We start from the raw sequence: 112545 nt of genomic DNA on the forward strand, positions 1-112545 counted from the left end.
ATTGCCGGCTTTCTGGAGATTGCCCGCGATCACCAGCCCGCCTAGCCCGCTACCTGGTCCATCAGGGCGCAGGTAGCGGGGATATCTCAGGGCTTCATGACATCGCCATCGTGAAGCATCTGGTAATGCTGCTGCCCACCCGCACGGAAGTGGCCGAAACCATTTTGCAGAAACGCCGAGACCAGGTTTGCCGCCACCAGCACGACGAACAGCGCCAATACCAGCTTGTGCACTGCTGGGCGCCGACGTGATGCCTGTGAGTCATTCGCAGTGGTGTCTCGGCGAGCGTACAACACGGCCATGACCAGGCAGAACATGATCGCTGCGGTGAAGACCATGAAGGTCCAGGTGTACATGTGCAGCCCGAAGATGGCCGACCCGGTCGGCGTCGACCCAGGCAGCGCCTTGGCGAACATGAACAAAAGGCTCAGCTGGCTGCCGATCAACGCGCCGAAGCCACTAAGCACGTAGTTCCACGGGCTGATACCGAATACCCGGTTGAGCAGCATGCCCGAGCCCAGGAGCATCAGGCACACCCGGATAAGGTTGCAGAATGCGCAAGGCAGCTCACCAAGGACCAGCTGGTAGAAGAATGCGTCAACCAGCAGAAAGCTGATGCCTTCAATGGCAGTGATCTCAAGCTGGCCGAGGCGCGTTTCAGTCAGTCGAACATCCATTCACCAGGCTCCCAGTTGTTTGAGGTCGGACATATGGTGAGCACCATGCCAGGTGGTCCAGATCACCACCAGCACAGCGCAGGTGATCCACAGCGCACGCGCCAGGTTCTGATGCTTGAACGATGCCAATGTCGCGGCGAACGCGAACAATACGGGTATGAAACCTATAAACATTGAGCTGCCTCTTTTTCAGGTCTTGGAATGGTCGGTCAGCTGCGCGCTTCAGAAGCTGTATGTTTGTCCATCGGCAGGCACCAAGACGTGCTGGGGGTCGAGTAGCCTGCGCTTGATGAAGTCGGTCAGCTCCCGACGCGACTGCGTCGCATGGCCCAGAGCTTCCAGGTGGCTGGCCACGATATAGGCACCGGGGGCCGCTCGAACTGCACGCAACAGATCATCCTTGCCCATGATCACGGCACCGTCGATATCCTTGAAGCGCACGTAGCCCGCGTTGAGCACGATCACCTGTGGCTGAAAACGGGAGATCGCCTGTTCGACATGGCTGTTCCACACGGTGTCACCCGCCACATAGACGGTCTTGAAGCCTGGCCGTTGCAGTACGACTCCCGAGACCTTGCCCAACTGTTTGCCGCGCACAGCCAAGGTGGCGTCACTGCCGTGCTGCCCGTCAGTTCGGTTCAAGTGCACACCTTTGAAGTCAGTACCCTCCCCCAATACACGAACATCACCAAAACCTGCCTCACGCACACGCTGGGCATCCTCATCGTTCTGAGTGAAGATCGGCATGTCCTTGCGCAGCTGTCGTTTCGCCGCCTCATCCCAGTGATCGATGTGCAGGTGGGTCACGATGACAGCATCAGCCTGCATCACTTCACTGGCCGGGATTGGGAGATCCACCAGGGGGTTTCGTACATGCTCATTGAACGCACCTGGCGCTGCCGCGTAGGCGCCTTTGGGGCCAAGCATCGGGTCGATCAGAAACGTGACATCACCGAAACCGATCTTGATCGTTGCATTGCGGATTTGTTGAACCTTTACCGCCTTGTCCGTCGGCGGTGCCGCAGCCAGAAAAGCAAAGGGTAAACCCAGAACCATCATGCACAGCAGACTTGCGAATCTCTTCAATGTCACTTCGAATCTCCTCCTTGACTATTACGGATCTGCGAGTCAATCAACATCCATGGTCAATACCATGCGGAACTGCACCGCACCTGAACGAACTCGCTGGTAGGCTTCCCAGGCCTGCTCCAGAGGCATTGTTTCGATCTGTGCTCGAACATCGGCCATTACACTGAAGTCCAGCGTCTTCTCGGACTCGAACGGGGTGCCGGTTATGGCGCCCTGCACGCGACGTTCGCCGCCCACCAATGCGCTTGGCATGATGCTCAGTGGCTGGCGACCAACGCCGACCACCAACAAGGTCCCTTGAGGCGCCAGTGCCGCCATCAAGGGTGAAACCGCAGCACTGTCGGTGAGAGTGGTCAGGACGACTTGCGCGCCGCCCATGCCTTTCAACCGAGCCACTGCATCCTCGGCCTGGCTGTCGATGTACGTGTGCGCACCCAGTTGCAGTACCTGCTCGGCAATGTCTTGGCCACGCCCGACGGCAACGACCTTGAACCCCATCCGGCGGGCATACTGCACCGCCAAATGTCCCAATCCACCGATGCCCTGAATGGCTACCAGGTCACCAGCCTGAGCACCTGACTTGCGCAAGGCATTGAAGGTAGCAATGCCGGCACACAGCAGCGGTGCCGCTTCCACTGCCCCTAGCGCGTCAGGTATCGCGACCAGGCCGGTGGCGCGGGCAACCATCATCTGTGCATAGCCGCCATCTTGAGAACTGCCGACGACGGGCTGGTCGAGGCACAGGTTGAAGTGTCCACGCCGGCATTGTTCACAAGCGTTGCAATGACCACCGAGGCGACCCACGCCAACCCGCTGCCCAATGCGCCAGCACCCGGACGTTGCCTCACCGAGGGTGGCGATCCTCCCGACTACTTCATGGCCAGGCACCCGCGGAAACTGAAGACCGGCCTCGGCACCTTCAATGGCACCCGCATCCGCACCGCAAATGCCACATGCCTCGACACGAATCAGTACTTCGCCAACACCGGGCGTGGGCGTTTGTCGCTCGACAAGCTGCAACTCGCCCGGACGGATCACCTGCATGGCCCTGTAGGTATTGCCTGTCATGTGCGGTTTCCTCCTGACAGCCGTATCAAAACCCGGGTTTATCCCGGTGAGTAACCGATTCTGGTAGCAGAAGTTGGCGCAAACCAAATGAGTAAAATTGCGCAATAGAAAAAGAAAATCTTTGCTCTATCGAACGGAAAACGAACTCCGCCGCTGGACCGGTAGTTCGCACAGACCGCAACCTTTCCACCCGGGGTAACCTGTATCGGCGCCAGCAAGATTTCCTTTTCCCGGCGCGTCCTTTCTTTGCTTGGCCCGATTCACGCTCAGCGCGCCAAATTGTGGCGGTCGGGAAGCCGCCTTCCCGCATCGGTCATTGAGCATGCTCCCCATCGGGTAATACGATGCAAAGAAAAGTAGAAGTACTGATTATCGGAACTGGTTTTGGAGGCGCTATCGCAGCGCGTCGGCTGGCTGAAGCGGGCCGCGACGTGTTGGTACTCGAGCGCGGCCCCTGGCGTGACACTGTTCCTACCCGCTCGCTCGGGCTCAAGAACCTGGTGCCGTTGCCTCAGGGCGCCAAGGCGTATACCCATGGGCTGCGCAGCATCGGTTCGCACCGACTGAAGCACGATATCGTGCTGAACAAGAAAGGCTTCATCGAGGCCTATCAGGGTGACGGTATCAACGTGATCTGCTCGTCGAGTGTCGGCGGCGGCAGCCACGTCTATGCAGGCTTCATGGACCGGCCACTGGTGCCTGGGTACTGGGACGACCGCCACCCTGAGCTGTGCAACGCCGACATGGAGCGCTATTACGAAGAACTGCTTGCCACCTACAAAGCGCGCCCGCTTACCCCGGCAGACCAGGTGCCCAACAGCATCGAGCAGACCAACTATGACGGAGCGTTAAGGTGTCTAGGCCAACCGAGCGTTGCTTTCCTGATGCCGGAAACCCCCGGTCAGCCCCGCAAACGTGTCGACGACAACGGCATGGAGCGCTGGGAGTGCGACATGATGAACAACAGCTTCCTCGGTTCGCCTTCAGGTGCCAAGACCACGCTCGACTTTTCGACACTGTGGCCCGCCATGCAGAACGGCCTGAAGGTCGAGGCACTCTGCGAAGTCACCGCCATCCGCAGCCTGAACCCGCCAACCGCTGACGGTATGCGCTACGAGGTCAGCTATCGCGACCATGGCAACAATTCGCAGGACAACATTCAGGCTGAGCATGTGATTCTGGCAGCGGGTGGCCTGGGCAGCGTGCGTCTGCTGCTCAAGAGCCGAGACGTTGCGCAAGGGCTGCAGGGTATGCCGCGACTGGGCATGCGCTTCGGCGGCAACGGCGATTACTTTGGCCTGTGGAAAGAGAACTGCCGCAAGGACTTGTCCAAAGGCATGCCCATCGGCTCGCCCTTCCGCTTGAAGGACTCGCCAAACAACGTACTGGTGCTGCGGGCGAGCATCCAGGGAATCGACGCAATCCCGATGCCACCGCTGCTCAAGGGGTGGTTGCGCAAACAGTCAGTCATCATCGCCTTCGGTGGGGACAACAACACCGGCACCATGACCATGCACAAAGGCCGTTTCAGAATCACCTACAAAACCAGCGAAAACCCGATCTACCAGCAGATCGGCGACGAAATGACGAACATCCAGCGAGCCACGAGCACCAGGGTCTACGCGCCTCGCAACCCGGTTACTGTCCACCCTGTTGGTGGTGCTTGCCTGGGGGCGTCGATCGACGATGGTGTGGTGGGCGCGAACGGAGAAGTGTTCGATAATCCAGGACTGTTCGTAGCCGATGCCGCCGCCCTTCCGGCTTCTCCAGGAGGAGCCCCCAGCCTCACGATCGCGGCGTGGTCCGCCAATGTGGCCGATCGTCTCATCGCTTCGCTGCAAGAGCGCGACGAAAAAGCCGCTGCCTCCTGCCATAGCGCATCGACTACCACCGTCTGATACAAGGGCTCCGTGCATGACGACCCCCATACAAATTCTGGTCATCGGCAGTGGTTTCGGTGGAGCTGTCGCTGCAAGGCGCCTTGCCGAAGCCGGCTGCGAGGTGGTCATGCTCGAGCGTGGCCCCTGGAGAGATACTGTGCCGAACAGGTCCATCGGTCTGACTGATCTGGCGCCACTTCCGCAAGGCTCCAGAGCATTCACGCACGGTTTGCGTTCAGTCCGCTCGCACCTGTTCAGGCAGCAACTTTTGTTGAACCGCAGAGGTTTTGTCGAGGCTTACCACGGAGATGGAATCAAGGTGGTCTGCTCTTCAAACGTAGGGGGTGGCAGCCATATCTATGCCGGCATGCTGGCCAGACCTTCCAGCCCAGGCTACTGGGACGGGCACCATCCTCACATCAGTGAAGCCAGCATGGATGGCTACTACGCTGAGATTGCCAACCAGCTAGGGGCAAGGACGGCGACAGAGAAGGATGAGATCCCAAACCGGATTGACCAGACCAACCATGACGGCAAATTGTCCAGCGCAGGCCTGGCCAATCCGATGCTGGGCTTCCTGCTGCCGCGGCAACCTGGCGCCCCTGTGAAAATAACTGATGCTCACGGCGTGGACCGCTGGGAATGCGACTACAAAAACAATAGCGTTCTGGGATCGCCGTCAGGCGCCAAAACCACCTTGGATTTCGCCATGGTCTGGCCGGCGATGAAGCAAGGGCTGAAGGTACACGACCTGTGCGAGGCGACCTCCATTCGCAAGCTGGACGCCAAGGACACCGACGGTGCTCGCTACGAAGTCCACTACCGTGACCATCGAGATAGAACCTCACATACGCTCAGGGCAAAACACGTCATCCTGGCAGCTGGCTGTCTCAACACGGTCTCTCTGCTATTCAAAAGCCGTGATCAAGACCATGGTCTGCAGGGCATGCCACGCCTGGGCCTGAACTTCGGTACAAACGGTGGCTACTTTGCCCTGTGGCGAGAGAACGCTTCCTGTGATCTGAGCCTCGGGCTGCCACTGAGCGGCCCGTTTCGCAGCGAGCAATCGACCAGTCAGAGTGCGCAGGTTTTGCGTGCAGCCATACAGGGTATCGACGAGATGCGATTGCCCGGGCGAGTCAAGCGCTGGCTGCGTCATAACGCCTTCATCGTCGCCTTGGGCAAGGATAACAACAACGGCAGCATGGTCGTGAAACGGGGAAGGCTGTCGATCCATTACGACAAGACAGCCAGCCCGGTGTATCGGGAAATCGACCAAGAGGTGCGTACGATCGAGCGTATCACCGGCACAAGGATCCATGCTCCCCGCGCCCCGATTACCGTTCAGCCATTGGGCGGCGCCTGCCTGGGTGCATCAAGCGATGACGGTGTCGTCGGCGCCAATGGCGAGGTATTCGACAACCCAGGCTTGTATGTGGCCGATGCCGCAGCGCTGCCAGCGTCGCCGGGCAGACCGCCAAGCCTGACTATCGCAGTGTGGGCCGCCAATGTCGCCGACCGGCTCCTTGCAGCCCTGCAACAGCAGTCGAGCAACAACCCTTTCAAAGACCAAAAAGCGCGGTGAAAAATCGGCTGTTCATGCTGGGGCAATATCTGCTTCACCGTGCGCTGAAACCAAGAGCGCGCCCCTTGCCGCCCTGCCGCGAGCAGGTAGGCAGCTCGGCAGACGGGACTGTCAGCCAGTCCAACCCGGTTGACACGCTGTCATATTAGTCGATAGCTTTGCACGCAGAGCTGCACACAACAAATCTTTTCCCAGGGTACCCCTGCTGTCGCCTCAGCGACCGCAGGGCTTTCTGGGCAGTTCTGACCAGATCCTCCCTGCCTGTTTTGTGATGCTCACGCTCTGCAGCAACGAACAGATGTATCAATTACAAACTACCGGGAGTCGAGATGAACAGATTCGAGAACAAAGTGGCGATCGTGACTGGTGGTGCCGGCGGTATCGGCTCCGCGATAGCAGCGCGCCTCGCAAGTGAGGGGGCGACGGTCGTGGTCAGCGACGTTAATCTGCAAGCCGCGCGGGACGTCGCCAAACAGATTGAGGGCTCCGGTGGCAAGGCAATCGCCATTACAGCAGACATTAGCTCGGGCGAGGCTTGCCGTGGACTGGTGGAGAGCGTTTTCAGTCAGTTAGGACGCATCGATGTGCTGGTCAACAATGCCGGCATCAATCGACGTGGGAACCTTCTGGCACTGAGCGAGGACGATTGGCACACCAGCTTCGCCATCAACCTGGACTCGATGTTCCACCTGTGCCGTGCCGTGCTGCCGATCATGATCGACAATGGCGCCGGTGCCATCGTCAACACCGCCTCACAATGGGGCCTTTACCCTGCCCCAGGCCATATTGCCTATAACGTCACGAAGGCTGCGGTAGCCTCGTTCACCCAAAACCTGGCGCGTGACTACGCCCCACAGAACATCCGTGTCAACGCCGTATGCCCAGGTGAAATTCACACTCCGATGCTTGAGGCCGGCGTACTTCGTTCTGGTCGCACCATCGCAGACCTTGATCGGATGGTACCGTTCGGACGTATCGGCAAGCCTGAAGAGGTTGCTGCGCTGGTAGCATTCCTTGCTTCGGATGAAGCTGCATTCATGTGCGGGTCGCTGGTGGAGATCACTGGCGCCCAAGCAGTCGCCTGATGTGCGCAAGCCTGTCGCAGCCAATTGCTGGCTTGCGGCAGGCTTGTTCCACTCAAGTCAGACGCGTGGCGAAAACCACGAAGATCACACTCGTCGTACGGTACATCCAGCGCATCACCTTTCCTTCACAAAATACCGTCTCCACTGACTGGGTCGCCCCGATCAACACCAGCGACCACACTAGACGCTGAACGTCTCTCTCGCATTGCTACCATAGCCGGGCGCAGTGGGGCTGCGCAGCATTTCATTAGCTGCCACATCCAGATTGATTGCAGCCGCCTGCTCCTGGCCGTTCAGCGTGCTGGCGGGAATACCATCGTTCAAGAACATGAAGCCATGAAGGTATCGATAGAAAATGGTCGACTGAAAGTGGCAGCAGAGGTGTATGAGCCGGTAACGACCGTGCACCCAACAGTGAGGCTTGCTGCCTGACTCACAACGAACATAGAAAAACGGCCCAAGCCGGTGGGATACCGAGCTTGAGCCGTTTATACACGCGCTGCCTGGCTTGCTTATGGCAAAGCGTATGCGATCACGCTGTCACCGCGCTTGTCGGAGTGCGGCGAACCACCGGCGAAAATGACAACATATTGTTTGCCGGTCTTCTCCGAACGGTAAGTGATCGGACCGCTCTGGCTGCCAACAGGCAGACGCGACTTCCACACTTCTTCACCGGTACGGCTGTTGTAGGCGCGCAGGTAGAAGTCCTGGGTGCCGGCAAAAAACAGCAGGCCCGACTTGGTGGCAAGCGATGGGCCGAGGGTCGGCATGCCCAGCGGCAATTGCAGGCCAGTGGCGATACCCAGTGGGCCAGTGTCCTGAACAGTACCTACCGGAACCTGCCAGACCAGCTTGTGGGTCTTCAGGTTGACTGCCGACAGTGTACCGAAAGGCGGTGCCTGGCACGGTACGCCCAACGGCGACATGAAACGCTCGCGCCAGGTACCGAACGGCGTGCCCTTCTGCACGATGATGCCCATGCCTTCACTGCTGCCGGTGCCAGGCGGGATATCCTTGGCCGGAACCATGTTGTAGTGCAGGCCCAGACGCAGGTCATTGACGAACATCAGGTTGGTGGTCGGGTCAACCGAAACACCGCCCCAGTTCATGCCACCCAGCGAACCTGGATACTGGATCGCCCAATCTTCGCCCGGCGGGGTGAAGACACCGTCATAGCGGCTCGACTTGAAGATGATGCGGCAAATCAGCTGGTCGAACGGGGTTGCACCCCACATGTCGGACTCTTTGAGGGTTTCGTTACCGATGTTCGGCATACCCACGGAGTGCGGCTGGGTCGGCGAGTAGCGCTCACCTGGCAGGTTGCCCTGAGGCACCGGCAATTCCTTGATATCGGCAAGTGGCTTGCCGTTGGTGCGGTCCAGCAGGTAGATCATGCCAGTCTTCGAAGTGACCGACAGTGCCTTGGACACCGAACCATCATCATTGGCAATGTCATACACCAGCGGCTGGCCGGTGACATCGAAGTCCCAAATGTCGTGGTGGACAGTCTGGAACGACCAGATTGGGCGGCCTGTGGCAACGTTGACGGCTACGATGGACGAGCCGTACTTGTCGTCAGCTTCAGTGCGGAAACCTGCCCAAAAATCAGGTGTGGCATTGCCGGTCGGCAGGTAAACCATGCCTAGTTCGGCATCATAGGACATGCCTACCCAGACGTTTGGCGTACCACGCGTGTAGCCCTCAGGCGACAGCGGCTCACGGGTGACTTCCGGGTTACCTGGATCCCAGGCCCAGACCAGCGTACCGGTTACCGCATCAAAAGCACGGACGACACCGGGTGGCTCATTAGTTTCAAAGTTGTCGATTACTCGACCACCTACGATCACCAGATTCCCTGCAACCAGCGGCGAGGACGACTGCTGGTAGTAGCCTGGCTTGACTTCGCCCATGCCAACTTTCAGGTCGACTGCACCGTTGTCACCAAAGTTGGCGACAGGCTTGCCCGTGTGAGCGTCAATGGCCACAAGACGACCATCGCCAGTAGGGAAAATCAGACGTTGCGGGCTGACGGATGCATCCAATGGGGCATCGGCAGCAGCACCAGGTACAGCAGCGGACTTCTTGGCAGTAGTGGCATCGAAGTAAGCCATGCCACGGCAGCGCTGATAGGTCGAGTTGCCCTTGCCAGCCGCGTAACGCCAGTTTTCCTTGCCGGTGTCGATGTCGTAGGAAATTACAGTGCTGTAGGTGGTGCAAACGTACAAGCTGTCACCCACCTGCAGAGGTGTATTCTGGTCTTCGGCATCTCCCAGTCCCGGCACAACGGCCTCGCCGGTATGGGCGGTCCAGGCAACTTTCAGGTCCTTGACGTTCGCCGGCGTGATATCACCTACGCGCGAGAAGCGCGAACCATGGTTATCACCCGCCCAGGCCTTCCAGTCGCCAGCTTCACCTTCAGTTTTCTCAACCGCAACATCCTGTGCCGCTGCTACCGACTCAGCATCACGAATGATGTTTTTCGGTTGGAAAGCGCTAATAGCAGTCAGCACGATACCTACAGAAGCCAACGCGCCCAGCGCCATGCCCGTCACACGAGCTTTACGAGCACGCGTGAAAAGCGGCACCGAAAACGCAACCGCAGCACCAATGATTGCAAAGGCAAATACGCGCGACAGCAGCGGCCAGAACTTCAGGCCGACATCAAGCAGAGCCCAAACAACGGTATAGGCAACGACTACCGCAATCAGCAGCACACCGACGAAACGGCGTCGAATGATCATGGCGCCTGCTGCAATCAACAGAACGCCGGCGATCAGGAAGTACCAACTGCCCCCCAACGATGCCAGCCAGGCCCCCCCTCCGATGAAATAGAGACCTGCCAAAAGAATTATCGCCCCCAGGGTCGCGAGCCACGCGCGCCCCATACGGCTCGGAGTCACATCATCCACCACGTTTACAGTCCTTCCAAGGTTACCAAAGGACAGATTGTCGCATGCATACACCCAGGCATACAATTGTGGAGCCCATGCTGCGTGCAGATATTTCGATTTACTTCAGCCCGGGCGAGCGCCGTATTACAGGCCCTGCCGACCTTTACCATGGTCGTCAAAAGCAAAACGACCCAACCCGCTAATGGCGCAATGCACATAAGTCGTTCCACGTTTGAGGAACGGAGATTGCTGAGCGAGGGGCAGTGCTTGCCACCTGTGAATTTCCATTGCGTAGTCAGTTCGGCCAGCACTCCTCGACCTGGTCGTGATAATGAGGAAATGCTCGCGCCTATCTCGGCTCGTACGCATCCGAAGCGGCGCCCCAGGCCAGATATAGGCTCATGCAGGCTCTGGCTTGGCGGATGCCAATCATTTATCAATCGCGCATAGGGTTGCCGGCACTCCAACATTTAACTCTTCCGCGATCCGTAGCAGCTTCTCGCGCACAAACCCCTGAACTTCAATGCCACGCTTTTTGATCTCGGCACACCTCAATGCGCCCATCTCCCCCGGCATACAGACAGGCGAAGCGCCATCCTCCAGTGGGACGTCTTTGATGTGAGAAATAAAAGCATCGACATCACTTACAAAGTCGTTGAGCGGCCGCATGCGCTCAACTTCTATTGCGATAATCAGGATCGCTTGATCATCCTTTTCAGGGCATTTACGCACCGTCCCGGCGCCCGTTAAAGCTCCAGCCAAAGCTTCAACAACGATGGAAAGGCCAAAACCTTTGAGCCCCCCGAAGGGCAGAAGTTTTCCGCAGCTGTTTAGCCAGTCTGAGGGCACAATCTCCCCACGATCGCGCAAATCGGATACTCGGCCAAATGCAGCGGCGCTAGTGGCCATGTCAAGCACGAAATGCGGCTTGCCGACACGAGGAATGCCGATTGCCAAGGGGTTAGTGGACAGGCGTGGTGCAAGGCCTCCTGGGGGCGCTACTTGCTGACAACCACCTGAATCGTTGGCAAAAATCAGCGTAATGACACCCTGATCCGCGGCCTCCATGCAGAAATCAGCAAAACGCCCTGCGTGCTCTGAACGACGGATACCTACAACCGACACCCCTGACGCCTTCGCTCGGGCTATCGCAAGTTTGATGGCGTCTCGCATGACCACGTGACCAAATGCCCCTTGGGCATTCAAGAGCACGGTAGCGCCACTATCTTTTTCAACCTGAAGATCGGTCACGGGGTTGGCTTTCCCCTCCCGCCAACGCCCTACATATTCAGGCACTCGGCGCATCCCATGGCACTCATGGCCGTTTAGCTCAGAAGAAATGATATTCGCTGCCATATAGGCCGCGTCATCTTCGGGCATACCAAGGCGTATAAAAATACGGGTGGTGAACTCCGCCAGCTCATCAGCCGCGCACAACACTGAATCAGTCATTTCAACCCCTTAACGAAGACAACTAGCGCACTTCAAGAAGCCATGAGTTCCGTTCTCAAAACTCTGGGAGCGAGATAGAATTCCTCCATCCGGGCAAGGGGTGATACGCCGGCAAACCCAACGCTTCGGATTACTGGCTCTGGCTTGAGCTTGTGGAATTCGCGCAGCATAGCGATCGCTGTCCCCGGAGTGTGAGGTACCCCACCCATCTTGCCGTCCAGGTCCATGACATGTCGCCAGTCATAATGGACACCGCTATTTCCAAACGGACTCTTCACATAACGGAACAACTTAACGGCTTCTTGTACGCTAGCAGCAGAAAGATTGATATCGGCGGCATCACAGTAAACTAAATCCTGCTCCTCACTGACGACCAACCGGTTGTCCTGGTAAAAGTCGTGCTTGACCGCCACATAGAGGCGGGCCGCTTGGTCACTATTCCTCTCGCGCAAAGAGGAAATGGACGAAACCCGACGGATAGGTTTAGAAACAACAAAACTTTCAAAGCTGACCACGCTGCCACCCGTCCACATACGGGTAAGGCCTGTGATAGGTGGCAGTAAGTCACTTTCCTGCGATGTCGAGAAAATTGCCGTCTCAAGCGCAAGCCAGTGCCACATCGGGGCCAAAGTATCTGAAGGATGGGGAAAACTGACCTTCAAGAGATTGGCAATGGTTGGCAAAATTTCCGGGTGCATTTCATGCACGTGGGTTTCTGCTTTTCTCTCCAACACATTCTTTACCACTTCGCTACTCCGTGCTTGATTACGAAAACTTATTCAATGGCCAAGCCAAAAAAGCTGTATACGCTTGACCTAAAATGCAAAATGACCACCGACCTCGGCAAAATGGGGCAATGGTCACTTAAGCACCCGTCACGCTTTAACAAAATCAGGGGAAACACTCAGTGAGGCAAAATTTTTGATAAGAATGCTCTTGCTCGATCATTAACAGGACTGGCGAAAAACTGATCTGGCGCCCCTTGTTCTAAAATTTGCCCTTGATCCATGAACACGACCCGGTCCGCTACCGCTTTCGCAAAGCCGATTTCGTGCGTGACACAAAGCATAGTAATACCCTCAGAGGCGAGCTCGGTCATGACATCCAGAACCTCACTTACCATTTCAGGGTCAAGCGCAGCAGTGGGCTCATCGAACAGCATAATCCGAGGTTGCATCGCTAAAGCGCGCGCGATCGCAACCCTCTGTTGTTGACCACCTGAGATTTGATCCGGATATTTATGGGCATGCGTGGGCAATCTCACCCGTGTCAGTAACTGCATTGCCACCGCTTCGGCATCAGCCTTGCTCATGCCGCGCACCTTCATCGGTGCAAGCATGCAGTTCTCTAACACCGTAAGATGGGGGAAAAGGTTAAAATGCTGAAAAACCATACCCACATCACGGCGTGCCTCCTGCAATTTGGAACGATCATCGCTTAGCTCCAAACCATCGACCAGAATCCGGCCCAACTGATGCTGTTCAATACCGTTAGCACACCGGATCAGCGTTGACTTACCTGAACCTGACGGCCCGCAAAGCACGATCTTCTCGCCTGCTTTCACAGACAGATTGATATTATTAAGGCAACGGAAGTTTCCGTACCACTTCGAGACGCCATCAAATACAACACTCGGCTGGGTGCCCAATACCTTTTCGCTAACCGCTGCAACTGCGTTCATCGACGTGTACCTCGCGAGTAATGACGTTCGAGCTTATGCTGTACAACTTCCAAAACCGCGGAGAGAATCCAGTAAATTATCGCAGCAGCGATCAGCATTTCCATGTATTTGAAATCAGCACGCCCAATTGCACGAGAGACGTACATAAGCTCCCAAACGCCCATGATGGAAATCAAGGAACTATCCTTCAGCATCATGATGAATTGGTTGCCGGTTGCAGGAACTATTAGCCTCATCGACTGCGGCAAGATGACATTAACCAGGCAGTGACGACGACTGAGTCCCAACGCATCTGAAGCTTCCCATTGCCCACGATTAATCGCCTGGATACCAGACCGAAAAATCTCCGCCATATAGGCACCATAATTGAGCGCAAGCGCCATGATACCGGCTGGAATAGCTGAAATCGTCCAACCAATCTGCGGTAGCCCCAAGTAAATGATCAGAACTTGTAAAAGGAGCGGTGTCCCACGGAAAAATGATATGTAAAACGTCGTCAATCCGTACAGTGCCCCCCCGCCAAACAGTTTAGCCAGAGCGGCAACCAGTGCTAGAGCTACCGCCAGACTGATCGACACGGCGCAAATGAACAACGTTAAAAGCGTACCTTGAACAAATCCACCTTTAAGGTCATATCCTATAAGAGCCCCAAACTTTTGATAGATATAATCAAACTGAAGATCGAACAGGGTACAAAAGAGGAAAAACCCACCCAACAGCTCTACCCACACAATGACTACTGCCATCGTAAACGGCAGTGTGCGCAATATCAGTGCATTCCCCAGGAGCGCGCCTACAATGGATGCGACTGTAATGTAGCCTTGATACTCCACTACAGCCTCAGGCATCGAGTTTCGTGAGAAAAATACTAGTAAACTTGCGAAGAGTAATGCCGCACCTGGAAGCAGTTTGAAAAGAGATACCGCAGGTAATTTCGGCACAGGTGGACGATCGACAGAACCCAGAATTGTTTCAGCCATCTCGGAAACCCTCTAACCAACTAGCAAATACTTTAGCTAAGCAATTAATTGTATTTTGCTGCTTCGGTTGCGAAGTCATCCTTGAACCACTTCTCGGACAGCCGCTTCATCGTGCCGTCTGCGAGCATGGACTCCATCGCCTGCTTAACTGCCGCATGGAACTCGGGGTCACCTTTATCGATCGCTACCGCCAGTGGCTCGGTGAAAAGCGACTCCCCGATTCGCTTGATTGGGTATCCGCTCCGGACGGCGGCATCAATCGCCTGCTGAGTGGCCACGACAGCATCCAGACGCTTTCCATCACCCAGACGGAGATCATCTAGGGACAACCCCTCTGTGTCGTACGAAACGACATCTGCGTCTTTGATGCGATAAACGATAGGGGCGGCGTTTGGCAGCCCAATGTCCAGGTTACCAGCCAGATAACGCTCGTAGGTTGAAGCGCCCTGGACGCCGATGCGCTTGCCGCTGGCATCTTCGACCTTGGTAATGGTCGTATTGTCCTTGTGGACAGCAAGTGCGGCAGGGGGTGCTACATAGATAGTCGGAAAATCGAGCACTTTCTGCCGCTCGGCCGTAACGGTCATAGACGCAATGGAGATATCCCAGCGACCATTCCAGCGTCCCGCAGTGATCACATCCCACGAGGGAGTGACAATCTTTAGCTTGGCGCCTAAGCGCTTGGCCACCTCATTTCCTACATCGATATCGAAGCCGATAAGCTCGTTGTTTTCATCAAGGTAGGAGGACGGAGGGGTAGAGGTATCTGCGGCTGCGACCAAAACGCCTGTCTGTTTAACGCGATCGTAAACCGCTCCGGCGTTCGCCCCAGAAGAAAGCGTAACTGCGATCAAAATTGCAGCAAGGGAGGTTTTTATTTTCATGAGAAGATCCACCTAATTTGCCAAGGTTTAAGTTTTACAGCGTCGAACCATGTCACCCACACAAAAACCTCGGTGGGTCGTCATGCGCATTAACTCGTGGCGTCCCATAAATTAGCGGAAACCATATTGGCAGCTTAGAAGGATTTACCCATCTGGAAGACTGAAGCAACGAAGCTTCGGAGCCGTGGTTCGGGCTCACCTGCATACTCGGCGCTATTACTTTTTTTGTAGTGCGCATGAGAAACTCCAACCACATTAACGCTTGTTTTTGAACCCGTCCGTGGACGATTACCTATCTCCTAATTTAGTGCTATGTAGAAAGCCCGCGCCATTCCGCGCGGGCCCACGATGCTATCGAATGTAACTGCCGCCGTTCACGTCCAACGTCGCACCGTTCAGCGAGGACTGCGACTTACGAAGTATGAATGCAACCAGCTCAGCCACTTCTGAGGGTTCAGCCATCTCTCCAATCGGAATATCAGCCACGGCAGCTTGTTTACCGTGCACAGCAATGAAGCTTTCAGCCATATCGGTACGAACCCAGCCTGGAGCGATTGCTACCGCGACAACTCCGTCCGGGCCGAACGACCGAGCAATGGATTTTGTGAGGTTGACCAGAGCTGCTTTGGTAGCACCATAGGGAAGAGCGTCCGCAGCGTAGCCACGCTGGCCGGCCCGGCTGGCCATGTTGACGATCCGCCCCCCCCCATTTTTTTTGAAATGTCGTATTGCTTCCTTACTCAGTGCTGCGGCCGCGAAGAAATTGACCTGAAATTCTTTCTGCCAAGCATCAGACCACTCCTCTGGTGAGGCCTCAATGGAGATCTCGGTTCTGATCCCAGCATTATTGATCAGAGCATGGATGGTTCCAGCCGCTCCCAACGCTTTCTCCCAAAGCTCAAAAGGTCCATTGGGGGTAGAGAGATCGCCTTGGACCGTAAAGCCATTACCACCAATTTGGTCGAGCAGACGGTCTGCTGCGGCTTTGTCTCGGCCGTAGTGAATACCTACCCGTGCGCCCTCAGCTGCCAACTGCGTGACGATGGCTGCTCCAATCCCGCCTGAGGCGCCGGTAACCAGAACAGTTTGCCCTTCAAGTGTTTTAGCCATTAGTTTCTCCAATCAAATGCGGTACGGCAGCCAGCCAGCCACCTTCGTCCACGTTCGACACACTTTTCCTAAGGTGCCGAACTTCAAAACCGGTTGACACGATAAGGCGTCATATCGATAGGTGGGTTCTGTCCGGTGATCTGGTCAGCGAGGAGGCGGCCCGTCGTAGCGGCATATGTCAGTCCGAGGTGGCCGTGGCCGCATGCATACCAAACATTGCGGCGGGTGGCCGACCGTCCCATTACAGGGACCGTGTCTGGCATCGCAGGGCGATGTCCCATCCATTCCGACGTAGCTTCTACTTGCAAGCTAGGCAAAGCTTCTCTTGCCCGCTTCACAAGGATTTGCGCCCGGCGATAGTTAGGTGGTGCATCCAATCCCGCCATTTCCACTGTTCCGCCGATACGGATGCCACCCGCTGTAGGAGTGACCATAAAGGCCTTGGCGGGCCAGATGATCGAGTGCTTCATTGAGATGCCTGGAGCCATGACCTGTGTGTGATACCCACGTTCGGTCTCTAGCGGGATGGGCTCCCCTATCATTGAAGACAATTTCGCGGTGAATGCACCAGCTGCCAGGACCACCTCATCGGCATCCAACACCCGACCGTCTTTCAAGCGAACAGCGGCAACATAACCGTTCGGCTGATCAAAACCGACAACCTCACCACGGATGAGCTCTCCACCCAAAGATTGAAATTTCTCCGTGAGTTTGACTACCAGGCTATAAGGATCGGCGATGGAGCGGTTTTCGGGGAACAGCACCGCTTTACCAATCTCAGTGCTCAATGCGGGCTCAAGCTCCTGGATCGCTTCCCGATCAAGGATCTCGTGACGAAAACCAAATCGTTCGAGCACTTCGATGTGTTCTCGATCCGCCCGAAACTCCGAGTCATCTTTATAAAGGCTGAGACACCCTTCGCTGCTGAGCATATGTTCAAGGCCGGTTTCCTTCAGCAAGGCGGCCAGATCCTCATGAACGCGCGAGCACAACACGGCACCAGCAGCCTCAAGCTCACGGACTTTGGCAGGCCTGCTTGCAGCCAGAAAACGGAGGAACCACGGCATCAGCTTGAGCATGTAGCTTGGCCGGATTGCGATAGGGCCTTCAGGATCCAAAAGCCACTTTGGCATCTGAGCCCATACACCTGGTCTAGAAGCAGGCATGAACTCGGTTACCGCAATACTCGCCATATTCCCGTAGGAGGCGCCTCTACCTGGTTCAGCCTTATCCACCAGAATCACTCGCTTTCCGCGACGCTGGAGTTGATAGGCAAGAGTGGTACCGATGATCCCGGCACCTACAACAACGATGGACGCCACGAGAGTTCCCCGCTAATTATTATTGGCCCTGCCGCACTAGCCGACTCGGATCACCCGCTGACGTCAGACGGCTTTCAGTATCGAATCACCATCGCCGCTCGCCTGGATGTTTCTAATGGACATCCTGGACCCAAGCCTCACCTGATGCTGCATTCCGGTCCTGATAAGCAGGCTCGTTGCCAGATCATCCTGTCGGCTGCGTGTCGACCTGAACTGATTATGTCGTCAGCGAGTCGACAGCGTCAACCAGACGTGAGGACAGGTTTCCTTCCAGGCCCTCACAATCCCGGATAAGACTCAAAACCCTTTAATTCAGGGGTTACGGCCTAGGTTTGAGTTTTGCCATACCCACGAGGCTAGACTGGTGAGCGGCCTACACATCGGGAATTTTTCTCGTTTTAGTTGCACAAAACAGCGATTTTTAATGCAACTTGCGAAAAGGTGGTGGCACTTAATTCTTGTCGACACGGCGACGACAAAAGGCCTTGACGCTGCTTCAAATAGCGCGATACAAAACGCCGTAAATCCCGAAGGTGAACACTCAGAGGGGCTCTGCGCGATAACTACAAGAGGTTTGATGTATGAAAAATACCGAGACTTTTGAGCAGCTCGAATCGAATGTTCGGATGTACTGCCGCGACGTTCCGCTGGTTTTCGATACCGCCGTTGGGAGCAAAATTCACGCTGAAGATGGCCGCGAGTACCTAGACTTCTTCGCCGGCGCTGGTGCGCTGAATTACGGTCATAACGACCCTCGCATGCGCGATGCTCTCGTCGAGTATCTCTCGGCCAACGGGGTTACTCACGGCCTAGACTTGCATACCAGCATGAAGCGCCATTTCCTGGAGTCGATCAAACGCGACCTCTTCGAACCTCGCGGTTGGGATTACAAAGTTCAATTCACCGGCCCTACTGGTGCCGATGCAGTTGAAGCCGCATTGAAGCTCGCCCGTAAAGCCACTGGCCGCTCAAAAATCGTTTCGTTCTACGGGGCCTATCACGGGATGACTGCTGGGGCGCTTGCTGTAAGTGGTAGCCGTACTCGGCGCGTAGCAGGCCTGTCGTCCGATGTCATTTTTATCCCATATGAAGACGGCCCATACGGTGAATTCGACGGCATCGCTTTCCTCGACCGCTTGGCGCGCGACCAAGGTAGCGGGTCTGAGCTGCCTGCAGCCGTTATTGTCGAGTCTGTACAGATTCAAGCAGGCGTGTACGCAGCTTCGAACGATTGGCTCCAGCAACTGCGCAAATGGACTCAGGACAATGGTGTCATTCTGATCTGTGATGAAATTCAAGCTGGCTGTGGCCGTGCTGGTGATTTCTTCGGTTTTGAGCGCTCCGGCATCCAACCAGACTTGGTAACTTGCGCGAAGTCGATCAGTGGTTTCGGTCTGCCCATGGCAATCGTACTGATTCGCTCACAACTGGATGTGTGGCAACCTGGTGATCACACCGGCACCTTCCGCGGTAATCAGCTGGCATTCCTGACCGCTCAGATCGCCTTGAGCTACTGGCGCAATGAGGAGTTCCTAAAACTGCTCAGCAACAATATCGCCGCCATGGAGCGAGCAGTTGCTGGCTTCGCAGAAATTCCTGGTATCGCTGCCGGTCGCTGCCGCGGGATGATTGCTGGCGTTGATTTCGGTCGCGGTAACGCCGCCTTGGCGAAGGATGCTCAACAACGAGCCCTCCAGGCCGGCGTACTGGTAGAACGCTGTGGGCCGAACGGCGAAGTCATCAAACTGATGCCGCCAATCAATACACCGACCGATCAGCTGGAGCAAGGCCTGAAAGTCATCGGTGAATCTGTAGCCGCTGCACTCGCTAAGTGAACCTCTAAAAAAGCCCCTGCTGCATAGTGCAGCAGGGGCTTTTTCATGCGCTAAATCAGCGAAAGGCTAGGATTGGATCTTGGCCAATACCTGATCGAGAGCCGAAAGCAGAATCCGATTCCCCCCCTGGTCGTTAAACTCCGAAAACACCTGCTGGTTCAAGCCTCCGGGAGTGGAAAACTCCTTCCTCAACTCAGAGAAATCTGACTCTTCTGACTTCAGTGCGTGATTGGCTAAGCTCGCAAGCAGCGGCTTGATGTAGCTCTGCGCCTTAAAAGCAGCCATACCCTTCCCCACCATCCAGCCATTAACGTGATCAAGGATGCCGAAATAAGTACCCATCAAAGAGCTTGCGGCGGCGAGAAGGTCAAATTCCTTCTTGCTTTCGCAACACACAGCAGTACCCAAGGCACCGAAGAGTTCGGATGTAGCAGCATCAGGCGGATAAATAGCCGTGGCGCCCTCTCTATCGGCTACGAATGGAAGCGGAATTGCGCGAGTGATCTGAGTAGCGCTGACTCCCGTCCAGCTCGACAGCGACTGATGATCTGTAGCCGCGATTACGCTGATGATTTTCATATCACTGGGTATTTCCAGGGCCGTCAGGACTTGCTCGGCAACTTGCCAACGAACCGCGAGCACCAATACATCACAGGCATCAACAACAGCCTGGTTGCTTTTTGCAACAGTGACATTCTCATAACGACCCGCTAAGCGGGATGACACCACCTCGTTCCGCGGTGACACGACAACCTGTGCCGAACAAAGCTCAGATGTCATCATCCCATCGATCATGGCTTCGGTGATGGTCCCAGTTCCAACAAAGCCGTATACCATCCTGATCACTCCGCCATCGACATCGGCATCAACGACACATCTGTCGTGTAATTTTCTTTAAGGAAATTGATGAAATTGGCTTGAAACTGGCGCGTATGCGCATGCGCCAAATCATCTGCTCGCTGAACGTCCCGGTCCCTGATAGCTTCGAGCATGTAGGAATGCTCATCGGTGAGCAGATACCCATCGTGCGTCCGCTCAATGTATTCGAAGTGAAGGTGCAGCATACGCTGGCCTTGGTTAAGCAAGCGCTCGTAGAAGGAACTTAAGTAAGGATTCTTACCCGCTGCTGCGATTGCCATGTGGAATTGCTTGTTCGCCTCCGACATCCGCAAGTGAGAGCCCGTCCGGACTGCTGCCTCAAAATCTTTTTGTCGCTTGGCAATCGTCTTGAGATCAGCCTCTGTTCTGAGTGCCGCTGCGAGGCGACTGTTCATTCTCTGAGCAATATCCAAAGCCTCGACATATTTAGGGAATGCCGATACCTCAATCGGAGCCACGATAGTGCTCCGATTTGAAAGGGCAACGACCAGATCCTCTCCCGCCAATCGAATGAGTGCCTCACGTACGGGCGACCGCGACATACCGAATCGCTCTGCCAGCGTGGACTCATCTAGAAGCTGCCCAGGTTGGAGGGCAGTACAAAGGATCTCTGCGCGCAGCGTGTCATACACGCTTTTCCATCCGGTGCCCCGGACGCGCTTTGCTTCGATCTCATCAGACACGGTTAGGCCTTCCTGCTTCTTGTTGTCTATCAATTTATGGTACCCAAGGCCCAAACCTGTGTCGACAGCTAGAGCACAGGGAGTCGACAAGAAGATAAAAGCGTCGTTTTCCACCCAGCTTAACGTCAAAAAACCTTGTCCTGTCGACATAGAGCCGACTAGAATCAGCTGACCAACCGACTGTGAACCCTAGTCCTGTCCGTGAAACGCGGGCAACCGTTTGACGAACCGCCGGTGAACGTACTCGTCCGTTGCAGCCCCGCTGGCTAGCACAGGAAATGAGCAATGAGTGACTTTGATTCATTGGCCCATCGAGATGTGGCAAATCAAATCCACCCCTACACCAACCTCGCACAGCACCAGGAAAGTGGACCGCTTATCATCGAGCGAGGAAACGGAATTCGAGTGGTCGATAGCGCCGGACGAGCGTATATCGAAGCAATGTCGGGACTCTGGAGTGTTGGCCTAGGCTTTAGCGAACAGCGGCTAGTGGACGCTGCCACCAGGCAGTTCCAGAAGCTGCCCTACTACCACAGCTTCAGCCACAAGGCCCACTCCCCATCCATCGAGCTTGCTTCAAGATTGGTCGGTCTGACACCAGACAACCTGAATCATGTGCACTTTACCAATTCCGGCTCTGAGGCAAACGACGCCGCTATCAAAATCGTCTGGTATGTAAATAACGCACTCGGCAGGTCCGCTAAAAAGAAGATCATCGCTCGCAAGCAGGGCTATCACGGTGCAACGATCGCGTCGGGCAGCCTCACTGGCATTCCCTCCATTCACCAAGACTTTGATCTGCCAGCGATACCAGTGCGCCATATCACATGCCCCTACTATTACCGACACGCGCACCCAGGCGAGACAGAAGCTGACTTTTCTCGTCGCCTTGCATTGGAGTTGGAAGAGTTGATCCTTTCGGAAGGCGCCGACACCATAGCGGCATTTATTGGTGAGCCGCTCATCGCGGCTGGCGGTGTCATTCCCGCACCCGAGGGGTACTGGCAGGAAATCCAAAGGGTTTGCAAGCGATACGACGTTCTGGTTATTGCCGATGAGATTATTACTGGCTTTGGACGCCTTGGCGTCATGTTCGGCGCAGATTACTACGGCATCCAACCGGATATAATGGTCCTGTCCAAGCAGTTGACCTCTTCCTATCAGCCGCTAGCAGCAATCCTGGTTTCGAGTGAAATTAACGAAGTTCTGGTGAATCAAAGCGCACGCTTGGGCAGCTTTGTGCACGGTTTCACAACTACGGGCCATCCTGTAGCAACAGCAGTCGCGCTGGAAAATATAAAAATTATCGAAGAAAGGGGGCTAGTCGAAAATGCACGCGTTGTCGGCAGCAAGCTCCAAGCAGAGCTTCGCCACCTCTCTGATCACCCCCTTGTTGGTGATGTACGAGGCGCAGGGCTCGTCGCTGGTGTTGAGCTTGTAGCTGACAAGGTATCGAAGAAGCAGTTCGACCGTGCTGGAGAACTGGGTGCATACATCTTCCGGCGTGCTCACGACTACGGTCTCATCATTCGGGCAATCGGTGACACGATTGCATTCTGCCCTCCCCTTATCAGCACGCAAGCAGATATTGATCAGATCCTTAGCGCTTTCGAGCACACGCTGAGAGACGCTACCTCGTGGGCGAACGCTCAAGGATTGCATTAAGCGGAGCGCGGAGGCCTCAGACTGTCGGCGCTGATTGAAAACTGACTCAGTTTTCGGTCAGCGGCGATATGCAGTACTCGCGCCAGATCCCTAATGGCGTGCCACTCTGCAAGTTGATGCCCATGCCTACACTGCACCCGGTGCTTGGCGGGATGTCCCAATATTGGTTGATGACCTCTTGGCCGACGGTTACCGAGATCTGATCGTTCTGGATATAGCCGCATCCGCATAGGACGTCGCTCGCGCAAGACGTAGGCCCGGTGGTTTTTTTTCTCGCCTGGCGCAAGCGTTTGAACCGGTTTTTCGTCGGCGTGAATCACGCCCTGGTTCAGCACCGCTTCATGCAGGGCATCGACTAGCGGTTGAAGTCTCGCGCCAGTTTGTCCGACCTAATGGGCCAAGGTCGAACGAGCAATTGCCAGTCCGGCGTGACCAAACATTTTCTGTATTCGCGTGTTTCTGCTACCCGCTCACTTGCGATGAAGCTTTGTCGGAATACACCTGTACCCAATTTTTTTGTTAGTTATGGTTTCTTTCTCGGTCTCATGACGAGGATGGAGATGCACTACGCCTCCTAGCCAATCAGCTCCACATCTGTAATCGCTGCTGCCGTGGTTTCTCTGAGTAAGGATAGAAACTCCACCACGTATGGTTTGGCGCTCTCTGCTGGCAGGGTCGCTGCCCAAATATCGGAAATCAGCCCTTTACTGGTGATGGGCCTGGCGGAGACATACTGGCGCTGGAGATACGTCTGTACTGCCCACCGAGGTAATACTGCGAGACCTCGATTCGCTGCAACCAGCATGAGGATGGCCACGGTCAGTTCGGTGGTTCTGCGTTTGACCTTGATGCCGGCTGGACGAAGAACGGCTTTGACGATGTCCAGCGACTCTTCCTCAATGGGATAGGTCACCAAGGTCTGCTCTTCAAAATCTTCGGCGACCAAAAACTCTTTCTGCGCCAAATCATGATCATTCGCCACCAGTGCGACGAGGGGATACCGAAACAAGCCATGAAAATCGACGCCAGGCTCATCCCTGTCGGAGCATGACACCAATGCCAGATCTGCACGCCCCTGGTGAAGAAGGCCGATGGGATCATCGTGATAACCAGAGACCAGATCGATCTCAACTTCAGGCCAACGCGCACGAAACGCATCGACAGCTGGCATCAGCCAGTCAAAGCAGGTGTGGCACTCAATGGCGATACGCATCGTTCCACTGGCACCTTTGGCCATTTGCAACAGATCGCGAGTGGTCTGATTAAGCACCGGTACGATCTTGTCAGCAGCTTCTAGAAGCCGCTTCCCCGCTGGTGTGAACACCACCGGCGAGGATTTGCGTACAAACAGTGGCAGGCCGCAGAAGTCCTCAAGCGACTTGATGTGATGAGACAGCGCGCCTTGCGTCAGTCGCATCCAGGTTGCAGCGCGCGAAACGCTGCCACTGTCCCGAAGCGCGATCAGGGTTTGCAAATGCCGTACATCAATTGGGATTCTGTCCATTAATTTTTTTGAGGCAAAGATACGAGATTATTCGTTTGAATAATAAACCCATGATTTTCATACTGCCACCCTGATTTTTTGAGCCATCCAAGGGCGTTGGGCAGACATGAAAAGGGCATCGATGCATCGTCAGGTCGCGGTACTGGCAAGCGCACAGGCGCTGTTCCAGACAGTGTCAGTGTTGGTTATGACAGTCGGAGGGTTAGCCGGGGCGCAGCTAACGTCTCGCGCGGATCTGGCCACCTTGCCCATCGCGACCATGTTTCTGGGAACTGCCGTCGCAATGTTTCCAGCGTCCGCGTTCATGGCTAGGTTCGGACGACGCCCAGGTTTCATGCTAGGTGCGTTTTTAGGAGTGCTGGCAGGTCTGGTCGCCGCATCCGGTATCTGGTTTGCCTCTCTGCCTTTGCTGGCTTTGGGCACCTTTTTCGCCGGTACTTATCAGGCCTTCGCGCAGTTCTATCGTTTCGCTGCAAGCGAGATCGCCGATGATGCGTTCCGTCCGAAGGCGATTTCGCTAGTCCTGGCAGGCGGGATCGTCGCGGCCCTCTTGGGCCCGACGTTGGCGCGCTATGGCGGGGATCTTCTCGGGCCTCTGTACATGGGATCGTTCGTGCTGCTTTCGGTGGTGTCAGCGTTGGGTTTGTGCGTGCTGTCACTGTTGAAAATGCCGCGGACACCAGCGACATCGGGCATAACCGGCAAAGGCAGAGCCTGGATCACGATAGTGACCCAACCCACTTACCTGGTCGCGCTTTTCGGAGCCTTGACCGGCTACGGCATCATGATTCTGGCAATGACAGCTACCCCATTAGCCATGATTCATCACAACCATTCGCTCACCACGGCAGCGACTGTGATCCAGTTGCATGTCCTGGGCATGTTCCTTCCCTCGTTCTTCACCGGAGCAATCATTTCTCGCATCGGGGCGCTGTGGGTCATGCTGCTGGGCGTAGCGCTGTTGACGCTGCATGTTGTGACCACCTTCAGCGGGATCGGGTTTTCATCCTTCGCCCTTGCGCTCGTGCTGCTGGGCGTGGGCTGGAACTTCCTGTTCATCGGAGGGACAACGTTGCTGACTACTACGTACACACCAGAGGAAAAAAGCCGGGCTCAGGCCACCAATGACATGGTGATATTTGCAGTCGGGCTGTCCTGCTCGTTCGGCGCTGGAGGCCTGCTTAATATCTTGGGCTGGCAAACGCTCAATGCCATGTTGCTGCCTTGGCTGGGCAGTGCCGCGCTGGCAATCATCTGGCTGCTCTTCGTGAACCAGCGCATAAGAAGCGCCGCCATTCGTACCTGAAGGGCGACATTGGGAGACGGCTGACGCTACACATCCTAGGAGGGCATTGAGAGCCGTCCCAGATCACCTAACGCCCGCCCCCCTTGTCGTGTTTTCGACTTGGCCGCTGTGGTGTAGAGCGATCACGGCCCAGAATGGCAGTCGAGCTTGCAGCCAGATGCGTGCACCTTCAGCCTTGTTCTTTGCTCCGAACTCTTCCTGCAGCTTGGCCACTACGGCGAAATCCTTGGTAAAACGGTACATCGCATACGGCCCGAGCGCGTTGACCGAGCCGCGATTACCGTTGCCATTGACTACATCACCATTGAGCTTGTCGTCAGTAGTCTGTCGGTACAGATAGCCGTTAATGCCCGCACTGAACGCCTGGCTGAAGCGATACCCTCCGCTGAACTCCAATGTCAGCTCATCCCCAGAGCGGTAGTCCGTTTGTTCATTCCGAGTATTGATGCCGTAGCGCAGTTTCGCGCTGGCTTCCCACTTCTCCGACGGTAGCCAAGTGAATGCATAGAAAGGTGCAAACTGATAGTAGTTGCGCCCCGTATTCACCGGCTCGTCCTTTCGTAGTCGCCGGTGGGCAAGAATGTTTCGATGCCTGCTGTTTGGTGCAAGGTTTGGGCATGCCAACCAAACAGGACTGGAGCGAAGCTGAGGTCGCCCAGGTTTGTAGACGTGCCGCCTTTGTCCAATGGGGCTAAGGGCGCTGGGCGCGCAACTTCCAAGGTCAAATCGATAGTTGGTACAGCGAGCGCCACTCTGGTTTCGACGTTTGCGCCCTAACCATTTCACCCCGGGCCATACATAGCTCAGGCGCAGGGACACGACATCTGGCTTAAGGCGATATCGAGCAATATCGGGATTGCCACGACCGTCGTTGGCTTTGACGTGTGTGGCTTCGTAGTGGGTGTAATACAACAGGGTATTGAGGCCTTCAGGAAGCATCATCCCAGACATGTTGGTCTCCACACCCAATGGGTAGGAGTCAGGCTTGCGTCAGATTCGCCGTCACCCACGACAACCCTTGCCTCCGGCTAACACTTCCTTTTGCCGGCTGTGTAGAGGACTTCACCTCCAATTCACCCGCTTTGGCCACCACAGACAAGTAGGTTGCGCTACGCGCAACGCGCCATGCCTGGCGCACCCACAAAAAAGCCCCGAAAAATCAGGGCTTTGATGAAAATTAGTGGCGCAAGCGTAGGGACTCGAACTTCCCAGCCGCCCCACCCTTCGGCTAGCAGATCAAGGGAGCTCACTTAAAGCCAGCGCCTACAATATCGGTTAAGTGTGGCCTAAGTCGCAGAGGTAGCTCATGACCACATCCGAGGCATGCTTCAGGCGAGAAGCTTTACGCTCAGGGGAGTTCAGATCGACGCCGAGCACGTAAGAAAGCGTGTAACGGTTGGTGATGAAATAGGCGCCCAAACCAGAGATTGAAACGTACAGATCCACCCACTCCGCGTCCTGGCGAAACACGCCCTGCTCCTTGCCCTGCTCCAATATTTGCGAGAGCGCAGCCCGCAGTGGGTTGAACATCTGGGAAATCACAGTCGACTTCCGGATGTGAGCGGCCTTGTGCAGATTCTCCGTCGACAGCAGCAGGTGAAAATCAGGCTGATCAATGAAATGTTGGACCGTTTTCTCCACCAATTCACGCATGTCGCGCACCGGATCGCCCGACAGAGACAGCTCATTTTGCCTACCCCGCATGGCACCGTAGGCCCGCTCCATCACCTCGATGAACAAGCCCTCCTTGCTGTCGAAATAGTGATAGATCAGGTTTTTGCTGATTTTGCAGGTCAGCACGATTGCCTCGATGCTCGCCCCATCGTACCCCCGCTCCGCAAACTCGCGGGTAGCCACCTTCAAGATATTTTCTTTCGTTAAAGCGGCATTGCGAGTTCGCGGCTTAGCAACCGTCTGAGCGTCATCTTTCATGCTGCGGCAATCCTCTATGTAGCCATTCCTGGCGAGTGTATCAGCGGCTCCGCCGCGAAACATTCTTCCTGCATACCCATTTGACACGGGCCAAATTTGATTCTAGCTTACCACTTACTAACTGAACGTCCAGTTAATTAGCACCGATGATCAACAAGCCAGTGGAGCGATCATGAGCACTGCATCAACAACAAAAATCAGCAGGGGCGTACGGGTAGGATGCGACATCGGAGGCACGTTCACAGACGTCGTGCTTGCGATGCCGGATGGCCGCCTGTTCGTCAACAAAACCTCGACAACTCCCGAAAACCTTGGGGAAGCCATCGTGCAAGGTTTGAGCACCCTGCTTCAGCAAGCAGGGGTCGAGCCAGGCGATATCACCGAAATCGTGCACGGCACGACCACTGCCTCCAACACCATCCTGCAAAAAGTCGGTGCCAAGACTGGCGTCCTGACCACCGCAGGGTTCCGAGATGTGCTCGAAATTGGTCGCATCCGCACTCCCACCATGTTTGACCTTTCCTGGAGCAAACCTGAACCCCTGGCTACTCGCCGCTGGAGGCGGGGTATCCAGGAGCGCATGAGCGCGACTGGCGACGTCGTAACTCCCCTGGACGAAGACCAACTGCTTCGTGAAGCAAAGTCGTTGATCGACGAAGGCGTGACTGCGATCGCGATCGCGTTCATCAATAGCTACATCAACCCAGCCCACGAACGCCGTGCCAAGCAGCTTCTCCAGCAACATTTCCCTCAGGTATTGGTCAGCGCGTCGTTTGAGGTACTGCCAGAAATCAAGGAGTACGAGCGCACCAGTACGACAGTGGTGAACGCCTATATCCTTCCTGCCATGCGAACCTACCTGGCTCGTCTGCGGCAGGACCTCGAAGCGATGGGTGTTCGCGCCTCGTTGCAGGTAATGGCCTCCAACGGCGGCATGATGGGCATTGCATCCGCAAGTGAAAAACCGGTCTTTGCGGTAGCCTCCGGTCCCGCGGGCGGCGTAACCGGCGCAGCACGAATCGGTGCGCTGGCAGGCGACAGCAACCAGATCATCTTCGACATGGGCGGTACTACCGCAAAAGCGGCCCTCGTTGTCGACGGTCAGCCTTCGCTGACCAACGAGTATGAGTTCCGCGACGGTATCAGTGCTCCAAGCCGCTTCGTTAAGGGTGGCGGTTATGTACTCAAGGTCCCTGCGATCGATATCGCCGAGGTCGGCGCGGGTGGCGGCTCGATCGCCTGGATTGATGCCGGTGGGTTGCTCTGCGTTGGTCCTGAATCCGCGGGCGCCTATCCAGGCCCAGCCTGCTATAACAAGGGCAACGATCAGCCGACGGTCACCGATGCAAACATGGTACTGGGCTATCTGAACCCAACCGCTCTGGCGGGCGGTAGTCTGCCGGTGTTCCCAGAACGCTCGGCCAAAGCGATCGAACAATACATCGGCCAACCACTGCAACTCGACCTGCTCAAGGCTGCCCATGGCATCCGCCATTTGGCAAACGTGAACATGGCCCGCGCGATCCGTGCCGTGACTGTCGAGCGAGGCCTGGATCCCCGTGAAATGTCGATGATGGCATTCGGCGGCGGCGGCCCCCTTCACGCAGTTGCTGTGGCTCGCCTGCTGGGTATCCGCCGCGTCGTAGCGCCAATCATGGCAGGAGTGTTCTGCTCTGCCGGCATGCTCACAGCTGACGCTGAGCACAACTTCGTGAAAGCCATCCTCCGTCCGTTCGCACAATGCGAGTTGTGTACGTTGTCGACTGAGGCGATTGCCCTCGGCGACCAAGGCTTCACCGTACTCGCGAGCGAAGGCTACGCAGCTGACGCCGCTCAAGTCGTCTACTCGGCAGACGTCCGTTACCTGGGACAAAGCTCGGAACTGACAGTCCCGCTGAGCAGTGCCCAGATCGATCAGCAAGTCCTCGACCAACTGGGCAAAGACTTCAACGCCCAGTATCTGCAAACGTTCGGATATGCGAGCGACGAACCGCTGGAGCTGGTAAACCTGCGCGTCAGCGCACGGGGCCGCAGTGCTCACCGACTGGAGTTTGCAGATTGCAAAGTCGACTCAACTGCCTTGCAAGGGTCCGAAGGTGAGCGCCTGGTCAGCTTCGATCCTGACGCTCCGCTGCAATCCACCCCAGTGGTGCCAAGAGCGAGCATCGGTTTGAAGCCGGTACAGGGTCCTCTGATCATCGAGTCCTACGACACTACCATCGTTGTGCCGCCAGGCTGTAGCGCCCATGCAGACAGCATCGGGAATATCACCATCAACATCCAGGAGATCCGCGCATGAGCCAGGCCATCGATCCAATCACCTTTGCTGTCGTAAAGAACGCCATGGACTCGATCGTCGATGAAGTGGCCTACACCGTGCTGCGCACCGCTCGCTCGGAAATCGTCAAGGACGTCATGGATTACTCGGCGGCCATCTGTGACCGCCATGGGCAGATGATCGCTCAGGCCAAAACCATTGCACTCCACCTGGGTGCCATTCCCGAGGCAATGGCGCAGGTTAAACTTCGCTATGGCGATAGCCTGCAACCTGGGGATGCAGTGATCGTCAACGACCCGTACCAGGGCGGCATGCACCTACCAGATATCTTCATGTTTGCGCCTTTCTTCTATGAAGGCGAGATCGAAGGCTACAGCGTGGTCATCTGCCACCACACCGACGTCGGCGGACGCGTCCCGGGGTCCAACGCCAGCGACTCTACCGAGATCTACCAGGAAGGTCTGCGCATTCCGGTGGTGAAGCTGTACGAAGCCGGAAAGATCAACGACATCATGGAGCGCATCATCGCGCAAAACGTCCGCGTGCCTGACCGAGTGCTGGGCGACCTCCGTGCGCAATACGCCGCTTGCCAAGTAGGCAGTCGCGAACTGACGCGCCTGCTCGATCGCTACGGCCGTGACGACAGTCGCCGCTACTTCGCTGAACTGCTCGACTACGCCGAGCGCCTGACGCGAGAAGAAATCCGTAATTGGCCTAAAGGCACCTTCGTCTTCGAGGACTTCATCGATGACGATGGTCTGTCCGAAGATCCGATTCCCGTGCGTGTGGCAGTCACCGTCCATGAGGACCGGGTCAGCGTGGATTACACCGGCAGTTCCCCGCAGGTACGCGCCGCGATCAACTCGACGCTGTCCTACACCAAGTCCTGTACTTACCTGAGTGTGCGCTGCGCGCTCAAAGGTGACGTACCGAACAACGAAGGACTGTTCCGCTGCGTCGATGTGCATGTCCCGGAAGGAACCGTTCTGAATCCACTGGAACCTGCCGCGGTGGCTGCTCGTGCACTCACTGGCTATCGGGTTTTCGACGCCATGCTGGGCGCGTTGGCGCAGGTTGTCCCCGATCGCATTCCCGCAGCTGGTGAAGGCGGCAATACCGTCGTGTGCCTGTCCGGCAAGAAAGACAATGGCGAGGGCTACATCATCGTCGACATGGTCTGCGGTGCTTGGGGCGCGCGACCACATGCCGATGGTGTGGAAGCAATCACCAACGCTTCGCAAAACCTCTCGAACACCCCGGTCGAAACTCTGGAAGCACAGCATCCAGTGCGTGTTGAAGCCTATGAGCTGGTGGCCGACAGTTTTGGCGCCGGTCGTTACCGCGGCGGCCTGGGCGTGTTGCGCAGCTACCGTGTGCTGGCTGACGACGTCCTGCTGCAACTGCGTGCCGACCGTATGAAATTCCGCCCCTACGGCCTGCAAGGTGGCCTACCTGCAAGCCCGGCGATCAATGCATTGCAACACGGCAGCGAGACTCGGTTCCTGCCGAGCAAGGTGGGTATCACCATTGCGCGGAATGACGTGGTTTCGCACACCCAACCTGGCGGCGGCGGTTTCGGTAACCCTCTCGACCGACCGCTGGAGGACATCGAGCAGGACGTCTGGAACCACAAGATGACCGCGGCCTTTGCGCGGGAAAACTATCGGGCAGTCGTGGACCCCGATTCAGGCCGAGTCGATAAGATCGCCACCGCCGATTTACGTGCCATGGCCAAATAGCAGTGGGGCGAAAGCCCCACTTCCCGTTTACAAGCCGTACGAGTACAACAAGATGAATAATAACGTGCTAGACGTGCATACCTTCCTGGACAACCGTCCAATTGGAAGGCAACAGAAAACCGTGATCATCCTCGGCCTTCTGATTCTGATGCTGGATGGTTTCGACACCATGATGATGGGCTTCATCGCCCCTGCTCTACTTCAAGACTGGGGCATAAGCCGAGGCGACCTGGGGCCCTTGATGATGAGCGGCATCGTTGGGCTATCTATCGGCTCTCTGCTCGCTGGCCCCCTGGCTGATCGATTCGGCAGGCGCTGGGTCATCATCGCAGCTGTGTCTGCGGTGGGCGTATTTTGCCTTACCTGTGCGTTTATGAGCGGCCTCCACACCCTCACCGCCGCGCGCTTTCTCACCGGTGTTGGGCTAGGCGCGACCATGCCGAATATCACCACTCTGCTGGCTGAGTGCGCCCCACTACGCCGGCGCTCGCTCCTGGTAACGTCGGCGTGGTGCGGGTTTGGCATGGGTGGTGCCCTTTGCGGGCTGGTCAGCGAACATCTGATACAGCTCTATAGCTGGCGTGCCGTGTTCGTGACTGGCGGTGTATTACCCCTTTTGTTAGTCCTTGCACTCATCATATGGCTCCCAGAGTCACTACGATTCCGCCTCCAGCGTGATCAACCTCATGAGCGTCTCGTGACAGCAGCCAACGAACTCATGCCGGGCAGTGCCAGTGGCTCAACAAAGTTCATCAACAGTGAGCAAGTGGCCAGCGAAGACACGATACGTGGGCCAGTAGCATTGTTGAATCGCAATTACAGAATGGGCACCCTGACCATCTGGCTTGCGATGTTCATGGGCTTTTTCCACCTCTACTTCCTGAGTAATTGGCTCCCGCTCACGGCAAGCGCGGCTGGTATGTCTTACTCACAAGCAGTGACATTAGGGATAATCCTGCAAGTCGGCGGCGCCATCGGTAACTTCACGGTTGGGCTGAAAATGGATCGGTTCCAGCCAGACAAGATCGTGAGCATCATGTTCGCTGGCTGCGCCGTGTTCACCTTGATGATCGCTTTCTTCAGTAGCTCATTTGCCATGGTCGGGACGCTTGTCTTCCTGCTGGGCTACGTACTGATGTCCGCAAACGCAGGCTGCTTTGCGCTGGGCGCGGCTCACTACCCAACACCTATACGGGCGACGGGTGTCAGCTGGGTCTTCGGCATCGGTCGAGTAGGGGCAATTCTCGGGGCAGGCTCCGGGGCGATCATCACGACGTGGGGTTTATCGATTGCCGACATCTTCACTCTGCTGACCATCCCAGTGATGATCGCTGCACTGGCTATCTGCCTCAAACGGCGCATGCACTCAAGGGCTGTTACCGCCGTCGCCCAACCCCACTTGTAGCACCCTTGGCAATTAGCATAGCGGCGGCAAGCCCACTGTTTTTGGTGGCCACCTTGTGGCCGCATGCCCAACCCAAACGAGCACCTTTCTAAGAACCGCAGAGCGCCAACATATAGACTTGAGTCGCCACCCACACCTCAGCAAAATCTGACTCGACAGCCAAGGATCGTGACGGCCTGTCAGATTTTTAATGCCCCCTTTCCTTCACAGCTGAAGATCGCACCAGCGTGCGAGCTCGCGTCAAAATCTGTCGCGCTCACAGCTAAAGTCACGAACGAACGGATCGAAGAATTGTCACCCTGAGTGGATCCGAAAAAAAGGATCTGACTCGCTACACAGAAACGGCACCAGCCCACGTAGCGAAAGGAAGATTTCAGCAGGAGGCTGTCCCATGGTCTCATTTAGAAGCTCTTACCACCCTATTGATGCGGCAATTCTCTGGAGCGATCTAGCCGATCACGAAGCCGAAATTTTGCAAGCCGAGTTGTCGGATCCAGGCGGGTTGCTCAAGCATTTTCCCCAATGGCCTACGCTACACCTCTACGCCGAGCGTATCTGCGACGCCATAATCTTCGGTGAATTGCCGGCAACCTATTTGGGGGGACCGATTGGTCTAACGGACCCCGTGCAACGCGCTTACTGGTCCATTCGCCACCCAGACCTGTGTGGTTGGTTCGCCCGCACCTATCCGCACGAGAAGCCTGCGTTTCTGTTTTCCCGAGAGAGTGATCATTCCCTTTGCGTAAGCCTGGGCGTGCATCTCGCACTTCAAGCGGATCGAGATGTTCTACTGCGAGAGCTCGAGAACCTACATCGCACCTATTCGGCGCTCTGCGACCCTGAATCACCCGAGCTCGACGATCCAACCGAGTCCCCAAAATCCAAGCCAAAGGCCGGAGTTCCATCTGAAAATTCCGCTCTTCTGCTGTACGTGATCGTCGGTGCCCTGCTCGCTCTGATACTGGGCAAGACGGAGAATGGGCAACCTCGATCTATCTTCAAGAATCAGGCAGCAATCGTTGATGCCATCACCACGCTGTTCCCGGATGTTCCAGGGTTGAGCAAACGCACCCTTGATCGGAAATTTGCAGAAGCCCGGCGCCGTTTGGCCCAAGCAGAATAGGCGCAAGCCGCGATTGCCAGGCAATCCGATTGATTGCCTGGCAATGACTTTCAGCGATTCCAGTTGTTGACTGAATGTCACATCCCACCACGCGCCATTCGGTGCTAAGGAGTGACATCATGCACCCGACCGCCCCTAGTTTCGCTTCAGCCGACCGTCACATCATGCGCCGAGATGAGGTTGAACAGAAAACCGGTTTCAAACGCTCACACATCTACAACTTGATGAAGGCTGGCCAGTTTCCCCAGTGCCGGCGTATCGGCACGCGCGCTGTCGGTTGGGATTCGCTCGAGGTCGAGCAGTGGGTGCAAGACCGTCTCTCCACCGAGGAGTGAGATCATGAAAGTCTTCTCATTGATCTCAACCAAGGGCGGCGCTGGCAAGACCACGGTGGCCGCCAACCTCAGCGGTCTACTCGCCGATGCGGGACTTCGGGTGCTGATGTTGGACCTGGACAGTCAGCCGACGCTGTCCAGCTATTACGCTCTCAGTGCGCAGCGTGAGGTCGGGTGCTACGAGCTGATAACCGAAGGGCTCACTGATGCAGAGCAGGTCATCACGGGTACGATCATACCGCGCCTTTCGCTGATCGTTTCCAACGATCGGGCGGGGCACTTGAGTACCTTGTTGCTGCATGCCGCCGATGGCCGTCTGCGCCTGCGGAATTTGTTGCCGGCGTTCGCTGATCAGTTCGATGTGATGATTGTGGATACCCAAGGTGCCCGCAGTGTGGTGGTGGAGATGGCCGTGCTGGCTTCCGATTGCGCCTTGTGTCCTCTCCCCCCGGAAATGCTCGCCGCGCGCGAACTTCGTCGTGGCACCCTAGGCCTGTTCGAAGAGCTGGAGCCCTATAGGTTTTTGGGTGTGGCTCTACCGTCAGTGAAGCTGCTGCTTAACCAGGTCAATGCCAACCGCCGCGACACTCGCTTGATAATGCAGAGCCTGCAAACCACCTTTGAAGGTGATACGCATGTCAGCGTCTGCGACACGGTCATCCCGGACCGCGTGGCCTACCTCAACGCTGCGTCACTGGGACTGCCGGTGCACCGTGTCGAAGCCACCCCTCCAACCGGTAGCCGAAGCCGCTGCGCGGCGGCCGTCATGACCAGCTTGGCGATCGAGTTGTTTCCGGAGTGGGCGGACAAGCTCAGCCTGGCGACCATGAGCGGCCGCCGGCTAGCACATGCCAACAGCAGTCGACTGGCTGGGCATCGTTGATTGGAGGATGCGAGATGAAACCGCCAACCTCCGAAGACGTAACCCGGCAATTGCAGCAGGCTCACTTCCCGCAGAAGAGCCGAGAACAGCCGGCCAACCCGGTCGGTGAAACGGCGATGGTCGTTACGCTGGAGCAATTGCGACCCTACGAACTGAATCCTCGCGTGGTGCGCAACCCGCTGTACGACGAGCTCAAAGCCTCCATTCGCGAACGCGGCCTTGACCATCCGCCCTCCATCACACGCCGGCCCAACGAGCAGCATTTCATCATTCGCAATGGCGGCAACACTCGCCTGAGCATCCTCGGCGAATTGTGGCAGGAAACCCGTGAGGACCGTTTCTTTCGTCTCAATTGTCTGTTTCGCCCCTGGCAATCCGAGTCCCTGGTGTTACTTGGGCATCTGGCGGAAAGCGATCTGCATGGCCAATTGACGTTTATCGAACGGGCGCTGGCGGTCGCGAAGCTGTTGGACATGCTCGAAGAGCCTGGCGAGTCCCTCAGTCAGCGTGAGCTCGCCAACCGCTTGAGCAAGGGTGGCTACCCCATTTCTCAGTCGCATATCAGCCGCATGTTCGATGCGCTCGAGTTTCTCCTGCCCTCCATCCCCCAAATGCTCTATGCAGGCCTCGGCAAACCCAACATCGAGCGTGTGATTACCCTGCGACGCCGAGCCGAGTCGACCTGGAATCAGCATTTCGGCGATCCCCAGCAGTTCGCGCTGCTCTGGATGGAGGTGCTGTCCGCCTTCGATGACGAGAAACCCGAGCTGGATCCTAACGATATACAGGATGAGCTGATCGCCAAGATGGCTGTGTACCTGAACCAATCGCCGCGAGTCCTTGCGCTGGACTTTCACCAGGACAGGCGAGAGCTAACGAATACGGCACCGCCAACGCCAAACCTATCGCAACAAGACGCAACCCCTAGCGCAGCACCTCCAGCGGACCAAGTCATCGAGTCAGCGCGAATTCCTCATACGCCGAACGTTAACCTGGGCGTTGCGAGTCCTGAGGACAGTCCCAACCCGGAACCTCGGCTGCCGCATATTCTGGAAGCGCTTGGAAGCGAATCGTCCGGGGCCGGGCCATCTGAGGTCGATGAGTCAGGCCGAAGGACCAGGGGGCCGGCGTACTCCGGACTTGGAGCTACCGATGACATCGACGGCCTGCGGGAACGCTGTGCCCAGCTGGCGCAGTACCTGGCGGTTTACGCCGATGCCAACGACCTGGTGCTTCGGCAAGCAGAGGGCCTCGGTTTCATCCTCGCTCTGGACCAGGACGCCCAGCTCACCCCTCGACGCACGGGTGTCCAACTGCTGCTCTCGGCGCTGTTGCGCCTGCAGGACGACGTGGCCTGGGCGCAACGCCAGCAGTTGCCAGCCGCCCTGTTTGGGCAATTGTTGATTGGCGCGTACGACTTGCCGTTTGCCGAGCGACCTGCCCTGACCATTGGCCTCGAGCGCTTGCCAGACGAACAGCTTGAGCAGCTGTTTGCCCTAATCCGCCATGCTCGGCAGTTGATCGATACCACGCTGTCGACCCTTCGTTAACGTGAGGAGCCACCTCATGACCACGACTTTCAACCTGTTGAACCATGCCATGTTGAATCAGGTGCTGCATGAGCTGCGCCACGGGCGCTTGCAACGCTGCAAAGCGCTTGGACTGGCAGATGAGGACATCGAGGTGCTGCAATCGCTGCCGCCGACCACGCTGTCGCAGTTGGCCCATTCGACAATCAGTTGGGTAGAAATCAAGGTCGACACCACCGTGTTGCGACGGCTGATCGCCCAGGCCGAGCGGGATGAACTGAACGAGCGGTTGATCAACCGGGCACTGAAGCTCGGCGCCAGCTCCAGCATCATGTACCGCTGCTTCGGCCTGGACCATTCGGAAACCGCCCTGCGCCGCCGGGTACTGAAGATCGAAACCCACCGCGGTCGACCGGTACAACTCACCGAGGCGCAGGAGCATGCGGTGTGGAACCGCTGGAGCCAGTTGCGTGAGGAAGACCCGGACAATGATCCCCTCGACGCGATGATGATGCTCGCTGAAGAGCAGCACATCAGCCTGACGCTGATCTGGCAGCAGATCGAATTGTACGGAGGTGCCCCATGCTGAGCTTTTACGAGGTCGACTGGCAAGACGTGGTGCGTCAGTGCTACGACGCACTTCGGCGGCGGATGGAATGGCAGGCCGCCCAGGCCAAACTGGAAGAGTCCGCTGCTGCCGAGGCACCGATCCGCACGATCTACTATGGCGACAACGATCCATTGCCGATGAAGCTGTTGCTCGACCGCCGCCTCACGCCGCTGGAGCGCAACACCTGGCAGGTCCTGCGCTGGCTGATTACCGAGCGGAAGGTGCAGACACCCCGCTATCAAGACCTTCAGCCCTACCTGGCCACCAGCCCCTGCGGTACCCAGGCCTCCCGTGAAACGGTCGCCCGGGCGCTCAATGTCCTGCGCACCACCCGCTGGCTCAGCCTGGTCGAGCGCTCGCGGGATGCCCAGGGCTGTCTGCGTGGCTGCGTCTATGTGCTGCACGGAGATCCGTTGACGGCGGCCGAGCAGCTTGAGCTCGACAGCGGCTACCGGTCACTGCTGCTGCAGAACCTCACCCATGCCACCAAGGGTGTCAGGGATGTCGCCGAGCATGTGATCGCAGATATCCAGGCTGACCCCAAGGTCGCCGCTGCTGACAAGGCCATGCTTGCGACGACCCCGCCCGTGGCGGAGCAGCACTCGCTGCCGCTGATAGAGGAACAGACGGCTGATTCCGAACGCGGTGAATGCCATCCGGTTGGGAATTTTAGGGCCGCGGCAAGGAATTCCGAATCCTGCGGCAAGTCCCCAGTTTCCGCTGCCGTTCGGAATGCCGACGACGGCCGTACAGTACAGAAAGACAAAAACAAAAAAAGTACAGTACTGGCGCAAGTGGAGTTCGGACGAGCGCGCTGGCCAGAGGATCTAAAACTGAGCCCTGCCGAGCGGCGCATGGCCTCCCAGGCGATGCGCCCGCTCGAGCCAGAACAGCAACAAGCGGTAATCAACGAAGCGGCGGTGCGCTGCGCCCGTGGCGAGATCCGAAAACCAGTCGCCTATCTGATGGGGTTGATCAAACGGGCGTGCCGAGGCGAATTCAACCTGTGGGCCGCACGCACCGATACGACTGCCCCAGAGCACACACCTCGGCGCCCGCCGGCCGCGGTGTCGAAACTTGAACCACCTCGCGAGCGCCGGCAGCCCGGCGAGCAGCGCACCGCCTCGCCGCTTGCCCTCGCCTGCCTGGAAGAACTCAAACTACGTTGCCGCGTCCCCGGCGCATCGACCTAGCGCCGGAACACAGTGGATTTGATGCCTAGTGTGATCAAATCCACGGACGTCCACTGTTTGGAAATGCGAGCCCAGCACCTTCGCGTTGATCCACGCCGAGGGCGACGACACAGCTCATCGTCTGCCTCACTTCAACGGCGAGGATCCGGCGATGGTCGACCACTACCAGCTCAACCTGGGCTCATTGCGCAGCAGCATCACGCTCACCCTGCACACCCACCATGCCGCGCGACTGTGGCAAGGACGAGTCGCCCGCGAGGGGGTCCATGGCATCCTCGGCATGGCCGGCTACATCAGCGTGACCAACCTGCTCAAGCAGGCCAGCAGCCAGGACGATCCCTTCGCCGACTGGTTCATGCTGCAACTCGAAGACAAGCTGCTGCAGGCGAAGGCTGATCTGCAGACATTGACCGAACAGGTCAGCCTGGTGGAGCGCGACCTGCCCACTCAGGTCGATGTCGGCGACAACCTCAATATCCATCCGGTGACCCTGCCGCTGTTCATCGGCAGTCAGCTGGGCTTTCTCGCCGTCTACCTGCTGACCGATTACGACACGTTGGTGCGGCGGGTATTGCTGGCGCACCACACCGCGCTGATCGGCCGTGGTGACATGGAGATCTGGATCGACCGCGGTGCGCACCTGCTGCGCAGCGTATTCGGCCTGGCCCAGCGCTACCGCCTGGCCGGCGTCAGCCGCGACGACGTGGCGGCCAACAGCGCCCGCGCGCGGGAGGCCGTCGACAAGTTCGGCTTACCCCCGCAAGACATCCTCGAGGGCACGCGCCGCTCCCGCTTTGCTCCGCCCATTCTGCGCCAGGCGATGGATGCGAGTCTGGCCACACCACCGCCTGAGGTCACCGACGAGCCCTTGATCGTGCCGCCGGTGCCGGAAGGCGGTGACGCATGACTCTGGCCGAAGCCATCGCGCGGCGCCTTTCAACGGATGCGTATCGTCAGCTCGAACAGGGTGCCTCCCTAAAAGGCCTTTTAAAGCCTTTTAAGGGTAAGGGGGAGCTGCAGCAGTTCGCCGAATCGATCCTGCGCCTGCGCACCCAGGTCGCCGGGCTGATGGCGGGCATGCTGGCGATTGTGGCGCAGCCGCCCTTCTCGTTGCTGGACCTGCGGTTGGTGGTGCAGCACAGCGCAGCCGGAACGGACTTTTTGCGCTGGCGCAGCCGTGACTTCAGCCGCATGGGCGCCGAGGTGTGGAAGCAGGCGATGGAGCAGCCGTACCTGGCACCTGCCGTACGCGAGGCGCTGCACCAGCTGGAGGTCAACCGTGTGGTGCTCAACCTGCAGATGAGCAGCCTGCACTCACTGCACCGCCAGGCCAACGCATCCGCCCGCCAGCTACTCGACGCCGAGGCCGCACTCGGCAGTTCCATTACCCCCCACCCGGAGTTAATCCCATGAGCACGTTATTTGTTGGCGAAGGCAACATCGGCAGCGTCCCCGAGTTTCAGGAGTTCAACACCAATCCCGAAGAGCCGCGTCGCCTGCTGCGGCTCAATGTGTATTTCGACAACCCGGTACCGCGTGACGGCAACTATGAGGATCGCGGTGGGTACTGGGCCCCGGTTGAACTCTGGCACCGCGATGCGGAGCACTGGAGCACCCTGTTCCAAAAGGGCATGCGCATCCTGGTCGAGGGCCGTACGGTCAAAGAGGAGTGGGAGGACAGCGAGGACAACGCGCGAGTGACGTTTAAGGTCGAGGCCCGGCGCATTGGCATCCTGCCCCACCGTCTGGCGTCGGTGACCATGCGCGAGAAGAACCCGGACGGCGGCAAAGGCGACGGCGCCAGCACTGGCCGCAAACCCGCGAGCAAGAAGAGCCCGCGCAAGTAGGGTGATTTGTGGTACTCGGTGGACTGGCCGAGCCAGCGTGCAGCTGGTTCAGCACGGCCATCCACCGAGCGCGGTACATGCCGCCGGGGGTCGCTCAATGGCGCGATGATGACGCCAGTCTGCTATGGGCCAGCAGCAACGAGGCCTGCTCCAGGTGTTCATCCAAAGCGCGGAACGCGCGCCAGTGTTCGGGACATTCGCGTAGCCACTCCTCAAGCCGGGTGCGAGCGTCAGGGTTGTCCGGCTCCAGGTGCGTGGCCAGCAACAACTCGTACGCTTTCAACTGCAGAGCCTCGGCCCCACCGTCCTTGCTTTCGTTCATGTCCCTACCCTCCACGAGAGTTGGCAACTGCACTTTATTGGGGTGATACGCCTCATAAGGTTGATAGTCAACCTTATGAGGCGTTCATATGTGCGGGTTGATGGTCAACCATATGGGTCGAATTGGAGAACGCCCCATTGCCCGCGAAGAAGCCTAGCCTACGCCATCATATTGGCCGCCAATTGGCCAAGGTCCGCACTGCCTGCAATCTGACGCAGGAAGAAGTGGGCGTGCGGCTGCACGTAACCAGCGAGGCCATTTCCCGTATGGAGCGGGGTCAGGTCGACCTGTCAGTAAGCAAGCTGCTAAGGTTGGCGGACATCTACCAATGCCCGGCAGACGAACTGTTGCTGGCCGCTAGCAGCCGGCCTCTCGATCAAGGGCTGGTGATCGCTGAGCTGCTGCAAGACCTGAATGAAGCCGATCGGCTGTATGCCGTGGAGAACTTGCGCCAACTGGCCACACACCTCGCCCGGCGCTGATCCGCGTACTCCAATCACGTTCCCCTCAGGCCGATCGCTGAAGTGATTGGCGCCCATTCGGCTTTCCACTGGCCTCGCCTCCCCACCCCGGCACGCTGGTGTGAACCGACTGGGAGTGCCTGCTCATGCGTCTGTTCATCTGTGAAAAGCCTTCGCAAGCGCGCGATATCGCTCGCGTCCTCCTAGCCACGCGACGCAGTGACGGCTGCCTGGCGGGGTCCGGAGTGATGGTGACCTGGTGCGTGGGCCATCTGCTGGAGACCGCACCACCGGAAAGTTATGGTGATCGCTACAAACGCTGGACCCTGGAGGATCTGCCCATCATCCCCGAGCGGTGGCAGGTCGCTGTAAAGCCGAAGGTGGCCAAGCAGCTGAAGGTTATCCAAGGTCTGCTGCAGTCATGCTCCGAGGTGGTAATCGCCACCGACGCCGATCGCGAGGGCGAGATGATTGCTCGCGAAATCATCGAGCGTTGCGAGTACCGCGGCCCGGTCCAGCGCTTGTGGTTGTCTGCCCTGGACGAAGCGTCAATCCGTCGGGCCTTAACCGCCCTGCGTCCAGGTGAGCAGACCCTGCCACTGTATCACTGTGCGCTGGCGCGATCGCGGGCTGACTGGCTGATCGGCATCAACCTCAGCCGCCTGTTCACCCTGCTGGGCCGACGTGCCGGCTTTGACGGGATACTGCCGGTGGGACGGGTGCAGACGCCGACGTTGCGCTTGGTGGTCGAGCGCGATCGCGCCATCGCCAGCTTTGTCGCCAAACCGTTCTGGATCGTTGACGCCACGTTGGAGGCCGACGGCACGCGCTTTCGCGCACGTTGGCAGCCCCCGCCGCAAGCCTGCGATGACAGCGGTCGTTGCTTCACTGAGAGCATCGTGCAGGAGGCGGCGGCACGACTGGAGCACCGAGCCTCGGCGCAGGTCTGCAGCGTCGAGATTGAGGCCGTCCGCGAAGGCCCGCCCCTCCCGTTTGACTTGGGCACCCTGCAGGAAGTCTGTTCCGCCAAGCTGGGCCTAGGCGTTCAAGAGACCCTGGCCGCTGCTCAGGCGTTGTACGAGAACCATAAGGCCACGACCTACCCACGAACCGACTGCGGCTTCCTCCCAGAGAGCATGCTGGATGACGTGCCCAAGGTACTGCGAGCCCTCGCCGCCGCGTCGCCAGCCTTGGCCCAGTGGTTGAAATCGGCCGACCCCGCGCGACGGTCGCGCGCCTGGAACACGACCAAGATCACCGCCCACCACGGCATCATCCCCACTGCAGTGGTCATTGACCTGGCGAAGCTGTCCGAGCCGGAGCGCGCCGTCTACTCGCTGATCCGCGCCCGCTACCTGGCCCAATTCCTCCCTGATCATGAATACCTGAAGAGCCAGGTGCTGCTGCAGGCAGGTCAGGACAGCCTGATCGCCCGCGGCAAGCAGATCCAGGTACGCGGCTGGAAAGCCGTGATCGATGAGCTCGGTGACAGCGATCGGCCAGAACCCAGCCAACCGCTGCCCACGTTGCGCGAAGGCGCTGACATCACGCTGCTGGACACCACGGTCTCGGCTCAGCGGACCCAACCGCCGAAAGCCTTTACCGAAGGCACCCTGGTCAAAGCGATGAAGACCATTGCCAACCAAGTGGACGATCCGCGGCTCAAACAGAAGCTCAAGGAGAGCATCGGTATCGGGACCGAAGCCACCCGCGCGGCGATCATCCAAGGCTTGATCGATCACGGGTATTTGCAGAAAAAAAAGCGCAGCCTGGCGGCATCCGCCGCTGCGCACACGCTGATCGAGGCCGTACCACGGGAGGTCGCCGATCCTGTACTGACTGCTCTCTGGGAGCAGGCGCTGGACCGTATCGAGTCAGGCCAGCTCAGTGTCGAGACCTTCCTCGCCAAGCAGGCGGCATGGCTGACTCAGCTGGTGCAAAACCATCGCTCGCTCACCCTGCCGCTGCCCGTGCCCAAGGGCCCAAATTGCCCGGTGTGTCGCAGTGCCATGCGCCAGCGTAAGGGCCGGATCGGAGACTTCTGGTCGTGCACGCGTTTCCCAGACTGCAAGGGCACGAGGCCCGTGAAGACGAGCAAGCGCCCGGTCAGATCCAAGTAGCGGTGGCGTCAACGCTTGACGTCGGCCGGCGGCGCTGATGTAGTGAGACTGCCCATCGCCACTGGCGATCCCAGACCGATTCGCTCCGGGCAGCTCGGTCAGACTCAGTGAGTTCGGAGCCCTCTTCTCCATCGCACCCAGCATTTACTTTACGTTATCAGCGTCTGACTGAAGCGGATGACCCGCGCGGCTTGCTCCAGGCCGCAGGGGTCATCCGCTTCGGCGGACATACTCAGCCCCGGTGCCCGCCGGCGAAAGACTGGGCACCTTTTGTGCGCGGATGCGTGCCAGTTGGTTTCGGCCCAGGCCACGACAAGGGTCGGTTGATTGCGCGGAACGACAGCCTGAGGTTTGCGATGACTTAGCTGTCCGGATACGAGTCAAAGGTGGTCCCTCTCCTCCTAGCCCGATGACCGTCGGGCTATTTTTTCGCCGCTGTGAATCCACTGAAAACCACCCGCTTCCGCTCGCTCAGACCGCCTACAATCCTCGGTTGACGCGCCTTTGGCAGCGTTTTATAGATGAGTTGCACTCCGCTGTCGTTGACAGCACCCAGGTAGCCAGGACCTTCAAGGTTACGCCCGCTTCGGGTGGTTCTCCCCAAGTGCGACTCGCGCTCGGCAGCTCGCACGGTCATCGACCCGTCGATGATGAGCGCCCTCTACACCGATCACGTTTTTGCACCTCTCCCTTGCGGATCTCACCAACCGTCAGGGTCGGTGGATGTCCGCGTTTCTGCTGAACAGGAGCTCCACCATGACTACTGCAAGCAATAACGCCCCCACCACCTACTTCAACCTTCACACCCAAGGTATCGGTTACCTGAACCGTGTTCGCGAAGTCCCGGTTCGCCGCGGCCAAGCGTTCATGGCCTGTGACATCGCGGCCTTGCACGGTGCCTCGGACGACGTCGAGTACACCCGCTTCGACTGCAAGGTCGCCAGCGGTGAAGCCGATCGGCTGATCCGCGAGCACCTGGAAGACGTCTGTGCGGAACGCAAGGTACTCATCGCCTTTCGCATCGGCGATCTTTGGGTCGATCCGTTCCTGTACGAGAAAGGCGAACGCAAGGGGCAACCCGGCGCCAGCCTCAAAGGCCGCCTGATCTTCATCGAGTGGATCAAGGTCGATGGCCAATTCAGCTACCGTGCGCCCGCCCGCACTGACGCTGCCGCGGCTGCTGAGGGTGCTGAGCACGCAGAGGCGGAAGAAGATAAGGCTGACACTGACGGTGACTCCGATCAAGGTCAGCCAACTCCGACCGCCGCACGCAAACCCACTGCAGCCCGTCAGTCTGCCTGAGGCAGTTTGACTCCCACTTGCAGGCGCTCTCGCGAGCGCCTGTGACTCACCTATGTCGGAGGTCACCATGGAGAGCTTCTGGCTCTGTGAGGACTGCCTGCAGGCGGTTGCCTACGACGACTTCAGCGCGCTGTCGCTCTACTACTGCGAGGCTGAAGTTGAACAACGCATCACCCATATGCGCATCGAACTGCAGGCCTTGCTGCCCCTAAGCGCCGATTTCGATCCGCACACTGGCGCAGGCATTCAGGCCTTTTCCACTCACCAGTGCGAGGGCTGCCACAGCCCGCTGCACGGTGCGCGTCATCGTTTTACACGTCTGTGACTCACCTCTCCCATCTGCCTGGAGCACTCCCCCAGGGAGCACTCCGTCTCCCACGAGGAATTGCCCATGAACACTGCACCCAATCGGGTCGAACGTCTCGACCCTACACTGACCCAGCGTGCCCGCGAAAATGCGCTGGTCACCAAAGCATTGGAGTTGCTGGATCAACGCTACTTTGAGCGCGGCGAGCAACTGATCACGCCATGCGATGCCGCGTCCTATCTGAAATTGCAGCTCGCGCCGTATCTCCATGAGGTCTTTGCCCTGCTCTGCCTGGACTCGCGCCATCGCGTGCTGAGCTTCGACATCCTCTTCACTGGCAGCATCGACGGCGCCTCCGTGTACCCGCGCCAGGTCGTCGTCAAGGCTCTGGAGCACAACGCCGCTGCGGTGATCTTGTGCCACAACCACCCCTCCGGCTGCTCGGAACCGAGCGGCGCCGATCGGGTGCTTACCAACCGACTGATCGAGGCCTTGGCCCTGGTTGAGGTGCGTGTGCTGGACCACATCATCGTGGGCGAAGGCACGCCGCTGTCGTTGGCCGATTACGGCTGGATCTGACCACACCCACCACTTGGAGGGTCACCGCCTGTGCGGGGTGACCTTCACATTATTGGAGCGCCATCATGTCCACTCTTCACAATCCCTTCCTCCGCGGCTTCCAGGACCTGAGCTACGAACGCGTGGTGCAGATCAGCTACGCCGACGATTGCCCGCCCTGCTACCGCTCGCTTCACCCTGCGCTGCATGACCTGCCGGATGACGGCATCAATTTCCAGCCGTGCCTATTCGATGATGACTTCGCGGTGATTACTGACGGCGAAAGCGTGCCCGAGTTTGTCCGTATGCGGTGCCCTGCCGACGGCATCGTCAGCCAGGTGCTCTACCAAGTCACAGGGCTGCACCATGGCCGCCGGCAACACGTCAGCGATCTCCCCAGCGAGGAGGCTGCACAGCATCTGATCGAGCAGCTGTCTTTCGCCACCGGGCACTACAGCCGCAGCTGGGAGATCAGCAGTGCGCACCTGCCTGCAGAAGAGTTCGTGTACCTGCAGGTGTGCGCCTGGTGTCGTTCACCGTCGGGTTACTTCGAGTGTTTCGTGCTGAGTAGCAACAACGCGGTGGGCTGCAAGCTGTACTCGACGCCCTGGCTCAAAAACATCGCCGCGGGCGGCAGCTACTGCAGCGCCGAGGAAGTCACTGCGCGCCTGCGCGCAAATCACGTGCCACCGGTGCTGCTGCGCCTGCTGTTGCTGGCCGGTGAGGCCGACACCCGCCTGCTGATCTTCGACCCCGATGCAACGCCACTTTCCGAGTTACCCATGTTCACCGACGATTGACCTCAAGGCGCCTCCGAGCGCCTTTTCCATGGTTGCGCCAGCATAATCCGGTCGGCGAGATTCGATTTTTCAGTGGGGGCGCGTCCTGGATTTTCGACAAGGTGTCGGCATCTTTTGTCGAGGCCTGGTCATGCACACCCCCACGCTCTTCACGTTCGGACTGACGCTCACGTTGCTGGGCTGCAGCACGCCGCCACCGGCGCCTACCCCTGCGCCACCTACACCGGCCCCCACCGCAGTGGCCAAGCCAAAGTCCCCGGTACCCGCCTGGGTCCGACAGGACCGATACACCTTGGCCAGCACCCGGCCAACGCTGGAGCAGCGCCAACCGCTGTATCAGTTGGTCAACGTCCAGATCGCCCCCGCGCTGCACGCGACAGTTGGTGAAGCACTGCGCCACATGCTGCAGCACTCGGGCTACTCCCTCTGTCCCGACAACCCTGCCGTGGCGCGGTTGTTCCGCCGCCCCTTGCCTGCCGTCCATCACGACCTCGGACCGATCACGCTGCTGGATGCCTTGACCGTCGTCGGCGGCCCCGCTTGGCGACTGGACATTGATCCGGTCGAGCGGAGCGTGTGCTACGCCCTGCGCCTGCCAACATCCGAACCACCCTTCTCGACACTGGAGACCGCGCCATGAAGGTTCACCATTTTCAGGCCTTGGTGATCGGCGCCCTGTGCCTGGGTGCTGCCGTCTTCGCGGCCGAAAGCTACAACCAGCATCAGCAACTGGCTGAGCTGCAGGCCGCCGCACGCAATGCCCCGGCTGATCCCAGCCCGTCATTGCGCCGCGATATCGGGGAATTGCGCAGCACGCTCGCCACGCTGCCACCACAAGTCGCGGCACTCACAGACGCACAACACCAGCACGTCACTGCGCAGGCAACGCTCGGCCAGCAACTCCACGATTTGGGGGCTTCCGTAAGGATCCTGCAAGCGGTACCACCAGGACCGAGCAGCGCCGAACTAACCGCCCTGGCGAAACGCATGGGCGCGGCAGAAGAGGCACTCGAGAAACTGTCGACCGCCGCTAAGGTGCCGGCCGCCGCAGCGCCCCCAGCGCCCCCCTTTCGCAATCAATCAAACGTCAAAGCACCGCAGCCGCCCTTCACCCTGCAGGGTATCGAAACGCGCGGCACCGTCAGGTTCGTGGCCGCCCTGCCTGCCGGCGCCCACGCCCTGTCCACCGTGCACCTGCTCCAGCCCGGCGACAGCTTGAACGGCTGGCAACTGCGGGCGATCCGCGAGGGCCAGGCCGTGTTCCACGTTCCAGTCCATGGCGATCGCAGCCTGCCCATCCCGTGAGGAGGTGAATGTGCCTAGGTATTTCGCTGTTGCGCTCATTTTGCTGCCGGCGTACCTGTTGGCCGACCAGGGCTTGCCCCCTAAGCGTGTCGACGCTGACGTGAAGCTCAGTGAGCAATCGCCGCTTGTGCGGCAGGCGTCTGCAGCAGACCAGGCTAAGGCCTGGGGCCTGACGGATGACGAATGGGCCACGTTTGAGCGCCTGCAGACCGGCCCTCGTCATTACTGGTCGCCGCAACTTGATCCGCTCACCACCCTGGGTGTCGAGGCCGACTCGGATCAGGAGCGGCAGCGCTACGCCGAGCTGCAGGTCCGCCTGGAAGCCAGGCGTGCCGAGCGCGAACTGGCCTACCAGAAAGCCTACTCCGCGGCCTGGGCGCGGCTGTTTCCGGGTCTTCAGCCCGTGCAGGGCATGAGCGACGATGCCGGCCCCTCGAGCAGCCGCCGCACGGCGCTGTTCGTGGAAGATCACTGCGCCGCCTGTGTGACCAGCCTCCAGCAATGGCTCAAGGCCGGTGCGCATCTGGATGTATACCTGGTCGGCAGCCAAGGCAACGATGCGCGACTGCGCCAATGGGCCAAGGGCGCAGGCATCACCGCCGGCCAGGTCAACGGCGGCCAGATCACGTTGAACCATGACCGCGGCCGCTGGTTTACCTTGGGCGCCAGCCGGCCCTTGCCAGCCCGCTATCAGCAGGTGGATGGAAAATGGCAGCGCGTCGACTGATCCTCGCCCTGACGATGGTCGGCACCACCGCCGCTCACGCAGGTGTTTTGCCCCCGCCGGCGTATCAATTGGCGGCCGCGCGCGCTGGTATCCCCGCCTCGGTGCTGTTCGCCATTGCCCTGCAGGAAAGTGGCACACCGCTGCGCGGGCAGCTCATGCCCTGGCCGTGGACCCTGAATGTCGCGGGGTCACCGCTGCGGTTTGCCCGACGCGACGAAGCGTGTGTTGCGCTGAGGGAGGCCCTCAGCCATCACGATCCCAAGCGCATTGATGTCGGGCTGGGACAAACCAACCTGGGATATCACCCAGACCGCTACCCCAGGCCCTGCGATGCCCTCGATCCCCGCACCAACCTCGCCGTCACCGCCGAACTGTTGCGCGCGCACTATGCCGACACCGGTGACTGGGTTGTCGCCGCCGGCCGCTATCACCGGCCTGCCGGCGGTGATCCTGCGGCGCGCTATCACCGTCAGTTCAGCCGTCACTGGCAACGCGTCCAATCCGTCGCGACGGCACCCGGACGGACGCAGCCATGAGCTGTTTGCGCTTGGTGGCCCTGGCCCTCTGTCTGGGGCTGTCGCTTGCCGTGGGCGCTGAGTCCAGCAGTCCACCCGACCCCACCACACTGAATTGGGTCCTACCGGTGCGCAGCGCTCGCCTCTCGCCAGGCGCCTTGCCACCGAGGGCGTTGAGCCTGCCAGGCATGACGCCGCTGTTCCTGGTTGGTCAGGACACCGCTTCCCTGGATTGGCTGTCGCGGCACGCCCAGGCGTTACAAGACTTGGGTGCCAACGGGTTGGCGGTCGAGGTCGACGACGCGCAGGCGCTGCGCCGCATTCAGACGGCAGCGCCCGGACTGAACATCTGGCCGGTAAGTGGTGACGACATCGCCGAGCGGTTGGAGCTGGAGCACTACCCGGTGCTGATCACGCCGACCGGTCTGGAACAGTGAGGGCACTCCATGAGCGGGCATGCGATGGAATCCCTGCTGCGCCCAGCGGTGGAACTGTACACCGTGGGTATCTGCGCCGGCGCCGGTGCCCTGTGCCTGCATTCGCCCTGGGCCGTGGCCCTGTCGCCCGAGGTAGGGACAGGTATGGCGCTGGCCTACACCGCGTTCGGCTTGAAGCGGCTCAACGAGGCGCGGATCGTCCTGCGCTATCGGCGTAATATCCGCCGCCTGCCGCGCTATTCGCTGACCAGCCGGCAGATTCCGGTGAGCGGCAAGCGCCTGTTCATGGGCCGCGGCTTCCGCTGGACGCGCCTGCACACACAGCGCCTGCTCGAAGCCCAGGACCCGGCGCTGGCCCATTATGTCAACCAGTCGGCTGCCCACCAGTGGGCGCGACGGATGGAGCAGCTGCTGGAGAAGGCTCCGCCGGGGCTGTCGCTGCTGCCTCGCCTGACTGCCTGGGACAGTCCTTTCAACCCGGTGCGTCCGTTACCGCCGGTGGGCGGATCGCCATTACTGCACGGCGTCGAACCGAAGGAACAGGAAGCTAGCCTGCCGCTGGGCGAACGGGTCGGGCATACCCTGGTGCTGGGCACCACACGGGTGGGCAAGACGCGCCTGGCCGAGGTGTATGTCACCCAAGACATCCATCGACCGAGCCGGGAAGTGGTCATCGTCTTCGACCCCAAGGGCGATGCCGACTTGCTCAAGCGCATGTACGTCGAGGCCCGTCGCGCCGGCCGTGAGCACGAGTTCTATGTGTTTCACCTGGGCTGGCCGGAAATCTCTGCACGCTACAACGCCATTGGCCGCTTCGGCCGCATTTCGGAGGTGGCCACCCGGATCGCCGGCCAGTTGAGTGGTGAAGGCAACTCGGCGGCCTTCCGCGAGTTCGCCTGGCGCTTCGTCAACATCATTGCCCGAGCGCTGATCGAGCTCGGCCAGCGCCCGGACTACCTGCAGATCCAGCGCCATGTGGTGAACATCGACGCGCTGTTCATTGAGTACGCCCAGCACTTTTTCGCCCGCCATGATCCGCAGGCCTGGGAAGCGATCGTGCAGATCGAGGGCCGCTTGAACGAGAAGAACATCCCGCGGCACATGGTGGGCCGGGAAAAACGCGTCGTTGCCATCGAGCAGTACCTGACCGCCAAGCGAATTTTCGACCCTGTCATGGACGGCCTGCGTTCGGCCGTGCGCTACGACCGAACCTACTTCGACAAGATCGTGGCCTCCCTTCTACCACTGCTGGAAAAGCTCACCAGCGGCAAGACCGCACAACTGCTGGCGCCAAACTATTCCGACTTGAACGACCCGCGGCCGATCTTCGACTGGCTACAGGTTATCCGCAAACGCGGCATCGTCTACGTTGGGCTGGATGCGCTGTCGGATGCCGAAGTGGCCGCAGCGGTTGGCAACTCGATGTTCGCCGACCTGGTCTCCGTTGCCGGCCACATCTACAAGCATGGCATCGATCACGGCCTGCCCGGTTCCTCCAGCGCCGCGGACAAGGTGCCAATCAACCTGCACGCCGACGAGTTCAACGAACTGATGGGAGATGAATTCATCCCGCTGATCAACAAGGGCGGCGGTGCCGGTATCCAGGTCACGGCCTACACCCAGACCTTGAGCGACATCGAGGCACGTATCGGCAGCCGGGCCAAGGCCGGCCAAGTCATCGGCAACTTCAACACTTTGCAGATGCTGCGCGTGCGAGAAACCGCGACGGCCGAACTGCTGACCAAGCAGTTGCCCAAGGTCAACGTGCAGACACGCACGCTCGTCTCCGGTGCGACGGACACCGCCGATCCTGATGCCCATACCGACTTCACCTCGTCATCGCAGGATCGCGTCACCACCACTGCGGTACCGCTGATCGAACCGGCGCACATTATCGCCTTGCCCAAAGGGCAGATGTTCTCGTTCCAGGAAGGCGGCCAGCTGTGGAAGGTGCGCATGCCACTGCCGAAGCCAGCCAGCGACGATGCGATGCCTGCGGATTTGCAGGCCCTTGCTGCGCGCATGCGCGAATCGTACAACGCCAACGCGGGGAGCTGGGGGAGTAGCGCGGGAGGTGCGCCCACGGCCGACTTCGATCCCGAGATGCCTCTACCAGGGCGCAGGCACGCGCCGTAAGCGAGCGAGTACTGCGGAGCCATCTATGCCGACCCCTCCAGTGAGCCAACCTCCTGCGCGAAAACGTCCGGGGCTGATCTTCGGCACGCTTGAGCTTTGTCTACGACTGCTCGGTTTGCTGTTCGCTTCGCTGATCTTCTCCGTGCTGCTGGAGTTCATGGGCATGCTGTGGTTCTGGCCCGACCAGGGCTGGCATCACAGCCATGCCATGTGGCTCAGTGAACTGGGATGGCTCAGCGATCACTTCAAAAACTCGCTGCTCGTGGAGGAGCCCGCGCAAGCCACCGCTAAAGTACTTCAGCACCTGAACGAATGGGTCGTGGTCCGCTCCGGCTGGGCGCAATTTGACACCCATTTGAAGCTCCTGAGTCATGAAGTGTCGATGCAAGGCCAGTTTGCTCAGGCCTATGTCGTGTTGCAGGATTACCTACTGGCCGCCCTATTCACTGTATTCACTTTCGTAGTGCGCCTCGCCGTCCTCACCCTAGCCACACCACTATTCCTGCTCGCCGTCATCACCGGCGCTGTCGATGGCTTGATGCGCCGAGACCTTCGCAAATTCAGCGCCGATCGCGAGAGCAGCTTTGTCTACCACCGAGCGAAACGGACATTGTTGCCATTGATGGCAAGCCCTTGGGTGATCTACCTCTCCCTTCCCACCTCAGTGAATCCCATTTGGGTGCTATTACCATGCGCGGCGTTGCTGGCGTGGATGGTGGCAATCACGGCAAAAACCTTCAAAAAATACCTTTGACTGTCCGATAACGACCCATTGCAGACCTTCGAAAATCGCTGTTTCTACGATAGGCCAGCTCGTGTGAGGGGAACCGGTCAAGATGATGCTTGGATGCTTCCGGTTGTATTTTTCCAAGCCTGGGACGGTCGCATCGCCCTCCTCCACGTCGTCCCTTCCGATAAGCGTCTGAACCAGCTCATCGAGGGAAACTCCTTGCTTGCTGGCTTCAGCCGTGAGGGTCTGGACTACCATGGTGTCACGCTGGGCCGACAGCGGCTCGCCAGCCTCCAGCGCTTCCGCTTCACTCAAGCCTCGGACTTGGGCAAGCGCGTCCGGGTGTTCCGTCGCGAAGATCATGAATGCCAGGACCGTGTCGTCCATTACCCGAATCCTCTCTGAGACCATGTCCAAATTCGAGGAGGCGAAAAGAACTTCAGTTCAGCGTGAGAGCCGAATGGGCAAGGTCTCGAGCTGTTCTACTGGGATGCTAAGAGTTGGCCCGCCACAGTCCGTGAAGCAGCTTTCTTAGCGCAACCCGTCGGGCAAAGCGAGATTCAAGTGTGCGAAACAGGGGCTTTCACCCCTCCGAATTGAACACAGACTTTCCTGTGTGACACATGAGGTGAAAGATCATAGCTAACAATCAAGGTAATCGCGGCAATCAAGGCGGCACCGCACAGAACAACCCAGGCAATTTTGCCAACGACCGCGAGAAAGCGTCCGAAGCCGGGCGCAAGGGCGGACAATCCTCGGGCGGCAACTTCGCCAATGACCGTGAGCGAGCCTCTGAGGCTGGCCGCAAAGGTGGACAAAACAGCCATGGCGGTGGCCGCAACAGCGAAACCCGCTAAGCCTGAATGAGCTCTGCCGGGGTGAGCATCACCCTGGCATCTCGTGGGCTGACGAGCACAGCATTTAAAGCGAAATAGGCAGCAGCGGCTTGCCTCTTGCTCGAAGACGCACACCGAAGATGATCAGCAGAGCTGACAACGCCATCATGAAAAAGCTTCCCACCATGAAGTCGCCTGCGTCAGCACTAAACCCCATCAGTTGAAATGTCAGCAATGCCAGCGTACCGACGAGCCCTGCGATGCCAAGCGCCGTAAGAAACCAACCAAGTCTACGCATTTTGTTTTCCTGCCAGATGACGGGATCTAGGTAATTACGGTAAAGGACGTATTTCGACACAAGCTCAGTCCAGGCTGAATCACCATCCGAGGCGCTCGGCACAAAACTGCCGGTATGCGGTATAGATCTGCCCGGGCACCTTGTTCAGGTAATCCCTGGCGTGAGCCTGAGTGGTCTCATCTAGGGACATCAGGTATTCAGCGGCTTCAGGTGCCATGGGAATTCGATTCTCGATATTTTGATATCGGGGTGGCAGCGCCGTCCACACCAGGGCATCAAGTCGATGGGTCAATGCCCAGCTATTCAGAGCATCGCCATCTTCAACCTCATGCACCATCAAGACGCCGACCCCATCTGTGCGTTCTGGAGGAATGCCTTCCCGACTGGCCAGGTCATCATAGGCCTGCTGAAGAGAGGTCGTTATGAGGGGCGCCCACAGAACATCGACCGTAGCGGCGCCAAGGCATATCGCTGTCGCCAGTTCCCCCCCATCAGCGACCCTCGAAAACTCTATTGGGAGTACTGGGCCGTCCGCTTGCCAGTCCCCCGCCAAGCGAAGCTCCCCAGGTTTCCAAATCAGTGATCCCCATCCCAAGCAACCGATCCTCACACTCGCTCCTTGGCAGCCTTGTGGCTACGAATGACCTACAGCGAGGACAGCGGCGCCGGAACTTCGACTCAATCGAGATCTGTTAGCGAGGCTGGTCACCATTGGTCAGAAGCAAGCAACGCTGTTTTCTGTCGATCCACTAATGAGTACAACAACAAGGATCGAGCTCTATGTCACAGAAGGTTTTGTTGGTTGAAGACGATGACATCCTGCGCTGGCTGATGGCCGACGCCGTGACACACTTCGGCTACCAGGTCGTCGAATGCAGCAACGCCGACGATGCCCTTCGTAGGTTCAACGCCGAGCCGTTTGCTCTCGTCATTACGGACGTGAATATGCCAGGCACCACTGATGGGCTCGGGCTCGCCAAAACTCTCTGGTCAACCAACCGCGACCTTGCCGTCATCATCATCTCTGGGCGCACCGTTTTACCTCCAGGCTCCCTCCCTGTTAATGCCAGGTTCATCACCAAGCCGTGCACCCTTGATGTGCTCGGTGACACCATCAGCGAACTACTCGCCAATGACCATCCGAAGCACCCGTAGCGCTCGGGAAGAGGCCCAGTTTCTGAGGGGCTGGCACGAGACATTCGAGGTCATATCGCCAGGACGTAACATGCTGGCTCGCGCCACCAAGATTGCATCCAATAGCTCGATCTGGACAACGCGTGGCTGTTCGTCAGACCCAGCAAATGTAAAAAAAGATTTCTGAGCAGCTGGAGGGTCAACCAAATAAGTCGAATGCGTTCAGAAGGAAAAGCATCATGAAATTTGCGCAGTTCTGCCAATGGCTGTCCAACCATGCTGGCAGGCCAAGTACCTTTCTCATCGCCATCGTACTGATTGGAATGTGGGCAGCCTCGGGGCCATGGTTTCACTATAACGATACATGGCAGCTCATCATCAACACCTCCACAACGATCATCACCTTCCTGATGGTTTTTCTCATCCAGAACACCCAGAACCGGGACAACGACATCATCCACGTGAAGCTGGACGAGCTCATCCGAGCGACGAAATCAGCCGAGCGCTCCGTGCTTGACCTTGAAGCGATGGACAGTAAGCAATTGCGTGCGCTGCGTAAGGAGTACCGTGCAATGGGTGAGCACTGTGGCCCGGAAAAGCCACTTGAAGCGGACGATGTCGACACAAATACAAAGGGGACATCAGAGGATAGCGTGCCGCGAGATGCTGGTTAGTTTTTCTGATATCAAAGGTGAATTTTCTCGAGCGCAGCAATGTCAGAATGACATTGCACGTCAAGCTACCCCCTTGGGCAGATCAGGGACGTATCGATTCTTTCGACGTGCGCTAGATTGCGAGCACCAAGATGAATGAGCCACGACACCACGCTGCAACACCCTCCGTACTGCTTGTCGAAGACGAACCCTCGCTGCGCGAGCTGATTACCCTACTGCTCGAAGACTTGGGGGCAACAGTGACCGCGCTCACCAGTGCCGACGAAGGAATTGCTGCGCTGAAGCTCAAACCTTGGGCATTAGTGATTACGGATGTCCGGACACCCGGCGTTTCAACCGGTCTGCAACTGGCCGGGATTGCACGTAGAGACCTGCCCGTTACCGGCATCATTGTCACTAGCGGGTATCACCCGGAGATTAACGAAGCGCTGCCCCACGGCATCCGCTTTCTGCCAAAGCCCTGGGCCTTGGAGGTGTTCATTGAATTGGTTCGTCCTTACCTCATCCCCCAGGTTGATCAGCGCCCAGCGGCGTGATGACCGAGTCCCTTGCCATTGCTTGGCCAATCGCGGACAGCAGCTCCTCAACCGACCACGGCTTGAATAGGAATGTCACAGGAGGCGCATCACCGGTGGGCTGAAAGTGATACCCAGAGGTGAGAATGGTGGGAATATGAGGCCATTTTTCAGCGACCATCTGCAAAAATTCCAAGCCCTTGAGCGCTCCAGGAACGCCGTGATCGGCAATCACCAATGAACAAGCGCCGTGATTTTCAAGAAGGCCAATCAGCGCATCCTCGGCGTTGCCAAAACTTGCTACACAGGCGCCCAGCTCCGTGAGAATCTGAGCCAGCACCATATTGAGGGTTTCGTCGTCTTCCACGATCAGCACATGGTGCCCGCTTAACGATAGTCCGTCAGCTTCTAGCCTCATTTGAACCACCGCCATGAGAATACTGAGCCTACCGCGATCAGCGGAGCGGTTCGTTCAAGGCCGTTCTCCGTTTCGACATTCATGCCGAGACGCTGCTTGAGAGTCTCCAACGAACGTCGGAAAGACCGTAACGCTCCGCCATGGGACGGCTTACCTTGCGGATGTTTTGCTGTCCGAACCTTGGGATCACTCCAATCCCCGCGTCACAGCTCGCCCAATGCCAGGCCTCCACGTTGGACATATTTTCCAAGCGGATGACGAATTGCTTTGACTCCCCACGAAGTTGGTAGTCAATGACGTATAGATTAAGTGAAGGCATATGGTTCAGGCTCCTATCGATAAGATATGGAGCAGTCGTAACCACATTAAATTCAAAGAGTTTCACGACTAAAACTTGTACAAAAACAAAAATATGTACAGCATTTTTGGCGACAGACGTAGCTCACTCCTACGGTGAAAAGAGTAGGCTTGAGGTTCCGATCTGGCCGTTGTCGCACGGGGCGGAGCATTGGCTTACCGGCTATAGTTCACGGCTGACCTGAGATGGCAGTAGCCAAAAAAAGAGGTAGACGATGCGACTCCCCGACTTCATCGAAGCGAATCTTGAACCGATCCTCCAAGCGTGGGAGCGCTTTGCCAGAGACATAGATGTCCCTAGGCAGGATCTGGCATCGAGTGCGCTTAGGAACCATGCAGAGCAGATCCTCAAGGCTGCCGCCCTGGATATGCGTACTCCGCAGACAGAGCGTCAGCAAATTATGAAGTCACAAGGCCTGGCGCCACAGAGTGTCCAGGAAACTGCAGCGCAAAGGCACGCCGTCCTCAGGCTCATGGACGGGATCAGTATGGATCAGATGGTGTCGGAATACCGCGCCCTGCGATCCAGCGTGCTACGACTGTGGCTGGCTGAGGAAGCGATGAGCTCACCTACGCAAATCGAGGACATGGTGCGTTTTAACGAGGCCATCGACCAGGCGCTGGTTGAGTCAATCAGCGCCTACGGGCAAGCTGTCGAAACAACCCGAAAAATGGTTTTGGGCGTGCTTGGACACGATTTGCGAGCCCCCCTCACCGCGATGCTGATGGGCGCTGACTTACTGAGAAAAAGCCAAACGCTCTCGGATCGAGAAAAAGACATCGCTGCTCAGGTTGGGGTCAGCGCCCGCCGAGCGAATCGTATGGTCAACGATTTGGTCGACCTCGCACGATGCAACCTTGGCACCGGTATTCCGGTTGTCAAAAGCCCCACCGAGCTGAATTTGATCTGCCGCACGACAATCAAGGAGCTGAGTGCTGGGGAGCCAAACGCGACGATCAATTTCAAGGATACCGATCCGGTCGTGGGTGGTTTTGATCCGGAGCGAATGGCTCAGGTATTTACCAACCTGATTGGTAATGCAGTCAGGCATGGTGACCTGCAACAGCCAATCCAGGTCGTCCTCAAAGGCAGCCACAACACAATGACCTTCGAAGTCAGAAACGCCGGTGAGCCCATCTCTCCAGCCGCTATGCCATCCTTGTTTGATCCTGGTCGTCGATACTCTGGTTATACCGAGACGGGTAGCAAAGCTTCCCACGGCCTGGGGTTAGGCCTTTTCATCGCAGCTGAAATCGTCGCCAGTCATGGAGGGAAAATCGACGTGTCGTCCACGAAAGAAAACGGCACCTGCTTCAGCGTGACGATCCCGCTGTAGAGCGCTGCTCAAGGACGGCTGCTGCCTCACGCATGAAAATCTCTAGGGTCTTTGGGCCCACCCCCTGGAAATTCAAAAGCCAAGCTTGAAAAGTAGAGAAGTCCTTTCGGTTTTTTTCCAACGTTTTCAACTGAATATCGATTTCGCCAGAAACCCCAGCGCCCAAAGCATGAAGCCGCTTCGCCGTGGATTCGTCGTACCGTGCATAACGTGCCTGGCCCAAGAACCTCACGATATCTCGATGGGAGCAGCCAGCTAAATTTTTCAGGCGTATCCAACCCATTCCGATCAACGAGATTCCGATAGGCCTCGATTGCGACAGAAGATCTAATCCTCTTCCCAATGAGAAAGCTTGCGAGCAGCCACTTATACAATCCGTGGCCGCTCGGATCTCGGACATCAATACCGAGGTCAGCTGCGGTGACAGGAATCACCCCTTCGAACGCTTTGGGTCGGCGGAACGCGGGTAAGTGCGCTCTTCCTCGATGGTACCGTCAGCCTTGTGGATTTTCACCGAGGCTGTTTTGCCCTTAAAGAAATTGGACAGCGAACCCACCAGCTCCTGCTTCGTGGCAGCTCGCTTGGCGGCTCGTTCCGCATCGGCTTTCTTGAGCTCCCAGCCATCAGCGGTTGGGCTGAGGTGGTAGTTGTCCATTGCCTTTCTCCTCGTACGTAAATGAATTGACCGTTGTCTTAAATGTCTTCGACGGCCTCTGCTGCGTCCGTTGCATCGGCGCCATTCCAAGGCTGCGAGGTCGGTTTTTCCGGGTCGTGAATGCGCGGCTCGCCGCTGGCGCCTTGATCTTCAAATCCTTCGGTTTTTAGCTCCAAATCATCTTGATTAGATAGCGGTCTCGTCTGTATGTTCAGTTGAATCTTGTACGTTCATGGCCGAAACCGAGATCCAGCGATACGCTCATCGATTGACGATTAGAATCGCACCGCCGTCTAACTCGACAAGCATCCGATCATACCTACCTGAGAAAATCCGCTATGGGTCCAGGCTGTGTGAAAACGCCAGTAAGTACGTCGAGTAGCGAAAGAAGCTGGGTCCCCCTGTAAATTCAGCAGATCAAAGTGCAGATCTACCTCAGTCGGGCACCAGGCGCAACCTGTGATATCTGGGCCGCGGCAGCGGCCCAGATATCCGTATACAGACGCATAGAACGCTTGGACTCATGTCCTGATTGCTTCAATCAGCCCAGCGATGCCGAAGATGCTCATCATTCGTTTGAGATTGTAAGCAAGCACGTGAAGGCTCATCTCGGTGCTTACCCTCGGTAGGGTTTTGGTCAGGAAGTGAGTGCTTCCCATCCAGTATTTGAGCGTTCCAAAGGGATGCTCCACCGTCTGCCGGCGAACTTTCATCTCTCCTGGGTCATGCTCCAATCGGATCTGCACGGCTTCGACTACCGTTTCATGCTCCCAGCGCTTCAACCGGCGTTCCTTACCCGTCGTACACTGCTTCTGCATGGAGCAACATTGGCAGCCAGAGAACCAGTAGGAGTGCAGCAACATGCCGTCTTCCACCGAAGAATGCCTGCGGGTCAGTAGTTGATCCGCAGGGCATCGGTATTCATCCGATGCAGCGATGTAGATGAAGTCCTGCTTGCCGAATCTGCCTTCCGCTTTGCTGCTTGATGTCAGCGGTTTCGGGACAAAAGTGGTGATCCCGGCCTGCTCGCAAGCAAGGATCTCCGGACCTTTGTAATAGCCTCGGTCGGCGACCACTGTCAGCGACTCAGCACCGATCTCTTCGCGTGCCTGGTTCGCCATATTGCTCAGCTGCGTTCGGTCATTGCCAACATTAGTGACTTCATGAGCAATGATCAGATGGTGTTTGTCGTCGACTGCTGTTTGTACGTTGTAGCCAACCGTACCAGTACCTCGGCCACTCGTGGCCATTGAGCGTGCATCAGGATCGGTAAGAGAGATTTGCTGATCTTGGCTGGCGTGAAGCTGCGCTTCAATGTCCTTGAGCTTCGTCATCTGCTGTTTCAGCTTTTGTATTTTTTCGCTCAGCCGTTCCGCCTTGGCCTCGGCGACCTCGGGCGCTGCCCGATCCGCCGAATCCATCGCCGCAAGATAGCGGTCAATGCTCTGCTCGATCTGCTGCATGCGCGCTTTGATCTTGCCCTGGGTAAAGTTGCGGTCGCGGTTATTTACGGCTTTGAATTTGCTGCCGTCGATGGCAATGATCGACTGGGAGAAAAGATTGAGGTTGCGGCAAAGCACTACGAATTGCCGGCTGACGCTGCGAATGGCTTTGCCGTTGTCTCGCCGAAAGTCGGCAATCGTTTTGAAGTCAGGAGCCAACCGGCCTGTTAACCACATCAGCTCGACATTGCGCTCTGCCTCGCGCTCAAGCCGGCGGCTGGACTGAATCCGGTTGAGATAGCCGTAGATGTAGAATTTCAGCAGCACTGCTGGATGGTACGCCGGACGACCCGTTGCCGCAGGATCGACACCCTCGAAACCGAGTGTTCCAAGGTCAAGTTCATCGACAAAAACATCGACTACCCGAACTGGATTTTCTTCGGTGATGTAGTCGTCCAGGCACTCCGGCAGCAACGTGACCTGCGTCCGAGACTCACCTTCAATGAATCGCTTCATGATCGTCCCCGCCACGATCTCGACGATCAGAAGGTTAGACAAGCGCAGGCGTTTTCACACAGCCTGGACCCATTGCGGACGTTCGACTGGGCTGCGTTCACCGCTCGGTCTGACCGGGGGCAGGTCTGGCCGTAGGTATGCAAGGCACACTAGCGCAACGAGTCAGACGGCTTCAGGAGATTGATCTGATCCTGCCGAATCCAGCCTATATCGGAGCGGTCATCGTCGCCGGTAAACTCGACATGCGCCCAGCCTGGCTGGTAGGCCAGCAAGCCCACAACATCGCCTTTGATGATGTGGGGACCCCTTGAGCCATCCTCGCCTCGATTTTTTTGCAGATAGGCTCTCTCGGCGCTAACAGTAGCCAGGCCGATCCAGTGCTTGCTGGCGGTGCGGCTCAACGCCAGCCCGGTGCTGATCATAGGCCCCAGCACGCTGCTGCAGCCTGGGTGGTCCTGCCCTTGGGGCACCTTCAGCTCGATGCCATCAGCAGTCGCTACTACACTGCCGGGAAATGCCTGGCGGCTCCAGGTGGTGACCCGCAGCGGCGAGGCGTCATCGACCTGGCCCTGGAGGTAGAATGCGCAGCGCCGGCTCACCCCCTCGCCAAGCTCTTCGGAGAAATATCCCTCAACCTTATGGTCCGGCGTAATGGCAACCATCAACCCCTCATATTGCCCAGGCGTCAGCGCAACACCGCCCGCCGATACCGACGGCGCACTAGCGCTCATTAATCCTAGTAACAGCAACCGTGGCCAATACACGCTTTTCATCCATGCTTCCTAGTGGTGATAGCCATTTACCGATGTACGTCAGGTGTACTGGATGTAGAAGTATCCGGCTTCATCACCTTCCTTGCCGCGCCGGGCTCGATGGTCGATGAAGACATAGCCGATGCCATCAGCAAAAATGCCCTCATGGTCGGAGTTGATCTCTGCAATGTCTGCATCGAGCAGTTGCAGATGGAACATGTAGCGGGGACTTGATTCGTAGATGGGGTCCTGTAACCAACTGGGCGTGCCAGATGATTTGCTCATCTCGATGCCGCCGAACTCACCGCCGATTTCCTCATCGTATTCATCCTCGGTCATCTCTTCGAAGTCGATGAATGCCTGGGTGAGCAGCAGCGGCGGATTGCTGGGGACAATGGGTTCGGGTGCAAGATCGTGCAGGATGACGCGGGCAAATCCGTTCTCGATCTGCTCCTGCAATTCTGACTGCTGATGAACCGTGTAGCGGCGCTGGAGCGCGGCGTTGAAGCCTCCGCTCTGGTACTGCTGGGCTGCGATGAATACAGTGAGGGCCATACCCGCAGGTACGCACTGATAGCCGGCATAAAAGCGCTCGGTCGTGGTGACCAGAGGTGTCAATAGCTCGCCTGTCTTGGGATTTGTCGGCCACAGCTTCACGTCTGTGAGATAGGCGCCGCCACCGATGTGACCAAACCCCTTGTCTTGTTGTCGCAGGACAATCTTGTCCATATCGTTATCACTCCTTGATAACCGATGCAAAGCATCTCTACGAAAACCACCTTGTAGACAACCCAATGTCAGGTCGCAAACGGCAGTGGATTCTGCAACAACTGATCACGAATTCCAACGCCCGCCCGCGCATCGAACTTCAGCGATGGCTGCGCGGATCCTGCTGTTCATTCGTCGCTTCGGTATCTGCTAAGGTACTGCCCGGGCCTCGAAGGGGTGACTTCCCTTGCCATTGCGTAGCCGTTCATTGGCTGGGGCCATGGAATCTGAAATATGACAAGGAGCGTTGACATGAAGTATCGGGGACGGCTATCGGCCGAGCAGTTTGAAGCGTTCATGACCCGCTATTTTCCGACCTTCATGGGTGGCAGCCTGTTATGCATGCTTGCGGGGGGCGGCGGCATTGCCATGTGGCAGCACGGTTACTTGCGCGGTCTGCCTGACCGCCATATGTACGCACTTGTGGCGGGGCTGATCCTATTGACGCTGATTTGCGTGGGGCAAATTGCCTTGATCCGAGGCTTTCGCTGGGGAATATGGCTGATAATACCAACCTTGTTGGGCCCCGCGATCGCGGCTGTTGGCCTGTTCGGTACTCGGCATGCCGGTGCCGGCCAAATGAGCATCCTGGTCATGTCTCTGGCAGGGTTGTTGGTGATCAACAGCAAAAGCACCGGGGCATGCGTAAGCGACTGGAAGAGATGCGATTACAGCGCAACGGGGCCATGCCGGCCACGCGTTCGGACGAATTCCCGGATGGCCTACCGCCCGAAAAACCATGGAGGGCCTATCTGGTGCTGGGGTTAGTGACAATCATCATCTTGGGCAAAATCTATCTGTTTTTCTGGGGGTGATGCCAGGTCAGCAGCAGCGTCACATCTGGAAGGCTTTGATGCCTGCTGCGAGCAGCATCAAAGCTGAGAGTGAGTGCACGCGCGGTTCAGTCCTGACTGCGACGGCCCACTACCGCCTGGATTTCTTCAGTCAGCGCAGCGAGTTCGCTGTAGCTGAAGTTCGCGATGCAAATATCGCGGGACGTGTGTCTCAAATCCTCGAAAGGCATCGCTTGCTCATCGCCGGTGATCTTCCACATGATCCGCCCGTGGGTATCGTCCAGGCGGTGAGCGAATACCGAATAGCAATCGAACAACGTGCCGCACGTCAATAAATAAGGGCGTGCTTGCTCGCTCAGATCGTGGCCGTCGTCTTCATTCCAGGAGCCCAACTCCTGCTCCAGAATGTTGAAGAGTAGATGAGCACCCTTGTTCTGGTACCGCGGAGCAAGGCATGGCTTTCTGGCCAAGTCGCGCAAGCAACCTAGCAAATACCCATCAAGGTAGATAACGTCTTCCAAGCTGCCCAATTGCTGACCTTCGAACCACAAGCGGGCATGAGCAGTCAGGGACGCGGGATTGGCCACCCGATATTCGATGGCCATTGATCTTTTATCGCCTATCAAACGGATCACACCACTCTCCTACGCTTGGCCAGTTCCTCGCCTCGTCCATGGTACTGCACGAGAATCGAGCCGAGCATCAGCATGACGATGCTTTGCATGATAGATGACATGTAAATTTAAACCTTGATGAACAGCGCTTGGTAATGGGCGTGTCTGGCTACACCGAAGTGCCACTCGCACAGGCTGATTTCCAGTACGGCCAGCCGCTTACGCCGAGGAATAGGGGAATCGCATTGAATACCTTATACGAGTTGCGCCATCCGGCGTCGGTAAATCCAGGCGGCCAGGTGATAGCTACCTCCCAACGCGAATACGCAAGCGAACAGACCGGCTAGCAGGCTCGCGCCCCACAGCGCGCCTCGGTCATCGATGATTGCGGTTGTAGCGGGTGCTTCAGGGCGATACAACACGTCAACCCGGTCGCCTATCGCGTAGCCGAAGATCAACCCATTTTCGGGGTAGCTGATCACTCTGCCAGTGGCGTCCCTAAAGTCGATTTGTGGATGACTGCCGCCCGCGTTCACAGCGCTGACATTACCTTGGGCGCGTTGGGCGTGAGCCACAAAGCCCAAGCGGTCTTCAACCAACCAAAATGTAAGGCAGAGCAGAAATAAGCCCACCGGAATGAAAACCGAGGCACGGAGGATGTCCCCCCGGGAAAAGGATGGCGTCTTGCCCATGGCTGGTTACTTGGTTCGTCCCTAAACGCTTGTCATTGCAGTCAATTTGAAAAGTGCTGTCAAGCCAGAGCCAGCAGCAATGGCGATCGGAGGCCTCGGTTGCAGTGCCCCTTTCCGTGAGTGTCTGCAATGGGTGGGAAGCGGTCTGCCGCGACCAGTTGGTATGGACCCATGGCAGACCCTCAGCCCTCCCGTAACAGCAAGCGTGTCAGCAATGAAAAAATGACCGTACCAGCGAGTTCTTCCGCAAAATTTTATTGGAGGATACAATCGATATCAATTCTTATCCGCAATAACTGATGTGGGGAGTCCGTGGATGTCCGATGTATCGCTGCCTTCAGCTTCGCTCGGCGATGACATGCATGGCCTATATCGTGATCACAGCCAGTGGTTGCTGAGCTGGGTGCGCAGGCGTTTGGGCGACAGGGAACGTGCCGCCGACATCACCCACGATACCTTCGTACGTTTGATCAGCAGCGCGGTGAACCGTGTACCCCGGGAGCCGCGCAGCTATCTGGCGACGGTCGCCAAGCGACTGATGATCGATCAGTTGCGACGCCAGCAGCTTGAGCAACAATACCAACAGTACCTTGCCAATGAGCCGGAAATGCAGGCGTGCTCCCCGGAGCATCGCCTGATCATCCTGGAGACGCTGATGCAACTGGATGCGATGCTTGACGGTCTGGGGAGCAAGGTGCGGCAGGCGTTTTTCTACGTTCAGCTCGACGGCCTGAGCTACGCCGAAGTGGCGGTGCTCCTTCAGGTTTCCGTCAGCTCCGTGACCAAATACATCGCAAAGGCAACCGAACACTGCCTGTTTTTCGAACTGGATTCTGAAATTTGAATTTGTCGGATCGCCATCTGGCGCTGCGTGCGGCGGCGCAATGGCATGCCAGGCTCGGTGCAGCGCCAGACTGTGCGCAGACACGACGGCTCCAGCAGGACTGGCTTGCCCTCGACCCACTGCATCAGTGGGCATGGGCGAGGGTCGAACGGTTACATGCCAGCTTTAATGACGTGCCCGGGACGCTGGCCCGGCAAACCTTGAGTGATAGCCCAAGCCTTATGGGCCGACGCGCAATGCTCAAGGGTGTGATGCTGGGCCTGTGCACGGCGCCGCTGATCGGTGGCGCCTATCTGCATTCGAGCGAGTGGTTTGCCGACCTTCGCACCCGCGTGGGCGAGCGCCGTAACCTGACCCTGGTGGACGGCACCCGGCTGTCTCTGAATACCGCCACCGCCGTAGACATCCGCTACGACACACAGCAACGACTGATTGTGTTGCACGCCGGTGAAATCCTGATCGAAACCGCAGCCGACTCGCGCCCCCTGCTGGTGCGCAGCCCGCACGGTGAGATGCGAGCCTTGGGCACCCGTTTCAATGTCCGCCTGTATACCGAGCACACGCGGCTGACAGTACTGGAGCACACCGTGGCGGTTCGAAACGCCAGTTCAACAGGCCAGGTGATCGTCGACGCCGGCCTCAGGATGGACTTCGCTGACGGCCCGCTGGGCGCGCCGCGACCTGCCGACCTCAGCCAAAGTGAATGGCGCCAGGGCCGCCTGGTCATCGATGGGTGGCGACTTGACCGCACGTTGCAGGAGTTGGAGCGTTATCGCCCCGGCTTCATCCGCTGCTCGGAGGCGGTGGCAGGGATGAGGGTTTCCGGGGTCTTCCCGTTGGACGATATCGACCGCACGTTGCAGGTCATCGCCCAGGCGCTGAAGCTGAACATGCAGACCCGCACCCGTTACTGGGTCCGGTTCTCGCAAATGGCCTGAAAAAAAATCGCAATGTCATTGTCGGTTTTCGCAACTCGTCCGTGCTCTTCCTTCAAACGCCTGCATATGGCAATTGAAGGAGTACCCATGCCACGCCTCGCCCTGACTGTTCACCCGCAAAAACGATCACTGCCCGGTTTATTGCTTGGTGCTGCAGTTATCGTCCAAGCCGGCTTTATCCAGCCGCTTTTGGTAAACGCCAGCCAGGCGCGTGCCGAACAACCGCCGCATTCCTACTCAATCGCACCTGGCCCATTGGGCACTGCACTGAATCAGTTCGCACGCGCCGCCGGGGTCGTCCTGTCGTTCGAAACGGCGTTGACCGACGGCCGCCAGACGTCTGGCCTGGAAGGGCGCTACAGTGTGGAGCAAGGTTTTGCCATGCTGCTCCAAGGAACAGGGCTTGAGGCACTGAAGGCTGGCGACAACTACCTGTTGACGAAAAAGTCCCCCACCGATTCGGCGCTGCAGCTGGGTGCGACAAACGTCAGTGCCAATGGGTTGGGGGCAACCACGGAAGGCACCGGTTCCTACACCACAGGTTCAGTGCAGACGGCTACCAAGCTGCCACTGTCCTTGCGCGAGACGCCGCAGGCGGTCACGGTGATGACCCGCCAGCGCCTGGATGACCAAGGTATCGATGACATCAACGATGTGGTCCAGAACACGCCTGGTCTGACCCTGCGCCGCACCGGGCCGAACCGGTCCTCCTACTACGCCCGCGGTTTCGCCCTCGACAACATCATGTACGACGGCCTGCCCACCAGCCTGGACAGTTCACAGGTGTCCCAGGACCTGCTGTCGGCCGACATGTCCATGTACGATCGAGTGGAAGTCGTGCGCGGCGCCACCGGTCTGACCCAAGGGGCTGGCAACCCGTCCGCCGCGCTCAACCTGATTCGCAAACGCCCGACCCAGGCGTTCCAGGCCAGTATCGAAGGCAGCGCTGGCAGCTGGGACCGCTACCGCACCGAGGCGGACATCTCTGGGCCGCTGAACGATAGCGGTAGCGTGCGTGGGCGGATGGTCGCCGCCTACCGCAATGAGAACAGCTTCCGTGACGACCTGGAAAACGAACGCAACCTGTTCTACGGCATTCTCGAGGCCGACCTCAACGACAGTACTACCCTGACGCTTAGCGCCTCGCGCCAGCAGGACAACTACAACGGCAACGGCTGGACCGGCTTGCCCACCGGTTTCAACGGCGAAGACCTGGGACTATCGCGCTCCACCACGCTGAGCAACGACTGGGAATACTGGAACAAGACCACCACCACCAGCTATGCCGCCATCGAACACGCACTGGATAACCGCTGGAAACTCAACGTCGCGGCGACCAAGACCTGGGCGGACCTGGACATGCTCGGCACCTACCTGGTCGCGGTACCTGCCACCCAGGTCTACAACCAGTATGTTGGCGCTGGCCACTACCGCGAAAGCCAGAACAGTTTCGATGCCTACGCCAGCGGCCCATTCAACCTTGCAGGCCGCGAACACGAACTGGTGCTCGGCGCCAGCCATCGTCGCGTGGTCCTCAATGGCGATGTGCCAAACAACATCCTGCTCAAGGGCAACATCGATATCCACAACTGGGACTCGGGCGCAACGCCGAAGGTACCGAGCCAGACCAAATACGGCTGGCAGAACACCAACGCCAAGCTCAACAGCGCATACGCTGCCACCCGTCTAAGCTTGGCCGACCCGTTGAAGCTGATCGTGGGCAGCCGCCTGGATTGGTACGACAACGAAACCACCAACCCTTACCGCAATACAGAGGCGCACCTGAAAGTCACTCGCCACGTGACCAAGTACGCCGGACTGATCTATGACCTGGACGCTCATCATTCGGTCTACGTGAGCTACACCGATATCTTCAAGCCACAGAGTTACATGGATGCCAGCGGCGGGATCATCGCGCCCATTACCGGCAAAAACTATGAAATGGGCATAAAAGGAGAATACTTCGATGGCGCTTTGAACGCGACGGCGGCGATCTTCCAGATCGACCAAGAAAACCGTGCCAAGTCCGTGACCGATCGCGACCTGTGCCCGACCTATCCGACCACCGCGTGCTATGAAGCAGCGGGCAAGGTTCGTAGCAAGGGCATCGAGCTGGAGGTTCAGGGCCAGCTGACACCCAACTGGGAGCTGGGCGCGGGATACACGTTCACCGAGGCGAAGTATGTCAAAGACAGCACCGCATCCAATGAAGGCCGACTGTTCGACACCGACATCCCGCGTCACCAGTTCAAGATGAGCACCACATACCATCTGCCTGGGCTATGGAACAAGTGGCGTGTGGGCAGTTCGCTGTATGCGCAGAACCGCATCTACAACACCAACGCCACGAAGACGTATATCATCGAGCAGGAGGGCTATGCCTTGGTCGATTTCATGGTCGGGTTCACGCCGACCAAGCACATCGACGCCCAGTTGAACCTGCATAACGCGTTCGACAAGTCTTACTACAACTCTTTCAGCAACACGGTGGCGGTACCGAGCAGCGTGTATGGTGATCCGCGCAACCTGATGCTGTCGGTGAAGTATACGTTCTGAGAGTCTCCACAACGAGCACGCCGAACACCTGTATACGGGGGCCGCTAAGGCCCCATCGCCGGCAACGCCGAGGATGCTCATCTTTAGTTTGAGGTTGTCTCCACCGTCTGCCGACGAACCTTCATCTTGCGCGGATCTTGCTCTAATAGAACCTGCGCGCCTTCGCCTAGCCGGTGCGATAAAAAACGAACCCTCTACATTCCCTTTAACGCATGCCAACGCCAGCCTTATTGATCATGGTGAATACCAGTCACTCAGCTGGATTTCGCCATGATGCTCTCCCCCTACCCCTTACTTATAACCTGCTTGGTTGCCCTCACGGCCTCTGCTCAGGACACGCGCGAGCGCTCGGATCTCTACTTAATGCAGCGGCAGATCGATGCCATCGAGCTGTTGGCTGATCGAGCACATGGCAGCGCCACCGGCACTGACCAAGTTCGTTATCGCTTCGAGTACGCCAGGTTGACTGCTGACTTGGAGCGCGTGCGGCACGGTATCAACAACTACCTGTCGCCTCCACGCGCGCAGCCGGCCGATCTGGTCGAGCTGGCAGGTGATTATCGTGCTGATGCGCCCTACTCGAGCCCCTCCAATGAGCATGACTGACGCCCAATTCAGCGCGTTCTCTGCCGTAGCCGGGTTCACCCCGCAGCTCAGTTCGGTGCTGTGGCGCTCATCGGTACTAGTGCTCGCGTTGCTCTGGTGCACCTGGACCCTGTGGACCGGCTACCGAGGCTGGGCGGCCGGCAACCTCAATTTCGGTGCCCTCGGCGGCAGCACGCTGCGCCTGGCACTCGCCCTGATCGTGCTCATGTTTTTCATGCTGTCGTAATCCGGAGACCTTGCCATGAAACTCTCCCGCCATAGCCACCGCCCGCTTCTCCTGCTGCGGAATGCTTGCTCGAGAACTCTCTTCGCCGGCATGGCGCTGCTGAGTTCGACGCTCGCTTGGGCTGACCTGCCGACCATGGAAGCCCCCTCCCGGGGTGAAGGGGCAGGACTGATCGATACCATCAAGAACTACGCCTACGACGGCGGCATCCTGCTCGGCCTGCTGATCGCCACCCTCGCCTTTCTCGGCGTGGCCTGGCATTCGCTCACCGTCTACGCCGATGTGCAGAACCAGCGCAAGACCTGGAAAGACCTCGGCGCAGTGGTCGGCGTCGGCGCGCTGCTGGTAGTGGTGATCCTGTGGTTCCTCACCAAAGCCGCGACGATTCTGTGAGGTCCTCATGTCCGACACTCCAGCCACCCTGCCTGACGGCACGTTGACCTTCCTGCCGGAGCGCCTTAACCGTGACCCGGCCGTCCTGCGTGGCCTCACCAACGACGAGATGTGGGTCGCCCTGATCGTCGGTGCCGGGCTTGGTGTGATCTTCGGTGCGCCGCTGGCGGTGGCTACCGCCTCCATCGCGACTTTACCCACCTGCATGTTCTTGTGCATGGCGTTGGTGTTGCTCGGCGGCGGCAAGCTGCTGCGCCGGGCCAAGCGTGCCCGCCCCGAAACCTGGCTGTACCGGCGCCTGCAGTGGCACCTGGCGGTGCACTGGGGCATCGGTTCGCACCATCTGATTCTGCATTCGGGGCCGTGGACCGTGCGTCGGACTCGCCGGCATAGGAGGGCCAACCCATGAGCCGCTTCCGCAACAAGGTGGATGCGCAGCAGGCGCATATTCTCAGCCTGCGCCTGGCCGTGGCAATACTGGCGCTGCTGTGCGGCGGGCTGTGGTACGGCTGGCAGGTCGCACCTTCCGAACTCACCATTCACGTACCGCCTGATCTGCGTTCCGGCAGCACGCGTAAGTGGTGGGATGTGCCGCCGGAAAACATCTACGCCTTCGCCCTGTACATCTTCGGCCAACTCAACCGTTGGCCCACTGACGGTGAGGTCGACTACCACCGTGCCATCTTTGCTCTGCAGCCCTACCTGACGCCCGCGTGCAAGACGTTCTTTGACGGCGACTTTGAATACCGCAAGGCCGCCGGCGAGCTGCGTGGTCGGGTGCGCGGGGTGTATGAGGTGCTGGGCCGCGGTTACAGCGACGACCCCGACCTGCGGGTGAAGCAGCTGGATAAGCACAGCTGGCTGGTCAAGCTCGACCTCAACGCCGACGAGTACTACGCCGCCGAGCCGGTAAAACGCGTGGTCGTGCGCTATCCGCTGCGGGTGGTGCGCTTCGACGTCGACCCTGAGCGCAATAAGTGGGGCCTGGCGCTGGACTGCTACGAAGGCACACCACAGAAGCTGACGCTGCCGGGAGGTGCGTGATGATGCGTGTCTTGATCCTGACTCTGGTGATGGTCAGCGGCTGGTGTTCAGCGGTCGGAGCCGTCGAGGTCAAATACTGGGACCGCCTGCCATTGGCCGTTCCGCTCACGGTGGGCCAAGAGCGGGCCCTGATGCTGGATGAGGACGTTCGCGTCGGGCTGCCCACTGCGATCGCCGGCAAACTGCGTGTGCAGTCGGTCGGCGGGACGGTATATCTACGCGCCGCCGAAGCGCTGCCGCCTACCCGGCTGCAGCTGCAGTCGGTGAAGACGGGCGACATCATCCTGATCGATATCGAGGCGCTTGAGGGCAGCGAGGCGCTGGAGCCGGTCAAGATTGTGGCCCAGGCACCGGACGCGGACACCGAAAAAGATGCATCACCTGCGGCGACGCCGGTACCGGTGGTGCTTACCCGTTATGCCGCGCAGAACCTCTATGCGCCTCTGCGTACCGTGGCGCCATTGCCCGGAGTGCGGCGTGTGCCACTGAGCGACTCCGCCGCGCTCAGCACTTTGCTCCCCACCGAGCGGGTTTCGATCAAGGCGCTTGCTGCGTGGCGGCTGGGCGATTACTGGGTAACGGCAGTAAAGATCGTGAACCGCGGCCCCAGCAAGATCGTGCTGGACCCGCGTCACCTGCAGGCCACGCTGTACGCCGCAACGTTCCAACATGCGGATCTCGGCCTCGCCGGTACGCCTGAAGACACCACCGTGGCCTACCTCGTCACCCGCGGAAGCGACCTGAAGCACGCCATGCTGCTGCCCCCGCCAACATCGGAGGCTGCCGATCATGAAAGCTAACAGCCTGCTGAAGTGGTTGGTACCGGGGGTCCTGCTGGGCATCGTGCTGATCATCGGCAAATCATGGATGGCCACACCGGAAGGCCAGACCGCGCACGATCCGGACAAGACCACATTGAGCGCGGAACAGGCCAAGGCCCTGGGCATTGCGGGTGATACCCCACGCGACACCGTGGCTACGCTGATCGGCCAGGTGAAGGCGATGCGCAGCGAGATGCAGACGCTGAAGAAAGGCAACGATGCGCTGCAAACCGAAAACAACCGGTTGCGCTCGCGCGAAGGCAATATCGACACGCGCATTCAGAGCACCTTGAGCAGCGTCACCCAGCAGGTTACCGAGCAGCGCCAGCAAGCCAACGATGCCCGCCAGAAGGCCGAACAGCAGCACCGCGAAACACAGGGTCTGCTGTCGAGGCTCAAGGACCAGCTCACCAGCAAGCCGGCCGCGAAGTCGGATCTGCCCGCAGGCTTTGGTCTTGAGCCCGGCGACGAGCAGCAGTTTTCGGGTGCACAATCCGCGTCTGACGCCGTGCAGTGGATCGAGCCGTCGAATGCGCGCGTCGGGCAGGATGGTACCGGCAAAACCGACGGTCCGCTGTCATCGCTGACGTCGACGTTCAAGGACCTGCACGGTCTGGACAACAACGCCATTGATCGTGGCCAGGACCGCTTGCGTGCCGTCGCCAAGGGCGAGCGTGATCTGGAGGACACTCAGGACCGCGCCGAGGGTGCCAAGCCCGTTTACACTCTCCCCGAGAACTCGACACTGATGGGCTCGATCGCCATGACCGCGCTCATTGGCCGGGTTCCGGTAGACGGCACCGTGAACGACCCCTATCCGTTCAAGGTCCTGGTTGGCCCGGACAACCTTACCGCCAATGGCATCGACCTGCCGGACGTGGTCGGCGCGGTCATGAGCGGCACCGCCGCCGGCGACTGGACGTTGTCCTGCGTGCGCGGCCAGGTCGAGTCGATCACCTTTGTCTTCAGCGACGGGACCGTACGCACGGTGCCACAGCCGCAAAAGGTCGTCAGCCGCAATCGCAGCACCGCCCAGACCTCGGACACCGAGAAGATCCGTGGGGGGCTGGGCTACATCTCCGATTTCTACGGCATTCCCTGCATTTCTGGGGAACGCCGCTCCAACGCCCAGCAATACCTGGGCAGCCAGAGCCTGATCACCGCAGCCGGTGCCGGCTTCGCCGCGGCCCTGGGCAGCGAGCAGACCAACACCTCGTTCATCAACTCGGCCGGCGGCAGCCTGGGCCTGACCCAGAACAGCGGCAACAGCGCGCTGAACTCAGTCATCAGCGGTGGCATTGGCGATATCCGGGAGTGGATCAACAAGCTCTATGGCGAAGCCTTTGCCGCCATCTACGTGCCGCCCGGGGCCAAGGTGGCCCTGCACTTGGACCACGAGATCAGCATCGACTACGAGCCGAAAGGCCGGAGAGTGAACCATGAAAGCCCATCCGTTTCGGTACTGGATCTGGATTAGTCTGCTGCTCGCCCTGCACCTGAGCGGCTGCTCCACCAGCAAGGAGGAAATGCTGCCCCACGGCGATCAAACCATGCTGGACATCTGGAACGGCGGTGGCACCGTCGGTTCCCAGCAGCAGTTGCAGGAAGCGCGCGGCGAACTGCGCCGTCCAGTGCTCGACCCTGAGCGCCTGATAGGCGACCAGAGCGCCTACACCCGCACGGCTGCCAACGAAATCCGCGCCCAGTTCCCACGCCTGCCCAATCCAGACCTGGTCATGTACGTGTACCCGCACCTGGCCGGTACCCAGCAGACCCCGGTGCCTGGCTACTCAACGGTGTTTCCGCTGTACGAGAAAGTGCAGTATGCGCTGCCCGGCGAACGTTTGGACGATCTGTGATGGCCGATGACGCGAGTCGCGACCCGCTACACTGGAAGCCTTGGCGTGCGGCGCAGCGTCGGCGCGCGACGCTTGCCGACGAGGCCGCCCAGTATGCGCACAATCCCAGCTTTGCCGATCACCTGCCTTGGGTCGAATACCTCGAGGACGAGCAGTGCTTTCTGCTCGACGACAACCGGTCGGTGGGCGCGGTGTTCGAGCTGCAGCCGATCGGGACCGAGGGCCGTGAGCCCGAGTGGCTGATGGCAGCCCGCGACGCCATGGAAGATGCGCTGCAGGACAGCTTCGACGAACTGGACCAGGCGCCCTGGGTGGTGCAGTTTTTCTGCCAGGACGACAGTGACTTTGCCCCGTACCTCGAACGCCTGGAGCGCTATATCGCGCCGAGGGCTCGCGGCACACCGTTTACCCAAGCCTTCCTCGCTTCGATGCAGCGTCACCTCGACGCCATCGCTAAACCAGGCGGGCTGTTCGACGACCATGCTGTTTCCCACCTGCCCTGGCGCGGTAGCAATCGCCGGATTCGGCTGGTGGTCTACCGCTGGCTCGGGGACCAGGGCGACGATGATGGGCAGAGCCCGAGTCAGCTGCTGAGCCGGACCTGCGACCGCCTGGTAGCCTCGCTGCAGGCCTGCGGGGTCAGCCCTCGACGGTTGACCGGACGCGACTTCTACGCCTGGTTGCTGCCTTGGTTCAACCCTTCCCCAGCCCTCACTGACGAATCTCCCGCGGCGTTCTATCGACGCGTGCCCTATCCGGAGACGGACGACGGCGAGGAGCTGCCGCTGCCGTTCGACCACGATTTCGCCGAGCGGCTGTTTTTCCAGGAACCACGTTCCGATAGCGAACGGGGGCTCTGGTACTTCGATCAACAGCCTTATACGGTGATGGTGGTCGACAAGCTGCGCAGGCCGCCGCATATCGGCCAGCTGACCGGCGAAACACGCAAAGGCGAGGCGTTGAACGCCTTGTTCGATCAATTACCCGAGCAGGCGGTGATGAGCCTGACCCTGGTTATCACGCCTCAGGATGTGCTTGAGGAGCAGCTCAACCGCTTGGCACGTAAAGCCATTGGCGAGAGCCTCGCCTCGACCCAGACCCGCCAGGACGTGGAAGAAGCGCGCGCGCTGATTGGGCGCCAGCACAAGCTGTACCGCGGCACCTTGGCGTTGTACCTGCGCGGTGCGGATGAACAACAGCTGCGGCAACGCTCGATTCAGGCCGCCAACGTACTGCTCGGCGCCGGCCTGCAACCGGTGCGCGAGGGCGATGAAGTGGCGGCGTGCAACAGCTACCTGCGCTGGCTGCCGATGGTCTACAACCCGGCCCGCGACACGCGCAACTGGTACACCCGGTTGCTGTTTGCCCAGCATGTCGCCAACCTGCTGCCGCTTTGGGGCCGCAGCATCGGTACCGGCAACCCTGGCATCACGTTCTTCAACCGTGGGGGTGCACCGCTGTCGTTTGACCCGTTGTCACGTTTCGACCGCTCGATGAATGGCCACCTGCTGTTGTTCGGTCCGACCGGCGCCGGCAAATCGGCCACCCTGGTCTCGATCCTGATGCAGGTCATGGCCGTGTACCGGCCGAGGCTATTCATCGTTGAAGCGGGCAACTCTTTTGGCCTGCAGGGTGATTACTTCGCCACGCTCGGGCTGTCCGTCAACAAGGTGCAGCTCAAACCAGGCAGTGATGTAAGCCTGGCGCCGTTCGCCCATGCCCGGCGGCTAATCGAGCACCCGGACCAGGTGGCCAGCCTGTCGATCGAAGACCTGGAGGAAACGGCGCCGGACAGTGATGAGCAGCGCGATGTGCTGGGCGAATTGGAGATCACCGCACGGCTGATGATCACCGGCGGTGAAGCGAAGGAAGAGGCACGCCTGACCCGCGCGGATCGCAGCCTGATCCGCGAGTGCATCCTCGATGCCGCCCAGCACTGCGCCGCGACCGACCAACAGGTACTCACGCGTCATGTCCGCGATGCCCTGCGGCAGGTCGCCAGCGACGCCCATTTGCCTGATAAACGCCGGGAGCGCGCCCAGGAGATGGCCGAGTCCATCGACCTGTTCTGCCAGGGTTTTGAGGGCGCCCTGTTTGACCGGCCCGGCACGCCCTGGCCGGAGAGCGACGTGACGATCGTCGACCTCGCCACCTACGCCCGCGAGGGTTATGAAGCGCAGATGTCGATCAGCTACATCAGCCTGATGAACACGGTGAACAACCTCGCCGAGCGCGATCAGTACCTCGGCCGGCCAATCATCATGGTCACCGACGAGGGTCACATCATCACCAAGAACCCGCTGTTGGCCCCCTTTGTGGTCAAGGGCACGAAGATGTGGCGCAAGCTGGGCGCCTGGTTCTGGCTGGCCACGCAGAACCTGGCCGACTTCCCCGACGCGGCGCAGACCATGCTCAACATGATCGAGTGGTGGATCTGCCTGAACATGCCGCCGGCGGAAATCGAGGAAATCGCCCGTTTCAAGAAACTCACGCCGGCGCAGAAGGCGCTGCTGCTCTCCGCGAGCAAAGCCTCAGGCAAGTACACCGAGGGCGTGGTCCTGTCGAAGAACCTGGAAACGCTGTTCCGCGCAGTGCCGCCAAGCCTGTACCTCGCTCTGGCCATGACCGAGCCCGAGGAAAAAGCCCAGCGCTGGCGATTGATGGAAGAGCATCAACTGTCCGAGCTGGAAGCCGCTCTGATGGTCGCAGAGGGAATCGATCGACTACGTGGGATTACGTGCACTTGACCGACCGTTCAACCGTGCTCAAAGCTAAATAGTCTTGGATTAGAGCACTCAGCACATGTCTTAACGATATAATTTTGCAAATAGGAATTAGCTGTATCAGCATAGCCTCAAACAATTCACGATACGTAACTACGCACTGCAGACCAACAAAACCAAAAACACTTAAAACAAAGATTCTTGGGGATCCATACCTTCTAGCAACACCGGATCAACACCATCTGTCCCGCCGATCAAAAATGGACTCTCAGGATCATGATTTCGCCTATTAGCCAACACTCGCCCGCTGCTAAAAGTAGCATAACAATATGAGCACCCATGAAGGCATGTATTATAATCCCCTATATCTACACTCTTGATACAACCGCAAGCTTCGCGCTGCCCTTTATCTTTATCTGATTTTAGCGACAACCCAAAAACCCGTTCAATTAGACTATCATCAATACATTTCCCATGTGAAATCGCATCAACATCTACGTTTTCCGCACATGTAAATATTTCCATGCCATTCTGAGCAGCGACTAACGCCATATACCGAGACAAATCGCTCAGCTCTTCCGCCTGCTGCGCAATATCAGTACAAATCAGATCTTTCACTTGTCGCAAATTTTTTTCTGTTTTTTTATAAAAATCCGAGAAGCTTATGACAACTCGGCACGTACTACCTGCAAGCGCTTCAGCAATTTTTTTGAACAACCGCTTATGCTCTGCGATTGGCAAAAAATTTGACAACAGTATCGGATCATACCGCCAGACTACTCTACGAGAGCCAATCTGCGAGCTCAAAGTCTTAAATTGCTCAATAGCCTTGTATGGGTTCGGCACAGACCGCTCAATGGATCTAGGGTATCCAGTAATCGTATACTGAAAATAGTAACTAAACCCTAGAGCATCTAGATCTGGTAAAAAACTCATCAACTTAGAGGGATTGCGAGTCCAGAAAACGATCACTTCCACATCTTTCGGGGCCAATGAAATTCGTCGAACTTGATTATAGTTAAAAGGATTGCGAGTCAATAGAAACCCTGCGCGCACCCGATTCATAAACCAATCAGAGTAAAAAGCAGGTATATCAGTCCTACGACTAGCGCTAATTATCACTTATTAACCCCCAGAAAAAAATTAGAGCCCATATAAAATTTTGGCCCAACCTTATCAACAATATCTTGATCAAAGTAATAGTTGGCGTGGCCATTATTAGATGCCTCTTCCAATTCTATCTCAGCACCTTCAAAAATCTCTCTAATATTATTATCAACCTCATCCTGGGGCCTATCATTTATCATCAAGACCCCTCCCTTCCACATTATTTTCTTCAACCTTCCACCCAATTCCTTGAAATTTACTCCACTTAACTCCGAAATCAAGTACGAGCATATAACCAAGTCGTATTCCTTTCCTTTAACAGAATCCAGACCTGCCATTACATCAGCATGTATAACTTTATTAACAATCTCAAAATCGCAGCCTGCCGCTGCGTCTTCAACAACCACGCCGGCCATTTTATCCCATAGCGGCTCGATATCAATCCGCGTCATACTAACCTTGTGCCTATAGCCGTCCCTCACGCTCTCAGACAGATACTTTAGCACAGCATACAAATCACTACCCGGCCCGCCGCCCAATGAGAGAACGCGTATATTATTATAATTCAAAAGTTCCTGCACCACATCATCTGGCAACTTCCTTAGAGCAGACCTATTTTCAGCCTCATGAACAGGCAGGTATCGAAGAGCATATATTTTACGCTTCTCAACACAACTATAACTTATTTTATTACCATTATAGTATTGGGACTGTTGGCAATGGACACAGCTGACGGAATTCGGCGTCCTCTCACCACAATTCACCCATTTTTTACTATCAAGCTTAGTGAAGATTAACCGTAACAACTTATCCACAGAGCGTCCTTTCTATCTTCAACAATAAATTTTCTGAGATTCTTTTCACTCCAATAGTGTCCTATGGCCACCACCTAGTCAAGCGCCAGCCACCAATGAAATCGATTCGCATTTACAGCTTTTTCGATATTGCCCGCGAGACCTTCATACAAATTGCACCTAACGTTGAAGGGTGCAAATTTACTCTCTCAAGAGCCTGAAACTAGTTAGATGAAGTCCACCAAAATACTCAAGTCTTATCAGAAATCACTAAACCGAGCACTCCTGTCTCAGTTTCCCTCCAGTATCCACTGGATATATCAGAGATGCTGGTGCACGTAGCACGGATGCGAATTAATGCCAAAAGCAGGGCGCCCCTATGAACGTGACCGCATCCCTTACAAACAGATCGCCAAAGCCCAGCAAGACCGCTCGTGGCCGTGCCCTAATCGCAACAGTTACGCTCGTGGCAGCCGAACAGTGCTTGGCACTGAACACTCCCGCCATAATTGCCTCCGTCGGGTCGCTGCAGTGCCTGGAGTACCGAATCGTCGGAGTCTGCTTCTGGCTGCTGTGCACCCCCTTCGGCTGCACGGTACGAACCTCACCGAAGATCCGTCACTTTATTCCCGAGCTAGTGGTATCGAGCTATGCAGATACTGGCGGTAATCCCTGGAGTGAGATGTCGGCGCTGTCAACGCCGACGCCCACATCGCAAGGCGGTGGCAATCTGATCACGCCTTCGCCGCAGCGCGATAACCTGCCACGGTTCAAGAATGTCGACGGTATCGGGCACCCCGGCGGGGCTGCCCTGACGGCCTTGGCGCGCACGTTCGGCTATGCGTGCCCTAGCGAGGCCATGCCGTTTGCGCCCTACTACCTCAGTACGCTCGACCCGCTGGCGTGGCGCCAGGCCATTCCCGAATCCGTCTACCCGCAGGCACTGGTGCCGGGAATGCGCGAGATCGGCAATCAGGCACTTGGCGACATGTGGGGTAGCGTCTACCCACGCCACGGTTTTCTGGTTCAGCCCGACGATTTCAAGGCCGGTGCCGTGATGGCTCAGCGCGCCAGCGACTTCATCACTCGCGTTGGCCAGCCGCACGTCTATCTGCCGCTGCAGCCGATGCCCGCGCCCGGCTACTGGCCGCCGCAGCCGGTGATTGAGAACAACGTCAACAACCACCGCTGGCAGCTACTCGTCCCGTTGATCCAGAACACCTGCGCCATCTTCCCCAGCCCAACGATCCAGAGCTCCGACGGCGCCTATGCCTGGTCGCTGTGGCGGCCCTACCGCTGCTGCCAGCGCATGGGCCAGACCTTCCTGTTCAGTATCGATTTTGACGGAGGCCAATGATGAAGACCCTCTCGCTCGGTTTGCTGTGCTTCCTCGTCTATGCCGTGGGCCACGCCGCCGAGAACGGCTACCACCTTGGTGACCAGGCCCAGGTCCTGGACGACCGCGTGATGTACACCATCGGCGGTGGTTCGGCAGCAGGAGCGCCCTCCTCGCTTTACCGACCCAATGGCCTTGGCGTGGGCATTTCATGGCGCGCCAACATGATGTGCGGAAACATGAACCTCTCGAACACCCTGCAGAACCAGCTCAATGGCGCCACCCAGGGTTTCCAGCAAATCATGGGCAACGTCATCCAGAACGCCACGCAGGCCGTCATGTCGCTGCCGGCGATGATCATCCAGCGGGCCAATCCCGGGCTGTATGAGCTGCTCAGCAATGGAGTGCTGCAGGGCCGGATCGACTTCGACCGCTCCAAGCTCACCTGCCAGGCGATGGCAGCGAAGATGGCCGACAAGGTCGACCAGGCCGGCTGGGGCGCGCTGGCGCAGAACCAGGAAATGCAGCACAACCTCGAGCAGTCCGGTGGTGATGCCGTGACGGCAGTCAAAGACACCGAATCCAATAACGGCAACAACGGCGTTAGTTGGGTCGGCGGGCAGAAAGCCGGTGGTAACGGCCAGCAACCCATCCGAGTGACGTCGGATGTGGTCAAGGCCGGCTACAACCTGCTGCACAACCGGGCGGTCGAGGATACCTCAGCTCTGGGTTCGGGTTGCCAGAATGGTGCCATCTGCCAGGCGTGGTCTAGTCCTGGTGAGGCCTCCGAGTGGGCGACGCGTGTGCTCGGGGAAACCGAGGTGGAGACCTGCGACGACTGCGAGACGCTGCGGGTAACCGCAGGCACCGGCCTGTCGCCGCTGATCCAGGAAACCTACACGGAAAACCTTGAAGGCTTGCAACGCATGGTTTCTGGCGTCGAGCAGCCAACACCGGAGAATTTGGGCAAGGTCTCCAGCCCGTTGTTGCAGGTCTCCCGCGGCGTCATCGAGGGGTTACGCGACGACCCCGACCAGAACCTGCTCGCCCGACGCCTGGCCAGCGAGACCGCACTGTCGAGCGTGATCTACAAAGCGATGCTGCTGCAGCGCACGCTGTTTGCCGGCAGCCACGAGCCCAACGTGGCTTCGGCGCAGCCCGCCACCAACGCCCTCAACAGCAACGTCGAAGTGCTGGAGCGCGAGATCCGCCTGCTGCAAACCGAGCTACAGGTACGCCAGTCGCTGGCCACCAATACCGCCAGCCTGGTCCTCGATCGCCACGCCGGCGGTGCCGACGCCTCGCGTAGCATCGATCAGCGTGATCCGGAGCCGGACCGACTGCGCCGGGCCGAACAGGAGAGGAGCACGCCATGATCTTGTTTTCGGTAAGGTCCACGCTCGCACGTGTGCTGATGATCCTCGGCGCCCTTCTGGGCATGTTGCTGATTGCTTGGATGGCGCTGCACCTGTCGGTGGCCCAGTTGGATTGGCTTGAACCAGCAAGAGCGACAACCCCCTACTTCGCGGGCTGGCGCGCCCTCCTCTACACCCTGATGTTCGTCGGTTGGGCCGCAGCGTTGCGCATGCGGCCCACGCCTGCAGATCAACAACGGCTGAAGCGCCTGGGATTGATCGGCTTCAGCTCGATCATCCTGGTCGAACTGTCTCGCGTGTGAGGTGCAGACATGAACATGAGCACCAACAGCTATCTCGAGTACTACCTGTCGCTGCTGGCCTGGATCATCAACAACGGCATCTGGAACACGCTGGCAGACACCGGGCTGTTCGCCGCGCCCTTCGGTGCAATCATCCTGCAGGAATGGCTGTCGGCCCGCCAACAGGGTGCCGACGAGGGCAACAAGGGGTTGTTGTCGATCCCACGCGTCGAGAACCGGCTGTGGATGAGTTACGTGGTCATACTGTTTGGTTGCATGCCGTTCTTTCCGCTCAACCTGTCCTCCGTGAGCTTCGACGATGCCGCGAGCCAGCGCTGCGGGGTCTCTATGGCGAAGCCCGCAGACACGGCCTGGGGCACGACCTTCAACACCATCGGCGAGAAGTCAGCGAATGTCCCGGTGTGGTGGTTCCTAGTGCATGCCATGAGCAAAGGCATCACCGCCGCCGCGACCGCATCGATCCCCTGCGCACCTGACATCCGTGCGATGCGCATGGAGATCGACAGCTCGCGGATCAACGACCAGATACTGCTGCAGGAGGTCGCCGACTTCACCCGAGACTGCTACGGCTTTTCGCGCTCAAGGCTCTTTACCAATCGGCCCGATTTGGACGAATCCCAGAGCTACGACGCGTCCTGGATTGGCTCGACTTACCTGCTGAATACACCAGGTTACTACGACACCGATCGCTCGCGAATGCCCAGGGTCGATTGGCCATACGACGAGGCCCGTGATACCTCCCTACCCCAGCTCGACAACGGTGCCGGCTACCCCACCTGCAAGCAGTGGTGGGGTGATGCCACGGTCGGACTGCGCGATCGATTGGTGGCCGAGGTCGATCCGTCGCTGATGTCGCAGTTGCGAGGCTGGCTGACCGGGCGCACTTCTACTGAGATTGAAGACGCCACCCTTCGCGAATTGGTAAGCCCACGCCAGCAATCGTTGAGCATGGCACCTGGGCAGGTCTTCCAGGACTACGGCAGCAGTGCCCGGGGCGGTTCACTGACGCAAGGGCTCAACAACCTCGCCACCAACACCGGCCTGGCCTTGGGTTCGTTCAGCAATTTCCCGGCGATGAATGCCTTGCGTGCAGCCTTACCCATGGTCCAGGCCTTCCTGATCATGGGCACGATCATCAGCTTGCCACTGGTCCTACTGATCAGCACCTACCAGTTGAAGGCGCTCATGACGATCACGTTCGCACTGTTCACCCTCCACATGCTGACGTTCTGGTGGGAGCTTGCGCGCTGGGTCGATTCGAGCATGCTGGAAACGCTATACAACCAAGTGTCGGTCACAGACCAGGCACTGTTGTCGTTGCCGACGGCCGGATTCATGGACGGGACTGTCACCGCGCAGGTGATCGAGTACGTCATGGGCGCAATGTTCATTGTCTTGCCAGCGTTGTTCGTGGGCACCATGAGCTGGGCAGGTTATGCCGTGGGTAACGGGATCCAGAGCATGCTGGCAAGTGGCGGCAAGAATGCAACCGACGCTGCAAGCAAAGGCACAGCGCAATTGACGAGTGCCGGCAAGAAATCAATCAGGTGACTTAAAGTCACCTATGTAATGCCCGTTGCTATCATAATCGCCAATATAGAGGTCAGCACCCAGAGAGTCTGGGACTGATTCTTCTCGACTCGCCACAGGTTCGGCGCTCTCCCACCAGCTTCGAACTAGAGCAAATGCCAGACTGGTGACGATCAGCAGAATAAAAGAAAGAGCGACAGCAACAAGACCAAACACGCAAAGTAACTTGCTGGCGGCCATAACCAAAAACTTTCTACATGGAGCTTGGGCCGGGCTCTGAGAGCTAACTAACTTGGAGGCCAAATTTCGCCAGGCTGCTCCAAGGCTTGAACCCATACGGCCCGAAAATGAATGAGGACGGACTTGGCTACGCATCTTGTACCTCCCACAGGCAGATAGCCCGTTGGATCCAAGATTCAAGTCTACTCCTTTCCGAACCACGAACAGCACCGCTCATCGTTCAGCAGCGGACTGGAACACCGCCATGGAACAATGCGGACACGACGACTGAATCTGCATCTGCCCCACCATTGACCACAACCAACCTGCCTGATATTGAATAAGTGCAATCGCTGGTTATCCAGCATCCCAGGTAGCCATAACCTTCGAGGCTACGTCACATATGTGATGGTTGTCCCAAATGCGATTAGCGTTCGGCAGCTCGCATGGTCACCGTTCCCACGGTGATGAACGCCCTCTAAATCCCCAGGCTTCCAAGCCTGCACCTTCGACGCATCTACTCAAACCATTCCAGTGCTGGGAATTCTCCCGCACGGGTGTCATTCCTCCGCACCTTTTGGAGGATTTCATCATGCTGCGCTTCACAGGCTCTGAACTTCACGCGGTGTTAGCCGAGGCCGGTATCAATGGCTGCAAAGTGATGCTGGTCAAGGATCACGGCGTTTACCTGATGGCCGAGATCGGCGAGAGCAAACCCGATGGAAGCGGACGCAAGCGAGTGGCGTATGCCATTGGCTGCAACCCCGAGGTCGACGACTTCGACACTTGGTGGAATCGCGCTAAAGACGAATTCGGCGGTGATGATTTCGCTGAGTACTTCGACATGGAAGATCCTGTCCTGGCCAGTCTTCGCGGGACAGCAGGATCTTTGGTGGTTGAAGCCACTTCCACTCACCTGTACTTGGCCGCCGAGGTTGAGCCGACGGGAAAATCTTAACCACCTGACCTAAGTCACACATGCTTCCAGAGGGCTCGCATCCGGGCCTCTGGAAGCGTCTTTCCGGCTGCATTCGATTCTACCCGAGGTCGCCATTGATCAGAAAGCTGAAGCGCCCGGCGTTCCTTGGAACGCTCTGGATAGGCGTATTTGCGATGTTCCTGAGTGGCCATTGACCACCGCTCAACACAGGTTTTTTACTGCTTAGGCACTCCCAGGTCGCTGCGATATTTACAGCGACTATGCCCCGCGACACCTCGACTGAGGTGCTCGCGTGATCTACTCAGGAGTTTCTCATGTCAAGCCACTGCAGCCTCTCCACGGCCGTCGTACTCAGCCCTGGCGTATGGCATCAACTCATGAAGCCTGGCCCAGGAAATGTCTCTACAGAACAGGTAACCCGACGCCTGGCCATCCTGCTCACTAGTGGCCTGGCGGCTGCGACTCATTCGTCAACCTACCCAACTGATCTGCACATTCAGCTGCCACAGGACGGCGCGCCATCTGCGGCCGAACAACTTTCGCTGTTGCAGTTGGCCCACATCACGCCACGTAGCGCCCCTTCTTTCCTGCACATCCGCTTGCCAGCTGAGCATTCGGTGGATCTCACAGTCCTCTGACACGACCAGCACCTCCTCTTCCCCTACCCTAACCGGGAATACCATCCCGGATGGGGTGGCGTTCCCCCTTCACAACCGGAGAACGCCATGTCTGATATCCACCTGGACGTCACCAACAAGATCGTCAGCGCCCTGAGCCAGGGCGTGATCCCCTGGATCAAACCCTGGACCACAAACGGCTCCAGCGCTGACGGCCCTTTTCCCATCAACGCCATCACCCGGCGGCCCTACGCCGGCATCAACGTTCCACTCTTGTGGGCTGAGGCCCGCCTGCGAGGGTTCACCCAGGATCGCTGGCTGACCTTCAATCAGGCACGCAAGGCTGGAGGCCATGTGCGCAAGGGCGAGCAATCCACCCTCGCGGTGCTATACAAACCGATGAGCAAGGAGGCGCATGACGAGGACGGCCAGGTCGTTCGCGATGAACAGGGCAACATCAAATTGGTGCAGTTCGCGATCCTGCGCACGCACTGCCTGTTCAACATCGAGCAGACCGAAGGCTTGCCTGACGAGGAGCCAGCCTCCACCGAGCACACTGAGCCGGCGACCTTCATCGATCATGAACCGGCCGAGCAACTGCTGGTCGCCAGCGGTGCGCGCATCGAGCATCGCTACAGCGATGACGCGTTCTATCAGCCGATCCGTGATCTGATCCAACTACCTACGAAGGCACAGTTCGAAGACGTCGGTAGCTACTACGCAACGGCGCTGCATGAGCTGACACACTGGTCTGGCCACCGCTCGCGTCTGAACCGTGAAGGTATCACCGGCGGGCATGCATTCGGCTCCACGGCCTATGCCTTTGAGGAACTGGTCGCAGAAATGGGCGCCGCCTTTCTCTGCGCACTCACCGGTACCACGGGTGAGTTGCGGCACGAGGAATACCTGGCGTCCTGGCTAAAAATACTCAAGGAAGACAAACGAGCCATTTTCCGCGCCAGTGGTCAGGCCCGGGAAGCCTCTAAGTACCTGTTGGCCTTGCAGTCTGATCAAGCCACGGATACGCCAGCTCGACTCACCGCGTGATTCCACTCACCTAGCAAAAGGCCCCTATGCGGGGCCTTTATTTTATCTGCAGCGCGACTTTTGCCGCTGTCAGAAAGTCAGTATTACTGCAGCCAGCTCTCAACGGTATCCGAGCCGTGCTCCTGCTTCCACTGTTTGAGGATCTTGTGGTTGCCGCCCTTGGTTTCCACAACCTCACCGCTCTGTGGATGCTTGTAGCGTTTGACTTCGCGCGGCTTGCGCTGGCTGCTGCTGGACGCACTCGCGGTCGGTACGCTCAGGCCCTTGGCCGGATCCAGAATGCTGATCACCTGGCGCAGGCCCATGCCGTACTGTTCCAGCAACGCTTTGAGTTTCTGTTCAAACTCGATTTCCTGCTTCAAACCGGAGTCGTTTTTCATGGCATCCAGCTGTTGCAGCTGCGCGGCCAGTTGCGCTTCCAGTGCTTTGAACTCGGCAAGTTTGGACATGAATGCTATTCCTAGACGTGGGACAAGTGCTGGGATAATAAATGAGACTGCGGATTTAGCCGAGGGTTTACTTAAAGCGTACGCGCTCTTGCGAGGTGCCGGTTAAAACGACCTCGCCTGGTAACTCAATCAGACAAGTGCTGACACAGGTGCGCCACAAGTTGACGCGGGTTTGCGCTGTTCCCAATCTTGAACACGATATCGCGCTGGCTGCGGGGCAGCTTTTTCACACAGCGCTTGGCTGCAGATCGGATGGCCGTATCCGTGCCATGAATCCGATCGGCCAATAACACGACCAATACCGCATCACTCAACGTCATCCGCGCCCCTGCTCTTGCAATGATGCCGGGCAGTCTACGCCCTGAACAAAGGGACCGCTATTCCGATCGACCACCGATCCCGATGGACTTGGCTTCAAATTATCGCACGCGCGAAAAAGGTCAAGGCGGTAAAGGGTAACGGTGGCAATGGAAGGGGATGCAAGGGTAAGAGGCTTATCCGAAAAGGCAAAAGGACCTCCCGAACGAACAGCAGGTCATGCGATGAAACGTTGGTGGTTGAAAATTCGAAAAAGCGAGCCGGCAGAGCTCACTCCCACTCCCATCGCCGAGGGCTTCCTGCTCCCCCAGTCGGCCGAATCTCTGCTCGCCGCCGATCACCGGAGAAAGCTGCTCGAACGCATCTGGCAGTACACGGCCCTCTCCGAAGCGCAGTTTGAGCGGCTCTACCTCGAGCCCATCCGCCGCTACGCCAGCTTCGTACAGCAACTCCCGGCGAGCGAAAGCCATCATCACGCCTATCCCGGGGGCATGCTCGATCACGGGTTGGAGCTGGTGGCGTGCAGCCTGAAACTACGACAGTCCTACCTCCTCCCCAGTGGCGCAGCACCGGAAGACCAGGCCGCACAGGCCGACGCGTGGAGTGCCGCGATCGCGTACGGTGCCCTGCTCCATGACATCGGCAAAATCGCCGTAGACCTGCAGGTCGAGTATCAGAATGCCGAACGCTGGCACCCCTGGCACGGCCCACTGAACCAGCCCTACCGTTTCCGCTACCACCCAGGCCGCGATTACAAGCTGCACGGCGCTGCGGCGGGGTTGCTCTATACGCAGATCCTATCGCCCGCCCTGCTCGACTGGCTCAGCGATTACCCCGAATTGTGGAGTCAATTGCTGTTTCTGCTCGCCGACCACTACGAGCACGCTGGGACACTCGGGGAATTGGTGCTGCAGGCTGACCGTGTCTCCACCGCGCAAAACATCGGTGGCAATCCTGCGAAGGCTTTGCAGGCGCCCAAGCACTCCCTGCAGCACCACTTGCTAATGGGACTGCGCCATCTGGTGAAGAACGAGTTCAAGCTCAACCAGCCCGGCGCGGCCGGCTGGCTCACCGAAGACCACCTATGGCTGGTCAGCAAGACCACGACTGACAAACTGCGCGCACATCTACTGGCCCAGGCTGTGGACGGTATCCCCACCTCCAACATCGCCTTGTTCGATGAGCTGCAGTCACATGGATTAGTGGAAGCGACACCGGAAAGCAAAGCGGTTTGGAACGCCACTGTCACGGAAGGTGACTGGCAGCATCGTTTCACCTTCCTTCGCCTGCAGCCGAGTCTGATCTGGGCCGATGAGCGCCGACCAGACTACTTTAGCGGCACGATTGAACCGATGACGGTCGCCCCCCTGCCAACTAGTGAAACCAGCGAATCGAGTACAGCTGGGCCGCAAACTGCCGCAGATAAGACGCGGCCGGCCGCCGCTCCCAAGAGTCAGGATTTCGATTACCTCGACGATCTGATGGATATGTTGGAGGAGCCGCGTCAGCCTGAGACAAACTCAAGCACTAGAGGCGAGCGGTCCGCAGCGCCGCCCCAGGATACCATCGGACTGGCCTTTCTAGAGTGGCTGCGCGACGGTCTGCGCAGTCATCGATTGGTGATTAACGACAGCAAGGCCAAAGTCCACACCGTGGAGGGTACTTTTTTCCTGGTCACGCCGGGCATTTTCCAACGCTACGCCGCGGAGCATCCGGAGCAGGCGGAAACGGACGATGAGACCGCACCTTGGCGCCACATTCAACGTCACTTTGAGAGGCTGGGTATTCATCAGAAACGAGCTAATGGGCAAAATATATGGACGTGCGCGGTGAGAGGCCCTCGCAGAACGAGCGTTCTGAATGGCTATCTACTACACAGCTGTACGGATATTATCGCGCATCCGCCAGCGGATAACCCATATCTGATACTGGTCAGATAAGCGGCTTCAATTCATATCGAGCGTCTGCTGCATAGCCTCCCACCCTGTAATGGCACTCTGTTATCATTTTGCGCCGAAATGGATCACATGCTGCAGTCGGAGGCGCTGTAAGGGATGGAAAGCACGGACTCGAACGCGGTTCATGAAGCAACGGCATCCGCGTTGGGATTTTATTACCAGAGCCAGTTTGCCTTGCTCACGTTGATTTCTCAGTTCGCTGATGATGCCGCTGTGGCCATCGAGCGACTCGACGATGTTGAGATCACTGCGAATGGCGGCAAGCTGCTTTATCAGCTTAAGCACTCAGTGCAGGCCAGTCCGCCGCCTGTCACACTGGCCTGTGTAGCGCTATGGAAAACGGTGCGCGTTTGGATCGACGCCTTACCGTTGGTATCGCTCGCCGACACTACTTTCCACCTCGTAGCGGTAGGAAAAGTGCCGAGCGACTCGCCTTTGATTGCGCTGTGCGATCCAGACAAAAGTCGGCAAGCGCTACTCAAAGCGATGAATGATGAAGCGAGCCGAGTGGTCGAGGAACGGGCCGCTGCAAAAGCGGCTGGCAACAAGATGCCGCATGCAGCCCGAGCTGCGGGTTGCGAAGCATTCCTTAAGATGAATGCTACTGCCCGCCTGAGTTTCCTAAAGCGCATCCGCATTCAACAGGAAAGCGTCACCATCGGGCAAATCCCGACCGAGGTTACAAAGCGACTCCACATCATTCCCAAGGCGCAACGTGCCCAGGTCGCCGAGCACCTGCTGGCATGGTGGGATCAGCAGGTCGTTTACACGCTGTGCGGCAAACGTGAGCGTGTCATTCAGCGCAGTGAGATGGAGCACTGCATCTCTTCGATCATCGCACAACTGGAGGATGAGGAGCTGATTGCCGATTTCGACTCGGTGGCCCATCCGGAGGATTATCAAGCGGACGGCATGCTGTATCGCCAGATCGAACTGGTTGGCGGTAAGCCTTCTGATGTCCAGAAAGCTGTTCGAGAGGAGTGGCGGGCAAAGATGCAACGCGCGAAATGGATCGTAGATAACCCCAGCATGCGCTCGAAGATCGCGAGCTACGACTCCAAACTGACCGAACAATGGTCAGATCGACATTTGGAAATGGCTGAACATTGCGAAGGTCTCAATGAAGGTGAGATCGAAGCGAAGGGCCTGGAACTGTTGCGCTGGTCGCACAAGGACGCACCCATTCAAGTAGAACCGATTTCTCGAAGCTGGAATGGGCACTACTACGTCCGTGGAACCTATCAAGTGCTTGCGATCGATCTAATGGTGGGTTGGCACGCTGACTACCGAAAACGTTTGGGGAAATAAAGCATGGTGATCGCACATGATATCTATGCCGAAACGAACCCTGGCTACTGTGCTGCGCTTCTGGCCACCTTCGTTGAGGCCTACCGAAGCCGTAACGATGTCAGTCCGGACATCTCGCTCTGCTACGCCGCTCTGCCGCTGGCGCTGTCGGGAGACCTCTCATCGTCGTTCGATCGCACAGACCGGCGTACCGGCCTGCTGGAATGGCTACGACGAAGCCCCGCCATTCAGATCCGCCTGGCAGATCGTGTGAATGGGTCGCTGGACATTGTCACCGAGGCTATCCGATTTGCCTGCTTCAGCCGACTGCTGACGCTCAATACAGAAGGTCGTTTGGTTGCTGGCGGATCACCTTTGCCGAAGCAGTTCGCGAAGCAGTTCAGCGAAGAGACTCAGATAATTTTTAAGAACATTGATCGCCTAGGCTGCTGGCTGGCTTTGGCAGGATCCACAAGGACGGCATTCGACATGATGGGCCTGGAGCTATGAGTCGCTGGAATATTTCTGACATCTTCTTTATCGGCGAAGGCGGAAGGGTTCGAATTCTCGACCTGAAGCCAGGAGAGGTGAACATCATCACCGGTGCGTCTGGTACCGGTAAGTCGACCCTGATCAAGGCCATCGATTATTGCCTCGGGTCGCGCCAATGTGAGCTGGCCGCACATGTCAGAAGGCACAGTTTGGCGGTGGGGATTAAATGGGTGTTGGGTGACGCGCAGATGATCACTGGTCGTCTCGTTCCACCTGTGGGTCAAGGTACAAGTACTCGGATGTTTGTGAGCAATGGCCGCGATCTTCCCATCCCGAGCTCTGTGGAAGAGTTTCAAGGCGCTACTACTTTGCTTGCGGGTAAAGCCTATATTGAGCGCGCATTTGGCATCAGTTCAGTACAGGAAACCCCTGAAGACACCACAGCGCGCAAATGGCGCCCGACGCTGCGTCACGCCACGGCTTACATGTTTGTTCCCAAGGACGTGATCTACAATGAAACAGCGCTGCTTCATGGTCTTGACCAGGCTGATGAAGCGCCGGCCATCATCGAAACCATGCCGTACTTTTTGGGCGTGGTAAACGAAGACACTGTGCTGCAAGAGCGGCGCCTGCGTGACCTTCGCAAGAAGCTTGAGGGCGAAGAGCGCAAGCTGAAAACACGTCAGGCGGCGGGCAGTGACTACAAGAAATTCGCCATGCGTCTGTTGATGGACGCTCACCGTATTGGCTTGTGCGATGTACCATCAGACTCTGCATCTGAGGCTGATCTCCAGGGTGTCTTGACTGTTGTTAAGCAAGCTAAGCCAAGCGCCGGTAAGAACCCTGAGGAAAGTGAGCTGGCGAATCTTCATGCGCAGCGCCGCAGCCTACTCACCGACATTGAGAATGTGCGCCGAAAGTCCCGCGCGACCCGCAAGACGCTGCAGGACATTACTGCGTTCGAAGGTTCCGTGCGACGGCAGTACGAAAAGCTGAAGATCGCCGAGCACCTTCAGCCGGCGGCGACTGCCTGCCCGCTGTGTGATACGCCTAGCGAGCGTGGCATCGAGATCGCCGAGGCCATCCACCGCTCCATGAGCATCATTCGTTCTGAAACCGTGGCCGTTGAAAATGTGCGACCACGTTTCGTAGAGCACGAGGACTCCCTGCAGCTGGAACTTTCTCGTCTGAATCTGACGCTCAACGGTATCGATGAGCGTATCAAGACATGGGTTCGACAAAGTGAGGAGGCCAGGCAGTTCGAAACCGCCGCTCAGCACCGCACATTGCTGTTGGGCAAAGTTCATCAGTTTCTGGAAATGAACCCTACGACGCCGTTGCCAGGCCCCGACTTGGACGTCTTGCGTGAGCAGATCCAGGGCTTGGAAGCCCTTGTCGACAGTGACGCCAAACAGATTCTACTATCGCGTGCGGAGCGCAAGATTTCTCAGTATCTCTCCGAAGCGTTCGCAGATTTACCCACTGTCCAACCTTGTATCGGTGCCGAGCTGGAGTTTTCCGCAAAACCACCTGATATCGCGATCATCGAGCAGAATTCCGGTGCGGTTTTGAGGCTCCCGGATGCGGGCTCGGATGAGAACTACTTGGCCATCCACATTGCCTTGTCGTTCGCGCTTCAGAAGTACCTGGCCAAGGTGAATGCACCGGTTCCAGGGTTCCTCGCTTTCGACCAGATCAGCCGACCCTACTATCCGCAACGTGGCGATGACGAGTCGGACATCGGTGAAAACGAGGAAGTTTCGGCCATGCGTAAACACCTGGACTTCCTGTTCAATACAACATCTGCGCAAGAGGGACTGCAGGTGTTGCTGATTGAGCATGCGTATTTCGGTGATGATCCACGGTATGTAGCTGCCACTCGTAAGCGTTGGAACAAGATTTCGGGCGATGCGCTTATCCCGCTGGACTGGCCGAGAAGACAGGACACCCAGTAAGCAATCGCTACGGCAACCGCCCTAGAACCAGCTCGCCTTTTATGGCGGGCTTATCCAAACCCTATTTTTTGGCTCTGCTGCTCGCGCGGCTCTCTCGTTTGTCCGCTTTTCCCTGCTCATAACCGGACTCTTTCCGTACTTTCGCAGCGGCGCCTGCGTCAGTAAGGTCCAGGACAACAACAGATGTTATGGCCCTTAGCTCTGCCGGCAACTGCCCCTCAAGTGCGACCTTGAGTGCATCAGGTGTGTCAGGCGTGGTGCCCTCCGGCGGTGCCGGGATCTTCAGGCCTTTCCCGAACCAAAAGACAATGTAGATCCCCTGCCCTTCAGTGCTCGGCGCCTGTGTATAGGTTTGAAGCTGACCGCTATGCCCATACCAAAGGTGACTGTGGCCTGAACGCTTTGCCTCGAACGGTAGAGACAAGGTCCCGTGCGTGACCACCATATCAGCCCGAGTCCCTCCTGCTGAGGCCACCTCTGGAGATACCTCGAAGTCACCATAAACCCTCAGTCGATCACGAAGTTTGTCGGCTAAAATATCGCGGCAATCGTTCTCTGGCTTAGGCACACCTTCATTCCAATAAAGGCTCCAGATGTTCAGTGGCGAAGACTGGATTTCTGCTGCAATTTTGCGCAGCTCCATAAGGGTCAGAGCTCGCAGATCACGGACACTGATGGGGCCTTTGCTGTCAATCACCTTGGCTAAGTCAGCCGGGGTAATCAACGAATAATCCAGAGCCCGTGCATCGCGGCGATAGACCTCGAGGTCATGCCTGAGCAGCAGCTCCCAAGCTGTTCCCTCCGCAGCGGCAACCAGCGACTTGAGGGCACTTTCCGCCAGTCTCTCACCCGACAGCCTGATCGACTTCATCACCTTTGCGGTGTCGACCCTAATACGATCGTAGTGCCCTTCCATTGAAGGCGATCGGGCGATGAAAAACTGCATCAAGAGGGTGCTGATGCTGATCGTAGTAGAAGGCTCAGTACTGAAGCCTTTAAGAGGGTAGTCGTCGACGATCAAACGGTGGATCGTATGGTCATCGGCCACCTCCAATGCTCGGGTGAAGTCATCACTGAACAAGCCCGGCTCAATGCAAACACCGAAGTATGCCCACTGAAGTCGATCCGAGATGATGGTGGAATAGAGCCTACCCTCAGGCTCCTGTTTGCACTGCTCCACCAAGCGGTCAATGAAGGTTCGAGCGACGGAGACTAGCTCACCATGGTCAAGGTTCAGCCAGGCTAGGTTTTGTGCCGCGTCCAGCAAGCCTCTGTCGACCATGTCTGGTTGCAGTACAAGTGTTTTTACGGCCCACGCCTGCAAATCACCAGCTCGCGGCTTCTCCCCGAGCCTTTTCAATAGGGTGCGCCAAGATCCGTCGTTTGCACGGGAGAGCTGAGCGAGCATTTCTGGCTCTGTGCGGAAAGCGCTTTCAAGCAAAGAGATGCATTGGTTCTCTAGCCTATCTCTGAGGTATGAGCTTCTGAGGTACTCGGCAGACAAGTACACCCTGATGATTTCAGCGGTCGACAACCCAATGAGGTCAAGGCCCTTATCAATTCGCAATGATGCCTGAGCTGCGAGTTGAACGCGTGCAGGAGGACACCGATCCTCGACAATCCCGTCGGCTAATACGCCAGCAAGAGTCTCGCCGAAGGCTTCATTCAGCGCTTCTGTTCCGTTGCAAGCCAGAAGAGGCAGGGGCGTATTTCCAGCATAAATCTCTGCCCCCCAATAGAAGAGCTCGCTTAATTGCTCATCGGTAATTGTTTCAGCTGTCTGGCAAGCCTTGATTCTTCGTTGTAGCTGGGCCTCCACACTATCAACTGCACGTGCTTGCAGGATCGAAAGCTCCACCTCATGCGCAGTGATAGCGGCCCCGACCGTAGATACCACTTCTCGGTCTAGGCGGGCCGTAAGCAAGGCTGGTAACCAGTCAGGCGTTGCCTCACCCTGCCGCAGAGCCCAAGCCACCACCTGCCGTCCAACATAAGAGCCCTCTGTCTTGGCCAGTAGCTGACTTGAATTCAGGAGCAAGCTTACCGACGCTGCAGAGGGTGAAATGCCGAGGATCCGCAACCCCATGCCAATCGAGCCACAATCAGCAATCTCAAGGTCAGTAACAGCGGCGATTTCAGCCACTAGGTCATCAGCCACACCCCGCGATTCAATGTACTCCCGCGCGGCACGGCTGAAGGAGGAGTCATCACCAACAATCAAACCTGTTGCGATCAACAGGCAGGTGAATTCTTGAGCAGTTGGCTCAAACTGCATAACAGCGGCAATGCCGAGGTGCGAGGCAAAAGCTTGCTGTATCGACCCCTTACCTCTAGCAACTCGCCATTTTTTCGGGTCTTCAGTAATCAAATCGCGCCATGATCTAGGTGCTACATGCCATGCAGCATCTCGTAGAGCGTAGGTGATAGTGGGGGTCGGGCCACCCACCTTTTTCGATGTGTCATAGAGAGCGCTGTGCACCGCCATCAGCATTTTCAGAAGCCGATCCACATCGGTCACGTCCAAGTGCTCTGACGGGATAGCGCAGAACAGCTGGGCCATCGAGCGCAGGTTGCCGTAAGCATGCTCCGCCATATGGCAGAGGTAATTAATTTTCGCCCAAATCGCTTCAATGTTGGGCTGGGCACAGTGGAGCCAGGCTTTGACCGCTGCGCGACGGCACCACTCAACCCCGGATTGACTCTCTACCATGCTCCAGCAGGCATCAGCTGCTGTGGCATGAGGCTTACCTACAGACAGCGCCTCCAAAAGCATATTGATGCGGTATCCTGACGTCTCGCCGGCCAGCATCCCTATCACCTGGCTAAGCATGTCGTCAGTGATGAGGCCCACCGTCGTGATCTCTGCTGGTGCCCACTGATTAGGCGCCCACCGGAAGAATGGGTCTCTAGAACCCACGTCCCTGAGAACCGTTAACCTCGCCTCGACAGGCAATTTTGCCGTGTCCCCGTGTAGAAGCAATGAATCCGGGTCTAGTTGTGCCAGTCTCATCGCTTCATCTGGGCGTCCGAAGCTGACCAGGTGACCTGCATACCATGCGTAGAGGGGCCGCATTCCGTCAGCAGGTAGGCCATCTGCAGACACGATGAGCGCCAGCGCGCGTTCAGCCAGGAGCTTAGAATTGCCAGTCCCGTTAGTGACAAGCCTTGCGAGAAAGCGTCCGGCGAGGAATTCCTGAATGCTGCGGTGAAGCGGCTGGAAGACGTCCCCGGTCTTGATAAACAACGCGCTATCCAACACTGCTGTCAATGCAGTGCGGTCAAGCCTCAAGTCGTCACAAGTGACTGCGGTGTCATCTGTAAAAACGGAAAGTTTGATCCGATGTTTGCCTGACAACAGCAGTGCCAGGCCGACGCGGCCGGCAATGTCGAGCCTGGCCTCCATCGAGAGGGTGGCACGCAGGCCATCTTCCTGTTTGGTATTGTTGTGCTCAAACGCTAGGTGCTCAACGCCGGACTGATAGAGCTCGAATCGCGTCAACTCGCTGGGTGACTCTATGTTGGCCTTTGTAAGGAATTTCAAACCCAGAGGCGTCATCGCGAAGGCCGTCGAACGTATCACCTCCAGCTTGGCGAGGAGTGCTGCCGGATCAGCGCAGCCGAACGCTTGAAGCACTCTGACTGCCTCTTGCTCCGTTAAAGGAAGCAATTGGGCAACTGCAGGGGCTACACCAGTTGAAGCCCCCTTATCACCGAAAGCCTGACTGAGGCGCCCGCCTTCATTCCAGCTTTCAGCCCTGCAACTTACCCGCCACCTGACGTCCGGAGTGCGCTGTAATGCCCTTGCGATGCTCCTGGCCTCGTCCACTGGAATCTCATCAAGCGCATCGATATAGATTGTCGAACCGGGTGTAAATTGCTGCTCAACCACGGCGAATGCTGGGTGGCAGGTTTCCCCCTCCAGCTGGGCCAGCTGGCTGAGCGCCACGGACTTGCCCATACCAGGGGCACCGAGGAGCACAATGAATGGCTCGCTAAGCAGGCTGCTCAGCGGCAGAGCATCTCTAGCTTCATCAACAGCAGTGCCGGTCGTTATGAGGCGGTCAAGTGGGGCAATGGTCATGTGGGGACGGGCCAGGCTCAATCGAACCCGGCATGATACAAGATGGCGGGCCTGGTTCGGGTAAATGGAGTCATTGGGCGGTGTGCCGTGCCAGGATCCGTGCAATCTCGCTCAGGTGAATTCTGCGCGCACCCTCCTCGAGTATTTCAGCCTCTTCCCAAATATCGCTGATGCTGGGCCCCAGTTCGAGCGCGAGCGCCTCACGCTGAGCCCGCTTCAGGCTATGTCCCATTAAGGTTGATGTTGGCCTAGCCAAGTCGACCCACCCTTCACCACCCTCCTCACCGTACTCAAATGGAATTCGCAGGCCGGTCATCCTGCACACTCCATCAACCACTAGCTCCCCGTCACTCTCAAGGAAAAGGCATAGGTACTCGTACTTCCCCGTAGTGTCGAGAGCATTGGGCCAGGATTCAAAATTCCAGTGCTTGCTGGGTCTACGACCTTTCTCGCCCCCCTGCTCTGCGACAATCTGCTCGTGGTAACGATCACCGGCCTCATCGGCCTCTTCGCAGGGGCGAGAGTTGTAAATCAGTGCATAGGCATCGCGCACCTCGAGTTCGTGCGGCAGATATTTGGCAAACGTGAATGGCCCCTTAGGCGAGTAGTCAGGTCTTGCGTTCCGATTGCGGTTATAGGCAACGATGGCAGCTTTGAGGTCATCGTCGGTGATGACCCGAGTCTCAGCTGATGTCCAGAGCTGCTCGAACCATTGTTGAGCAGCACGCACTTCATCAGTCGTGGTTGTGTGGATCCCCGCCTCCAGCCAGTGAGCGAGCTCCTGCCCTTCCAAACCAAGGCCATTTCGGCTGAGATTGGCACTGCCTACAACCAGGTTCGCTTCACCTACGATCACCTTGGCGTGCAGGCGGTCGCACTGTTGAATCTCGATCTGAGGATTCTTCTTCGCCTTTTTTATCAGGCCCTTGATCATCCAAGGGTTCGTACCCCCGCTGCGCAAGTTAACGATCATCCGGATGGGCTTGGAGATCTCAGGGTGGATGTGCACATCGGCGCCTTCTCCCCAGAAGGCTACCGCGACGTCCAAGCGCGGCTCTTCGGCGACTACCGTGGCTACTACTGACTGGTACTGATCAGGGCGAACGAACAAGAGAGGCCACTCCTATGATTTGTGCTGGTAACTGCCGGTGTGAAGGTGAACACATCGCTTGGTAGATTGCCGCCACCAAGGCGGGCTATTACTCTGCCATACCAGCAGCAACTGCCCTATGCATAGGATCAAGGATTAACCAAACTCTTCTACCAAACGGCCGCATGCAGGCGACATAGGCGCCATTGAACGTGAATTGGGCGTCTGCGACCGTGAGTTCGTGACCATCCGCCAGATCGACAACTGAAAGTCCACTGACATCCTTGCCGCAACGGAGTCAATGTGAAGAGGAACTTAAATTTGCGCATCTGCTACATCCAGGGCTAAGAGGCCGACCATGTCCGCAAGCGGCGAAACTCGACTTTTCACCTTAATCAGCCAGCGCCAATTCGAGCTCTATGCCCTGTCGCTCAAACACGGCCCCAATTTCGACCCCGCACATATTTTCAGTGCCTATCAGGCCGCAACTGGCGGTGTAACTGGCTGCATTCTTCTTGATCCGGACACAGGAGCTTTCACATATCTGGCCATGCGCCGCCGCATCGACCACTGTTGGGTCAAAGTAGATGAAAGCGGGCCCTACTCCACACCCGAGGCTGCACTTAAGCGACTCACCGTAGCTATGCGTGCCAGTGATCCACCGGAACCATTACCGCCAGGAGTCAGACGTCGCGCGCATTTGCTGAAGCCGGGGCCACGTGGCACTTCTCCAGAGTTCCAGCTGCTGACAAACACGGTCAACCATCTGCCGGCGCTCATGGCGGTCGGAGAATGCTACCTCGCGCTTCCCAACCCCGACGCCAATTTCGTCTCGGATTTTCAAACCAACAACTTCGCGGCCCGTCTGTTCGAGCTCTACCTTTTCAGCAGCTTTCGTGAGCAGGGTTTAAGCGTCCGACAAGACCATGCCTCTCCCGACTTCTTGATCGAGAAGGAAGGTAACGCATGCTGGATTGAGGCAGTTACAGCAAACTCCATACAGCCACGTACCGGCGGCATCGGAAAATGGGTTCATGCCCCAAAGGATCGCATTGAACGGCTGACAGGCAACCCGGCGGAACGATTCGCAAAGACACTGCGCGGCAAGCTCCAGCGCAACTACCATGAACTGGACCATGTAAAAGGACAGCCGTTCGCCTTAGCGATCGCCGACTTCCATGATTTCGGCTCCATGGTTTGGAGCCGCGAGGCTCTTCCCACCTACCTTTACGGCTTACGCGCGGACGTCACCGGAAATGGCACTGATCGTCGCGCGATTGGAGTGCCGATCGCAAATCTGACGGGCCAACACAGCATTCCTGCTGGGCTCTTCCGCGATCCAAATTTCGCACACCTCTCGGCCGTGATCTTCAGTAATTCTGCAACGCTCGCCAAATTCAACCGCATGGGTTTCTTGGCAGGATGGCGACCGCCCGGGCTGATGATGATCAGACGCGGCATTCTCTTCGACCGAACTCCGGGCGCATTAGAGCCTATCGATTTCAACCTTGCCGTAGACAGTGCCGAATACCAAGCACTCTGGCCGTGGGGCGAAGCTTGGTGTCAGGAACTTGAAGTGTTTCACAACCCATTGGCAACACATCCCATCCCGTTTGATCTCATCCCCGGCGCGACCCACTGGTTTGAACGCGATGGCGACATCGAATGCAGCACGATTTGGGCGAACTCAGTCATCTCATCGATCACTCATCTACAGATGGACGGCAAACCCGCTGTGACGAGCAAGCCGCGTGACCGTCGCCAACCACCAGCCCCCACGAGCACAGAATAGACAACGACAATGACGAATGAGCCATCTGATCGGACGCTCATCCTACATCTCCTCCGCGGCGCCGTGCCCGAGCGAGCCGAAGAAATCAGCGGTCTTTGGAGCCAATACGGCCATGCCGTCGAGGTCGCGCCAAGTAGAAAGGGCGTGACAATGAACGCCAACGGGAAACGAATCCAGTTCGACACTAAGACGATCGATTTGTTCTGGCTGCTTGGCTTCAACTCGTGGCGAGCGATCGAAGTGTACGCACCAGCCTTAGTTGTCGCGACATCCAGTGGGTTACCTCTCGACCAAGCCCTCAGTGTCGATGAAGAACGCGGCCAATATGAATTCGACTACAAACAGCGCATCGCCGCCGCCCAGTCGCTCATCACAGCCGAACAGACCTCAGACGTCTCCTGGCCGGTGGACATCCCCCTGCCGAGCGCCGACCGTGATGGCCTGGGCAACATTCAGCACATGACGGCATTCGACCTTGTTGCGCTCGCCTTGGCCTTCGCCCTGCTACACGAATTCCAACACGTCATGTTCTGCGCCGATAATCCCGATTTCGCATGAGCGGATGCAAATGCCCAAGGTCCTACTGCTTCTGAATTCTTGACTAACGGCAGTTGAAATTCGGTGGGGCAAAAAGTGGGGCAAATTTGCTAACCAAGGAGAACCGGACAGGCATAAAAAAATCCAGCCACCGCTAAGTGACTGGATTCTTTGGAGTTATTTGGTCGGGACGGAGTGATTCGAACACTCGACCCCTTGCACCCCATGCAAGTGCGCTACCGGGCTGCGCTACGCCCCGACTGGGCTTGAAGCATGTTCTCAATCTTGCCGAGAACGTTGAAGAATGTACCCTAACCCCCTGATAAATGAAAGCTTTTTCTCAAAAAATTTTCCACTCATCAGAAAAGCCCACGCTCACTTCTTCAACACCACCAGCACATCCTCCAACTCAACAATCATCTGCCGAATCAGCTGCTTGTACTGGCTAGACTCATCCTTAACCTCATCACTGGAGAGCCGCAACCGCGCCCCGCCAATGGTGAACCCTTGGTCATACAGCAGGCCACGAATCTGGCGGATCATCAGCACGTCTTGGCGCTGGTAATACCGCCGATTCCCCCGACGCTTCACAGGATTAAGCTGGTCGAACTCCTGCTCCCAATACCGCAGCACGTGTGGCTTTACGGCACACAACTCGCTCACTTCACCAATGGTGAAGTAGCGTTTGCCCGGTATGGGGGGCAGTTCGTCGTTATGGCTTGGTTCCAGCATAGGCCTCAACCCGGGCCTTCAACTTCTGCCCTGGACGAAAGGTGACGACGCGCCGTGCAGTGATCGGGATCTCTTCCCCCGTTTTGGGGTTGCGGCCCGGCCGCTGGCGTTTGTCGCGAAGGTCGAAGTTGCCGAAACCAGACAGCTTGACCTGCTCGTTCTCTTCAAGTGCGTGCCGAATTTCTTCGAAAAACAGCTCGACCAGCTCTTTGGCCTCACGCTTGTTAAGCCCCAGCTCCTCGTACAGCCTTTCGGCCATCTCAGCTTTCGTCAGAGCACCCATGCCGTTATTTCCTTAACGTGGTGTTCAACCTTTGTTCGAGCGAGGTGAGGATGTTTTGCAGGGTAGTGTTCACCTCATCGTCGTTAAGAGTGCGCGATGGATGCTGCCAGGTCAAGCCAACGGCCAGGCTTTTTCTATCAGGATCAATGCCTTTACCTTGGTAGACATCAAACAGCCTGAGGTCTGTGAGCCATTCGCCTGCATTGTCACGAATTAATTCAAGCACCGCGCTAGAAGCTACATCACGATCTGCGATCAATGCCAGGTCACGACGGGTTTCCGGGAACTTGGACAATTCGCTGAATTTTGGCAGGCGGCCTTCGACCACGTCACCCAGCACCAGCTCGAACAGGAACACCGGGCGGTCCAGGTCCAGGGCTTTGGCCAGCTCTGGGTGGATGGCGCCGAGGTAGCCGACCAGTTTGCCGTCGCGTTCGATGGCGGCGGTTTGGCCTGGATGCAGGGCTGGGTGCTTGCCGGCGCTGAAGGTGAAGTCGCTCAGGGCGCCGGAGTAGCCCAGCAGGGCTTCCACGTCGGCTTTTACGTCGAAGAAGTCGACGCCGTCGCGGCCGTTTGCCCAGCCTTCTGGCAGGCGGCTGCCGGTGATAACGCCGGCGATCATTGGCTGCTGCTGCAGGTCACCCAGCTGGCCGACGAAGCGCAGGCCGCTTTCGAACAGGCGCACGCGGTCTTGCTGGCGGTTCAGGTTGTGCTGCAGGGCTTTGACCAGGCCCGGCCACAGCGAGGCGCGCATGGCGGCCATGTCGCTGGAGATGGGGTTGGCCAGCAGCAGCGGCTCTACGCCCGGGCTGAACAGTTCGAACAGTTTCGGGTCGATGAAGCTGTAGGTGATGGCTTCCTGGTAGCCGCGGGCAACCAGCAGGCGGCGCAGGGTCGGCAGGTCACCGCGGGTTTCCGGCTTGCCCTGTGGGGCCAGGCGAGCTTGCGGGTAGCGAACCGGCAGGTTGTTGTAGCCGTACAGGCGGGCCAGCTCTTCGATCAGGTCCACTTCCAGGCTGATGTCGAAGCGGTGGCTTGGGACGGTAACGGTCCACTGCCCTTCCCCATCTTTGCTGGTGGTCAGTTCCAGGGCGTTAAGCAGTTGCTCGACTTGGGCTGGGTCCATTTCCATGCCGAGCATCTGGGTGATGCGTTCGGCGCGCAGGGTGACCGGGGCCACTTGCGGCAGGTGCTGTTCGCTGACGGCTTCGACAATCGGGCCGGCTTCGCCGCCGACGATGTCCAGCAGCAGCTGGGTGGCGCGCTCCATGGCTTCGCGGGCCAGCTGCGAGTCGACGCCGCGCTCGTAGCGGTGCGAGGCATCGGTGTGCAGGCCGTAGGAACGGGCTTTACCGGCAACGGAAATCGGCTCGAAGAAGGCGCTTTCCAGGAACAGATCGCGGGTTTTTTCGGTGTTTACACCGCTGTGCTCGCCACCCATGACGCCGGCGATGGCCAGGGCGCGGGTGTGGTCGGCGATTACCAGGGTGTCGGCGCGCAGGGCTACTTCCTGGCCGTCGAGCAGGACGAGTTTTTCGCCCTCTTCGGCCATGCGTACGCGAATGCCGCCGTTGATTTCTGCCAGGTCGAAAGCGTGCATCGGCTGGCCGAGTTCAAGCATCAGGTAGTTGGTGATATCGACGGCGGCGTCGATGCTGCGTACGTCGCTGCGGCGCAGGCGCTCGACCATCCACAGGGGGGTCGGCTTGCTCAGGTCGACGTTACGGATAACGCGGCCCAGGTAGCGTGGGCAGGCAGCCGGGGCGCTGACTTCAACCGGGCGCACTTCGTCGTGGGCCGGTTGTACGGCAGGCACGACCGGGCGGGTGACCGGGGTGTCGTACAGGGCGCTGACGTCGCGGGCAAGGCCGGCGATGGACAGGCAGTCACCGCGGTTCGGCGTAAGGCCGATTTCGATGCTGGCGTCGTCCAGGCTCAGGTAGGTACGAATGTTTTCGCCTACCGGGGCGTCGGCTGCCAGTTCCAGCAGGCCGTCGTTCTCTTCGCTGATTTCCAGCTCGGCAGCCGAGCACAGCATGCCGAAGGACTCGACGCCGCGCAGCTTGGCCTTTTTGATCTTGAAGTCGCCAGACAGCTCGGCGCCGATCATGGCGAATGGCACCTTGATGCCTGGGCGGGCGTTTGGCGCGCCGCACACGACCTGGAAGGTTTCCTGGCCGTTGGTGACCTGGCACACGCGCAGCTTGTCGGCGTCCGGGTGTTGTTCGGTGGCGAGGATTTCGCCCACGATGATGCCGCTGAACTGGCCGGCAGCAGGGGTAACGCTGTCGACTTCGAGGCCGGCCATGGACAGGCGGGCGACCAGTTCGTCACGGGAGACTTGCGGGTTTACCCAACCGCGCAGCCACTGTTCACTGAATTTCATGCTGTTCTCCTGAAAGTTGCGTCGATTGGGCCTAGCGGAATTGCGCCAGGAACCGCAGGTCGTTGTCGAAGAACAGACGCAAATCGTTGACGCCATAGCGCAGCATGGCCAGGCGCTCGGCGCCCATGCCGAAGGCGAAGCCCTGGAACTCTTCAGGGTCGATGCCGGACATGCGCAGCACGCTTGGGTGCACCATGCCGCAGCCCATCACTTCCAGCCAGCCGGTTTGCTTGCACACGCGGCAGCCGTTGCCGGAACACATCACGCACTGGATGTCGACTTCGGCGGACGGCTCGGTGAAGGGGAAGAACGAGGGGCGGAAACGTACCGCCAGTTCTTTTTCGAAGAACACGCGCAGGAATTCTTCGATGGTGCCCTTGAGGTCGGCGAAGTTGATATCGCGATCGATCAACAGGCCTTCGACCTGATGGAACATCGGCGAGTGGGTGATATCCGAGTCGCAGCGGTATACGCGGCCCGGGCAGACAATGCGGATGGGCGGCTGGGTGGACTCCATGGTCCGCACCTGCACCGGCGAGGTGTGGGTACGCAGCAGCATGTTGGCATTGAAGTAGAAGGTGTCGTGCATCGCCCGTGCCGGGTGGTGGCCGGGGATGTTGAGCGCTTCGAAGTTGTGGTAGTCGTCTTCGACCTCTGGGCCTTCGGCAATGCCGTAGCCAATGTGGGTGAAGAACTGCTCGATGCGCTCGAGGGTACGGGTGATCGGGTGCAGGCCACCGGTGGCCTGGCCGCGGCCTGGCAGGGTGACGTCAATGCATTCGGCAGCCAAGCGAGCGCTGAGCTCTGCTTCTTCAAAGGCGGCTTTGCGGGCATTGAGCACAACGGTAACGCGCTCTTTGGCGTCGTTGATCAGCGCGCCGACTTTCGGCCGCTCTTCGGCTGGCAGGTTGCCCAGGGTCTTCATCACCTGGGTCAGCTCGCCTTTCTTGCCGAGATAATTAACCCGGATCTGTTCCAGGGTAGTGATGTCTTCAGCGCGCTCAACGGCCTCTAGGGCTTGGGAGACCAGCGCATCCAGGTTTTCCATGTACAGACTCCAGATACGAAAATAGGGGAAGAGCTTTGAAGGCTCTTCCCCTATCGATGACGTTCAATGCCCGGCGCCGCAAGCGCCGCCGGGTGATTGTCGCGGGTACTTAAGCCAGAACGGCTTTAGCTTTCTCGACAATCGCAGCAAACGCCGCTTTTTCGTTCACTGCCAGATCGGCCAGAACCTTACGGTCGATTTCGATCGAAGCCTTTTTCAGGCCAGCAATCAGACGGCTGTAGGACAGACCGTTGGTGCGGGCACCGGCGTTGATACGAGCGATCCACAGTGCGCGGAACTGACGCTTCTTCTGGCGACGGTCGCGGTAGGCGTATTGGCCTGCCTTGATGACCGCTTGCTTGGCTACACGGAATACGCGCGAACGAGCACCGTAGTAACCTTTAGCCAGTTTCAGAATTTTTTTGTGACGCTTACGAGCGATAACGCCGCGCTTAACACGAGCCATGAGTAACTTCCTCTATCTTAACCAGAATTAACGAACGCGCAGCATGCGCTCGACTTTTGCCACGTCGGACGGGTGCAGCAAGCTGGCACCGCGCAGTTGACGCTTACGCTTGGTCGACATTTTGGTCAGGATGTGGCTCTTGAAAGCGTGCTTGTGCTTGAAGCCCGAAGCTGTCTTCAGGAAGCGCTTCGCAGCACCGCTCTTGGTTTTCATTTTTGGCATGTTGAACTCCGCATTCGAAAAAAATTACACAATAATCATCAGGCCTGCCGTGCCCGGGAGATTACTTCTTCTTTTTGGGGGCGATGACCATCATAAGCTGGCGTCCTTCCATCTTCGGATGCTGCTCAACGGTGCCGTATTCGGCGAGGTCGGCTTCGACCCGCTTCAACAGCTCCATGCCCAGCTCCTGGTGGGCCATCTCACGGCCACGGAATCTCAGAGAGATCTTGGCCTTGTCCCCATCGGTAAGGAAACGTACCAGGTTGCGTAGTTTTACCTGGTAATCCCCATCCTCCGTCCCTGGACGAAACTTGATTTCTTTGATCTGGATCTGCTTCTGGTTTTTCTTGGCTTCGTTAGCCTGCTTCTTCTTTTCGAAGAGGTGCTTGCCGTAGTCCATGACCTTGCAGACCGGCGGTACCGCGTCTGCAGAGATTTCTACCAGATCCAGCTTCGCTTCATCAGCGATACGCAGCGCTTCATCAATCGAGACGATGCCAACCTGCTCGCCGTCTGCGCCAATTAACCGAACCTCGCGGGCCGAGATATTCTCGTTGATCGGGGCCTTCGGTACAGCACGCTTATCGTTTCTCATTTCACGCTTAATAGTCATTACTCCGATTCTTGGCGACCACGCCGGGAAACCGCTTGTGTCAGCAGCTCAGCGAACTGGGCGACGGGCATGGAGCCCAGGTCTGCACCTTCGCGAGTGCGCACAGCGACGGTTTGCGTTTCGACTTCGCGATCCCCTATAACCAAAAGGTACGGGACCTTGAGCAAAGTATGCTCGCGGATTTTAAAGCCGATCTTCTCATTTCTCAAGTCCGACTTGGCACGGAAACCGCTACCGTTCAGAGATTTCTCAACCTCAAGGGCGAAATCGGCCTGCTTGTCGGTGATATTCATGATCACCGCCTGGGTCGGGGCCAGCCAGGCCGGGAACACGCCAGCGTAATGCTCGATGAGCATGCCGATGAAGCGCTCGAACGAACCGAGGATGGCGCGGTGCAGCATTACCGGGCGCTTGCGGGCGTTATCTTCGGCGATGTAGCTGGCATCCAGGCGCTCTGGCAGGTTCGGGTCGTACTGCAGGGTACCACACTGCCAGTTACGGCCGAGGCAGTCGCGCAGGGTGAACTCGATTTTCGGGCCGTAGAAGGCGCCCTCGCCTGGCTGGTATTCCCACTCAAGGCCGGATTCGTTCAGGGCGTCGGCCAGTGCACCTTCGGCACGGTCCCACAGCTCTTCGGAACCGACACGCTTGGCCGGACGAGTGGACAGCTTCATGGCGATATCGCTGAAGCCGAAGTCCTTGTACACGTCCAGGGTCAGCTTGATGAAGTCGGCGGCTTCTTTCTTCACCTGTTCTTCGGTGCAGAAGATGTGCGCGTCGTCTTGTACAAAGCCACGCACGCGCATGATGCCGTGCAGGGCGCCGGACGGCTCGTTACGGTGGCAGGCACCGAACTCGGCCAGGCGCAGCGGCAGGTCGCGGTACGATTTGAGGCCCTGGTTGAACACCTGCACGTGGCACGGGCAGTTCATCGGTTTTACCGCGTAGTCACGGCTTTCCGACGAAGTGGTGAACATGTTCTCGGCGTAGTTGGACCAGTGGCCGGAACGCTCCCAGAGAATGCGGTCGACAACCTGCGGGGTCTTGATTTCCTGGTAGCCGTTTTCGCGCTGCACGCCACGCATGTATTGCTCGAGTACCTGGTAGACGGTCCAGCCGTTGGCGTGCCAGAACACCATGCCTGGGGCTTCTTCCTGCAGGTGGAACAGGTCGAGCTGTTTGCCGATCTTGCGGTGGTCACGTTTTTCGGCTTCTTCGATGCGCTGGATGTAGGCAGCCAGCTGCTTCTTGTCAGCCCAGGCGGTGCCGTACACGCGCTGCAGCTGTTCGTTCTTGGCATCGCCGCGCCAGTAGGCACCGGACAGCTTGGTCAGCTTGAACGACTTGAGGAAGCGGGTGTTCGGCACGTGCGGGCCACGGCACATGTCGACGTATTCTTCGTGGTAGTACAGGCCCATGGCCTGTTCATCCGGCATGTCTTCGACCAGGCGCAGCTTGTAGTCTTCGCCACGGGCCTTGAACACGTCGATGACTTCGGCGCGCGGGGTGACCTTCTTGACCACGTCGTAGTCTTTTTCGATCAGCTCCATCATGCGCTTTTCGATGGCGGCCATGTCTTCTGGGGTGAAGGGGCGCTCGTAGGCGATGTCGTAATAGAAGCCTTCGTCGATGACCGGGCCGATAACCATCTTGGCGGTCGGGTAAAGCTGCTTCACGGCGTGGCCAACCAGGTGGGCGCACGAGTGACGGATGATCTCCAGTCCCTCTTCATCTTTAGGGGTGATGATCTGCAGGGTGGCGTCGTGGCTGATCGGGTCGCAAGCATCGACCAGTTTGCCGTCGACCTTGCCGGCCAGGGTGGCCTTGGCCAGGCCGGCGCCGATGGATGCGGCAACTTCGGCTACGGATACGGCGTGATCAAACGAACGTTGACTGCCATCGGGAAGAGTAATAACGGGCATGGCGCCTCCTCTCCTAGTGGTGACCCCTACCAAAGGTCACGTGGGTTGGGATGAGCCAGTACAAGATCCGGCCTGCCTTCCGTCAGCGGGAAGCCTGCCTCACAGTGGCAGAAGCCTTTCGGCTTGTCAGGGACGAACCAGAGTGACTGGAAAGAATAAAGATAGTAGCGGCCGGCAAGCGCGCGGCCACAAGCGGAGCATGCTAGCACGCGGGTTGCACGCCAGGCAGAAATATTTGGAAATTGCACCATAACGGTGAACTAACGCGGAAAAAGTCCTATCAGACCTTGGGAAGCAACCTACTCTTGTTGAGACCTTAACCCAAGGAGTAACTGGTTATGCGAGTTCCGTCTCTTCTGGCCCTGGCGGCCGCTGGCGCCCTGCTGCTGCCTGTGGCCGCGAACGCCGGCAACTTCCCACCCGGGAAGGAGGCCGGCTACATGACTCAGTGCACGCAAGTGGCCAGCGGCCAGGGCGTTGACGCTGCGACCGCAAAAAAACACTGCGACTGTGGCGCACAAGCCATCAAGAAGAATTTCACCGACGCCGAGATTGCCGACCTGGACAGCAAGGACGGCGTGGATGCCAAGCTGATGCAGAAGGCGCAAACCGTTGTGAAACAGGCCTGCGCGCCCAGGAGCTGAAACCTTGCAGCCAGGGTTGGTGATCAATTATTTGCGTTGGATCAACATATAGTTAAGGTAAAAGGCGCTACATCCGCAGAATTAGACTATGATGTGTTCTGTGCTAGGAAGCTTAGGCGTCTACGGCACTTCGAAAAAATTCAAGTTTCTGGAGATTCATCCCATGTCCAATCGCCAAACCGGCACCGTCAAATGGTTCAATGATGAAAAAGGCTTCGGCTTCATCACCCCACAAGGCGGCGGCGACGACCTGTTCGTTCACTTCAAAGCCATCGAATCTGACGGCTTCAAGAGCCTGAAAGAAGGCCAGACTGTTTCCTTCGTCGCCGAGCGCGGCCAGAAGGGCATGCAGGCTGCACAGGTTCGTCCGGAGTAATTCGGAAGCTGTGAAGAAACCCGCCCTTATGGCGGGTTTTTTTATGGGGGTTTGTCAGGCCTACAGGCTTCTGCGGGCGCGGCTTTTCTTGGAGCGGCCTTGCCGGGGCGCCGGACCGGTCGGAAAGGGCGGCAAAGCGGCCCCGGCAATTTCAGCTGCGACGCTGAAAACCTGGGGCCGCTGTGCGGCCCATCGCGACGCAAGGCCGCTCCTACAGGGACCGTGTTGCTCTGGTAGATATGCACCAGCCTGTGGCGGCCTCTTCGCGGGTAAACCCGCTCCCACAGGTACGGCGCAGGCCTGAAGGTTAACGCTACCCCTGTGGGAGCGGGTTTACCCGCGAAGGGGCCACCACAGGAGCATGCATCAACCGCAGTTGACGCGGGTCACCACACCTTGCTCATCCACATTCAGGTTCAGCCGCTCGGAGCGGTATTCCAGGGTAACCACGTCGTGCGGCTTGAGAATGCGCGCCATCTGCGAGCCACTGGCCTTGCGTGCCTGCTCCAGCAATTCGGCGCTGGCTGGCTTGCCAATGGCGAAATCGGCGCCGCTGGCTGTGCAGCGGCCGTCGTTGCCGGCTGGCGCTTCAGGCGCCTTGCCGCCACCAGAATTACCACCAGTGCTGCAACCAGCCAGGACAGCAGCCACAGCCAAGGTTGCCAACAAAGCACGGGTACGGAACATGAATCCTCCTAAAACGATCTGGGAACTGTCTGATCCGACAGCTCCGCCAGGAATTTGTTGCAAAACCGGGCAAGTCTGCCTGAAGCAGGCGCCCCAAGCGAAAGGCAATCGTGACCGAATTTTACCGGTTGGCCAACGCGGTGCTTGGTTTGCGCTGCAAAGTCATGATTTACTTTAGGAAGTGAAGGCACAGTGCCTTCTCCCGAATACCAGGATCCGGTGTTCGCCCCTCCGCCACGGGCCCCAAGCGAGAGCCTTTCATGAGCAGCCACAGCATCGATGCCGATATCAAGGTCAAATGGGCCGAAGGCCAGAGCGCGTACAGCCCTGGCACACCGGAGGAGTTGCTGCTGATTGGCATCGACCTGCTGGTGCGCGATCGCGGCCCCGAGGCGGCCCGCAGCTTCATCGAGCAAGTGCTGGAGCGCTACGCGCCACACGCAGCTATTCCAATCGCGCCAACCGGGCGCTAAGCAGGTCGAACAGGCCCTGGGCGTCGCCCTGCTCCACCCACAGCACATTGGCCGGCTGCTTGAGCACGCCGTACCAGTCGGCGATGGTCTGACCGAAGGTTGGGCCTTCGCGGCTGTCGATGCTCATGTGGATACGCCGGCCACTGAACAGTTCGGGCTTTAACAGGTAAGCGATGACGCTGGCGTCGTGCACCGGGCCGCCGGGCAGGCCGTACTGGTCCATGTCGTGGGTGATGTAGGCGTTGAGGATATCCACCACGCGTTTGCTGGCCTGGTTGTTCACGGCTGCCAGTTGCTTGAGGCGGGCGTCGCTGGTCAGCAGCTTGTGGGTGACATCCAGCGGCAGGTAGATGAGCTGTACACCACTGGCCAGTACCACTTCGGCGGCATGCGGGTCGGCGTAGAGGTTGAATTCCGCCGCTGGGGTGATGTTGCCGCCGTTGAAATGGGCGCCGCCCATGATGACCACTTGCTTGATGCCTTTGGCGATGTCCGGGCGCTGGATCAGCGCCAGGGCCAGGTTGGTCTGTGGGCCGAGCATGGCCACGGTGATGCTGTGCGGTTTGGCGGCGCCGAGGGTGTCGACCAGGTATTGCACGGCATTGCCTTGGGCCAGCGGGGCTTTCGGTTCGTGGACTTGAACGCCGGTGAGGCCTTCTTCGCCATGCACGTCGACGGCGTAGATCGGCTTGCGCACCAGCGGGCGAGCGGCGCCGGCGTACACGGGGATGTCTTCGCGGCCGGCCCATTCGCGGGCCAGGCGGGCGTTGCGTGAGGTTTTATCCAGACGCACGTTGCCGGCCACGGTGGTGATGGCGCGGATGTTGAGTTCTTCGGGTGAGGCCATGGCCAGGAACAGCGCGACCACGTCATCGGCACCGGGGTCGGTGTCGATGATCAGGTCGATGGGGGCGGCCTGCAGGGTGGTGGCGGTGGCCATGAAGGCGATTCCTTGTAGGAGCGGGTTTACCCGCGAAGAAGGCGACGCGATGGATGGCACCGGCTTCGCCGGTGTTCGCGGGTGAACCCGCCCCCACAGGGGGGCTCATCCGCCTACTGAACCGTGAGTCAGAACGTGACGCCGGAGATGAGGGCGATGTTGCTGTAGGGCTGGCACTCACCGGTACGCACTACCGCACGCGCACTGCGTGACAGCACTTTGAATTCCTCATGGCTCATCCATTCGCGCTTGCCCAGCTTGCCCTTCAAGCGCTCGATCTCGACCAGTGCTGGCGGCACCACCTTCTGCATCTCCTCAGCCAACACATGCCGCTCTACCTGCAACTCGCTTAGCACCACCCTCAACACGCTGGCAAAATCCGGCAGGCCTGGCGTAATCGCCAGGTCAATCAGCTCGACCCCCGGCGGCACCGGTAGCCCGGCATCGCCGATTACCAATATGTCGCCATGCCCCATGCCGGCAATGGTCCGCGACAAGGCAACGTTCAGTAGCGGGGTTTTCTTCATGGCGTAAGCTCCGCCAGGTAGGGAATCGACGGCTGCGCACCCGCGCGGGTGACCGACAAGGCAGCAGCGCGCTGGCCAAAGGCGATGGCCTCGCCCTCCTCCAGCCCACGCACCAGGCCAGCGGCAAAGCCACCAATGAAGGTGTCGCCGGCTGCCGTAGTGTCCAGCGGCTGCACCACAGGCGCCGGATAATGCTGATGGCCTTGGGCTGTGACCAGCAAGGCCCCTTGCGCACCCAGGGTGATGATCACTTTACCCGCCCCCAGCTGCAGCAAGCGCTCGCCAGCGCGCCGGGCACTGTCCTGGTCGGTCACTGGCACCCCGGTCAGGGTCTCAGCCTCGCTCTCGTTGGGCGTGAGGTAGTCAATGTGCGCAAACCAGTCCGCCGGCAAGGGGCCAGTGGCAGGCGCCGGGTTCAGGATCACTTGCTTGCCCAGCTCACGCCCCCTGGCCAGGGCCCAGGCCACGGTCTCGGCCGGCACCTCCAGCTGGCAGATGATCACCTCGGCCGCCTGCAGCAGCGCATCGAAGCGCTGCACCGACTGCGGCGTCAGCAGGCCATTGCCACCGGGGATGATGACAATGCAGTTCTGGCTGGCGGCATCCACGGTAATCAGGGCTATGCCGCTGGACACCCCCAGGCAGGTGCTGACCCCCTGGCAGTCGATACCCTCGACGTACAAGGCACGGTTCAGCTGCCGACCGTAATCATCGTCGCCCACATTACCGATCATTGCCACGCTGCCACCCAGCCTGGCCACCGCCACGGCCTGGTTGGCGCCCTTGCCACCCGGCACGGTGAAAAAACTTTCGCCGGGGAGCGTTTCGCCAGCCCGGGGCAAGCGCTGGGCGCGGGCCACCAGGTCCATATTGAGGCTACCGACCACCACGACCTTGGCATTCATGACGTTTCCTTAGCGTTAGCGGTAATCGTTGAACAGGTCCGGGCGCGGCCCGGTGGACTCGCGCAAGACAATGCGCGGGGCGACGATGCGTTGCTCCGCCGCGCCTTGCCGGGGCGTACCGATACGCGTCAGCAGCAGCGAGGCAGCGCTCTCGCCCAGCTCGCGGATCGACTGGCCCACCGTGGTCAGCGGCGGGTACACGTAGCGGCTGAGCTCGATGTCGTCGAAGCCGATCACCGACAGCTCGGCGGGTACATTGATGTTGCGTTCGGCGGCGGCGCGCAGCACGCCGAAACCGATCATGTCGTTGCCGGCGAAAATCGCCGTGGGCCGCTTGCCCTCCAGCACCTGCTCCGCGGCTGCATGGCCACCCGGGCTGGTGAAGTCGCAATGCAGTACCCGGTTGCTTTGCACCTGCGCCCCGGCCTCGGCCATGGCATGGCGGAAGCCGCTGAGGCGCAGCTGGGTCACCCCGGTTTTGGCAGGGCCGCCGATGTAGGCGATGTCACGATGGCCCAGCTCCAGCAAGTGCTGGGTGGCCAGGTAAGCGCCTTGCTCATGGTCAATGCGCACCAGGTCGGCATCGACGCCTTCCAGTTCGCGGTCGACGATGACCATCGGCGTGCGCACGCAAGCCAGGCTTTGCAGCAGGTCGCTGTCCTGGCCCACCGAGGCCACCACCAGGCCGTCGATGCGTTTTTCCAGCAGCACACGCAGGTAACTGCGCTGCTTCTGCGGGTTGTCGTCGGAGTTGCACAAAATCACGCAATAGCCGTTGCGCTCGCAGGCGTCTTCAATACCCCGCGCCAGCTCGGCAAAGTACGGGTTGACGCTGTTGGGCACCAGCAGGCCAATGGTGGCCGTGCTGCGTGCCTTCAGCGAGCGGGCCACGGCGCTGGGCACATAATCCAGCTCCAGGATGGCGGCTTCGACTTTCTGCCGCACTTGCTCGCTGACCGGTCGAGTCTTGTTCAGCACATGGGACACGGTGGTGTAGGAGATACCTGCCAGTGCTGCGACGTCTTTGATGGTTGCCATGTCTTCAGTTCCGCCGGCCTGCACGCCGGCTACGGTAAGTGTCGAGCACCACGGCGATGACGATCACCGCCCCG

Annotated in this window: 115 protein-coding genes, 1 tRNA gene and 4 pseudogenes (2 of these 120 running past the window's edge); 65 read left to right on the forward strand and 55 right to left on the reverse strand. The window is 58.4% G+C overall.

The features are described from left to right. Positions 1 to 45, forward strand: the end of a protein-coding gene (locus ACIP1G_RS04660; RefSeq protein WP_400734283.1) for a LysR family transcriptional regulator. The gene continues 846 nt to the left of window position 1, outside the view; only the last 45 of its 891 coding nucleotides appear in the window; its start codon lies off the left edge, out of view; its stop codon occupies positions 43 to 45. A gap of 41 nt (positions 46 to 86) precedes the next feature. Here the strand turns inward: ACIP1G_RS04660 and ACIP1G_RS04665 are convergent, their stop codons facing one another. The 4 genes from ACIP1G_RS04665 to ACIP1G_RS04680 are packed head-to-tail and all read right to left on the reverse strand — an operon-like array spanning position 87 to position 2834. Further along, positions 87 to 677: a disulfide bond formation protein B gene (locus tag ACIP1G_RS04665; RefSeq protein ID WP_400734286.1), complete on the reverse strand. Its 591-nt coding sequence runs from the start codon at positions 675 to 677 to the stop codon at positions 87 to 89. Next, positions 678 to 851 (reverse strand): hypothetical protein, encoded by a 174-nt coding sequence (locus ACIP1G_RS04670; RefSeq protein ID WP_400734289.1) that lies wholly within the window; start codon positions 849 to 851, stop codon positions 678 to 680. Between the two features lie 48 nt (positions 852 to 899). After that, positions 900 to 1769, reverse strand: a complete 870-nt coding sequence (locus ACIP1G_RS04675) for an MBL fold metallo-hydrolase (RefSeq protein ID WP_400734291.1) — start codon at positions 1767 to 1769, stop codon at positions 900 to 902. A gap of 36 nt (positions 1770 to 1805) precedes the next feature. Beyond that, a complete protein-coding gene (locus tag ACIP1G_RS04680) occupies positions 1806 to 2834 on the reverse strand; it encodes an alcohol dehydrogenase (protein WP_400734294.1) in 1029 nt (342 codons plus the stop codon). A gap of 344 nt (positions 2835 to 3178) precedes the next feature. Between ACIP1G_RS04680 and ACIP1G_RS04685 the strand changes: the two genes are divergently transcribed. From ACIP1G_RS04685 to ACIP1G_RS04695, 3 genes are all read left to right on the forward strand, one after another. After that, positions 3179 to 4732 (forward strand): GMC oxidoreductase, encoded by a 1554-nt coding sequence (locus tag ACIP1G_RS04685; protein ID WP_400734296.1) that lies wholly within the window; start codon positions 3179 to 3181, stop codon positions 4730 to 4732. Positions 4733 to 4748: 16 nt separating this feature from the next. Next, positions 4749 to 6299 (forward strand): GMC oxidoreductase, encoded by a 1551-nt coding sequence (locus ACIP1G_RS04690; RefSeq protein WP_400734298.1) that lies wholly within the window; start codon positions 4749 to 4751, stop codon positions 6297 to 6299. Between the two features lie 329 nt (positions 6300 to 6628). After that, the gene (locus tag ACIP1G_RS04695; RefSeq protein WP_400734300.1) at positions 6629 to 7384 is read left to right on the forward strand and encodes an SDR family NAD(P)-dependent oxidoreductase; all 756 of its coding nucleotides are present in this window, start codon (positions 6629 to 6631) and stop codon (positions 7382 to 7384) included. Positions 7385 to 7564: 180 nt separating this feature from the next. Here the strand turns inward: ACIP1G_RS04695 and ACIP1G_RS04700 are convergent, their stop codons facing one another. From ACIP1G_RS04700 to ACIP1G_RS04740, 9 genes are all read right to left on the reverse strand, one after another. Next, positions 7565 to 7708: a hypothetical protein gene (locus ACIP1G_RS04700; protein WP_400734302.1), complete on the reverse strand. Its 144-nt coding sequence runs from the start codon at positions 7706 to 7708 to the stop codon at positions 7565 to 7567. 188 nt (positions 7709 to 7896) lie between these two features. Next, the gene (locus tag ACIP1G_RS04705) at positions 7897 to 10269 is read right to left on the reverse strand and encodes a membrane-bound PQQ-dependent dehydrogenase, glucose/quinate/shikimate family (RefSeq protein ID WP_400734518.1); all 2373 of its coding nucleotides are present in this window, start codon (positions 10267 to 10269) and stop codon (positions 7897 to 7899) included. A gap of 435 nt (positions 10270 to 10704) precedes the next feature. Next, entirely contained in the window at positions 10705 to 11727 is a 1023-nt protein-coding gene (locus ACIP1G_RS04710) for an Ldh family oxidoreductase (RefSeq protein ID WP_400734304.1), read from the reverse strand. 32 nt (positions 11728 to 11759) lie between these two features. Continuing rightward, positions 11760 to 12473 carry a hypothetical protein gene (locus ACIP1G_RS04715; RefSeq protein WP_400734306.1) on the reverse strand — a complete coding sequence of 238 codons (714 nt, stop codon included), beginning with the start codon at positions 12471 to 12473 and terminating at the stop codon, positions 11760 to 11762. A gap of 158 nt (positions 12474 to 12631) precedes the next feature. Then, on the reverse strand, positions 12632 to 13408 hold the full coding sequence (locus ACIP1G_RS04720; protein ID WP_400734308.1) for an amino acid ABC transporter ATP-binding protein: 777 nt from the start codon (positions 13406 to 13408) through the stop codon (positions 12632 to 12634). Next, positions 13405 to 14388 (reverse strand): amino acid ABC transporter permease, encoded by a 984-nt coding sequence (locus ACIP1G_RS04725; protein WP_400734310.1) that lies wholly within the window; start codon positions 14386 to 14388, stop codon positions 13405 to 13407. Before ACIP1G_RS04725 ends, ACIP1G_RS04720 begins: the two co-directional genes overlap by 4 nt. 44 nt (positions 14389 to 14432) lie before the next feature. Next, complete coding sequence (locus tag ACIP1G_RS04730) at positions 14433 to 15272, reverse strand: transporter substrate-binding domain-containing protein (RefSeq protein ID WP_400734312.1); 840 nt, start codon at positions 15270 to 15272, stop codon at positions 14433 to 14435. 351 nt (positions 15273 to 15623) lie between these two features. After that, on the reverse strand, positions 15624 to 16382 hold the full coding sequence (locus ACIP1G_RS04735; protein ID WP_400734314.1) for an SDR family NAD(P)-dependent oxidoreductase: 759 nt from the start codon (positions 16380 to 16382) through the stop codon (positions 15624 to 15626). An 83-nt stretch (positions 16383 to 16465) separates the two neighbouring features. After that, positions 16466 to 17704: an NAD(P)/FAD-dependent oxidoreductase gene (locus tag ACIP1G_RS04740; protein ID WP_400734316.1), complete on the reverse strand. Its 1239-nt coding sequence runs from the start codon at positions 17702 to 17704 to the stop codon at positions 16466 to 16468. A gap of 581 nt (positions 17705 to 18285) precedes the next feature. Here ACIP1G_RS04740 and ACIP1G_RS04745 point away from each other — a divergent pair. After that, positions 18286 to 19539, forward strand: coding sequence for a diaminobutyrate--2-oxoglutarate transaminase (locus tag ACIP1G_RS04745; protein ID WP_400734318.1), 1254 nt, complete (start codon positions 18286 to 18288; stop codon positions 19537 to 19539). A gap of 66 nt (positions 19540 to 19605) precedes the next feature. Here the strand turns inward: ACIP1G_RS04745 and ACIP1G_RS04750 are convergent, their stop codons facing one another. Together ACIP1G_RS04750 and ACIP1G_RS04755 are read right to left on the reverse strand one after the other, a co-directional pair. After that, positions 19606 to 20376 carry a pyrroline-5-carboxylate reductase gene (locus ACIP1G_RS04750; RefSeq protein WP_400734319.1) on the reverse strand — a complete coding sequence of 257 codons (771 nt, stop codon included), beginning with the start codon at positions 20374 to 20376 and terminating at the stop codon, positions 19606 to 19608. Between the two features lie 5 nt (positions 20377 to 20381). Then, a complete protein-coding gene (locus ACIP1G_RS04755) occupies positions 20382 to 21101 on the reverse strand; it encodes a GntR family transcriptional regulator (protein ID WP_400734321.1) in 720 nt (239 codons plus the stop codon). Between the two features lie 285 nt (positions 21102 to 21386). Here ACIP1G_RS04755 and ACIP1G_RS04760 point away from each other — a divergent pair, with 285 nt between their 5' ends. Beyond that, positions 21387 to 22766: an aspartate aminotransferase family protein gene (locus ACIP1G_RS04760; RefSeq protein ID WP_400734323.1), complete on the forward strand. Its 1380-nt coding sequence runs from the start codon at positions 21387 to 21389 to the stop codon at positions 22764 to 22766. 248 nt (positions 22767 to 23014) lie between these two features. On the opposite strand, the pseudogene ACIP1G_RS04765 reads toward ACIP1G_RS04760, so the two are convergent. Together ACIP1G_RS04765 and ACIP1G_RS04770 are read right to left on the reverse strand one after the other, a co-directional pair. Continuing rightward, positions 23015 to 23218 (reverse strand): annotated as a pseudogene (locus ACIP1G_RS04765) (transposase); the annotation flags it as partial. Positions 23219 to 23340: 122 nt separating this feature from the next. Further along, positions 23341 to 24240, reverse strand: a complete 900-nt coding sequence (locus tag ACIP1G_RS04770) for a LysR substrate-binding domain-containing protein (RefSeq protein WP_400734325.1) — start codon at positions 24238 to 24240, stop codon at positions 23341 to 23343. Between the two features lie 151 nt (positions 24241 to 24391). Here ACIP1G_RS04770 and ACIP1G_RS04775 point away from each other — a divergent pair, with 151 nt between their 5' ends. Beyond that, entirely contained in the window at positions 24392 to 25576 is a 1185-nt protein-coding gene (locus ACIP1G_RS04775; RefSeq protein ID WP_400734327.1) for an MFS transporter, read from the forward strand. A 63-nt stretch (positions 25577 to 25639) separates the two neighbouring features. On the opposite strand, the pseudogene ACIP1G_RS04780 reads toward ACIP1G_RS04775, so the two are convergent. Together ACIP1G_RS04780 and ACIP1G_RS04785 are read right to left on the reverse strand one after the other, a co-directional pair. Then, positions 25640 to 26328, reverse strand: a pseudogene (locus tag ACIP1G_RS04780) (transporter). Between the two features lie 523 nt (positions 26329 to 26851). Beyond that, the gene (locus tag ACIP1G_RS04785; RefSeq protein ID WP_400734329.1) at positions 26852 to 27508 is read right to left on the reverse strand and encodes a TetR/AcrR family transcriptional regulator; all 657 of its coding nucleotides are present in this window, start codon (positions 27506 to 27508) and stop codon (positions 26852 to 26854) included. Positions 27509 to 27680: 172 nt separating this feature from the next. On the opposite strand from ACIP1G_RS04785, the gene ACIP1G_RS04790 reads away from it, so the two are divergent. The 12 genes from ACIP1G_RS04790 (at position 27681) to ACIP1G_RS04845 (ending at position 40450) form a co-directional block, all read left to right on the forward strand. Next, a complete protein-coding gene (locus ACIP1G_RS04790; RefSeq protein ID WP_400734331.1) occupies positions 27681 to 29807 on the forward strand; it encodes a hydantoinase/oxoprolinase family protein in 2127 nt (708 codons plus the stop codon). Continuing rightward, positions 29804 to 31525, forward strand: a complete 1722-nt coding sequence (locus ACIP1G_RS04795; protein WP_400734333.1) for a hydantoinase B/oxoprolinase family protein — start codon at positions 29804 to 29806, stop codon at positions 31523 to 31525. The genes ACIP1G_RS04790 and ACIP1G_RS04795 overlap by 4 nt, the downstream gene beginning before the upstream one ends. A gap of 52 nt (positions 31526 to 31577) precedes the next feature. After that, positions 31578 to 32930, forward strand: coding sequence for an MFS transporter (locus ACIP1G_RS04800; RefSeq protein WP_400734335.1), 1353 nt, complete (start codon positions 31578 to 31580; stop codon positions 32928 to 32930). Between the two features lie 391 nt (positions 32931 to 33321). Next, complete coding sequence (locus tag ACIP1G_RS04805) at positions 33322 to 34053, forward strand: hypothetical protein (RefSeq protein ID WP_400734337.1); 732 nt, start codon at positions 33322 to 33324, stop codon at positions 34051 to 34053. A 119-nt stretch (positions 34054 to 34172) separates the two neighbouring features. Further along, positions 34173 to 34388: an AlpA family transcriptional regulator gene (locus ACIP1G_RS04810; RefSeq protein WP_400734339.1), complete on the forward strand. Its 216-nt coding sequence runs from the start codon at positions 34173 to 34175 to the stop codon at positions 34386 to 34388. Between the two features lie 4 nt (positions 34389 to 34392). After that, positions 34393 to 35271 (forward strand): ParA family protein, encoded by an 879-nt coding sequence (locus tag ACIP1G_RS04815; protein ID WP_400734341.1) that lies wholly within the window; start codon positions 34393 to 34395, stop codon positions 35269 to 35271. A gap of 14 nt (positions 35272 to 35285) precedes the next feature. After that, positions 35286 to 36821: a ParB family protein gene (locus tag ACIP1G_RS04820; RefSeq protein WP_400734343.1), complete on the forward strand. Its 1536-nt coding sequence runs from the start codon at positions 35286 to 35288 to the stop codon at positions 36819 to 36821. A gap of 16 nt (positions 36822 to 36837) precedes the next feature. Further along, positions 36838 to 37389 (forward strand): DUF2857 domain-containing protein, encoded by a 552-nt coding sequence (locus tag ACIP1G_RS04825; RefSeq protein WP_201173481.1) that lies wholly within the window; start codon positions 36838 to 36840, stop codon positions 37387 to 37389. Further along, positions 37383 to 38603, forward strand: a complete 1221-nt coding sequence (locus ACIP1G_RS04830) for an STY4528 family pathogenicity island replication protein (RefSeq protein WP_400734345.1) — start codon at positions 37383 to 37385, stop codon at positions 38601 to 38603. The genes ACIP1G_RS04825 and ACIP1G_RS04830 overlap by 7 nt, the downstream gene beginning before the upstream one ends. 151 nt (positions 38604 to 38754) lie before the next feature. After that, positions 38755 to 39510, forward strand: coding sequence for a PFL_4669 family integrating conjugative element protein (locus tag ACIP1G_RS04835; RefSeq protein WP_400734347.1), 756 nt, complete (start codon positions 38755 to 38757; stop codon positions 39508 to 39510). Further along, positions 39507 to 40016: a DUF3158 family protein gene (locus ACIP1G_RS04840; protein WP_400734349.1), complete on the forward strand. Its 510-nt coding sequence runs from the start codon at positions 39507 to 39509 to the stop codon at positions 40014 to 40016. The genes ACIP1G_RS04835 and ACIP1G_RS04840 overlap by 4 nt, the downstream gene beginning before the upstream one ends. Then, positions 40013 to 40450 (forward strand): single-stranded DNA-binding protein, encoded by a 438-nt coding sequence (locus ACIP1G_RS04845; protein WP_400734350.1) that lies wholly within the window; start codon positions 40013 to 40015, stop codon positions 40448 to 40450. The genes ACIP1G_RS04840 and ACIP1G_RS04845 overlap by 4 nt, the downstream gene beginning before the upstream one ends. Before the next feature lie 94 nt (positions 40451 to 40544). Here the strand turns inward: ACIP1G_RS04845 and ACIP1G_RS04850 are convergent, their stop codons facing one another. Further along, positions 40545 to 40772, reverse strand: a complete 228-nt coding sequence (locus ACIP1G_RS04850) for a hypothetical protein (RefSeq protein WP_400734351.1) — start codon at positions 40770 to 40772, stop codon at positions 40545 to 40547. 137 nt (positions 40773 to 40909) lie between these two features. Between ACIP1G_RS04850 and ACIP1G_RS04855 the strand changes: the two genes are divergently transcribed. The 13 genes from ACIP1G_RS04855 to ACIP1G_RS04915 all read left to right on the forward strand — a co-directional run bounded on the left by ACIP1G_RS04855 (position 40910) and on the right by ACIP1G_RS04915 (position 52194). Beyond that, positions 40910 to 41254: a helix-turn-helix domain-containing protein gene (locus ACIP1G_RS04855; RefSeq protein ID WP_400734353.1), complete on the forward strand. Its 345-nt coding sequence runs from the start codon at positions 40910 to 40912 to the stop codon at positions 41252 to 41254. A gap of 125 nt (positions 41255 to 41379) precedes the next feature. Continuing rightward, positions 41380 to 43353 (forward strand): DNA topoisomerase III, encoded by a 1974-nt coding sequence (locus ACIP1G_RS04860; protein ID WP_400734355.1) that lies wholly within the window; start codon positions 41380 to 41382, stop codon positions 43351 to 43353. 756 nt (positions 43354 to 44109) lie between these two features. Next, entirely contained in the window at positions 44110 to 44655 is a 546-nt protein-coding gene (locus tag ACIP1G_RS04865) for an STY4534 family ICE replication protein (RefSeq protein ID WP_400734357.1), read from the forward strand. Positions 44656 to 44722: 67 nt separating this feature from the next. Continuing rightward, on the forward strand, positions 44723 to 44980 hold the full coding sequence (locus ACIP1G_RS04870; protein WP_400734359.1) for a hypothetical protein: 258 nt from the start codon (positions 44723 to 44725) through the stop codon (positions 44978 to 44980). Between the two features lie 66 nt (positions 44981 to 45046). Beyond that, complete coding sequence (locus ACIP1G_RS04875) at positions 45047 to 45541, forward strand: JAB domain-containing protein (RefSeq protein WP_400734361.1); 495 nt, start codon at positions 45047 to 45049, stop codon at positions 45539 to 45541. 65 nt (positions 45542 to 45606) lie between these two features. Beyond that, the gene (locus ACIP1G_RS04880) at positions 45607 to 46320 is read left to right on the forward strand and encodes a hypothetical protein (protein ID WP_400734363.1); all 714 of its coding nucleotides are present in this window, start codon (positions 45607 to 45609) and stop codon (positions 46318 to 46320) included. Between the two features lie 130 nt (positions 46321 to 46450). After that, on the forward strand, positions 46451 to 46960 hold the full coding sequence (locus ACIP1G_RS04885; RefSeq protein WP_400734365.1) for a PilL N-terminal domain-containing protein: 510 nt from the start codon (positions 46451 to 46453) through the stop codon (positions 46958 to 46960). Continuing rightward, positions 46957 to 47625, forward strand: coding sequence for a hypothetical protein (locus ACIP1G_RS04890; protein WP_400734367.1), 669 nt, complete (start codon positions 46957 to 46959; stop codon positions 47623 to 47625). Before ACIP1G_RS04885 ends, ACIP1G_RS04890 begins: the two co-directional genes overlap by 4 nt. A gap of 10 nt (positions 47626 to 47635) precedes the next feature. Then, positions 47636 to 48352, forward strand: coding sequence for a TIGR03759 family integrating conjugative element protein (locus ACIP1G_RS04895; RefSeq protein WP_400734369.1), 717 nt, complete (start codon positions 47636 to 47638; stop codon positions 48350 to 48352). Further along, the gene (locus ACIP1G_RS04900; RefSeq protein ID WP_400734371.1) at positions 48334 to 48888 is read left to right on the forward strand and encodes a transglycosylase; all 555 of its coding nucleotides are present in this window, start codon (positions 48334 to 48336) and stop codon (positions 48886 to 48888) included. The genes ACIP1G_RS04895 and ACIP1G_RS04900 overlap by 19 nt, the downstream gene beginning before the upstream one ends. Continuing rightward, positions 48885 to 49304 (forward strand): integrating conjugative element protein, encoded by a 420-nt coding sequence (locus ACIP1G_RS04905; protein WP_400734373.1) that lies wholly within the window; start codon positions 48885 to 48887, stop codon positions 49302 to 49304. The genes ACIP1G_RS04900 and ACIP1G_RS04905 overlap by 4 nt, the downstream gene beginning before the upstream one ends. Before the next feature lie 9 nt (positions 49305 to 49313). After that, positions 49314 to 51440, forward strand: a complete 2127-nt coding sequence (traD, locus tag ACIP1G_RS04910) for a type IV conjugative transfer system coupling protein TraD (protein ID WP_400734375.1) — start codon at positions 49314 to 49316, stop codon at positions 51438 to 51440. Positions 51441 to 51465: 25 nt separating this feature from the next. After that, a complete protein-coding gene (locus ACIP1G_RS04915) occupies positions 51466 to 52194 on the forward strand; it encodes a TIGR03747 family integrating conjugative element membrane protein (RefSeq protein WP_400734377.1) in 729 nt (242 codons plus the stop codon). On the opposite strand, the gene ACIP1G_RS04920 is transcribed toward ACIP1G_RS04915, so the two are convergent. Beyond that, entirely contained in the window at positions 52126 to 52557 is a 432-nt protein-coding gene (locus ACIP1G_RS04920; protein WP_400734379.1) for a hypothetical protein, read from the reverse strand. The genes ACIP1G_RS04915 and ACIP1G_RS04920 overlap by 69 nt on opposite strands. A 275-nt stretch (positions 52558 to 52832) precedes the next feature. Here ACIP1G_RS04920 and ACIP1G_RS04925 point away from each other — a divergent pair. Next, positions 52833 to 53027 (forward strand): annotated as a pseudogene (locus ACIP1G_RS04925) (general stress protein); the annotation flags it as partial. 64 nt (positions 53028 to 53091) lie between these two features. On the opposite strand, the gene ACIP1G_RS04930 reads toward ACIP1G_RS04925, so the two are convergent. Then, a complete protein-coding gene (locus ACIP1G_RS04930; RefSeq protein WP_400734381.1) occupies positions 53092 to 53304 on the reverse strand; it encodes a hypothetical protein in 213 nt (70 codons plus the stop codon). A 79-nt stretch (positions 53305 to 53383) separates the two neighbouring features. Then, entirely contained in the window at positions 53384 to 53644 is a 261-nt protein-coding gene (locus tag ACIP1G_RS04935; RefSeq protein ID WP_400734382.1) for a hypothetical protein, read from the reverse strand. Positions 53645 to 54084: 440 nt separating this feature from the next. Here ACIP1G_RS04935 and ACIP1G_RS04940 point away from each other — a divergent pair, with 440 nt between their 5' ends. The 3 genes from ACIP1G_RS04940 (at position 54085) to ACIP1G_RS04950 (ending at position 55648) form a co-directional block, all read left to right on the forward strand. Beyond that, positions 54085 to 54459, forward strand: a complete 375-nt coding sequence (locus ACIP1G_RS04940; RefSeq protein ID WP_400734383.1) for a response regulator — start codon at positions 54085 to 54087, stop codon at positions 54457 to 54459. Positions 54460 to 54677: 218 nt separating this feature from the next. Next, positions 54678 to 55112 (forward strand): low affinity iron permease family protein, encoded by a 435-nt coding sequence (locus ACIP1G_RS04945; RefSeq protein WP_400734385.1) that lies wholly within the window; start codon positions 54678 to 54680, stop codon positions 55110 to 55112. 131 nt (positions 55113 to 55243) lie between these two features. Further along, entirely contained in the window at positions 55244 to 55648 is a 405-nt protein-coding gene (locus ACIP1G_RS04950; protein ID WP_400734387.1) for a response regulator, read from the forward strand. Here ACIP1G_RS04950 and ACIP1G_RS04955 read toward each other — a convergent pair. Both ACIP1G_RS04955 and ACIP1G_RS04960 read right to left on the reverse strand, forming a co-directional pair. Continuing rightward, entirely contained in the window at positions 55614 to 55994 is a 381-nt protein-coding gene (locus ACIP1G_RS04955) for a response regulator (RefSeq protein WP_400734389.1), read from the reverse strand. The genes ACIP1G_RS04950 and ACIP1G_RS04955 overlap by 35 nt on opposite strands. Positions 55995 to 56124: 130 nt before the next feature. Next, complete coding sequence (locus ACIP1G_RS04960; RefSeq protein ID WP_400734520.1) at positions 56125 to 56364, reverse strand: DUF6555 family protein; 240 nt, start codon at positions 56362 to 56364, stop codon at positions 56125 to 56127. Positions 56365 to 56617: 253 nt separating this feature from the next. Between ACIP1G_RS04960 and ACIP1G_RS04965 the strand changes: the two genes are divergently transcribed. Beyond that, positions 56618 to 57739 carry a sensor histidine kinase gene (locus ACIP1G_RS04965; RefSeq protein WP_400734391.1) on the forward strand — a complete coding sequence of 374 codons (1122 nt, stop codon included), beginning with the start codon at positions 56618 to 56620 and terminating at the stop codon, positions 57737 to 57739. On the opposite strand, the pseudogene ACIP1G_RS04970 reads toward ACIP1G_RS04965, so the two are convergent. The 5 genes and pseudogenes from ACIP1G_RS04970 to ACIP1G_RS04990 form a co-directional block, all read right to left on the reverse strand. Next, positions 57717 to 58173: pseudogene (locus tag ACIP1G_RS04970) on the reverse strand (DNA methylase). The gene ACIP1G_RS04965 and the pseudogene ACIP1G_RS04970 sit on opposite strands and share 23 nt — an antisense overlap. Continuing rightward, positions 58170 to 58394 (reverse strand): DUF2188 domain-containing protein, encoded by a 225-nt coding sequence (locus ACIP1G_RS04975; RefSeq protein ID WP_400734393.1) that lies wholly within the window; start codon positions 58392 to 58394, stop codon positions 58170 to 58172. The pseudogene ACIP1G_RS04970 and the gene ACIP1G_RS04975 overlap by 4 nt, the downstream one beginning before the upstream one ends. A 521-nt stretch (positions 58395 to 58915) precedes the next feature. Beyond that, entirely contained in the window at positions 58916 to 60352 is a 1437-nt protein-coding gene (locus ACIP1G_RS04980; RefSeq protein WP_400734522.1) for an IS1182 family transposase, read from the reverse strand. A gap of 149 nt (positions 60353 to 60501) precedes the next feature. Next, the gene (locus ACIP1G_RS04985; protein WP_400734394.1) at positions 60502 to 61125 is read right to left on the reverse strand and encodes a hypothetical protein; all 624 of its coding nucleotides are present in this window, start codon (positions 61123 to 61125) and stop codon (positions 60502 to 60504) included. 39 nt (positions 61126 to 61164) lie between these two features. After that, on the reverse strand, positions 61165 to 61833 hold the full coding sequence (locus ACIP1G_RS04990; protein ID WP_400734395.1) for a hypothetical protein: 669 nt from the start codon (positions 61831 to 61833) through the stop codon (positions 61165 to 61167). Between the two features lie 680 nt (positions 61834 to 62513). Here ACIP1G_RS04990 and ACIP1G_RS04995 point away from each other — a divergent pair. Then, positions 62514 to 62687, forward strand: coding sequence for a hypothetical protein (locus ACIP1G_RS04995; RefSeq protein WP_400734397.1), 174 nt, complete (start codon positions 62514 to 62516; stop codon positions 62685 to 62687). Positions 62688 to 62773: 86 nt separating this feature from the next. On the opposite strand, the gene ACIP1G_RS05000 is transcribed toward ACIP1G_RS04995, so the two are convergent. Together ACIP1G_RS05000 and ACIP1G_RS05005 are read right to left on the reverse strand one after the other, a co-directional pair. Further along, positions 62774 to 63301, reverse strand: coding sequence for a hypothetical protein (locus ACIP1G_RS05000; protein ID WP_400734398.1), 528 nt, complete (start codon positions 63299 to 63301; stop codon positions 62774 to 62776). A 233-nt stretch (positions 63302 to 63534) separates the two neighbouring features. Then, on the reverse strand, positions 63535 to 63972 hold the full coding sequence (locus ACIP1G_RS05005) for a DUF3592 domain-containing protein (RefSeq protein WP_400734400.1): 438 nt from the start codon (positions 63970 to 63972) through the stop codon (positions 63535 to 63537). Positions 63973 to 64288: 316 nt separating this feature from the next. Here ACIP1G_RS05005 and ACIP1G_RS05010 point away from each other — a divergent pair, with 316 nt between their 5' ends. The 12 genes from ACIP1G_RS05010 to ACIP1G_RS05065 all read left to right on the forward strand — a co-directional run bounded on the left by ACIP1G_RS05010 (position 64289) and on the right by ACIP1G_RS05065 (position 76006). Then, positions 64289 to 64816 carry a sigma-70 family RNA polymerase sigma factor gene (locus tag ACIP1G_RS05010; RefSeq protein ID WP_400734402.1) on the forward strand — a complete coding sequence of 176 codons (528 nt, stop codon included), beginning with the start codon at positions 64289 to 64291 and terminating at the stop codon, positions 64814 to 64816. Then, positions 64813 to 65754 carry a FecR domain-containing protein gene (locus ACIP1G_RS05015; protein WP_400734404.1) on the forward strand — a complete coding sequence of 314 codons (942 nt, stop codon included), beginning with the start codon at positions 64813 to 64815 and terminating at the stop codon, positions 65752 to 65754. Before ACIP1G_RS05010 ends, ACIP1G_RS05015 begins: the two co-directional genes overlap by 4 nt. 87 nt (positions 65755 to 65841) lie before the next feature. Continuing rightward, entirely contained in the window at positions 65842 to 68310 is a 2469-nt protein-coding gene (locus ACIP1G_RS05020) for a TonB-dependent siderophore receptor (protein ID WP_400734406.1), read from the forward strand. A 270-nt stretch (positions 68311 to 68580) separates the two neighbouring features. Next, on the forward strand, positions 68581 to 68916 hold the full coding sequence (locus ACIP1G_RS05025) for an RAQPRD family integrative conjugative element protein (protein ID WP_400734408.1): 336 nt from the start codon (positions 68581 to 68583) through the stop codon (positions 68914 to 68916). Further along, positions 68903 to 69142, forward strand: coding sequence for a TIGR03758 family integrating conjugative element protein (locus ACIP1G_RS05030; protein ID WP_400734410.1), 240 nt, complete (start codon positions 68903 to 68905; stop codon positions 69140 to 69142). The genes ACIP1G_RS05025 and ACIP1G_RS05030 overlap by 14 nt, the downstream gene beginning before the upstream one ends. A 90-nt stretch (positions 69143 to 69232) precedes the next feature. Then, positions 69233 to 69535, forward strand: coding sequence for a TIGR03745 family integrating conjugative element membrane protein (locus tag ACIP1G_RS05035; RefSeq protein WP_400734523.1), 303 nt, complete (start codon positions 69233 to 69235; stop codon positions 69533 to 69535). Positions 69536 to 69542: 7 nt separating this feature from the next. Next, positions 69543 to 69944, forward strand: a complete 402-nt coding sequence (locus ACIP1G_RS05040) for a TIGR03750 family conjugal transfer protein (RefSeq protein ID WP_400734412.1) — start codon at positions 69543 to 69545, stop codon at positions 69942 to 69944. After that, positions 69941 to 70579: a PFL_4703 family integrating conjugative element protein gene (locus ACIP1G_RS05045; protein WP_400734414.1), complete on the forward strand. Its 639-nt coding sequence runs from the start codon at positions 69941 to 69943 to the stop codon at positions 70577 to 70579. The genes ACIP1G_RS05040 and ACIP1G_RS05045 overlap by 4 nt, the downstream gene beginning before the upstream one ends. After that, positions 70579 to 71379 (forward strand): TIGR03749 family integrating conjugative element protein, encoded by an 801-nt coding sequence (locus ACIP1G_RS05050; protein WP_400734416.1) that lies wholly within the window; start codon positions 70579 to 70581, stop codon positions 71377 to 71379. Before ACIP1G_RS05045 ends, ACIP1G_RS05050 begins: the two co-directional genes overlap by 1 nt. After that, positions 71369 to 72877 carry a TIGR03752 family integrating conjugative element protein gene (locus ACIP1G_RS05055; protein WP_400734418.1) on the forward strand — a complete coding sequence of 503 codons (1509 nt, stop codon included), beginning with the start codon at positions 71369 to 71371 and terminating at the stop codon, positions 72875 to 72877. The genes ACIP1G_RS05050 and ACIP1G_RS05055 overlap by 11 nt, the downstream gene beginning before the upstream one ends. Beyond that, positions 72840 to 73259: a TIGR03751 family conjugal transfer lipoprotein gene (locus ACIP1G_RS05060; protein WP_400734420.1), complete on the forward strand. Its 420-nt coding sequence runs from the start codon at positions 72840 to 72842 to the stop codon at positions 73257 to 73259. Before ACIP1G_RS05055 ends, ACIP1G_RS05060 begins: the two co-directional genes overlap by 38 nt. Beyond that, positions 73259 to 76006 (forward strand): conjugative transfer ATPase, encoded by a 2748-nt coding sequence (locus tag ACIP1G_RS05065; protein WP_400734421.1) that lies wholly within the window; start codon positions 73259 to 73261, stop codon positions 76004 to 76006. The genes ACIP1G_RS05060 and ACIP1G_RS05065 overlap by 1 nt, the downstream gene beginning before the upstream one ends. 162 nt (positions 76007 to 76168) lie before the next feature. Here the strand turns inward: ACIP1G_RS05065 and ACIP1G_RS05070 are convergent, their stop codons facing one another. Continuing rightward, complete coding sequence (locus ACIP1G_RS05070; RefSeq protein WP_400734422.1) at positions 76169 to 77104, reverse strand: DUF1848 domain-containing protein; 936 nt, start codon at positions 77102 to 77104, stop codon at positions 76169 to 76171. Beyond that, the gene (locus ACIP1G_RS05075) at positions 77101 to 77904 is read right to left on the reverse strand and encodes a hypothetical protein (RefSeq protein ID WP_400734424.1); all 804 of its coding nucleotides are present in this window, start codon (positions 77902 to 77904) and stop codon (positions 77101 to 77103) included. Before ACIP1G_RS05075 ends, ACIP1G_RS05070 begins: the two co-directional genes overlap by 4 nt. A gap of 358 nt (positions 77905 to 78262) precedes the next feature. Between ACIP1G_RS05075 and ACIP1G_RS05080 the strand changes: the two genes are divergently transcribed. From ACIP1G_RS05080 to ACIP1G_RS05095, 4 genes are read left to right on the forward strand one after another with little or no spacing between them, the layout of a single operon-like run. Further along, entirely contained in the window at positions 78263 to 79240 is a 978-nt protein-coding gene (locus tag ACIP1G_RS05080) for a TIGR03756 family integrating conjugative element protein (protein ID WP_400734425.1), read from the forward strand. Further along, the gene (locus ACIP1G_RS05085; RefSeq protein WP_400734427.1) at positions 79240 to 80595 is read left to right on the forward strand and encodes an integrating conjugative element protein; all 1356 of its coding nucleotides are present in this window, start codon (positions 79240 to 79242) and stop codon (positions 80593 to 80595) included. The genes ACIP1G_RS05080 and ACIP1G_RS05085 overlap by 1 nt, the downstream gene beginning before the upstream one ends. Then, the gene (locus ACIP1G_RS05090) at positions 80592 to 80897 is read left to right on the forward strand and encodes a hypothetical protein (protein WP_400734428.1); all 306 of its coding nucleotides are present in this window, start codon (positions 80592 to 80594) and stop codon (positions 80895 to 80897) included. The genes ACIP1G_RS05085 and ACIP1G_RS05090 overlap by 4 nt, the downstream gene beginning before the upstream one ends. Positions 80898 to 80906: 9 nt before the next feature. Beyond that, complete coding sequence (locus ACIP1G_RS05095) at positions 80907 to 82448, forward strand: conjugal transfer protein TraG N-terminal domain-containing protein (RefSeq protein ID WP_400734430.1); 1542 nt, start codon at positions 80907 to 80909, stop codon at positions 82446 to 82448. Here the strand turns inward: ACIP1G_RS05095 and ACIP1G_RS05100 are convergent. Next, positions 82437 to 82667, reverse strand: a complete 231-nt coding sequence (locus tag ACIP1G_RS05100; protein WP_192907280.1) for a hypothetical protein — start codon at positions 82665 to 82667, stop codon at positions 82437 to 82439. The two genes, ACIP1G_RS05095 and ACIP1G_RS05100, sit on opposite strands and share 12 nt — an antisense overlap. A gap of 571 nt (positions 82668 to 83238) precedes the next feature. Here ACIP1G_RS05100 and ACIP1G_RS05105 point away from each other — a divergent pair. Further along, positions 83239 to 83604 (forward strand): DUF3085 domain-containing protein, encoded by a 366-nt coding sequence (locus ACIP1G_RS05105; RefSeq protein ID WP_192907279.1) that lies wholly within the window; start codon positions 83239 to 83241, stop codon positions 83602 to 83604. A gap of 299 nt (positions 83605 to 83903) precedes the next feature. Here ACIP1G_RS05105 and ACIP1G_RS05110 read toward each other — a convergent pair whose 3' ends face one another. Continuing rightward, the gene (locus tag ACIP1G_RS05110; protein WP_400734432.1) at positions 83904 to 84053 is read right to left on the reverse strand and encodes a hypothetical protein; all 150 of its coding nucleotides are present in this window, start codon (positions 84051 to 84053) and stop codon (positions 83904 to 83906) included. Between the two features lie 258 nt (positions 84054 to 84311). Between ACIP1G_RS05110 and ACIP1G_RS05115 the strand changes: the two genes are divergently transcribed. Further along, positions 84312 to 85250, forward strand: coding sequence for an ArdC family protein (locus ACIP1G_RS05115; protein ID WP_400734434.1), 939 nt, complete (start codon positions 84312 to 84314; stop codon positions 85248 to 85250). An 83-nt stretch (positions 85251 to 85333) separates the two neighbouring features. Here ACIP1G_RS05115 and ACIP1G_RS05120 read toward each other — a convergent pair whose 3' ends face one another. Together ACIP1G_RS05120 and ACIP1G_RS05125 are read right to left on the reverse strand one after the other, a co-directional pair. After that, entirely contained in the window at positions 85334 to 85699 is a 366-nt protein-coding gene (locus ACIP1G_RS05120; protein ID WP_400734436.1) for a histone-like nucleoid-structuring protein, MvaT/MvaU family, read from the reverse strand. A 125-nt stretch (positions 85700 to 85824) separates the two neighbouring features. After that, positions 85825 to 86019: a hypothetical protein gene (locus ACIP1G_RS05125; RefSeq protein ID WP_400734438.1), complete on the reverse strand. Its 195-nt coding sequence runs from the start codon at positions 86017 to 86019 to the stop codon at positions 85825 to 85827. Positions 86020 to 86241: 222 nt separating this feature from the next. Between ACIP1G_RS05125 and mobH the strand changes: the two genes are divergently transcribed. The 4 genes from mobH (at position 86242) to ACIP1G_RS05145 (ending at position 91709) form a co-directional block, all read left to right on the forward strand. Further along, complete coding sequence (mobH, locus tag ACIP1G_RS05130; protein WP_400734440.1) at positions 86242 to 87957, forward strand: MobH family relaxase; 1716 nt, start codon at positions 86242 to 86244, stop codon at positions 87955 to 87957. Positions 87958 to 88071: 114 nt separating this feature from the next. Continuing rightward, positions 88072 to 89283, forward strand: a complete 1212-nt coding sequence (locus ACIP1G_RS05135; protein WP_400734442.1) for an ABC-three component system protein — start codon at positions 88072 to 88074, stop codon at positions 89281 to 89283. 3 nt (positions 89284 to 89286) lie between these two features. Further along, on the forward strand, positions 89287 to 89772 hold the full coding sequence (locus tag ACIP1G_RS05140) for a three component ABC system middle component (protein WP_400734443.1): 486 nt from the start codon (positions 89287 to 89289) through the stop codon (positions 89770 to 89772). Continuing rightward, a complete protein-coding gene (locus ACIP1G_RS05145) occupies positions 89769 to 91709 on the forward strand; it encodes a DUF3732 domain-containing protein (RefSeq protein WP_400734445.1) in 1941 nt (646 codons plus the stop codon). The genes ACIP1G_RS05140 and ACIP1G_RS05145 overlap by 4 nt, the downstream gene beginning before the upstream one ends. Positions 91710 to 91770: 61 nt before the next feature. Here the strand turns inward: ACIP1G_RS05145 and ACIP1G_RS05150 are convergent, their stop codons facing one another. Beyond that, positions 91771 to 95790 carry an NACHT domain-containing protein gene (locus tag ACIP1G_RS05150; RefSeq protein WP_400734446.1) on the reverse strand — a complete coding sequence of 1340 codons (4020 nt, stop codon included), beginning with the start codon at positions 95788 to 95790 and terminating at the stop codon, positions 91771 to 91773. A 70-nt stretch (positions 95791 to 95860) separates the two neighbouring features. Then, positions 95861 to 96901, reverse strand: coding sequence for a phospholipase D family protein (locus tag ACIP1G_RS05155; RefSeq protein WP_400734447.1), 1041 nt, complete (start codon positions 96899 to 96901; stop codon positions 95861 to 95863). A 337-nt stretch (positions 96902 to 97238) separates the two neighbouring features. On the opposite strand from ACIP1G_RS05155, the gene ACIP1G_RS05160 reads away from it, so the two are divergent. Further along, positions 97239 to 98672 (forward strand): hypothetical protein, encoded by a 1434-nt coding sequence (locus tag ACIP1G_RS05160; RefSeq protein WP_400734448.1) that lies wholly within the window; start codon positions 97239 to 97241, stop codon positions 98670 to 98672. Positions 98673 to 98681: 9 nt separating this feature from the next. After that, positions 98682 to 99230 carry a hypothetical protein gene (locus ACIP1G_RS05165; RefSeq protein ID WP_400734449.1) on the forward strand — a complete coding sequence of 183 codons (549 nt, stop codon included), beginning with the start codon at positions 98682 to 98684 and terminating at the stop codon, positions 99228 to 99230. A 161-nt stretch (positions 99231 to 99391) separates the two neighbouring features. Here the strand turns inward: ACIP1G_RS05165 and ACIP1G_RS05170 are convergent. From ACIP1G_RS05170 to thrS, 9 genes are all read right to left on the reverse strand, one after another. Then, a tRNA-Pro gene (locus ACIP1G_RS05170) sits at positions 99392 to 99468 on the reverse strand. Positions 99469 to 99584: 116 nt separating this feature from the next. After that, on the reverse strand, positions 99585 to 99941 hold the full coding sequence (locus ACIP1G_RS05175) for a MerR family transcriptional regulator (protein WP_201204621.1): 357 nt from the start codon (positions 99939 to 99941) through the stop codon (positions 99585 to 99587). Beyond that, entirely contained in the window at positions 99922 to 100224 is a 303-nt protein-coding gene (ihfA, locus tag ACIP1G_RS05180) for an integration host factor subunit alpha (RefSeq protein ID WP_003250679.1), read from the reverse strand. Before ihfA ends, ACIP1G_RS05175 begins: the two co-directional genes overlap by 20 nt. A gap of 4 nt (positions 100225 to 100228) precedes the next feature. Continuing rightward, positions 100229 to 102610: a phenylalanine--tRNA ligase subunit beta gene (gene pheT / locus ACIP1G_RS05185; RefSeq protein WP_400734450.1), complete on the reverse strand. Its 2382-nt coding sequence runs from the start codon at positions 102608 to 102610 to the stop codon at positions 100229 to 100231. A gap of 31 nt (positions 102611 to 102641) precedes the next feature. Beyond that, a complete protein-coding gene (gene pheS, locus ACIP1G_RS05190; protein WP_201204625.1) occupies positions 102642 to 103658 on the reverse strand; it encodes a phenylalanine--tRNA ligase subunit alpha in 1017 nt (338 codons plus the stop codon). A 109-nt stretch (positions 103659 to 103767) separates the two neighbouring features. Continuing rightward, entirely contained in the window at positions 103768 to 104124 is a 357-nt protein-coding gene (rplT, locus tag ACIP1G_RS05195; RefSeq protein WP_003250671.1) for a 50S ribosomal protein L20, read from the reverse strand. A 27-nt stretch (positions 104125 to 104151) separates the two neighbouring features. Next, a complete protein-coding gene (gene rpmI, locus ACIP1G_RS05200; RefSeq protein ID WP_003250667.1) occupies positions 104152 to 104346 on the reverse strand; it encodes a 50S ribosomal protein L35 in 195 nt (64 codons plus the stop codon). Between the two features lie 61 nt (positions 104347 to 104407). Then, a complete protein-coding gene (gene infC / locus ACIP1G_RS05205) occupies positions 104408 to 104959 on the reverse strand; it encodes a translation initiation factor IF-3 (RefSeq protein ID WP_012052879.1) in 552 nt (183 codons plus the stop codon). After that, positions 104959 to 106881, reverse strand: a complete 1923-nt coding sequence (gene thrS, locus ACIP1G_RS05210; RefSeq protein WP_400734451.1) for a threonine--tRNA ligase — start codon at positions 106879 to 106881, stop codon at positions 104959 to 104961. Before thrS ends, infC begins: the two co-directional genes overlap by 1 nt. Before the next feature lie 338 nt (positions 106882 to 107219). Between thrS and ACIP1G_RS05215 the strand changes: the two genes are divergently transcribed. Next, complete coding sequence (locus ACIP1G_RS05215; protein WP_400734452.1) at positions 107220 to 107525, forward strand: hypothetical protein; 306 nt, start codon at positions 107220 to 107222, stop codon at positions 107523 to 107525. Positions 107526 to 107688: 163 nt separating this feature from the next. Next, the gene (locus ACIP1G_RS05220; RefSeq protein ID WP_012273095.1) at positions 107689 to 107901 is read left to right on the forward strand and encodes a cold-shock protein; all 213 of its coding nucleotides are present in this window, start codon (positions 107689 to 107691) and stop codon (positions 107899 to 107901) included. A 366-nt stretch (positions 107902 to 108267) separates the two neighbouring features. On the opposite strand, the gene ACIP1G_RS05225 is transcribed toward ACIP1G_RS05220, so the two are convergent. Next, complete coding sequence (locus ACIP1G_RS05225) at positions 108268 to 108588, reverse strand: I78 family peptidase inhibitor (protein ID WP_400734453.1); 321 nt, start codon at positions 108586 to 108588, stop codon at positions 108268 to 108270. Positions 108589 to 108848: 260 nt separating this feature from the next. On the opposite strand from ACIP1G_RS05225, the gene ACIP1G_RS05230 reads away from it, so the two are divergent. Further along, entirely contained in the window at positions 108849 to 109061 is a 213-nt protein-coding gene (locus ACIP1G_RS05230; RefSeq protein WP_346642698.1) for a hypothetical protein, read from the forward strand. Here the strand turns inward: ACIP1G_RS05230 and ACIP1G_RS05235 are convergent. The 5 genes from ACIP1G_RS05235 to ACIP1G_RS05255 form a co-directional block, all read right to left on the reverse strand. After that, positions 109033 to 110001 carry a nucleoside hydrolase gene (locus ACIP1G_RS05235; protein ID WP_400734454.1) on the reverse strand — a complete coding sequence of 323 codons (969 nt, stop codon included), beginning with the start codon at positions 109999 to 110001 and terminating at the stop codon, positions 109033 to 109035. The two genes, ACIP1G_RS05230 and ACIP1G_RS05235, sit on opposite strands and share 29 nt — an antisense overlap. Before the next feature lie 128 nt (positions 110002 to 110129). Beyond that, on the reverse strand, positions 110130 to 110528 hold the full coding sequence (rbsD, locus tag ACIP1G_RS05240; RefSeq protein ID WP_400734455.1) for a D-ribose pyranase: 399 nt from the start codon (positions 110526 to 110528) through the stop codon (positions 110130 to 110132). Then, positions 110525 to 111433 (reverse strand): ribokinase, encoded by a 909-nt coding sequence (gene rbsK / locus ACIP1G_RS05245; RefSeq protein ID WP_400734456.1) that lies wholly within the window; start codon positions 111431 to 111433, stop codon positions 110525 to 110527. The genes rbsD and rbsK overlap by 4 nt, the downstream gene beginning before the upstream one ends. Positions 111434 to 111448: 15 nt before the next feature. Beyond that, the gene (locus ACIP1G_RS05250; RefSeq protein ID WP_400734457.1) at positions 111449 to 112471 is read right to left on the reverse strand and encodes a LacI family DNA-binding transcriptional regulator; all 1023 of its coding nucleotides are present in this window, start codon (positions 112469 to 112471) and stop codon (positions 111449 to 111451) included. A gap of 4 nt (positions 112472 to 112475) precedes the next feature. Next, positions 112476 to 112545, reverse strand: partial view of an ABC transporter permease gene (locus ACIP1G_RS05255; protein ID WP_400734458.1) — the 3' end only. It continues 926 nt past the right edge of the window; the window shows 70 of its 996 coding nt (coding positions 927-996); its start codon lies off the right edge, out of view; the stop codon is at positions 112476 to 112478.

The sequence above is a fragment of the Pseudomonas sp. NPDC089392 genome (assembly GCF_044749595.1).
In the GTDB taxonomy this organism is placed as follows: Bacteria; Pseudomonadota; Gammaproteobacteria; order Pseudomonadales; family Pseudomonadaceae; genus Aquipseudomonas.

Bases quoted from the DNA above. Each gene is read 5' to 3' on its own strand.
- ACIP1G_RS05035 (WP_400734523.1), top strand. From the start codon at position 69,233: ATGGCGCTGCTGAGTTCGACGCTCGCTTGGGCTGACCTGCCGACCATG.
- ACIP1G_RS04800 (WP_400734335.1), top strand. From the start codon at position 31,578: ATGAATAATAACGTGCTAGACGTGCATACCTTCCTGGACAACCGTCCA.
- ACIP1G_RS04725 (WP_400734310.1), bottom strand. From the start codon at position 14,388: ATGGCTGAAACAATTCTGGGTTCTGTCGATCGTCCACCTGTGCCGAAA.
- ACIP1G_RS04775 (WP_400734327.1), top strand. From the start codon at position 24,392: ATGCATCGTCAGGTCGCGGTACTGGCAAGCGCACAGGCGCTGTTCCAG.
- ACIP1G_RS05040 (WP_400734412.1), top strand. From the start codon at position 69,543: ATGTCCGACACTCCAGCCACCCTGCCTGACGGCACGTTGACCTTCCTG.
- ACIP1G_RS04890 (WP_400734367.1), top strand. From the start codon at position 46,957: ATGAAGGTTCACCATTTTCAGGCCTTGGTGATCGGCGCCCTGTGCCTG.
- rbsD (WP_400734455.1), bottom strand. From the start codon at position 110,528: ATGAAGAAAACCCCGCTACTGAACGTTGCCTTGTCGCGGACCATTGCC.
- ACIP1G_RS04690 (WP_400734298.1), top strand. From the start codon at position 4,749: ATGACGACCCCCATACAAATTCTGGTCATCGGCAGTGGTTTCGGTGGA.
- ACIP1G_RS05050 (WP_400734416.1), top strand. From the start codon at position 70,579: ATGATGCGTGTCTTGATCCTGACTCTGGTGATGGTCAGCGGCTGGTGT.
- ACIP1G_RS04985 (WP_400734394.1), bottom strand. From the start codon at position 61,125: ATGAAAAGCGTGTATTGGCCACGGTTGCTGTTACTAGGATTAATGAGC.
- ACIP1G_RS04790 (WP_400734331.1), top strand. From the start codon at position 27,681: ATGAGCACTGCATCAACAACAAAAATCAGCAGGGGCGTACGGGTAGGA.
- ACIP1G_RS05140 (WP_400734443.1), top strand. From the start codon at position 89,287: ATGGTGATCGCACATGATATCTATGCCGAAACGAACCCTGGCTACTGT.
- ACIP1G_RS04945 (WP_400734385.1), top strand. From the start codon at position 54,678: ATGAAATTTGCGCAGTTCTGCCAATGGCTGTCCAACCATGCTGGCAGG.
- ACIP1G_RS05065 (WP_400734421.1), top strand. From the start codon at position 73,259: ATGGCCGATGACGCGAGTCGCGACCCGCTACACTGGAAGCCTTGGCGT.
- ACIP1G_RS05105 (WP_192907279.1), top strand. From the start codon at position 83,239: ATGCTGCGCTTCACAGGCTCTGAACTTCACGCGGTGTTAGCCGAGGCC.
- ACIP1G_RS04835 (WP_400734347.1), top strand. From the start codon at position 38,755: ATGGTCGACCACTACCAGCTCAACCTGGGCTCATTGCGCAGCAGCATC.
- ACIP1G_RS05060 (WP_400734420.1), top strand. From the start codon at position 72,840: ATGAAAGCCCATCCGTTTCGGTACTGGATCTGGATTAGTCTGCTGCTC.
- ACIP1G_RS04920 (WP_400734379.1), bottom strand. From the start codon at position 52,557: ATGGACGACACGGTCCTGGCATTCATGATCTTCGCGACGGAACACCCG.
- ACIP1G_RS05025 (WP_400734408.1), top strand. From the start codon at position 68,581: ATGATGCTCTCCCCCTACCCCTTACTTATAACCTGCTTGGTTGCCCTC.
- pheT (WP_400734450.1), bottom strand. From the start codon at position 102,610: ATGAAATTCAGTGAACAGTGGCTGCGCGGTTGGGTAAACCCGCAAGTC.
- ACIP1G_RS04745 (WP_400734318.1), top strand. From the start codon at position 18,286: ATGAAAAATACCGAGACTTTTGAGCAGCTCGAATCGAATGTTCGGATG.
- ACIP1G_RS04825 (WP_201173481.1), top strand. From the start codon at position 36,838: ATGACCACGACTTTCAACCTGTTGAACCATGCCATGTTGAATCAGGTG.
- ACIP1G_RS04695 (WP_400734300.1), top strand. From the start codon at position 6,629: ATGAACAGATTCGAGAACAAAGTGGCGATCGTGACTGGTGGTGCCGGC.
- ACIP1G_RS04750 (WP_400734319.1), bottom strand. From the start codon at position 20,376: ATGGTATACGGCTTTGTTGGAACTGGGACCATCACCGAAGCCATGATC.
- ACIP1G_RS05045 (WP_400734414.1), top strand. From the start codon at position 69,941: ATGAGCCGCTTCCGCAACAAGGTGGATGCGCAGCAGGCGCATATTCTC.
- ACIP1G_RS04880 (WP_400734363.1), top strand. From the start codon at position 45,607: ATGTCCACTCTTCACAATCCCTTCCTCCGCGGCTTCCAGGACCTGAGC.
- ACIP1G_RS05215 (WP_400734452.1), top strand. From the start codon at position 107,220: ATGCGAGTTCCGTCTCTTCTGGCCCTGGCGGCCGCTGGCGCCCTGCTG.
- ACIP1G_RS05115 (WP_400734434.1), top strand. From the start codon at position 84,312: ATGTCTGATATCCACCTGGACGTCACCAACAAGATCGTCAGCGCCCTG.
- infC (WP_012052879.1), bottom strand. From the start codon at position 104,959: ATGACTATTAAGCGTGAAATGAGAAACGATAAGCGTGCTGTACCGAAG.
- ACIP1G_RS05020 (WP_400734406.1), top strand. From the start codon at position 65,842: ATGCCACGCCTCGCCCTGACTGTTCACCCGCAAAAACGATCACTGCCC.
- ACIP1G_RS04805 (WP_400734337.1), top strand. From the start codon at position 33,322: ATGGTCTCATTTAGAAGCTCTTACCACCCTATTGATGCGGCAATTCTC.
- ACIP1G_RS04810 (WP_400734339.1), top strand. From the start codon at position 34,173: ATGCACCCGACCGCCCCTAGTTTCGCTTCAGCCGACCGTCACATCATG.
- ACIP1G_RS05150 (WP_400734446.1), bottom strand. From the start codon at position 95,790: ATGACCATTGCCCCACTTGACCGCCTCATAACGACCGGCACTGCTGTT.
- ACIP1G_RS04885 (WP_400734365.1), top strand. From the start codon at position 46,451: ATGCACACCCCCACGCTCTTCACGTTCGGACTGACGCTCACGTTGCTG.
- ACIP1G_RS04665 (WP_400734286.1), bottom strand. From the start codon at position 677: ATGGATGTTCGACTGACTGAAACGCGCCTCGGCCAGCTTGAGATCACT.
- ACIP1G_RS05220 (WP_012273095.1), top strand. From the start codon at position 107,689: ATGTCCAATCGCCAAACCGGCACCGTCAAATGGTTCAATGATGAAAAA.
- ACIP1G_RS05175 (WP_201204621.1), bottom strand. From the start codon at position 99,941: ATGCTGGAACCAAGCCATAACGACGAACTGCCCCCCATACCGGGCAAA.
- ihfA (WP_003250679.1), bottom strand. From the start codon at position 100,224: ATGGGTGCTCTGACGAAAGCTGAGATGGCCGAAAGGCTGTACGAGGAG.
- ACIP1G_RS05120 (WP_400734436.1), bottom strand. From the start codon at position 85,699: ATGTCCAAACTTGCCGAGTTCAAAGCACTGGAAGCGCAACTGGCCGCG.
- ACIP1G_RS04735 (WP_400734314.1), bottom strand. From the start codon at position 16,382: ATGGCTAAAACACTTGAAGGGCAAACTGTTCTGGTTACCGGCGCCTCA.
- ACIP1G_RS04820 (WP_400734343.1), top strand. From the start codon at position 35,286: ATGAAACCGCCAACCTCCGAAGACGTAACCCGGCAATTGCAGCAGGCT.
- ACIP1G_RS05055 (WP_400734418.1), top strand. From the start codon at position 71,369: ATGAAAGCTAACAGCCTGCTGAAGTGGTTGGTACCGGGGGTCCTGCTG.
- ACIP1G_RS04795 (WP_400734333.1), top strand. From the start codon at position 29,804: ATGAGCCAGGCCATCGATCCAATCACCTTTGCTGTCGTAAAGAACGCC.
- ACIP1G_RS04785 (WP_400734329.1), bottom strand. From the start codon at position 27,508: ATGAAAGATGACGCTCAGACGGTTGCTAAGCCGCGAACTCGCAATGCC.
- pheS (WP_201204625.1), bottom strand. From the start codon at position 103,658: ATGGAAAACCTGGATGCGCTGGTCTCCCAAGCCCTAGAGGCCGTTGAG.
- ACIP1G_RS04760 (WP_400734323.1), top strand. From the start codon at position 21,387: ATGAGTGACTTTGATTCATTGGCCCATCGAGATGTGGCAAATCAAATC.
- ACIP1G_RS04915 (WP_400734377.1), top strand. From the start codon at position 51,466: ATGCCGACCCCTCCAGTGAGCCAACCTCCTGCGCGAAAACGTCCGGGG.
- ACIP1G_RS05250 (WP_400734457.1), bottom strand. From the start codon at position 112,471: ATGGCAACCATCAAAGACGTCGCAGCACTGGCAGGTATCTCCTACACC.
- ACIP1G_RS05090 (WP_400734428.1), top strand. From the start codon at position 80,592: ATGATCTTGTTTTCGGTAAGGTCCACGCTCGCACGTGTGCTGATGATC.
- ACIP1G_RS05030 (WP_400734410.1), top strand. From the start codon at position 68,903: ATGAGCATGACTGACGCCCAATTCAGCGCGTTCTCTGCCGTAGCCGGG.
- ACIP1G_RS05165 (WP_400734449.1), top strand. From the start codon at position 98,682: ATGACGAATGAGCCATCTGATCGGACGCTCATCCTACATCTCCTCCGC.
- ACIP1G_RS04960 (WP_400734520.1), bottom strand. From the start codon at position 56,364: ATGCCTTCACTTAATCTATACGTCATTGACTACCAACTTCGTGGGGAG.
- ACIP1G_RS04670 (WP_400734289.1), bottom strand. From the start codon at position 851: ATGTTTATAGGTTTCATACCCGTATTGTTCGCGTTCGCCGCGACATTG.
- ACIP1G_RS04940 (WP_400734383.1), top strand. From the start codon at position 54,085: ATGTCACAGAAGGTTTTGTTGGTTGAAGACGATGACATCCTGCGCTGG.
- ACIP1G_RS04840 (WP_400734349.1), top strand. From the start codon at position 39,507: ATGACTCTGGCCGAAGCCATCGCGCGGCGCCTTTCAACGGATGCGTAT.
- mobH (WP_400734440.1), top strand. From the start codon at position 86,242: ATGAAACGTTGGTGGTTGAAAATTCGAAAAAGCGAGCCGGCAGAGCTC.
- ACIP1G_RS05080 (WP_400734425.1), top strand. From the start codon at position 78,263: ATGAACGTGACCGCATCCCTTACAAACAGATCGCCAAAGCCCAGCAAG.
- ACIP1G_RS04930 (WP_400734381.1), bottom strand. From the start codon at position 53,304: ATGCGTAGACTTGGTTGGTTTCTTACGGCGCTTGGCATCGCAGGGCTC.
- ACIP1G_RS04980 (WP_400734522.1), bottom strand. From the start codon at position 60,352: ATGAAGCGATTCATTGAAGGTGAGTCTCGGACGCAGGTCACGTTGCTG.
- ACIP1G_RS04830 (WP_400734345.1), top strand. From the start codon at position 37,383: ATGCTGAGCTTTTACGAGGTCGACTGGCAAGACGTGGTGCGTCAGTGC.
- ACIP1G_RS04685 (WP_400734296.1), top strand. From the start codon at position 3,179: ATGCAAAGAAAAGTAGAAGTACTGATTATCGGAACTGGTTTTGGAGGC.
- ACIP1G_RS05235 (WP_400734454.1), bottom strand. From the start codon at position 110,001: ATGGCCACCGCCACCACCCTGCAGGCCGCCCCCATCGACCTGATCATC.
- ACIP1G_RS04975 (WP_400734393.1), bottom strand. From the start codon at position 58,394: ATGGACAACTACCACCTCAGCCCAACCGCTGATGGCTGGGAGCTCAAG.
- ACIP1G_RS05230 (WP_346642698.1), top strand. From the start codon at position 108,849: ATGAGCAGCCACAGCATCGATGCCGATATCAAGGTCAAATGGGCCGAA.
- traD (WP_400734375.1), top strand. From the start codon at position 49,314: ATGAGCGGGCATGCGATGGAATCCCTGCTGCGCCCAGCGGTGGAACTG.
- ACIP1G_RS04720 (WP_400734308.1), bottom strand. From the start codon at position 13,408: ATGAACGCAGTTGCAGCGGTTAGCGAAAAGGTATTGGGCACCCAGCCG.
- ACIP1G_RS05005 (WP_400734400.1), bottom strand. From the start codon at position 63,972: ATGGGCAAGACGCCATCCTTTTCCCGGGGGGACATCCTCCGTGCCTCG.
- ACIP1G_RS04845 (WP_400734350.1), top strand. From the start codon at position 40,013: ATGAGCACGTTATTTGTTGGCGAAGGCAACATCGGCAGCGTCCCCGAG.
- thrS (WP_400734451.1), bottom strand. From the start codon at position 106,881: ATGCCCGTTATTACTCTTCCCGATGGCAGTCAACGTTCGTTTGATCAC.
- ACIP1G_RS04860 (WP_400734355.1), top strand. From the start codon at position 41,380: ATGCGTCTGTTCATCTGTGAAAAGCCTTCGCAAGCGCGCGATATCGCT.
- rbsK (WP_400734456.1), bottom strand. From the start codon at position 111,433: ATGAATGCCAAGGTCGTGGTGGTCGGTAGCCTCAATATGGACCTGGTG.
- ACIP1G_RS04710 (WP_400734304.1), bottom strand. From the start codon at position 11,727: ATGACTGATTCAGTGTTGTGCGCGGCTGATGAGCTGGCGGAGTTCACC.
- ACIP1G_RS04730 (WP_400734312.1), bottom strand. From the start codon at position 15,272: ATGAAAATAAAAACCTCCCTTGCTGCAATTTTGATCGCAGTTACGCTT.
- ACIP1G_RS05225 (WP_400734453.1), bottom strand. From the start codon at position 108,588: ATGTTCCGTACCCGTGCTTTGTTGGCAACCTTGGCTGTGGCTGCTGTC.
- ACIP1G_RS05125 (WP_400734438.1), bottom strand. From the start codon at position 86,019: ATGACGTTGAGTGATGCGGTATTGGTCGTGTTATTGGCCGATCGGATT.
- ACIP1G_RS04995 (WP_400734397.1), top strand. From the start codon at position 62,514: ATGCGTAAGCGACTGGAAGAGATGCGATTACAGCGCAACGGGGCCATG.
- ACIP1G_RS04705 (WP_400734518.1), bottom strand. From the start codon at position 10,269: ATGGGGCGCGCGTGGCTCGCGACCCTGGGGGCGATAATTCTTTTGGCA.
- rpmI (WP_003250667.1), bottom strand. From the start codon at position 104,346: ATGCCAAAAATGAAAACCAAGAGCGGTGCTGCGAAGCGCTTCCTGAAG.
- ACIP1G_RS04900 (WP_400734371.1), top strand. From the start codon at position 48,334: ATGGCAGCGCGTCGACTGATCCTCGCCCTGACGATGGTCGGCACCACC.
- ACIP1G_RS04850 (WP_400734351.1), bottom strand. From the start codon at position 40,772: ATGAACGAAAGCAAGGACGGTGGGGCCGAGGCTCTGCAGTTGAAAGCG.
- ACIP1G_RS04875 (WP_400734361.1), top strand. From the start codon at position 45,047: ATGAACACTGCACCCAATCGGGTCGAACGTCTCGACCCTACACTGACC.
- ACIP1G_RS05160 (WP_400734448.1), top strand. From the start codon at position 97,239: ATGTCCGCAAGCGGCGAAACTCGACTTTTCACCTTAATCAGCCAGCGC.
- rplT (WP_003250671.1), bottom strand. From the start codon at position 104,124: ATGGCTCGTGTTAAGCGCGGCGTTATCGCTCGTAAGCGTCACAAAAAA.
- ACIP1G_RS04965 (WP_400734391.1), top strand. From the start codon at position 56,618: ATGCGACTCCCCGACTTCATCGAAGCGAATCTTGAACCGATCCTCCAA.
- ACIP1G_RS04680 (WP_400734294.1), bottom strand. From the start codon at position 2,834: ATGACAGGCAATACCTACAGGGCCATGCAGGTGATCCGTCCGGGCGAG.
- ACIP1G_RS04870 (WP_400734359.1), top strand. From the start codon at position 44,723: ATGGAGAGCTTCTGGCTCTGTGAGGACTGCCTGCAGGCGGTTGCCTAC.
- ACIP1G_RS04905 (WP_400734373.1), top strand. From the start codon at position 48,885: ATGAGCTGTTTGCGCTTGGTGGCCCTGGCCCTCTGTCTGGGGCTGTCG.
- ACIP1G_RS05010 (WP_400734402.1), top strand. From the start codon at position 64,289: ATGTCCGATGTATCGCTGCCTTCAGCTTCGCTCGGCGATGACATGCAT.
- ACIP1G_RS05110 (WP_400734432.1), bottom strand. From the start codon at position 84,053: ATGAGTCGCAGCCGCCAGGCCACTAGTGAGCAGGATGGCCAGGCGTCG.
- ACIP1G_RS04865 (WP_400734357.1), top strand. From the start codon at position 44,110: ATGACTACTGCAAGCAATAACGCCCCCACCACCTACTTCAACCTTCAC.
- ACIP1G_RS04990 (WP_400734395.1), bottom strand. From the start codon at position 61,833: ATGGACAAGATTGTCCTGCGACAACAAGACAAGGGGTTTGGTCACATC.
- ACIP1G_RS04950 (WP_400734387.1), top strand. From the start codon at position 55,244: ATGAATGAGCCACGACACCACGCTGCAACACCCTCCGTACTGCTTGTC.
- ACIP1G_RS05085 (WP_400734427.1), top strand. From the start codon at position 79,240: ATGAAGACCCTCTCGCTCGGTTTGCTGTGCTTCCTCGTCTATGCCGTG.
- ACIP1G_RS05095 (WP_400734430.1), top strand. From the start codon at position 80,907: ATGAACATGAGCACCAACAGCTATCTCGAGTACTACCTGTCGCTGCTG.
- ACIP1G_RS04815 (WP_400734341.1), top strand. From the start codon at position 34,393: ATGAAAGTCTTCTCATTGATCTCAACCAAGGGCGGCGCTGGCAAGACC.
- ACIP1G_RS05135 (WP_400734442.1), top strand. From the start codon at position 88,072: ATGGAAAGCACGGACTCGAACGCGGTTCATGAAGCAACGGCATCCGCG.
- ACIP1G_RS05100 (WP_192907280.1), bottom strand. From the start codon at position 82,667: ATGGCCGCCAGCAAGTTACTTTGCGTGTTTGGTCTTGTTGCTGTCGCT.
- ACIP1G_RS05145 (WP_400734445.1), top strand. From the start codon at position 89,769: ATGAGTCGCTGGAATATTTCTGACATCTTCTTTATCGGCGAAGGCGGA.